The sequence below is a fragment of the Rhizobium sp. CB3060 genome, assembly GCF_025200735.1.
Lineage (GTDB): Bacteria > Pseudomonadota > Alphaproteobacteria > Rhizobiales > Rhizobiaceae > Rhizobium.
In genome coordinates, this window is the sequence record NZ_CP104158.1 from 2,672,358 (window position 1) to 2,787,700 (window position 115,343).

105 protein-coding genes, 1 tRNA gene and 2 pseudogenes (2 of these 108 cut by a window edge) are annotated in these 115,343 nt (G+C 60.3%); 71 read left to right on the top strand and 37 right to left on the bottom strand.

Annotated elements, in window-relative coordinates:
* Positions 1–232 (bottom strand): IS630 family transposase gene (locus N2601_RS12980; RefSeq protein WP_260303135.1) (it extends 726 nt beyond the left edge of the window). Within the gene, positions 1–232 belong to an annotated coding region that runs on past the window's edge; the region does not span the whole gene.
* 124 nt (positions 233–356) lie between these two features.
* Between N2601_RS12980 and N2601_RS12985 the strand changes: the two genes are divergently transcribed.
* Together N2601_RS12985 and N2601_RS12990 are read left to right on the top strand one after the other, a co-directional pair.
* Positions 357–881 carry a tetratricopeptide repeat protein gene (locus N2601_RS12985; protein WP_158704492.1) on the top strand — a complete coding sequence of 175 codons (525 nt, stop codon included), beginning with the start codon at positions 357–359 and terminating at the stop codon, positions 879–881.
* A gap of 75 nt (positions 882–956) precedes the next feature.
* Positions 957–1,217, top strand: a complete 261-nt coding sequence (locus tag N2601_RS12990) for an ArsR/SmtB family transcription factor (RefSeq protein WP_104824212.1) — start codon at positions 957–959, stop codon at positions 1,215–1,217.
* 209 nt (positions 1,218–1,426) lie between these two features.
* On the opposite strand, the gene N2601_RS12995 is transcribed toward N2601_RS12990, so the two are convergent.
* Complete coding sequence (locus N2601_RS12995; RefSeq protein ID WP_081670329.1) at positions 1,427–1,600, bottom strand: YdcH family protein; 174 nt, start codon at positions 1,598–1,600, stop codon at positions 1,427–1,429.
* Between the two features lie 229 nt (positions 1,601–1,829).
* Between N2601_RS12995 and N2601_RS13000 the strand changes: the two genes are divergently transcribed.
* The 6 genes from N2601_RS13000 (at position 1,830) to N2601_RS13025 (ending at position 5,795) form a co-directional block, all read left to right on the top strand.
* Positions 1,830–2,033, top strand: coding sequence for a YdcH family protein (locus N2601_RS13000; protein WP_028752913.1), 204 nt, complete (start codon positions 1,830–1,832; stop codon positions 2,031–2,033).
* Between the two features lie 18 nt (positions 2,034–2,051).
* Positions 2,052–2,546 carry a 5-(carboxyamino)imidazole ribonucleotide mutase gene (gene purE, locus N2601_RS13005; RefSeq protein ID WP_028752912.1) on the top strand — a complete coding sequence of 165 codons (495 nt, stop codon included), beginning with the start codon at positions 2,052–2,054 and terminating at the stop codon, positions 2,544–2,546.
* Complete coding sequence (locus N2601_RS13010) at positions 2,543–3,601, top strand: 5-(carboxyamino)imidazole ribonucleotide synthase (RefSeq protein ID WP_104824213.1); 1,059 nt, start codon at positions 2,543–2,545, stop codon at positions 3,599–3,601. The genes purE and N2601_RS13010 overlap by 4 nt, the downstream gene beginning before the upstream one ends.
* A 153-nt stretch (positions 3,602–3,754) precedes the next feature.
* Positions 3,755–3,880 (top strand): type B 50S ribosomal protein L36, encoded by a 126-nt coding sequence (gene ykgO / locus N2601_RS13015; protein WP_003582204.1) that lies wholly within the window; start codon positions 3,755–3,757, stop codon positions 3,878–3,880.
* Positions 3,881–3,978: 98 nt separating this feature from the next.
* Positions 3,979–4,608 carry a hypothetical protein gene (locus N2601_RS13020; RefSeq protein WP_104824214.1) on the top strand — a complete coding sequence of 210 codons (630 nt, stop codon included), beginning with the start codon at positions 3,979–3,981 and terminating at the stop codon, positions 4,606–4,608.
* 137 nt (positions 4,609–4,745) lie between these two features.
* Complete coding sequence (locus N2601_RS13025; RefSeq protein WP_104824215.1) at positions 4,746–5,795, top strand: alpha/beta fold hydrolase; 1,050 nt, start codon at positions 4,746–4,748, stop codon at positions 5,793–5,795.
* On the opposite strand, the gene N2601_RS13030 is transcribed toward N2601_RS13025, so the two are convergent.
* The gene (locus N2601_RS13030; protein ID WP_104824216.1) at positions 5,774–6,715 is read right to left on the bottom strand and encodes a LysR substrate-binding domain-containing protein; all 942 of its coding nucleotides are present in this window, start codon (positions 6,713–6,715) and stop codon (positions 5,774–5,776) included. The genes N2601_RS13025 and N2601_RS13030 overlap by 22 nt on opposite strands.
* A 110-nt stretch (positions 6,716–6,825) precedes the next feature.
* Between N2601_RS13030 and N2601_RS13035 the strand changes: the two genes are divergently transcribed.
* The 4 genes from N2601_RS13035 to N2601_RS13050 all read left to right on the top strand — a co-directional run bounded on the left by N2601_RS13035 (position 6,826) and on the right by N2601_RS13050 (position 9,252).
* Positions 6,826–7,215 carry a tautomerase family protein gene (locus N2601_RS13035; protein WP_104824217.1) on the top strand — a complete coding sequence of 130 codons (390 nt, stop codon included), beginning with the start codon at positions 6,826–6,828 and terminating at the stop codon, positions 7,213–7,215.
* Positions 7,216–7,220: 5 nt separating this feature from the next.
* Positions 7,221–7,616 (top strand): cupin domain-containing protein, encoded by a 396-nt coding sequence (locus tag N2601_RS13040; RefSeq protein WP_104824218.1) that lies wholly within the window; start codon positions 7,221–7,223, stop codon positions 7,614–7,616.
* A gap of 2 nt (positions 7,617–7,618) precedes the next feature.
* Positions 7,619–8,191 (top strand): DUF4865 family protein, encoded by a 573-nt coding sequence (locus N2601_RS13045; RefSeq protein WP_104824219.1) that lies wholly within the window; start codon positions 7,619–7,621, stop codon positions 8,189–8,191.
* Between the two features lie 89 nt (positions 8,192–8,280).
* Positions 8,281–9,252: a threonine ammonia-lyase gene (locus N2601_RS13050; RefSeq protein ID WP_104824220.1), complete on the top strand. Its 972-nt coding sequence runs from the start codon at positions 8,281–8,283 to the stop codon at positions 9,250–9,252.
* 3 nt (positions 9,253–9,255) lie between these two features.
* Here N2601_RS13050 and N2601_RS13055 read toward each other — a convergent pair whose 3' ends face one another.
* The 5 genes from N2601_RS13055 to N2601_RS13075 form a co-directional block, all read right to left on the bottom strand.
* Positions 9,256–9,891 carry a LysE family translocator gene (locus N2601_RS13055; RefSeq protein ID WP_104825200.1) on the bottom strand — a complete coding sequence of 212 codons (636 nt, stop codon included), beginning with the start codon at positions 9,889–9,891 and terminating at the stop codon, positions 9,256–9,258.
* A gap of 77 nt (positions 9,892–9,968) precedes the next feature.
* Positions 9,969–10,598, bottom strand: a complete 630-nt coding sequence (locus N2601_RS13060) for a hypothetical protein (RefSeq protein ID WP_104824221.1) — start codon at positions 10,596–10,598, stop codon at positions 9,969–9,971.
* A 27-nt stretch (positions 10,599–10,625) separates the two neighbouring features.
* Positions 10,626–12,020 carry a selenium-binding family protein gene (locus N2601_RS13065; RefSeq protein WP_104824222.1) on the bottom strand — a complete coding sequence of 465 codons (1,395 nt, stop codon included), beginning with the start codon at positions 12,018–12,020 and terminating at the stop codon, positions 10,626–10,628.
* Between the two features lie 339 nt (positions 12,021–12,359).
* Positions 12,360–13,799 carry a pyruvate kinase gene (gene pyk / locus N2601_RS13070; RefSeq protein WP_104824223.1) on the bottom strand — a complete coding sequence of 480 codons (1,440 nt, stop codon included), beginning with the start codon at positions 13,797–13,799 and terminating at the stop codon, positions 12,360–12,362.
* Positions 13,799–14,287 (bottom strand): DUF1036 domain-containing protein, encoded by a 489-nt coding sequence (locus tag N2601_RS13075; RefSeq protein ID WP_028752900.1) that lies wholly within the window; start codon positions 14,285–14,287, stop codon positions 13,799–13,801. Before N2601_RS13075 ends, pyk begins: the two co-directional genes overlap by 1 nt.
* A 206-nt stretch (positions 14,288–14,493) precedes the next feature.
* On the opposite strand from N2601_RS13075, the gene N2601_RS13080 reads away from it, so the two are divergent.
* The 9 genes from N2601_RS13080 to N2601_RS13120 all read left to right on the top strand — a co-directional run bounded on the left by N2601_RS13080 (position 14,494) and on the right by N2601_RS13120 (position 26,080).
* Entirely contained in the window at positions 14,494–15,291 is a 798-nt protein-coding gene (locus tag N2601_RS13080; protein WP_104824224.1) for an N-formylglutamate amidohydrolase, read from the top strand.
* A 63-nt stretch (positions 15,292–15,354) separates the two neighbouring features.
* Complete coding sequence (locus N2601_RS13085; RefSeq protein ID WP_104824225.1) at positions 15,355–15,660, top strand: DUF1244 domain-containing protein; 306 nt, start codon at positions 15,355–15,357, stop codon at positions 15,658–15,660.
* Positions 15,661–15,759: 99 nt separating this feature from the next.
* Positions 15,760–16,020 (top strand): DUF2312 domain-containing protein, encoded by a 261-nt coding sequence (locus N2601_RS13090; protein ID WP_104824226.1) that lies wholly within the window; start codon positions 15,760–15,762, stop codon positions 16,018–16,020.
* A 161-nt stretch (positions 16,021–16,181) separates the two neighbouring features.
* The gene (locus tag N2601_RS13095; RefSeq protein WP_104824227.1) at positions 16,182–16,766 is read left to right on the top strand and encodes a hypothetical protein; all 585 of its coding nucleotides are present in this window, start codon (positions 16,182–16,184) and stop codon (positions 16,764–16,766) included.
* A 280-nt stretch (positions 16,767–17,046) separates the two neighbouring features.
* Positions 17,047–18,036: a cellulose biosynthesis protein BcsN gene (gene bcsN, locus N2601_RS13100; RefSeq protein ID WP_104824228.1), complete on the top strand. Its 990-nt coding sequence runs from the start codon at positions 17,047–17,049 to the stop codon at positions 18,034–18,036.
* A 52-nt stretch (positions 18,037–18,088) separates the two neighbouring features.
* Complete coding sequence (bcsA, locus tag N2601_RS13105; RefSeq protein WP_104824229.1) at positions 18,089–20,278, top strand: UDP-forming cellulose synthase catalytic subunit; 2,190 nt, start codon at positions 18,089–18,091, stop codon at positions 20,276–20,278.
* The gene (locus N2601_RS13110; RefSeq protein ID WP_199773486.1) at positions 20,278–22,743 is read left to right on the top strand and encodes a cellulose biosynthesis cyclic di-GMP-binding regulatory protein BcsB; all 2,466 of its coding nucleotides are present in this window, start codon (positions 20,278–20,280) and stop codon (positions 22,741–22,743) included. The genes bcsA and N2601_RS13110 overlap by 1 nt, the downstream gene beginning before the upstream one ends.
* The gene (locus tag N2601_RS13115) at positions 22,740–23,789 is read left to right on the top strand and encodes a glycosyl hydrolase family 8 (protein ID WP_104824230.1); all 1,050 of its coding nucleotides are present in this window, start codon (positions 22,740–22,742) and stop codon (positions 23,787–23,789) included. The genes N2601_RS13110 and N2601_RS13115 overlap by 4 nt, the downstream gene beginning before the upstream one ends.
* Positions 23,786–26,080, top strand: coding sequence for a cellulose synthase (locus N2601_RS13120; protein WP_104824231.1), 2,295 nt, complete (start codon positions 23,786–23,788; stop codon positions 26,078–26,080). The genes N2601_RS13115 and N2601_RS13120 overlap by 4 nt, the downstream gene beginning before the upstream one ends.
* A gap of 95 nt (positions 26,081–26,175) precedes the next feature.
* Here the strand turns inward: N2601_RS13120 and N2601_RS13125 are convergent, their stop codons facing one another.
* From N2601_RS13125 to N2601_RS13150, 7 genes and pseudogenes are all read right to left on the bottom strand, one after another.
* The gene (locus N2601_RS13125; RefSeq protein WP_104824232.1) at positions 26,176–26,850 is read right to left on the bottom strand and encodes a type 1 glutamine amidotransferase domain-containing protein; all 675 of its coding nucleotides are present in this window, start codon (positions 26,848–26,850) and stop codon (positions 26,176–26,178) included.
* 370 nt (positions 26,851–27,220) lie between these two features.
* Positions 27,221–27,463, bottom strand: coding sequence for a tautomerase family protein (locus N2601_RS13130; RefSeq protein ID WP_104824233.1), 243 nt, complete (start codon positions 27,461–27,463; stop codon positions 27,221–27,223).
* A 56-nt stretch (positions 27,464–27,519) separates the two neighbouring features.
* Positions 27,520–28,233, bottom strand: a complete 714-nt coding sequence (locus N2601_RS13135; protein ID WP_104824234.1) for an SDR family NAD(P)-dependent oxidoreductase — start codon at positions 28,231–28,233, stop codon at positions 27,520–27,522.
* Positions 28,234–28,375: 142 nt separating this feature from the next.
* The gene (locus N2601_RS13140) at positions 28,376–29,308 is read right to left on the bottom strand and encodes a LysR family transcriptional regulator (RefSeq protein ID WP_104824235.1); all 933 of its coding nucleotides are present in this window, start codon (positions 29,306–29,308) and stop codon (positions 28,376–28,378) included.
* Between the two features lie 305 nt (positions 29,309–29,613).
* Complete coding sequence (locus N2601_RS13145; RefSeq protein ID WP_104824237.1) at positions 29,614–31,584, bottom strand: DUF882 domain-containing protein; 1,971 nt, start codon at positions 31,582–31,584, stop codon at positions 29,614–29,616.
* Between the two features lie 174 nt (positions 31,585–31,758).
* Positions 31,759–31,965, bottom strand: a pseudogene (locus N2601_RS34225) (helix-turn-helix domain-containing protein); the annotation flags it as partial.
* A 125-nt stretch (positions 31,966–32,090) separates the two neighbouring features.
* Positions 32,091–33,342, bottom strand: a pseudogene (locus N2601_RS13150) (sigma-54-dependent transcriptional regulator); the annotation flags it as partial.
* 222 nt (positions 33,343–33,564) lie between these two features.
* Between N2601_RS13150 and N2601_RS13155 the strand changes: the two are divergent.
* The 11 genes from N2601_RS13155 (at position 33,565) to hemH (ending at position 44,838) form a co-directional block, all read left to right on the top strand.
* Positions 33,565–35,421, top strand: a complete 1,857-nt coding sequence (locus tag N2601_RS13155) for a M3 family oligoendopeptidase (protein WP_104824239.1) — start codon at positions 33,565–33,567, stop codon at positions 35,419–35,421.
* A gap of 23 nt (positions 35,422–35,444) precedes the next feature.
* Positions 35,445–36,605: an aminodeoxychorismate synthase component I gene (locus N2601_RS13160; protein WP_104825202.1), complete on the top strand. Its 1,161-nt coding sequence runs from the start codon at positions 35,445–35,447 to the stop codon at positions 36,603–36,605.
* The gene (locus tag N2601_RS13165) at positions 36,590–37,231 is read left to right on the top strand and encodes an aminotransferase class IV family protein (RefSeq protein ID WP_104824240.1); all 642 of its coding nucleotides are present in this window, start codon (positions 36,590–36,592) and stop codon (positions 37,229–37,231) included. Before N2601_RS13160 ends, N2601_RS13165 begins: the two co-directional genes overlap by 16 nt.
* A 4-nt stretch (positions 37,232–37,235) precedes the next feature.
* Positions 37,236–37,520, top strand: coding sequence for a YciI family protein (locus N2601_RS13170; protein ID WP_104824241.1), 285 nt, complete (start codon positions 37,236–37,238; stop codon positions 37,518–37,520).
* 41 nt (positions 37,521–37,561) lie between these two features.
* On the top strand, positions 37,562–37,930 hold the full coding sequence (locus tag N2601_RS13175; protein WP_104825203.1) for a nuclear transport factor 2 family protein: 369 nt from the start codon (positions 37,562–37,564) through the stop codon (positions 37,928–37,930).
* Positions 37,931–37,939: 9 nt separating this feature from the next.
* On the top strand, positions 37,940–38,845 hold the full coding sequence (locus tag N2601_RS13180; protein WP_104824242.1) for a heme-dependent oxidative N-demethylase family protein: 906 nt from the start codon (positions 37,940–37,942) through the stop codon (positions 38,843–38,845).
* 136 nt (positions 38,846–38,981) lie between these two features.
* Positions 38,982–40,433: a homospermidine synthase gene (locus N2601_RS13185; protein ID WP_104824243.1), complete on the top strand. Its 1,452-nt coding sequence runs from the start codon at positions 38,982–38,984 to the stop codon at positions 40,431–40,433.
* A gap of 182 nt (positions 40,434–40,615) precedes the next feature.
* Complete coding sequence (gene omp10, locus N2601_RS13190) at positions 40,616–40,990, top strand: outer membrane lipoprotein Omp10 (RefSeq protein ID WP_104824244.1); 375 nt, start codon at positions 40,616–40,618, stop codon at positions 40,988–40,990.
* Between the two features lie 34 nt (positions 40,991–41,024).
* Positions 41,025–41,345, top strand: a complete 321-nt coding sequence (locus N2601_RS13195) for a hypothetical protein (protein WP_104824245.1) — start codon at positions 41,025–41,027, stop codon at positions 41,343–41,345.
* Positions 41,346–41,494: 149 nt separating this feature from the next.
* The gene (locus N2601_RS13200; RefSeq protein ID WP_104824246.1) at positions 41,495–43,714 is read left to right on the top strand and encodes a 5'-nucleotidase C-terminal domain-containing protein; all 2,220 of its coding nucleotides are present in this window, start codon (positions 41,495–41,497) and stop codon (positions 43,712–43,714) included.
* Positions 43,715–43,812: 98 nt separating this feature from the next.
* A complete protein-coding gene (hemH, locus tag N2601_RS13205; RefSeq protein WP_104824247.1) occupies positions 43,813–44,838 on the top strand; it encodes a ferrochelatase in 1,026 nt (341 codons plus the stop codon).
* Positions 44,839–44,898: 60 nt separating this feature from the next.
* Here hemH and N2601_RS13210 read toward each other — a convergent pair whose 3' ends face one another.
* Positions 44,899–45,807, bottom strand: a complete 909-nt coding sequence (locus N2601_RS13210) for a S1C family serine protease (protein ID WP_104824248.1) — start codon at positions 45,805–45,807, stop codon at positions 44,899–44,901.
* Between the two features lie 363 nt (positions 45,808–46,170).
* Between N2601_RS13210 and N2601_RS13215 the strand changes: the two genes are divergently transcribed.
* Together N2601_RS13215 and N2601_RS13220 are read left to right on the top strand one after the other, a co-directional pair.
* Positions 46,171–47,187 (top strand): SPFH domain-containing protein, encoded by a 1,017-nt coding sequence (locus tag N2601_RS13215; RefSeq protein WP_104824249.1) that lies wholly within the window; start codon positions 46,171–46,173, stop codon positions 47,185–47,187.
* A gap of 1 nt (position 47,188) precedes the next feature.
* On the top strand, positions 47,189–47,647 hold the full coding sequence (locus tag N2601_RS13220; protein ID WP_104824250.1) for an NfeD family protein: 459 nt from the start codon (positions 47,189–47,191) through the stop codon (positions 47,645–47,647).
* Here the strand turns inward: N2601_RS13220 and N2601_RS13225 are convergent, their stop codons facing one another.
* Complete coding sequence (locus N2601_RS13225) at positions 47,648–48,643, bottom strand: KpsF/GutQ family sugar-phosphate isomerase (RefSeq protein ID WP_104824251.1); 996 nt, start codon at positions 48,641–48,643, stop codon at positions 47,648–47,650. It abuts the gene before it with no gap.
* A 196-nt stretch (positions 48,644–48,839) separates the two neighbouring features.
* Between N2601_RS13225 and N2601_RS13230 the strand changes: the two genes are divergently transcribed.
* A complete protein-coding gene (locus tag N2601_RS13230; protein ID WP_104824252.1) occupies positions 48,840–50,369 on the top strand; it encodes an outer membrane beta-barrel protein in 1,530 nt (509 codons plus the stop codon).
* Between the two features lie 57 nt (positions 50,370–50,426).
* Here the strand turns inward: N2601_RS13230 and galU are convergent, their stop codons facing one another.
* Positions 50,427–51,314 (bottom strand): UTP--glucose-1-phosphate uridylyltransferase GalU, encoded by an 888-nt coding sequence (gene galU, locus N2601_RS13235; protein WP_104824253.1) that lies wholly within the window; start codon positions 51,312–51,314, stop codon positions 50,427–50,429.
* A gap of 206 nt (positions 51,315–51,520) precedes the next feature.
* Between galU and N2601_RS13240 the strand changes: the two genes are divergently transcribed.
* The 4 genes from N2601_RS13240 (at position 51,521) to N2601_RS13255 (ending at position 56,137) form a co-directional block, all read left to right on the top strand.
* Positions 51,521–52,744, top strand: coding sequence for a lytic murein transglycosylase (locus N2601_RS13240; protein ID WP_104824254.1), 1,224 nt, complete (start codon positions 51,521–51,523; stop codon positions 52,742–52,744).
* 87 nt (positions 52,745–52,831) lie between these two features.
* On the top strand, positions 52,832–54,019 hold the full coding sequence (locus N2601_RS13245) for a DUF459 domain-containing protein (RefSeq protein ID WP_104824255.1): 1,188 nt from the start codon (positions 52,832–52,834) through the stop codon (positions 54,017–54,019).
* A gap of 35 nt (positions 54,020–54,054) precedes the next feature.
* On the top strand, positions 54,055–55,140 hold the full coding sequence (locus tag N2601_RS13250) for a serine hydrolase domain-containing protein (RefSeq protein WP_104824256.1): 1,086 nt from the start codon (positions 54,055–54,057) through the stop codon (positions 55,138–55,140).
* A gap of 247 nt (positions 55,141–55,387) precedes the next feature.
* Positions 55,388–56,137 (top strand): aminoacyl--tRNA ligase-related protein, encoded by a 750-nt coding sequence (locus N2601_RS13255; protein WP_104824257.1) that lies wholly within the window; start codon positions 55,388–55,390, stop codon positions 56,135–56,137.
* A gap of 66 nt (positions 56,138–56,203) precedes the next feature.
* Here N2601_RS13255 and N2601_RS13260 read toward each other — a convergent pair whose 3' ends face one another.
* Both N2601_RS13260 and gltB read right to left on the bottom strand, forming a co-directional pair.
* The gene (locus N2601_RS13260; RefSeq protein ID WP_104824258.1) at positions 56,204–57,658 is read right to left on the bottom strand and encodes a glutamate synthase subunit beta; all 1,455 of its coding nucleotides are present in this window, start codon (positions 57,656–57,658) and stop codon (positions 56,204–56,206) included.
* Positions 57,659–57,820: 162 nt separating this feature from the next.
* Positions 57,821–62,560, bottom strand: a complete 4,740-nt coding sequence (gltB, locus tag N2601_RS13265; protein WP_104824259.1) for a glutamate synthase large subunit — start codon at positions 62,558–62,560, stop codon at positions 57,821–57,823.
* A 568-nt stretch (positions 62,561–63,128) separates the two neighbouring features.
* On the opposite strand from gltB, the gene N2601_RS13270 reads away from it, so the two are divergent.
* Both N2601_RS13270 and N2601_RS13275 read left to right on the top strand, forming a co-directional pair.
* Positions 63,129–64,175, top strand: a complete 1,047-nt coding sequence (locus tag N2601_RS13270; RefSeq protein ID WP_104824260.1) for a threonine aldolase family protein — start codon at positions 63,129–63,131, stop codon at positions 64,173–64,175.
* 149 nt (positions 64,176–64,324) lie between these two features.
* Positions 64,325–64,447 carry a hypothetical protein gene (locus N2601_RS13275; RefSeq protein ID WP_260303136.1) on the top strand — a complete coding sequence of 41 codons (123 nt, stop codon included), beginning with the start codon at positions 64,325–64,327 and terminating at the stop codon, positions 64,445–64,447.
* Positions 64,448–64,588: 141 nt separating this feature from the next.
* Here N2601_RS13275 and N2601_RS13280 read toward each other — a convergent pair whose 3' ends face one another.
* A complete protein-coding gene (locus tag N2601_RS13280) occupies positions 64,589–65,446 on the bottom strand; it encodes a LysR family transcriptional regulator (RefSeq protein ID WP_104824261.1) in 858 nt (285 codons plus the stop codon).
* A gap of 105 nt (positions 65,447–65,551) precedes the next feature.
* Between N2601_RS13280 and N2601_RS13285 the strand changes: the two genes are divergently transcribed.
* The gene (locus N2601_RS13285) at positions 65,552–66,574 is read left to right on the top strand and encodes a bile acid:sodium symporter family protein (RefSeq protein ID WP_104824262.1); all 1,023 of its coding nucleotides are present in this window, start codon (positions 65,552–65,554) and stop codon (positions 66,572–66,574) included.
* 107 nt (positions 66,575–66,681) lie between these two features.
* Here the strand turns inward: N2601_RS13285 and N2601_RS13290 are convergent, their stop codons facing one another.
* Positions 66,682–67,146, bottom strand: a complete 465-nt coding sequence (locus N2601_RS13290) for an Hsp20 family protein (protein ID WP_104824263.1) — start codon at positions 67,144–67,146, stop codon at positions 66,682–66,684.
* A gap of 353 nt (positions 67,147–67,499) precedes the next feature.
* Positions 67,500–67,916, bottom strand: coding sequence for a DUF2000 domain-containing protein (locus N2601_RS13295; RefSeq protein ID WP_104824264.1), 417 nt, complete (start codon positions 67,914–67,916; stop codon positions 67,500–67,502).
* Positions 67,917–68,047: 131 nt separating this feature from the next.
* Here N2601_RS13295 and N2601_RS13300 point away from each other — a divergent pair, with 131 nt between their 5' ends.
* The 3 genes from N2601_RS13300 to N2601_RS13310 all read left to right on the top strand — a co-directional run bounded on the left by N2601_RS13300 (position 68,048) and on the right by N2601_RS13310 (position 70,811).
* A complete protein-coding gene (locus N2601_RS13300) occupies positions 68,048–68,527 on the top strand; it encodes an Lrp/AsnC family transcriptional regulator (protein ID WP_104824265.1) in 480 nt (159 codons plus the stop codon).
* 130 nt (positions 68,528–68,657) lie between these two features.
* On the top strand, positions 68,658–69,725 hold the full coding sequence (locus N2601_RS13305) for a cyclic nucleotide-gated ion channel (RefSeq protein ID WP_104824266.1): 1,068 nt from the start codon (positions 68,658–68,660) through the stop codon (positions 69,723–69,725).
* Positions 69,726–69,872: 147 nt separating this feature from the next.
* Positions 69,873–70,811: a LysR family transcriptional regulator gene (locus N2601_RS13310; protein WP_260303137.1), complete on the top strand. Its 939-nt coding sequence runs from the start codon at positions 69,873–69,875 to the stop codon at positions 70,809–70,811.
* Here N2601_RS13310 and N2601_RS13315 read toward each other — a convergent pair.
* A complete protein-coding gene (locus tag N2601_RS13315; protein WP_260303138.1) occupies positions 70,762–71,496 on the bottom strand; it encodes an SDR family oxidoreductase in 735 nt (244 codons plus the stop codon). The two genes, N2601_RS13310 and N2601_RS13315, sit on opposite strands and share 50 nt — an antisense overlap.
* A gap of 192 nt (positions 71,497–71,688) precedes the next feature.
* Between N2601_RS13315 and N2601_RS13320 the strand changes: the two genes are divergently transcribed.
* Complete coding sequence (locus N2601_RS13320; protein ID WP_260303979.1) at positions 71,689–72,663, top strand: alpha/beta fold hydrolase; 975 nt, start codon at positions 71,689–71,691, stop codon at positions 72,661–72,663.
* 29 nt (positions 72,664–72,692) lie between these two features.
* On the opposite strand, the gene hisN is transcribed toward N2601_RS13320, so the two are convergent.
* Positions 72,693–73,466 carry a histidinol-phosphatase gene (gene hisN / locus N2601_RS13325; RefSeq protein ID WP_104824268.1) on the bottom strand — a complete coding sequence of 258 codons (774 nt, stop codon included), beginning with the start codon at positions 73,464–73,466 and terminating at the stop codon, positions 72,693–72,695.
* 551 nt (positions 73,467–74,017) lie between these two features.
* Positions 74,018–74,902, bottom strand: a complete 885-nt coding sequence (locus N2601_RS13330) for an N-formylglutamate amidohydrolase (RefSeq protein WP_104825205.1) — start codon at positions 74,900–74,902, stop codon at positions 74,018–74,020.
* A gap of 288 nt (positions 74,903–75,190) precedes the next feature.
* Here N2601_RS13330 and cpdR1 point away from each other — a divergent pair, with 288 nt between their 5' ends.
* The 4 genes from cpdR1 (at position 75,191) to N2601_RS13350 (ending at position 76,370) form a co-directional block, all read left to right on the top strand.
* Positions 75,191–75,553 (top strand): response regulator CpdR1, encoded by a 363-nt coding sequence (gene cpdR1, locus N2601_RS13335; RefSeq protein ID WP_004117561.1) that lies wholly within the window; start codon positions 75,191–75,193, stop codon positions 75,551–75,553.
* Positions 75,554–75,637: 84 nt separating this feature from the next.
* A tRNA-Val gene (locus tag N2601_RS13340) sits at positions 75,638–75,712 on the top strand.
* A 192-nt stretch (positions 75,713–75,904) separates the two neighbouring features.
* Positions 75,905–76,120 carry a hypothetical protein gene (locus N2601_RS13345; RefSeq protein WP_104824269.1) on the top strand — a complete coding sequence of 72 codons (216 nt, stop codon included), beginning with the start codon at positions 75,905–75,907 and terminating at the stop codon, positions 76,118–76,120.
* Positions 76,121–76,154: 34 nt separating this feature from the next.
* Entirely contained in the window at positions 76,155–76,370 is a 216-nt protein-coding gene (locus N2601_RS13350) for a hypothetical protein (RefSeq protein ID WP_104824270.1), read from the top strand.
* A 96-nt stretch (positions 76,371–76,466) separates the two neighbouring features.
* Here the strand turns inward: N2601_RS13350 and N2601_RS13355 are convergent, their stop codons facing one another.
* A complete protein-coding gene (locus N2601_RS13355; RefSeq protein WP_104825206.1) occupies positions 76,467–76,775 on the bottom strand; it encodes a hypothetical protein in 309 nt (102 codons plus the stop codon).
* Positions 76,776–76,992: 217 nt separating this feature from the next.
* Between N2601_RS13355 and N2601_RS13360 the strand changes: the two genes are divergently transcribed.
* Both N2601_RS13360 and N2601_RS13365 read left to right on the top strand, forming a co-directional pair.
* On the top strand, positions 76,993–77,223 hold the full coding sequence (locus N2601_RS13360; protein ID WP_104824271.1) for a hypothetical protein: 231 nt from the start codon (positions 76,993–76,995) through the stop codon (positions 77,221–77,223).
* Positions 77,224–77,314: 91 nt separating this feature from the next.
* Complete coding sequence (locus N2601_RS13365) at positions 77,315–77,785, top strand: hypothetical protein (RefSeq protein ID WP_104824272.1); 471 nt, start codon at positions 77,315–77,317, stop codon at positions 77,783–77,785.
* Positions 77,786–77,845: 60 nt separating this feature from the next.
* Here the strand turns inward: N2601_RS13365 and N2601_RS13370 are convergent, their stop codons facing one another.
* Complete coding sequence (locus tag N2601_RS13370; protein WP_104824273.1) at positions 77,846–78,091, bottom strand: hypothetical protein; 246 nt, start codon at positions 78,089–78,091, stop codon at positions 77,846–77,848.
* Between the two features lie 426 nt (positions 78,092–78,517).
* Between N2601_RS13370 and N2601_RS13375 the strand changes: the two genes are divergently transcribed.
* From N2601_RS13375 to N2601_RS13435, 13 genes are all read left to right on the top strand, one after another.
* A complete protein-coding gene (locus tag N2601_RS13375; RefSeq protein ID WP_104824274.1) occupies positions 78,518–79,615 on the top strand; it encodes a DUF475 domain-containing protein in 1,098 nt (365 codons plus the stop codon).
* 291 nt (positions 79,616–79,906) lie between these two features.
* Positions 79,907–81,334: a mannose-1-phosphate guanylyltransferase/mannose-6-phosphate isomerase gene (locus tag N2601_RS13380; protein WP_104824275.1), complete on the top strand. Its 1,428-nt coding sequence runs from the start codon at positions 79,907–79,909 to the stop codon at positions 81,332–81,334.
* 180 nt (positions 81,335–81,514) lie between these two features.
* Positions 81,515–84,835, top strand: coding sequence for a transglutaminase family protein (locus tag N2601_RS13385; protein ID WP_104824276.1), 3,321 nt, complete (start codon positions 81,515–81,517; stop codon positions 84,833–84,835).
* Positions 84,836–84,851: 16 nt separating this feature from the next.
* Positions 84,852–87,269: a circularly permuted type 2 ATP-grasp protein gene (locus N2601_RS13390; RefSeq protein WP_104825207.1), complete on the top strand. Its 2,418-nt coding sequence runs from the start codon at positions 84,852–84,854 to the stop codon at positions 87,267–87,269.
* Between the two features lie 4 nt (positions 87,270–87,273).
* The gene (locus N2601_RS13395; protein WP_104824277.1) at positions 87,274–88,155 is read left to right on the top strand and encodes a transglutaminase family protein; all 882 of its coding nucleotides are present in this window, start codon (positions 87,274–87,276) and stop codon (positions 88,153–88,155) included.
* A gap of 129 nt (positions 88,156–88,284) precedes the next feature.
* Positions 88,285–89,529: a vWA domain-containing protein gene (locus N2601_RS13400; protein WP_104824278.1), complete on the top strand. Its 1,245-nt coding sequence runs from the start codon at positions 88,285–88,287 to the stop codon at positions 89,527–89,529.
* Positions 89,530–89,826: 297 nt separating this feature from the next.
* Entirely contained in the window at positions 89,827–92,289 is a 2,463-nt protein-coding gene (locus tag N2601_RS13405; RefSeq protein WP_104824279.1) for a glycogen/starch/alpha-glucan phosphorylase, read from the top strand.
* Positions 92,286–94,493: a 1,4-alpha-glucan branching protein GlgB gene (gene glgB / locus N2601_RS13410; protein WP_260303139.1), complete on the top strand. Its 2,208-nt coding sequence runs from the start codon at positions 92,286–92,288 to the stop codon at positions 94,491–94,493. The genes N2601_RS13405 and glgB overlap by 4 nt, the downstream gene beginning before the upstream one ends.
* Positions 94,494–94,519: 26 nt before the next feature.
* Entirely contained in the window at positions 94,520–95,782 is a 1,263-nt protein-coding gene (glgC, locus tag N2601_RS13415; RefSeq protein WP_104824281.1) for a glucose-1-phosphate adenylyltransferase, read from the top strand.
* A gap of 3 nt (positions 95,783–95,785) precedes the next feature.
* Positions 95,786–97,228: a glycogen synthase GlgA gene (gene glgA, locus N2601_RS13420; RefSeq protein WP_104824282.1), complete on the top strand. Its 1,443-nt coding sequence runs from the start codon at positions 95,786–95,788 to the stop codon at positions 97,226–97,228.
* Between the two features lie 4 nt (positions 97,229–97,232).
* Positions 97,233–98,861: an alpha-D-glucose phosphate-specific phosphoglucomutase gene (locus N2601_RS13425; RefSeq protein WP_104824283.1), complete on the top strand. Its 1,629-nt coding sequence runs from the start codon at positions 97,233–97,235 to the stop codon at positions 98,859–98,861.
* 213 nt (positions 98,862–99,074) lie between these two features.
* Positions 99,075–101,048, top strand: coding sequence for a glycogen debranching protein GlgX (glgX, locus tag N2601_RS13430; protein ID WP_260303140.1), 1,974 nt, complete (start codon positions 99,075–99,077; stop codon positions 101,046–101,048).
* A 68-nt stretch (positions 101,049–101,116) separates the two neighbouring features.
* The gene (locus N2601_RS13435) at positions 101,117–101,605 is read left to right on the top strand and encodes a MaoC family dehydratase (protein ID WP_260303141.1); all 489 of its coding nucleotides are present in this window, start codon (positions 101,117–101,119) and stop codon (positions 101,603–101,605) included.
* A gap of 109 nt (positions 101,606–101,714) precedes the next feature.
* Here the strand turns inward: N2601_RS13435 and N2601_RS13440 are convergent, their stop codons facing one another.
* The 6 genes from N2601_RS13440 to N2601_RS13465 all read right to left on the bottom strand — a co-directional run bounded on the left by N2601_RS13440 (position 101,715) and on the right by N2601_RS13465 (position 107,878).
* Complete coding sequence (locus tag N2601_RS13440) at positions 101,715–102,278, bottom strand: sarcosine oxidase subunit gamma (protein WP_104824286.1); 564 nt, start codon at positions 102,276–102,278, stop codon at positions 101,715–101,717.
* Positions 102,271–105,267, bottom strand: a complete 2,997-nt coding sequence (locus N2601_RS13445) for a sarcosine oxidase subunit alpha (protein WP_104824287.1) — start codon at positions 105,265–105,267, stop codon at positions 102,271–102,273. Before N2601_RS13445 ends, N2601_RS13440 begins: the two co-directional genes overlap by 8 nt.
* Positions 105,264–105,656 carry a sarcosine oxidase subunit delta gene (locus N2601_RS13450; protein WP_104824288.1) on the bottom strand — a complete coding sequence of 131 codons (393 nt, stop codon included), beginning with the start codon at positions 105,654–105,656 and terminating at the stop codon, positions 105,264–105,266. The genes N2601_RS13445 and N2601_RS13450 overlap by 4 nt, the downstream gene beginning before the upstream one ends.
* Positions 105,657–105,671: 15 nt before the next feature.
* Positions 105,672–106,091, bottom strand: coding sequence for a hypothetical protein (locus N2601_RS13455; protein WP_283047400.1), 420 nt, complete (start codon positions 106,089–106,091; stop codon positions 105,672–105,674).
* The gene (locus N2601_RS13460; protein WP_104824289.1) at positions 106,091–107,344 is read right to left on the bottom strand and encodes a sarcosine oxidase subunit beta family protein; all 1,254 of its coding nucleotides are present in this window, start codon (positions 107,342–107,344) and stop codon (positions 106,091–106,093) included. Before N2601_RS13460 ends, N2601_RS13455 begins: the two co-directional genes overlap by 1 nt.
* Before the next feature lie 255 nt (positions 107,345–107,599).
* Entirely contained in the window at positions 107,600–107,878 is a 279-nt protein-coding gene (locus tag N2601_RS13465) for a hypothetical protein (RefSeq protein ID WP_245463894.1), read from the bottom strand.
* Positions 107,879–108,173: 295 nt separating this feature from the next.
* Between N2601_RS13465 and rpsU the strand changes: the two genes are divergently transcribed.
* The 6 genes from rpsU (at position 108,174) to N2601_RS13495 (ending at position 113,101) form a co-directional block, all read left to right on the top strand.
* Positions 108,174–108,386, top strand: coding sequence for a 30S ribosomal protein S21 (gene rpsU / locus N2601_RS13470; protein WP_003585885.1), 213 nt, complete (start codon positions 108,174–108,176; stop codon positions 108,384–108,386).
* A 137-nt stretch (positions 108,387–108,523) separates the two neighbouring features.
* Entirely contained in the window at positions 108,524–109,399 is an 876-nt protein-coding gene (locus tag N2601_RS13475; protein WP_104824290.1) for a tetratricopeptide repeat protein, read from the top strand.
* A 152-nt stretch (positions 109,400–109,551) separates the two neighbouring features.
* The gene (locus N2601_RS13480; protein ID WP_104824291.1) at positions 109,552–110,631 is read left to right on the top strand and encodes an NAD(P)/FAD-dependent oxidoreductase; all 1,080 of its coding nucleotides are present in this window, start codon (positions 109,552–109,554) and stop codon (positions 110,629–110,631) included.
* 3 nt (positions 110,632–110,634) lie between these two features.
* The gene (locus N2601_RS13485) at positions 110,635–110,865 is read left to right on the top strand and encodes a hypothetical protein (RefSeq protein ID WP_158704493.1); all 231 of its coding nucleotides are present in this window, start codon (positions 110,635–110,637) and stop codon (positions 110,863–110,865) included.
* Positions 110,866–110,872: 7 nt separating this feature from the next.
* Positions 110,873–112,537, top strand: coding sequence for a sensor histidine kinase (locus N2601_RS13490; RefSeq protein ID WP_260303142.1), 1,665 nt, complete (start codon positions 110,873–110,875; stop codon positions 112,535–112,537).
* Positions 112,538–112,618: 81 nt separating this feature from the next.
* Positions 112,619–113,101 (top strand): DUF992 domain-containing protein, encoded by a 483-nt coding sequence (locus tag N2601_RS13495; protein WP_104824292.1) that lies wholly within the window; start codon positions 112,619–112,621, stop codon positions 113,099–113,101.
* Positions 113,102–113,195: 94 nt separating this feature from the next.
* Here N2601_RS13495 and N2601_RS13500 read toward each other — a convergent pair whose 3' ends face one another.
* The 3 genes in view from N2601_RS13500 to N2601_RS13510 are tightly spaced (at most 10 nt apart) and all read right to left on the bottom strand, a layout consistent with a single transcriptional unit that may run on beyond the window.
* Positions 113,196–114,590: an NAD(P)(+) transhydrogenase (Re/Si-specific) subunit beta gene (locus N2601_RS13500; RefSeq protein ID WP_104825211.1), complete on the bottom strand. Its 1,395-nt coding sequence runs from the start codon at positions 114,588–114,590 to the stop codon at positions 113,196–113,198.
* 10 nt (positions 114,591–114,600) lie between these two features.
* Positions 114,601–114,999 (bottom strand): NAD(P) transhydrogenase subunit alpha, encoded by a 399-nt coding sequence (locus N2601_RS13505; protein WP_104824293.1) that lies wholly within the window; start codon positions 114,997–114,999, stop codon positions 114,601–114,603.
* Positions 115,000–115,343: the final stretch of a Re/Si-specific NAD(P)(+) transhydrogenase subunit alpha gene (locus N2601_RS13510; RefSeq protein WP_260303143.1), read on the bottom strand. 820 nt of this gene lie beyond the right edge of the window; the window shows 344 of its 1,164 coding nt (coding positions 821–1,164); its start codon lies beyond the right edge, outside the window; the stop codon is at positions 115,000–115,002.

Consider the following 115,343-nt stretch of genomic DNA (forward strand, 5'->3'; position numbering starts at 1 on the left):
TGCCTTCGACCTGTGCAACCAGGAAATCGCGAAACGCTGACAGCTTCCCTGCACCTGGTGGCCTTCCTTGACGCGCGGGGGTTATCAGCCCAGTCCGCTCCCGGCGTTGCAGCAGCTTGATCGCACTGCTGTCGCTGATTGCGTAATGACGGGCAGCGGCTCGCCGTGATTGGCCGCTAGCGACCATGGAAACAACACGCTGACGAAGATCAACAGAATGAGATTTACCCATGTGATTCACCTCCAACCGCAGTGAATCACACCAATACCCTCGTGAAAACCCCACTCGATTCTCAATTCAAGTGCGATGCTCTAGGGGACTGATCGCCGACTGGTTGGGATTCATGATAAATCATATGAAACTAGTGCGCATAATATTCGCATTAATATTGAGCTTAGCGCTTTGCGCGGTTCGCACGGTCGCCCTGGCCGATCCAGATGAAGCCTTCATAGCCTATCAGAAGTCGGATTATGCCACCGCCTTCAAGCTTTATCATGAAAGAGCGCTGAAAGGGGACGTGGCGGCTCAAGGCATGGTCGGCACTCTCTACGCTTACGGACGAGGCGTTAAGCAGGACGACACTCAGGCAGCCTTCTGGTTTCAAAAGCTAGCCGAACAGGGCATTGCTAAGGGACAATTCGCATTGGGAGAGATGTATCTCGCAGGCCGCGGCGTACATCAGGATTATTCCAAGGCGGCCGAATTATTTCGCAAAGCCGCGGAACAGGGCGAACCTTTCTCCGCATTTTGGCTGAGTATGCTGTACGAACAGGGCCAAGGAGTCCCCAAGGACCCACAGCAGGCGGCCTACTGGAAGAAGAAATCCGACGAGAACATGCCCGACTTTTCCAATCTTTTGCTTCCGCAACAGCAAAAGTAGGGCGCGACCAACATGATTCATCATGCGGCGCACAATTGACTTGCCGCTCTTTGGCGTTTGACGTAGCTTCTCGCCATGTCGATCATGGACCCCTTCGCAGCCATCGCGGATCCGAACCGGCGCCACCTGCTGGAGGAGCTCCGCCGCGCACCGAAAACGGTCAACGAACTGGCGCAGGGCCTGCCGATCAGCCGCCCTGCCGTATCGCAGCATCTCAAGGCGTTGCTCGACAGCAATCTCGTTTCCGTCACCACCGAAGGCACGAAACGCATCTACGCGGTCAACAGCCGCGGTTTCGATAAGCTCAATTTGTGGCTGGATCAGTTCTGGGCCTGAGACTGGCTCTCTTGCGCGCGCTCTGCAGCAATTTCCCGATCTTTGTCAGGAAAGTTGCGCCAACTCCCACTCCTCACGTTTTGAAGTTGGCGCATCCATATCGACTGGAGTAGTCACCGTCTATTACAAAGGAATTGTTTCAGGGCCTCTTGGCCCGCCTGTCTTCCTTGCCACGATCGGCGGCTTTCTGTCCTCAGGAAGACGTTGTGTCAGTGAACTGACGATCGCAGACGTTGGATTTCGTCTTTGAGGCGCAGCTTTCTGCGCTTGATGTCGGCTATTTCGGTATCATTGATAGAGGGAGATGTCAGTGCAGAATGTAGCTCCTCCTCGAGAGCGACATGTTTCTTTTCGAGCGATTCAAGATGAGCTTGAACAGTCATATGACCCTTCCTTCCTCTTACGAACCTTGGCCATCCATCGCCAAAGCTCTAGGTGTCAACCCTACTACTGTGCCATAATATTGGACCCTTGTCGAAGGCCAAAACGTGGCTTATGAGCGGCAAATTCGTGATGAAGGATAACTTCCCGTTACCGTCATTTGGTGATAGGAGCTTGCGGAATTCACGAAGCGGAACGAGCACGAGTCCGCAGGGCATTGGGGAAATAGGAATGGCCGATCAGGAACAGGCGGAAATCAGGCTGATCGTGGCGCGGTTGCGTCAGGAACATGAGGATTACGACGCCGCAATCGACGCCATGATCCAGACGGGCTGCGACGCGCTCCGCATCCAGCGCATGAAAAAGAAGAAGCTCGTCATCAAGGACAAGCTCACCAAGCTGGAAGACCAGATCATTCCCGACATTATCGCCTGAGGAGCAGACGCGACGATGATGACAGAAAGACCGCCCGTCGCCATCATCATGGGTAGCCAGTCCGACTGGGAAACCATGAAGAACGCCGCTGACACGTTGGAAGCGCTGGAAATCACCTATGACGCGCGCATCATCTCCGCACATCGCACGCCGGACCGGCTGGTGAGCTTCGCCAAGGGCGCACGCGACGAGGGCTTTAAAGTCATCATCGCGGGTGCCGGTGGCGCCGCCCATCTTCCGGGCATGGCCGCCTCGATGACGCCGCTGCCGGTCTTTGGTGTACCGGTGCAGTCCCGCGCCTTGTCCGGCCAGGACAGTCTTCTTTCCATCGTGCAGATGCCTGCAGGCATTCCCGTCGGCACATTGGCGATCGGCAAGGCCGGCGCGATCAATGCCGCCCTTCTCGCCGCCGCCGTCCTGGCGCTTGGCGACGAGGATATCGCCGAGCGGCTGGACGAATGGCGCGCCCGGCAGAGCGCTGCCGTTGCTGAGTATCCGATGGACGACCTATGACCGAGAAAACGATCGGCATCATCGGCGGCGGCCAGCTCGGCCGCATGCTGGCCATGGCGGCGGCTCGTTTGAACTTCCGCACGATCATCCTGGAGCCGCAAGCCGATTGCCCGGCCGTGCAGGTGGCGGACGACCAGATCGTGGCCGCCTATGACGATCCCATTGCGCTTGCCGAACTGGCGAAGCGCTGCGACGTCGTCACCTATGAATTCGAAAACGTGCCGGTCGCCGCCGCCGAAAGGCTTGCCAAGGATATTGCCGTCTACCCGCCGCCGAAGGCGCTGGAGATGGCGCAGGACAGGCTGACCGAAAAGCGCTTCATCAACGATTGCGGCATTCCGACCGCCCGCTTCCATGCCGTCGACAGCCAGGCCGATCTCGAAACGGCGCTTGCCGACTTCGGCGGCCAGGGCGTGCTCAAGACTCGCCGTCTCGGCTACGACGGAAAGGGGCAGCGCGTCTATCGCTCGTCCGCCGACAGCGCCGAAGGCGGCTATGCCGCGCTCGGTAGCGTGCCGCTGATTCTCGAAAGCTTCGTGGCGTTCGAGCGGGAGATTTCCATCATTGCCGCCCGCGGCCTGGACGGCAGCGTCGCCTGCTACGATCCGGCGGAAAATATCCATCGCAACGGCATTCTCCACACCTCCACCCTTCCCGCCAGCATCTCCGCGGAGACGGCGGGGGCGGCACGCGTGGCGGCGGAGAAGATTTTGACCGCGCTCGGCTATGTCGGCGTCATCGGCATCGAGTTCTTCGCGCTTGCCGACGGTAGCTTGATTGCCAACGAAATGGCCCCGCGCGTGCACAATTCCGGCCACTGGACGGAAGCTGCCTGCGTCGTCTCGCAATTCGAGCAGCATATCCGCGCCGTCGCCGGCCTGCCCCTCGGCAATCCGGCGCGTCATTCCGACTGCGTGATGCAGAATCTGATCGGCGACGATATCCTTTCGGTTCCCGATTGGCTGAGCCAGGATGACGTGCTGGTGCATCTCTACGGCAAGACGGAGTCGCGTCCCGGCCGCAAGATGGGCCACGTCACGCAGCTTCGCCGCTAACAGCCCTGGGAAAAAACCCCTGACATGGTTGACAGGGCCCAGGCGACAGGGTATTTGCTGCCCACCCTAAAGAGCGCGCCCCGAGCGCGCTTTTGATTGTTAAAGATACCGGGCGAATGTGACATTCCCCCTCAAACATCGCGGATCAGAAAAATGAAGATCAAGAATTCGCTCAAGTCGCTCAAGGCGCGTCACCGTGACAACCGTCTGGTCCGCCGCAAGGGCCGCATTTACATCATCAACAAGCTGAACCCGCGCTACAAGGCTCGTCAGGGCTGATTGTGCGTGGCGCCTGGCCCTGGGCCAGGCGGACCGTTCGCGGTCGCTTGAGATGATCACATCAAAATTATTTTGATCTTCGACATTGGCGGGCTACTATGCCCGCCATGCGCATTTTTGCTTTGTCATATCTGGCCTTGCCGATTCTCCTCGCTCTGACCGCCGCCGCACCGCATGTCGCTATGGCGGATGATTCTAATATCGTTGAGAAAAAAGATCCGAACGCCGCGTCCGGCAGCCTGTCGTCGAAGCAGCAGATCGATAATCTCTTCACGGCGTTGAAGCGCCAGCGCAATCCCGACCAGGCGAGCCTCATCGCCGACCAGATTCGCATGGAATGGAGCGATTCCGGCAGCGCCACCATCAATCTCCTGATGCAGTGGGCCGATAAGGCCATCCAGGAAAAGCGCAATGCCGCTGCCATGGATTTCCTTGACCAGGTGATCTCGCTGAAGCCGGACTATGTCGAGGGCTGGAATCGCCGCGCGACGCTGAATTACGCCATCGGCGACTATCGCAAATCAATGGAAGACATCAATCAGGTGCTGCGGATAGAGCCGCGCCACTTCGGCGCGCTTGCCGGCATGGCCGCGATCCTAAGCGAAACCGGCAATGACGAGCTGACGTTGAAGGCCTGGGAGCGCTTCCTTGAGATCTATCCAGCGAATCGCGCCGCCCAGGACCAGTTTAATACCCTCTCTGAAAAAATCGCCGGCAGCCGCACCTAGAGCATCTGTCTGCTTGCTGGTGATTCCACCTGTAAGCGGCATGGTCTGGGGTTTTACAACAACGGGCAGGCCTACGGCGGACGAGAGGTCATGAACGTCGGATAGGCTGGTGGTCCAATTCTCTACTTCATACTGCAATGATCGATGTTCTATTTTGTGCTCTTGTCCTGCTTCTTGCCGCCGCAGCCGGTTTCTCGGCGTATAAGACACGCGCGATCGAGCAGGCCTATCCCAATATCGGCGAGCTGACCGATATCGGCGAATTCCGCATGAACGCCCTGCACTTGCCGCGCCCGGCCACGGCCGATCTGCCACCGCTGGTCTTCATCCATGGCGCCAGCGGCAATCTGCGCGACCAATTCGAGGCCTTTGCCGGCCCGCTCGCGGGTCGGGCGGAAATGCTCTTCGTTGATCGGCCCGGCCATGGCTATTCCGAGCGCGGCGGCCCGGAAAATGCCCTGCCCTCCGGCCAGGCCGACGCGATCGCCAGATTGATGGAGAAACGCGGCATCGAAAACGCCATCATCGTCGGCCATTCCTTCGGCGGCGCCATCGCCGCCGCCTTCGGCATGCGCCATCCCGACAAGACGGCTGGCCTGCTCTTCCTAGCACCGGCGACCCACCCGTGGCCGGGCGGAATCGACTGGTATTATACGCTTGCCGCCTTTCCCGTCTTCGGCTGGCTCTTTGCCCATCTGCTGGTGATCCCGCTCGGCCTGCACCGTGTCGAAAGCGGTACGCTCGGCGTCTTCCGCCCCAATCAGCGGCCTGCCGATTACATAGCGAAGACCGCGCCGGAGCTGGTGTTGCGGCCAAGGGCCTTTCGCAACAACGCAGCCGACGTTGCCAATCTCCTCGCCTATGTTTCCGCCCAAGCACCACGCTACCGCGAGATCACGGCGCCGACCGTCATCATCACCGGCGATAGTGACGATATCGTCATGGAAGAGCTGCATTCGCGAGGCCTTGCGCGCGACATTGCGGGCGCCGAGCTCATCACCATCCGCCATCTCGGCCACAAGCCGGACTATCTCGCGACCGACGTGGCCATCGCCGCGATGGAGCACCTCGCCGGCCAGTCACGCGATCTCCAGGCTTTCGCTCAGGAGGCGGAAGCCCGCCTCGCCCGCCTGAAGACCGTGCTGCCGAGCGAAGCCGCCGCCGCTCAGGCGGTCACGAGTTCGTAGTCCGGCGCATCGACAAACACCCGCCCCTGTGGCGTCGCGTCCACCGTTTGCCGCACGGCTTGCAGCATGATCGACGCCAGCCGCTCCGTCGCCGGGTTCGCTTCCGCTTCGGCGCGATGCAGGACCAGATCGAGCTTCGGCAGCGGCGGGAGACCGGCTTCGCCTGGCGCCATAAGCCGCACTTTGTCCGGCAAACCCAACGGCGTACGCACCGTCAGGCCCAACCCAGCGGCCGTTGCAGCCCAGAGCCCGCCAAGGCTGGGGCTGACGAAGGAAATGCGCCAGCCGATGCCTGCATGGTCCAGCACCTTGGTCGCGATCGACCGCAGCAGGCAGGGAGCTTCCAATGACGCGAGCGGCAGCGGTTCGCCGCTATCGGCACGCCAATGGGTGGCACCATGCGCCGGCCCGACCCAGCACATCGGAACCTCCGCGATCCGATCGGTATGGGCAGTGCGAAACCCGTCGCTCCAGGCAAGGGCCAGATCGAGCTTGCCGGAGGTCACGCGCTCGACCAGCTCGGCATTGCGCACCACACGCGCCTCGATCCGCACCTTCGGATGCGCGCGCGCAAAGCGGCCGAGCACCTCCGGCAAGAGTGTCTCGCCGAAGTCCTCCTGCAGGCCGAGCCGCACCCATCCCTCCAGATCCGCGCCTTGAAGCGCAGTCGCCGCCTCGTCGTTGAGATCCAGCAACCGCCGCGCATAGGCGAGCATGGTTTCGCCGGCTTCCGTCAGCGCCAGCCCGCGCCCAGCCTTGCGGAAGATCGGCGTGCCCGCCTGTTCCTCCAGTTTCTTGAGCTGCGCGCTGATCGCAGACGTCGAACGCCCGAGCCGATCCGCCGCCTTGGCGAAGCTGCCAAGTTCCATGCCTGTCACGAAGCTGCGCAGAACGTCGAGATCGAAGATAACTTTCCGCATGATCAACTATTCACATTTTTGGGACTATCGATCCAATATTATCTGATTTTCCGAATGATTATCCCGTGGCATTGTGGCCCCGTCAAGTGGACAGATGACAGGAGCTTCCCATGCCGTTCACCCGCATTTCCCTTCTCCGCGGCAAGTCGCCGGAATATCTGCAGACGCTCTCGGATAATTTCCACCGCGCCATGGTCGAAACGTTCGATGTGCCGCCCACGGATCGCTTTCAGGAAATCCATCAGTTGGAGCCGAACGAGCTGATCTTCGACCGCACCTATCTCGGCGGCCCGCGCTCGGACAATTACGTTTTCTTCCAGATCACCATCGGCAAACCGCGCTCGACCGAAGTCAAGAAGGCCTTCTATCGCCGCCTCGTCACCCTGCTTGCGGATGCGCCGGGCATTCGGCCCGAAGATATCATGATCAACATCATCACGACGACGCGCGAGGACTGGTCCTTCGCAGACGGCATCGCGCAGATGATCGAACAGGCCTGACGACGATGAACCAGACAAGCATTCGACAGCCATTTCCGATCCATCGCGCCGGAACCGCCACGCAGCATTCGCCAGAGGGCATCGCCAATGCGCCCTTCTGGGTCGAAATGTTGGTCGAAAACAACAAGGATGGTGGGCTCACTGCCATGCGCTGCACGCTGGAACCCGGCATCATGACCCGTTGGCACACCCATCCACATGGCCAGATTCTCTACGTCCTGTCGGGTGTCGGCCTTGCCCAACGTAACGACGAACCGACTGAGGAACTGCGCGCCGGCGACTGCATCACCTTCGCACCCGGCGAGCGTCACAGACATGGCGCAACGCTGGACAGCACCTTCGCCTATATCAGCATTCAGGCCGCACAGAACGGCGCCGCCGTGACCTGGCTGGAGGATTGACTATGATTGCCATGCAATACAGCTTCACCCTGCCTGCCGACTATGACATGGCGATTATCGATCGCCGCATCCACGACAAGGGGCCTATGCTCGACAATTTTCCCGGTCTGAAGTTCAAGGCCTATCTCACGGCCCGGAAAAGCGATGCCAGGACAGGAAGTCGCGAGAACCTCTATTCGCCCTTCTATGTCTGGGAAAAGGATGAGGGCTTGAGCAATTTCATCTGCGGTCCTGGTTTTGCCGGGGTGACGGAAAGTTTCGGCTGGCCGCAGGTGAAGACCTGGGTCGTCTGGCACACTGCAATTTCGCCAGATATTCGCGACGCCCGGTTCGCCATCCGCGAGATCGTTCAGATGGAGCCCTACGCACCGCTTGCCGAGATTCGTCAGCGCGAAAGCGATGCAGCCGCTGGCGAGGTCGCGCGCGGCGAAGCGCTTGCTTCCGTCGCCGCCTTCGAGCCGACCGGTTGGACGCAGGTGCGTTTCCGTCTGCTTGCCGATCTGCCAAAAGACGTTTTGAGGCCTGGTGTCCAGATCTACGATGTCGGCCACCTTTCTTTGTCGGATGCCGGTTGAAGTGTCACCGGGACAAAGTCGTTGTTTTAAAGAGAACCACGGCGTCTTATTGATGAACGGCCTTTCCGCAGCAGAAGAGTGTTCCCTCCATGGTCGATATTGCAATGATTGAAGCCGCTCGCGATCGCCTCGACGGTCGCGCGCGACGCACTCCCCTTCTCTCCTCCCCATTCCTGGATGAGATCGCCGGGCGGCGGCTGTTCGTGAAAGCGGAATGCCTGCAGCATACCGGTTCCTTCAAGTTTCGTGGCGGCTGGTCGGCGGTTTCCGGGCTGGAACGCTCCCTACGTGCCAAGGGCGTCATCGCCTTCTCCTCCGGCAATCACGCCCAAGGTGTGGCGCTTGCCGCGCAACTGCATGGCATCCCTGCCGTCATCGTCATGCCGACGGACGCACCGAAGCTGAAGATCGCCAATACCCGCGCCTTGGGCGCCGAGGTCGTACTCTACGATCGCATCAAGGAGGATCGCGACGAGATCGGTGCGCGGCTCTCCAAGGAGCGCGGCCTCACCCTGATCAAGCCCTTCGACGAGCCGCTGGTGATCGCCGGCCAGGGAACGACAGGGCTGGAAATCGCCGAACAGGCAGCCGAAGAGGGCATCGATGCCGCGACTGTGCTCGCCCCCTGCGGCGGTGGTGGCCTCACCTCGGGCATTGCACTGGCACTGGAAGCCCGCGCGCCCGGCTTCAAGGCCCGCCCCTGCGAACCCAAGGACTTTGACGACACCACCCGCTCTCTTGCCTCCGGCAAAATCGAACGCAACGCCGCTCTGCAGGGCTCGATCTGCGACGCCATCATCACTCCACAGCCTGGCAATATTACTTTTCCGATCCTGAAGCGCCTCTGCGGCCCCGGCCTTGTCGTGACCGACGAGGAAGCGCTGGACGCCATGGCACTCGCCTTCACGCGCCTCAAGATCGTGGTCGAGCCTGGTGGCGCCGTTGCGCTGGCGGCCGCCCTTTTCCATGGCAATGAGATCGACGGCGACACGGTCATTGCGGTCACCTCCGGCGGCAATGTCGATACCGATGTCTTCGAAACGGCGCTGCGCCGCCACTAACCGTCAATTCGTCGCGCGACGATAAAGCGCCAGCGAGCCGGCCAAGGCGAGGAGCGCGCCACCGCAGGCGCGTTCCAGCCATTTCGTACCTTCCGTCTTGAGGAAACGCACGGCTTGCGAGCCGAAAGCGGCGTATCCGAACATGATCGCGAAATCGAGCGAAGCGAAAAGCACCGCGAGGATGGCATATTGCGGCATTTGCGGTGCGGCAGGATCGATGAACTGCGGCAAAAAGGCCGAGAAGAACAGATAACCCTTGGGATTGGTCACCGCGACCATGAAGCTCTTCATTCCAATGGACAGCATCGTCCCTTTCGCCTGCCCGGCACTGGCCTTGAGCATGCCGTCGATCGTTCCCTTGGAGCGCAGCATCATGATGCCGAGAAAGGCAAGATAGGCAGCACCCGCCCATTTCAGCACTGAAAACCAGAATTCCGAGGCGGCCAGCAACGCGCCGAGCCCGATGGCAACCGCGCCGATCAGCACGAAATCCGACAGCACGGCGCCGACCATGCCCGCCAGGGCGCGGCGCACGCCGTAGCGCGAGCCGTTGGTCAATGCCAGGAGCACGGTCGGCCCCGGCGTCGCGATGCCGATGAAGGAGACAGTGGCAAAGGCAAGCAGCGTGGCAGTGTGCATGATTTCCTCCCCATGACTGTCGGAAACTTGCATGCACCGCTGCGCTTTGCAAGCATGGGGATGGATCTCCACAACCTCTAGACGACCAACAGCACAGTACCGGTGCCAAGCAGAACCAGCGTCCATACGAGATCCACATTGATCCAGGCGCTGCGCAATATTTCGAGCCCGACCCAGCGATAGACCGCGAGGGCAACGAGGCTTGTGACCACTAACATCGCAAGGGTGTGGACACCGACGGCCGCAATCGTCATCGCCGCGGACGCATCCCCGCCGATGTCATGCAATGGTGACCCCGCAAGGCAGAGCGGCATCAAGGCCGGCAGGAGCATGAGCCCGGCGCCGTGGGCCGTCGCCATCAAAAACGACCAGAGCACGAGGCCCGTAAGCCCAGTACGCATGCCGATGCGAACGCGGTGCCGGTATCCATAAAAGTGATGCCAGATAGCCCATGCGATGAGACCCAGCCCCGTGACCGTGCGTACGGCGCCCTGATCCACAAAAAGACCGACAGCGACCACCGCTCCGGCAACAAGCGCGATGGATACGGCGTGGCCAAGGGCAATGGCGGGCACCGCCTTGACCACGGCTGCGGAACTCTGCCGATGAACGCCAAGCGCCACGGCAAACAACCATCCCATCGCGGGGTTGAGGCCATGAAAGGCGCCCAATCCCGCCAGCAGCATCCAGGGCCAGAGTTCGTTCATGGGGCGCCTCGTCCGGCTGACCTATGCTCACGGATAGCAATAGGAATCCGACGAGCAATCCCCACCCTGCAAGCGGACCTGGTGCGGACGATGCGATTTCGGCCACTCGACGAAGAATTTCTCGTCGAAGGCAATGCCGCCGTCCGCGCCCGCGTCGAGCTTTACCATCCAGCCGGAAAGGCCATCGGGATAGAACTGCTCGTCGATCGCGCCATAGAGCGAGTTGGTGAAATAGACGCGGCGACCATCGCGGCTGATCTCGACCATTTGCGGGCCGCCATTCAGCGCGCCATTCTTCGCTTTCGGGTGCGACGCGCGCGAAACGATGCCGCCGATCCTGACCTTCCCCGTCAGCTTCGGCTTGAAGGGATCGGAGACATCATACTGATGCAGATCGCCGGTCCCCCAGCAGGAGACGTAGAGAAATCTGTCATCCATCGAAAGATCGATGTCGGTAACGAGCGGCGGCACGGCACCGAAACCCTTGAGCATCGGCGGTAACTGCTCCGGATCGGCAGGCTCCGCTGGAATGTCGATCACCTTCGTCACCGCCCACTTCTCGCCGTCGCGATGCCAGACCCATATCGAGGAGGAGAGGTCCTCAAGACTGAGAACGCAGTTGACGAAACCATAGGCCTTGGTCGGGTCATGCGCGGGTCTGAGTTCGAATACGAGCTGATACTTGTCTCCGAAATCGATCGTCTGCAGATGCTTGCGCTTGTGCAGATCCCAGAAATGCAGACGGCGGCCATATTTTGCGCCGAGCAGGACTTCCGGAATCAGGCCATTTTCGAATGTATCCGGCGTACCCCACTCGCTGGTGACGAGCGTATCGTGACCAAGGTGCCACCAGACATCATAGGAAAGCTGCTGCGGTCCGCGATCCATTTCCCATTGGCCGCGCACCTCGAAGGTCTCGTGATCCATGAGGAACACCCCGCCCGGTCCCTTCCCCTCGGCATTGCCAAGAGCGGCGACATAGATCCCTTCCGGTCCGCAGTGAATGGTGTGGGGCCGGGAATATCCGGCGCGCTCGGCGACTTCGCCGGGCTCGATGACCTTGACGATCGATGGTTTGCGGCCATCGGGCTTGGTATCGATGATGTGGATGCGCGAAGACCTCAATCCCGGCACGACCAGATAACGGCGCTCCGCATGCGGATGCGGCGCATTCGGGCAAAGGCAGGACGAGCAGGCATTCCAGCCGAAATGATGCAACTCGTCACCGACATTGGGCATCGCGACGGAGGTGACGATCTGACCGTAAGAGGCTGAATTGGGATCGACATCGACGACCGCGAGCTCGTCGGGAACCGCTCGCGTCGGATCGAAGGCAACGACATAGGCAAGCGTCTCCGGCGCCGCCTTCATGGCCATGCGCGGTGACGGATAAAAGCTCGGATCGGGTTTCCACGTTACCATGTGAAGTGCTCCTGGCTCGCGATTGCTGAACAGTGAAGATGTTCGCTAGATGCTTGCCGACAGCAGGCTCATCGCTGCGGACGGGGCAGGATCAAATGCTTCAATGGGATACTGATTTGCGACTGTCCTCTCCGCTGAACATGCAGCAGAGGCAATCCTCCCCGCGCGATTATCTCAGATAAAGGCGGGTTTGGGCAGCCTTTTTCGCCGCCATTCTCACCACAGCGACCGGTTATCTTTTCAAGATGAAGGTTGGCGCGAAGGCCCTGGCCTTTCCCATAACGCAAAAGCCCGCCGCCTTCTCAGGCAGCGGGCTTCGATACTTGTAAATACCGGCAATCAGACGCCTGATTGGCCGTCAGAGCCTATATAGGCGATGCGGAGCATGTTGGTCGCACCGGGAGTGCCGAGCGGCACGCCGGCGGAGATGATGATGCGGTCGCCGGGCTTGCCGAAGCCTTCCTCGGCGACGATGCGGCAGGCATTGTTGACCATATCGTCGAGGTCCGTGGCGTCATGCGTGACGACACAGTGCATACCCCAAACCACCGACAGACGGCGAGCCGTCTGGATGATCGGCGACAGCGCCAGGATCGGAACCTGCGGGCGCTCGCGCGAAGCGCGCAGACCGGTCGTGCCCGACGAGGTGTAGCAGACGATGGCGGCAAGCTTCAGCGTCTCGGCGATCTGACGGGCAGCGAGCGAGATAGCGTCGGCGCCAGTTGCTTCCGGCTGCGCGCGCTGAGCGTAGATAATGCCCGGATAGTGCGGCTCGCGCTCGATGGTGCTGGCGATCGAAGCCATTGTCGATACGGCCTCGACCGGATAGTCGCCCGAAGCGGATTCGGCCGACAGCATGACGGCGTCAGCGCCTTCGAAGACGGCGGTGGCGACGTCGGAGACTTCGGCACGGGTCGGAACCGGCGCCGAGATCATCGATTCCAGCATCTGCGTGGCGACGACCACCGGCTTACCGGAACGGCGGCAGGCGCGGATCAATTGCTTCTGGATGCCGGGAACCGCTTCGAGTGGCATTTCGACACCAAGATCGCCGCGGGCGACCATGAGCGCGTCGGAAAGCTCGATGATTTCCTCGATGCGCTCGACAGCTTGCGGCTTCTCGATCTTCGACATCAGGCCGACGCGGCCGCGCGAAATCTTGCGGACTTCGGACAGGTCTTCCGGACGCTGGATGAAGGAGAGCGCAACCCAGTCGACTTCGTTGGTGGCGAGAACGGCGTCAAGGTCGGTGCGATCCTTGTCGGTCAGCGCGCCGACGCCAAGCAGCGTATCCGGCAGGCTGACGCCTTTGCGGTCGGAAATCTTCGTACCGGAAATGACGGTCGTGACAATGCTCTTGCCGTCGCACTTTTCAGCGCGAAGCGCGAGCTTGCCGTCGTCGATCAACAGCCGGTGACCGGGCTGAACCGACTCCAGGATTTCCGGATGCGGCAGGAACACGCGGGTATTGTCGCCGGGCGTATCGTTGTTGTCGAGCGTGAAGGTCTGGCCGGGCTTGAGATCGACCTTGCCCTGGGCAAACTTACCGACACGCAGCTTGGGACCCTGCAAGTCGGCGAGAATGCCGATCGGACGGCCACAGCGGGCCTCGACGGCGCGGATACGCTGGATGAGCGTGCGCATCAGGTCATGGCTGGCATGGCTCATGTTGATGCGGAAGAGGTCGGCACCGGCCTCATGCAGCTTCTGAATCATCTCCTCTTCGGAGGAAGCTGGGCCGAGCGTCGCTAGGATTTTGACTTTTCGGTTGCGTTTCATCAATTCTGGCTTTCTTGGCTGCCCGGGGTATCGGAGAGCTGAACCATCCAACTCGCCTGACGCCCCGTGTCGTATTCCTTGAATCCCATTTTCTGGTAACCGCGCGCGTAGCAATCCTTCACGCCTGGGATTTTGAATTCATTTTCCGCCACGCACATTTCGATATCGCCCGTCCAGCGGCCGCCGCGAGCTGCATCTTCTGCGTAGAGGTAATAATAGCGGGATTGAAGCGGCCCTTCGATCAAAGTCGCGCAGGTGGTGGCCGGAACCTGCCACCATCCCTCGGTCACCCAGCCTTCCTTCGCACGATAGCCGATCGCCACACCCACGAGATTCTGCGTACCGTTGCAGACGCGGAAATCGGCATGGGCTGCATTTGGCATGAAGAAAAATGGCGCGGCGGCGGCAAGGATGAAAAATGCGAATCGGGCAAGCGGCCCTGACCGCGTAACGAAACTTGGCGCGACTTGGCTGGACACGGCTTCCAATGGGCTCCCGGTTATTCGTTGTTGCGTCTTCTTGCGCTGCCATCCCACGAATGTCAACGCAACTCTAATCGATTATATTTTCTTCACGGGATGGTAGCAGTGCCCTGCGGCCTCGCTCTCGCCCGATCAAGAGGCCGAGCCTTGCACCTTCTGCCCGCGCATGCAATCAAACAACGGGCTGAAAAATGCGATAATCGACAATCCACATGAATGACTTCAAATCTTTCGAAATCATAACCGGCAATCGTGACAAAGGCATGGTCATCCTCGGCGATCATGCGATGCGGCACCTCCCCGAACGCTATGGCCGGCTAGGCCTGCCCGAAACTGCCTTTTCGCGGCATATCGCCTATGACATCGGCATCGAGGGGCTTTGCCGCCAACTTTCGGCGCGGCTCGGCGTGCCCGCCGTGCTGGGCGGCTTTTCCCGCCTGCTGATCGACCCGAACCGCGGCGAAGACGACCCGACCCTGATCATGAAAATCTCCGACGGGGCGATCATCCCAGGCAATCATCCGATCACCGAGGAAGAGTGGAACTACCGCATCGAGGCCTTCCACCGCCCCTATCACCGCGCCGTGGATGAGACGATCACATCGGTCGCCGACGCGACGGGCAAGGCGCCGCTGGTGCTGTCGCTGCATTCCTTCACACCGGCCTGGAAGGGCGTCCCTCGCCCTTGGCATGCAAGCGTGCTCTGGGACAGCGACGATCGCGCCGTGCTGCCGCTTCTTGCAAAGCTCAGCGCCGACACCAATCTCGTTATAGGCGACAACGAACCCTATGACGGGGCGCTGAGGAACGACACCATGTACCGCCACTGCATGGCCAAGGGCATCGCACACGCGCTGCTCGAAGTCCGCCAGGATTTGATCGGTGATGAGGCGGGCATCAGCGAGTGGGCCGCGCGGCTGGCGCCGATCTTTGCGGCGATGAACGACGACCCGGCGCTACACGAATATAAGCGCTATCCGTCGCGTACCGGCCCGTATGACGAGGCTTGACGCCAAACAAGCAAAGCGGCCTCGGACGAAATCGTGCCGGAAAAATGACGTGAGGAAACAGAGATGACTGAGCTCACCAAGGAACAGCAGACCGAACTGGAGGCAGCCGCCTTCCGTCGCCTTGTCGCGCATCTGCGCGAGCGGAGCGACGTGCAGAACATCGACCTGATGAATCTTGCCGGTTTCTGCCGCAACTGCCTGTCCAACTGGTATCGCGAGGCGGCAGAGGAAGCGGGCCTGCCGGTGACCAAGGACGAATCGCGCGAAATGGTCTACGGCATGCCTTACGAGGACTGGAAAAATCTGCACCAGACGGAGGCTTCCGCTGTGCAAAAAGCCGCTTTTGAGCAGAACAGGCCGAAGGAATAGGGCGACGTTCATCGAGACGGCTTGACCTCGCGCTCCATTCACGGCAGGTCAACGGCCCATCGAATTCAGGCCTCAAGGCAGCAAGAGAGGATATGACACATGGAAGAAGTGGCCACGACCGGCGATATCAACGTAGCGGCGGCGGAACTCCGCCAGTTCATCGAGCGCATCGAGCGACTGGAAGAAGAAAAGCAGACGATCGCCGACGACATCAAGGACGTGTTCGGGGAAGCGAAAGGCCGGGGCTACGACACGAAGGCGATGAAGACGATCATCCGCCTGCGCAAAAAGGACGCCAATGAGCGCCTCGAGGAAGAATCCATCCTTCAGACCTACATGGCCGCGCTCGGAATGGAATAAGCTTTCGGCGGAATGGAAGCGCGAGGAGCGCGTTCATTCCGCTGCTTCCGCCGAAATATTTTTGAACAATCAGCCGCTTTCCCGTCATCATTGGGCGAAAATTGCGCCCTGATTTGGGGTTCTTCTCAGACCGGTTTCAACGGTGAGAAAGAGTTCGAGAGATGGCTGTATCAATTTCGAGGTTCATCGAGAGTAAGATTCTGTATCTGGCCTTCGCCGGTGCAGGATTGGGTGTGTCCTGGTGGATCGGCGGGGGAGACATAGAAGCGTCCCGCCCTTTGCCGCAAGTAGCAACCGTCTTCGCTGCCGACACGCAAAACAGCCGGCCTGCAAAGGACGATCTCCTCGCATCACTTCCGCAGCAGACGCAATCGGACGTCTCCACGGCAACGGTAGCGTCAACGCCGGCAAACCTTCCGATCCCCACCATCATCAGGACGTCCTCCGAAGTTGCGACGAAAGCAACTTCGAAACGGTACGATGCGACACGCACTTTTGAATCGTGCCTCCCCGAATGCGAAACCCGTGATCCCCTGGTCGCGTCTCCTAGCAAGGTTTCGTACGCCGAGCCCTCTGATGACTCCGACTACGACGTTTCCGAAGTCGTCGTTGAGCCACGCAGGACGATCATGGCGTCGATCGTGGACGGTGGCGAAGACTTCATTGCCAACGTCGGGGCTGCCTCGCTGGGAGCATATCGGAAGAGCGAGTCAGCGTTGAGGGTCGTGGTGGACCCTCTGCGATGATATTACGGCCAAGTGCCAGGACAATCCTCACGACGACGGTTGCTCGGTCGCGACCGCGAAAGCGATGTGGCCTCGATCATCTTATGCAGCAGTGCGGCGAGCGCGCCGAAATAACGGAAAACCGTCGTTTCCGCCCTAAGATTTGACCAATCCTTTCATTGTTAATTGATAATTAACCATAATTGCGCTTAACCTAAATATTGAACTCAGGGGCTTGATTTCAAAATTCATCGCGTAATTTGCCCGTGAATATAACGACAAATGATTGCCGCGATCAAAGATGCACTTAGTCAGAATAATAGCCCTCGTAACATTGGCCGTTGTAGCGACCAGTTGCACGACAACGGGCGGAGTGCGGCAATCGGCTGATGCGGAAACCGTGCCTAATGAAAAAGCTTTGGCATTCCCGCCGCCCGGCGGCCCTGCCATCGTCAGCGTGGTCGAGCGCAAGCATAAAGACGATGTAGAGCAAACGATATCGCTCTCCACGACATCGTCGGTTGCCGGTCAGAACTTTCTCAAAGTGCAGTTTCTCGGCGCGTCCGGCTCGAACCCGGGACTTGGCAGCACGCCTTATCAAATGATCAGCGAAGGCGCGATCTCGCGCGAGATGGCTGCGACGATACCCGGCGTTCGCCTCGCTCGCTCCGCAAACTTCGTGCAGAACAGCTACGGCCCCTTCGGTTATGCTTCTGGCCAGAGCCGGGCGGGCGATACCTGCATTTATGCCTGGCAGCAAATCCGTGCCGGTCATTCCCCGCCGGTGGAGCAGCGTAATTTCAGCATGGTTCAGGTCAGGCTCCGGCTCTGCGATGCGCAGGCAAACGAGCGGCAGCTCCTAAGCACCGTTTACGGCTACACGATCGCCGGCGGCTTCGAAGGCGAGACCTTGAACCCCTATGGTGCCCCGCGAGGAGCCGATGCTTTGCTCGGCCATCCTGGCGATCCGATTTACCCGGATGCGGGCGGCTACCGAAACGGTGCGATCACCAGCGGCTATGAAGCCCGCCCTGTTGCCGTTCGTCCCGCCGTCGTCCGTCGCCAGGTCACGGTCCAGCCGCAAGCCGTCACTGTGGCTCCGCCTCAAGCAGTCGGTCCTCGCGTACCATTGCCCGATCCGCAAGGCAGCATGCCCCAGACAGGCGTCACGACCGCGCCGGCGCAGATACCGGCACAGGTTCAGCCCAGAACGATGGGAACCAACGGTACAATCGTACCATCCCCAGACTGTATCGGCGACGCGGCCGCGACCGCGGCCTGCCGGAGATAAACAACCTAGAGCGCCGACACGCGTGCGGCTCAGCGCCATTGAAGGGACATCGATGCAAACAGCGCGAAGCATCTTGATGTGGATGGTGGTTTCGCTATGCGGGATCGTCCTGATCACATTGCCGGTCAACCTGCAGACTCAGCTCATCGCGAGCACCGCTGTCGTTGCCATCATGGCGATCATCAAGATCCTCAAGGCTCAGGGAACCTGGCGGCTGATTGCGCTCGCTTTCGGTACGTCGATCGTGCTGCGCTATGTCTATTGGCGCACGACCAACACCCTGCCACCCGTCAATCAGCCGGAAAATTTCATCCCTGGCCTGCTGCTCTATCTTGCAGAAATGTACAACGTCGCCATGCTGATGCTCAGCCTTTTCATCGTTGCGACGCCCCTGCCTCCACGCACCGCCCGCGCATCGAAGGTACAGCAATTTCCATCCGTCGACGTTTTCGTTCCGTCCTACAATGAGGACACAAAGCTTCTCGCCAACACACTCGCCTCCGCCAAGGCGATGGATTATCCGGCCGACAAACTCAAGGTTTGGCTGCTCGACGACGGCGGCACTTTACAGAAGCGCAATTCCACCAAACTTTTGGAATCGCAGACGGCAATTGCGCGTCACAACGAACTCAAGCAGCTTTGCGACGATCTCGATGTCGAATATCTGACGCGCGACCGCAATGAGCACGCCAAGGCCGGCAACCTCAACAACGGCTTGAAGCATTCGAGCGGCGACCTGATCGCCGTCTTCGATGCCGACCATGCGCCGGCCCGCGATTTCTTGCTCGAAACCGTCGGTTATTTCGAAGACGATCCGAAGCTCTTTCTCGTCCAAACGCCGCATTTCTTCATCAATCCCGATCCGCTGGAGCGCAATCTTAAGACTTTTGACAACATGCCGAGTGAGAACGAGATGTTCTACGGCATCATTCAGCGCGGTCTGGACAAGTGGAATGCCGCCTTTTTCTGCGGTTCGGCGGCTGTATTGAGCCGCACCGCACTGGAATCGCAAAAGGGCTTCAGCGGCATCAGCATCACCGAGGACTGCGAAACGGCATTGGCCCTTCATGGCAGCGGCTGGAACAGCATCTATGTCGACAAGCCGCTGATTGCCGGTCTGCAGCCCGCGACGTTTGCAAGCTTCATCGGCCAGCGCAGCCGCTGGGCTCAGGGCATGATGCAAATCCTGCGCTTCCGCTTCCCGCTGCTGAAGCGAGGCCTCTCGTTGCCGCAACGGCTTTGCTACATGTCGTCCACGCTTTTCTGGCTCTTTCCCTTTCCTCGCACCATTTTCCTGTTCGCGCCGCTCTTTTATCTTTTCTTCGATCTCGAGATCTTCACGGCGTCCGGCGGCGAATTCCTCGCCTACACGCTTGCCTACATGCTCGTGAACCTCATGATGCAGAACTATCTCTACGGCTCCTTCCGCTGGCCGTGGATTTCGGAGCTCTATGAATATGTCCAGACGGTGCATTTGCTGCCCGCCGTCATCTCGGTCATGCTCAATCCGCGAAAACCGACGTTCAAGGTCACGGCCAAGGATGAGTCGATTTCTACCAGCCGTCTTTCCGAAATCAGCCGCCCCTTCTTCGTGATTTTCGCTGTGCAGATCCTCGCAGTCGCGGTAACGATATACCGCATCTATGCCGAACCCTATAAAGCGGATGTGACGCTCGTCGTCGGCGGATGGAATATGATCAACCTGGTCCTGTCCGGTTGTGCGCTTGGCGTTGTTTCAGAGCGTGGCGAGCGGTCGTCCTCGCGCCGCGTCAGGGTCAATCGTCGCAGCGAATTCGGCGTCAACGGCCGGTGGAATTCCGCCTCGATCGAGGACGTTTCCGTCCACGGCGCGCGATTGAATGTCTTCAACAAGGAGCTTGATCCGATCGTCGTGGGTGCGGAAGGGGTCCTCCGCTTTCAGCCATATAGCGGCGCGGAGATGGAAACGCTGCCGGTTGTCGTCCGCAACGTCCAGCGAACCGGTGAGATAACGACAATCGGCTGCCAATATGTTCCGAAAGGTGCCCTGGACCATCGTCTGATCGCGGATCTGGTGTTTGCAAACTCCGATCAATGGACGCAGTTCCAGCAGGCCCGCCGCCGCAATCCCGGTATCATTCGCGGAACCATATGGTTTGTGGGTCTGTCGCTTTATCAGACAAGCCGCGGTTTACTTTATCTTTTCCGCAGCATGCGATCCGAAAGCGAGGCGGAGCAGCAAGGGGTAAAGGCGAGCAATTGATGAAGAGCGTCCTTTCAGCGCTGATTTTCCTGCTTGGCGCCACGATCGCCCATGCTCAGACGGCGCCTTTCGACATGTCCGGTGAACGGCCGAAGGGTGCGAAGCCGATCATGCCGGAAACATTGATGCCGCGGGTCACTGCACCGCAAACGACCACCCCGCAGGTGACGAGTCCAAAGGTGGTCACTCCGCAAGCGGCAGTTCCGCAAGTAGCGGCTCCGCAGGCGACCGCACCCAAAACAAGCACGCCACAGGTCGCGCCTGTCCTACCGGCGCAAAATGTTCCGGTGGTGAAGCAGGCGGCAGCAACGCCGGCGGCCGCTGATTTCCGGCGGTATGTCGTGCCGTTCACAGACTTCCGACTGCAAGGCGAATATGATCGGAAATCGTGGTCGATTTTCCTCACTCCCGAACAGGCCGCCGCTCCGGCCAAGTTCAATTTCGCCTATCAGAATGCGGTCGTCGTTGCCCCCGAGGCTTCGCAACTGACCATCTTTCTCAACAATCGCCCTATCGGCCAGCAGCAGATCGGCTCGCCGGATAGCGCCTCCTCGATAAGTTTCGACATCCCGCGCGGTCTGCTGCAGCCGGGCGCCAATCTGGTGACCTTTGAAGCGACACAACGTCATCGCACCGATTGCAACATCCAATCAACCTACGAGCTTTGGTCCGATATCGATCCGGCAAAGACCTATCTAAGCTTTAGCGAACAGGATGCACAAAGACTGTCGAGCACGGATGCAATCCGCGCAATCGGTGTCGATGGTGCCGGCAAAACCGAATTCAACCTCGTCGTGCCGGCTCTGGCGCAACCGGGCACTACAAAACCGCTGATGCGGCTGGCCCAGGGCCTTTCGCTGCTGAGCGGAATGCCAAATGAGACTTTCTCTTTCAGCACGGACACGCTACCTCCGCCCGGTCCCGGAAAGATGACGGTGCTCGTTGGGACGCCCGCCGAGCTGCAGCCTTTGTTTTCGGCACCGGCGGCAGCACAGACCGCCGCACTGGCAACTTTCGTCAAGGATCCGCGCACGGGCTCGACGATCCTTCTCGTCAGCGGGCCGTCCTGGCAGGCGGTTTCCGGCGCCATCGATACCATCGTCTCGCCGACCGACAGAGATCCGACCGTCCGCAGGGATATCTTGGTCACCCAGCGCTGGACCGCGCCGGATGCACCATTCCTGTTTTCGGACACGAGCCTCTCATTCTCGCAATTGGGCATCGACACGACGGAATTTTCGGGCCGCCGCTTCCACACCAGCTTCAATGTGGCAATCCCGTCGGACTTCTATGCCAATGCTTATGGCGAAGCGACCATCCTTCTTGACGCCGCCTATGCGAAGAACGTTCTGCCGGGAAGCCATGTCGACGTTTATGTCAATGGAAGCATCGCGACGACGAAGCCGATTACTGCGACAGGCGGCGGCATTTTCAGGCATCTGCCCATTCGCGTGACGATGCGCCATTTCAAACCTGGTCTCAATACGGTGACGCTGGAAGCGATGTTGCTGACCAACGAGGACCAAGCCTGCGCGCCCGGCACGACCTCCAACACGACGCCACGTTTCGCACTGTTCGATACAAGCCAATTTCATATGCCGGATTTCGCCAGGGTCGCCCAGCGTCCGAATCTGGCAGCACTGGCAGGCACGAGCTATCCTTACAATCGTGGTCTCGCGCCGGTCGCCCTCTTCATCGACCGTGCCGATCCCGACACCGTATCCGCAACGGCAACATTGCTGGGACAAATGGCGGTTGTTGCAGGACATCCAATCGATGTGGATCTTATCGCCTCGCCGAGCGGCGTTGGAAACCGCGATGCGATCTTCGTCGGCTCGATTTCGCAGATGCCGACGACGACGTTGTCGCAGATGAATATCGCGACGGCCAGCCAAGCATCCTGGCGTCCCCCCACAGCCGGGCAAAATGGCCAATCGGAAACGACTGTCACATTCGACGAATGGCGCTCCAGAATCGGCGGCGGCGCATTGCAGCGCCAAATTTCGCTGTTTCAGGATTGGATGCGCCGCAATTTTGATATCTCGCTCAGTTCACTACAATTCATTCCCAGTGCCGAGCGTGTCTTCACGCCCTCGAATCTCAACAGCTTCATGATTGCGCAGGGAGCGAGCGCCACGGGCGAATCCTCTTGGACGATCGTCACCGCGCCTTCGGCAAAGGACTTGAGAGCCGGAGTCGAAGCCATGACATCCCAGGCCGATTGGCCGCAGATTGCCGGTCATATCACCGTTTATTCCAGCAAGACCGGAAAGGTCGACACGGTACCCGTCAGCCGCTTCGACTTCGTCATGACTCAGCCCTGGTCGTTTACCAACTACCGCCTGATTGCCGCGAACTGGCTTTCGACCAATATTCTGTCCTACGCATTCCTGCTTATCATCCTCTTCTTGCTGCTCGGCGTCGCGACGTCCGGAATCCTCGCAAAGATCGGCAGGCGCGGATGAGGCGCTGGCAAACCATGGTCGTTGCCGGCGGCGTCGCTCTTTTGACGATGTGCCAGCCACTTGCGGCGCAACGCGCTGCAATCGATCCCCAGGCATGGGCCGCCTACAAGGCGAAATTCCTCGATGCAAGCGGCCGCATCGTCGACAACGGAAACGACAATATCAGCCACAGCGAGGGACAAGGCTACGGCTTGTTGCTTGCCTATCTTTCGAACAGTCCCGCCGATTTCGAGCAAATATGGTATTTCACGCGAACCGAGCTGCTGCTGCGCGACGATGGTCTCGCCGCCTGGAAATGGGACCCGGCCGTCACTCCACACGTCACGGACACGAACAATGCCTCCGACGGCGACATACTGATTGCTTACGCCCTGGCGCTGGCGGGATCGGCATGGAACAAGAAGGACTATCTGGAGGCGGCAGCGACGATAGCGCAGGCGCTTCTATCGCATGCCGTGGTCCACGCAGGCGGACGAACACTGCTTCTCCCGGGCATCAAAGGCTATGCGGCCTCGGAACGCGATGACGGGCCGGTCGTCAATCCCTCCTACTGGGTTTATGAGGCCATTCCCGTCATGGCTTTGCTGGCACCATCGGACGAATGGCAAAAGCTTGCGGACGACGGCCTGTCCCTGCTGCAGTCGATACAGTTGGGACCGCGAAAATTGCCGGCCGACTGGGTGAGCCTGCGCGCCAAGCCGAAACCCGCTGACGGTTTCGACGCCGAATTCGGTTACAATGCGATTCGCATCCCGCTTTACCTTGTGCGGGCGGGGATTTCCGACAAGGCGCTGTTGACGCGGCTGCAGGCGGGCATGACGGTCGAAGGCGATGAACCAGCCACGATCGATCTGGAAACTGGCAAGCCAAAACAGCCACTTACGGACCCCGGTTATCGAATTGTTAACGATGTTGTGGCGTGTGTAACAAGCGGGGCGAAGTTGCCCGCTTCGGTTCGGCAATTCGTGCCGTCACTCTACTATCCGTCGACCCTTCAATTGTTGGGTCTGGCTTTCGTTGAGGAGAAACATCCGGAGTGTTTATGAAATCCTCCCTACTTACGGTTTCGGCGGCAGTCGTGGTGGCGGGATTGGTCATCGCGACGAAAGGCCGTGGGAACCTCGAAGAGGGATTGGGGCTGGCCGCGCAAAATCGTCAGGACAGCCAAGTTTCCCAGACCGGAAGCATCAAGCCGGTCGATATGGCCTTCAACTCCCCGCCGCTGGATATGAAAACCGTCTCCGATCGTATCCAGGCGACAGCACCTTCCGCAGTTCTGTCCGATACTTCGCCCCCTGTCCAAGCGGCATCCGACACACCGGACGCCGTTGCGCAAGCGACGCCTCAATCAGCCACACCGCCGCCCAAAGTCGACGAAAGCGCACTTCGCTATTTCGCAAGCCACGGCGACAAGGCGAGGCTTCAGGCAGAAATTTCCCGACTTCAGGCGCTTTATCCGGATTGGGTGCCGCCAGCCGATCCGCTGGCCATCCCGCAAAACAGCGACAAGCAGCTCGAAGCCATGTGGCAGCTCTATTCCGAAGGGCGCTATGCCGAGCTGCGCAAGGCCATCGCGGATCGCCAGGCGGCGGAAACCGGCTGGCAACCGCCCGCCGACTTGCTGGAACGTCTGGATGTTGCCGAAGCGCGGGCGCGTCTGGTCAACGCCTCCGATCTCAAACAATATGCAACCGTGGTCGACATCGGCGCCAACACGCCAAGCCTGCTTACTTGCAGTGACATCGACATTTTATGGCGTGTCGCAGAGGCTTTCATCAAGACCAACAGGTCTACCCGCGGCCAGGACGCTTACGTCTACATCCTGAAGAATTGCGTCAATCCTCAGGAGAGGCTCGCAACCGTTCAAAAGGCGTCGGCACTGCAGCCCTATCAGCCCATGCAGGATCTTCTTGCTCTGGAGAAACCCGACGGCAATGGCGGGCGGGAATTTGACAGCATCCGCACGGACCTTGCGCGGCGCTTCGTCGCCGAGGGCAATGATGATCCGAAACTGTCCGTGGCGCCGGACTATATTTCTCAAGTGGAACGTGCGGCTGAGACCCAGGGTCTCGCGTCCGACGCCCTGCTGCTCGGTTGGTATCATCTGCGCCACCAAAACAATGGCGAAGCGGAAAAATGGTTTCGCATGGCCCGCGCAAAGGATGATTCCGCTTCGGCATCGCAGGGATTGGCCTTGATCCTGATCGACGATCATAAGCCGCAGGAAGCCGAAGACGTCATGTACAGATGGCGGAACGAGTCCAAGGATGCGACAGCAACCTATCTCGCGGCCACAGCCAATCTGATGGCGCTGCAACCGCCAGCCAATCTCAGCGAAGACGTGCTGAGCCGCATGGCCGCCGAAGTCATCGAGCAAAAATACGTGCCGACTGCACAGGAATTCGGCTGGTATGCGCGTTCACTGAACCAACCGCAAACCGCGATACGCTGGTTCGAGACCGCATTGCGCTGGAAACCCGACGATGAGCCGTCCGCCTATGGCCTGGCCATCACCCGCAATCAGTTGAATGACCGGCAGGGTGTCGCTGAAATTCAACGGCTATGGGCGGGCCGTTCGGAGCGCATCGCCAGGCTCGGCGAGGTCACGCCTCAAGCGCCCATAGGCTATGCACCGCTGCCTTCACCAAATCAAACCACGCCGCAAATGGGGGCTGCTCCAACCAACGCACAGCCGCTCGCAACCCCTGCGCCGTCCGAAACCAATGTCAACACACGCCAGCGCACGACAGCGCGCGTGGTATATAGCGGGCCTGAGACACAAGTCACGACGGTTCGCCGCGGCGCCCGCGGACTGCGAGGTTGCTCCGCGACGATCAATGCCCAGCGCCTCGATCCGGCGGATGCTTTGAACCGCGGCTGGTGCCTCATGGACCTCAACCGCCCGATGGAGGCGATCGAAGCCTTCGAGGTCGCGTTGAATAGCCCCGCCGGCAAGGCGCGCGAAGACGCGGCCTATGGGCAAAGCCTCGCCTATCTGCGCGTGGGGCTCGCCAACAATGCGGCTGTTGCTGCAGCCAAGGCTCCTCTCAGCCGCCAGCGTGCTGCCGAATTGCAGGTTGCCATCCTCGCCGATCGCGCGCTTACGGCATTTTCCGGCAAACGCTATCAGGAAACCCTGATCTATCTCGATCAACGCGCGCAACTGCAGCAGGAACGCGTCGATCTCATGGTTCTGCGCGGCTACTGCTATCTCAATCTCAAAATGTACGACGATGCCGAGCGCATATTCACCGCCGTGGCTGCGACCGGCAACAAGGACGGAAATCGCGGGCTTAACGATCTGAGGCTCGCCACGCATGCGAAGCCCGGAGACTGATTTTGGCAGCACAAGTTTGGCCAAACGATAGAGGGGTTCAGCATTTCCGTGGAAAGCTGAACCCCTCCTGTTTGCCTCGTCGGTTCAGTCTGCGGTCAAAGCAGCTTCAACAGCGCTTGAGCGGCAGCCGTTGATGATGCCGGATTCTGACCGGTTACCAGCCTGCCATCGGTGATGGCAAAGCTCTGCCAGTCGGCGACCTTCTCATACCTGCCGCCAAGGCGCTTCAGTTCATCCTCCACGAGGAAAGGAACAACGGAGGTAAGATGGACTGCCTCCTCTTCGCTGTTCGCAAACCCCGTGACGCGCTTGCCCTTGACCAGAGGCTGCCCCTGATATTGTACGTGATGGAGGACTCCGGGTGCGTGGCAGACGGCGGCAACCGGCTTGCCCGAATTGTAAAAATCCTCGATCAGGGAAATGGATTTCCTGTCTTCCGCCAGATCCCACATGGGACCGTGACCGCCGGGATAAAAAACGGTATCGAAGTCGGCAGCGTTGACGGTCGCGAGCTTTACGGTATTGGCCAGCACGGCTTGCGCGTCCTTATCGGACTTAAAGCGTGTCATCGCTGGAGTTTGATTTTCAGGCTCGTCGCTTTTGGGATCGATCGGCGGCTGTCCACCCTTGGGGGATGCGACCGTGATCTCAGCCCCGGCGTCCTTGAAGACGTAATAAGGGGCCGCAAACTCTTCCAGCCAGAAGCCGGTCTTTCTTCCCGTATTGCCAAGCTGATCATGGGAGGTCAGCACAATCAAAATCTTGCTCATCGGCATTACTCCTGAATTGGATTTTACCGGACACCCCAGCATTCCGCCGGCGTGCGAAAGCATGCGTAATATGCATCGGTTCGATATGTCGACAGCCGCCGGAACTGTAGAATCATCAAGACGGCCAACTGCGAAAGGACGGCCACGAGCGTCGATCTCGGCCGGATTCTGATGTCACCGCCAGGCACGGGTTTCTACCGCCTTGCCCGACAAGCACCTGCACTTTACCAAGCAAAGCGCTTCCGTGCTTCCTGAAAATTCAGATTCTTGCGCTCAAGAGACATTGAGACGGGCGACACAGAGAGCGTCGCCCGTCATCTCAGCCGTTGTTGCCATCAACCATCCGCCGTCAACGATGCAAGCCTGAAGCTCAGGCTTTTGCCGCCGCTGCGGCGCGCTGCTTTCGATATTGGACCGTCGGAAGGCCGCCCCAGCCCCAATTGTCCAGATCCACCTCCTCGATCACCACATAGGTGGATTCCAGAGGTTTGTTCAGCACATCAAGCAACACTTGGCTGACACCGGCAATGATGGCGGCTTTCTCTTCCGCGGTGACCGAATTCCGGTCGGGGTTCGTTCCCTCACGAGTAACCTGTACGGTAACGATCGGCATGACTGTTTCCTTTCAAGATTTGGATTCGAGGACTTAATTGCCTTGGCGCTGCAATTTCACCAGCGGCCAGCGTTTTGGCCGCCATCGACGTGGAGGATTTCACCGGTTACAAAATTCGCCGTCTCAAGATAGAGAACCGCATCGACGATATCGCGGATCTCGCCCATCCGGCCGACGGGATGAAGACTCGAAAGCGCCTCGTGCGTTTCCGGCGCATGCATCGGCGTTTTGATGATCCCTGGCGATACCGCGTTCACGCGGACGCCGGTTTTCGCGAATTCTATCGCCAGTTCCTGAGTGACCGAGTTGAGGCCGCCCTTGGTCAAGGAGGCGAGCGCTGCCGGCACGCCGGCGATCGGCTGATTGACTATGCTCGTGGTGATGTTGACGATATGGCCCGAGCGTTGCTTCAGCATCTCCGCAGCAACGCGCTGCGTGATGTGAAAGAAGCCGGCGACGTTCACGCTCATGTTATGATCGAAGTCCTGCTGAGTGAACTCGATGAACGGCTTGGCAAGGAAGACGCCGGCGTTGTTGACCAGCGTATCGATGCGGCCGAAGTGCTCAAGTGCTTCGCGAACTACCCGTTCCGCGGTTTCCGGGTCGGCGATATCGCCAGCCACGGTATGTACACCTGCGTCAGAGTTGGCCTTGATCGACCGGGAGGTTGCGACGACACGATAGTTGCGATCACGGTAGGCTCGAACGAGCCCCTCGCCGATCCCTTGCGAGGCTCCGGTGATGATGGCGACCTTCTGTTGACTGCTCATGATGTGTGCATCCTTTTCAAGTGCAGCGGCCGGGGTTTCGGGCCGCCCAACGCCGTCGGCGTCGGTGCTATTGATTTAGATGCATCCGTCATTCGGGAGAATTGCCGACCTTTGACAGACACTCCTCCGTATATCGGCACAATCAAGGCAAAGAGCCTGCTTCCGTCGCTATGCGATTGAGCTCGACGCGCAGACGAGGGACGGCGTGATCGACAAAGGCGCGAACCTTTGGCACGGACATGCGGCCCGGTGGCGCGAGCAAATGGACCGGAAGCGCGGGATGCTCGGCGTCGGGGAGCACAATCTTGAGCCGGCCGTCCCGGACATATTCTGCGACGTGATAGGAATAAAGCCGCGTCAATCCAATGCCGGCTACCGCCGATGCCGCCGCGGCGCGAACGCTGTTGACGATATACCGAGGCGTGAAATGAACCGTCCGCGGAACTGGCGATCCTTTCGCCGGCGTGAAGCTCCAGGAATCGAGGCCGAAATTGCTGAAGGCCACGATCTGATGTTTAGCGAGATCGGACGGCTCGACGATATCCGGATTGCCGGCAAGATAGCGTGGAGATGCGACGACGACGCGCCTCACATCGCCGCCGATGCGGGTCGAGATATGAGACGAATCCGTCAAATTGCCGATGCGGAGCGCAAGATCGACGCCCTCGTCGACAAGATTGACGAAGCGATCCAGCATCAGAAACCGAACGGAGACGCTGGGGTGAAGCTCGAGGAAATCATCCAGAATCGGCCTCAGCACCTCTTCGCCAAGGATTGGCGGCGCCGAGATGGTCAGAGTGCCGCGCGGTGACGAACGCTCGCCTCCCGCCACCATGTCGGCTTCCTCCAGCTCGACGAGTACCCGCCGGCATGCGGCCACATAGCGTTGACCGGCCTCGCTCAGCTTGAGCGTGCGAGTTGTCCGATGGAGCAGCTCGACGCCGACATGGGCCTCCAGCGAACTCAGGGCCCTACTGATCGCGGTCGGCGATCGTTTCAGCTTGCGCGCCGCGCCGGCAAGGCTGCCCTCGTCGATCGCCGTGACGAAGACCCTCATTGCGTCGATCCGATCCATTCTAAGGCTCCGCGGAATTGTGGTTCGTGACGGACACTTTTCGTCGGATTTTCGCCTGGCGTAAATATGCACCTTCCGGAGCGCCCGAAAGCAATCCAAAGTATCGGCGACGCCATCGTACCGACCCGCATCGCCCGTGCCTGGGTCGAGCTGATGATGGCGCGGGTGTTCGATGGAAAAAGTGTTTTCGGCCAAACTCAGAACGGCGTTTGGTCCCATTCAAACCCAGAGAAGATCAGCGGCCGGTTCCATCGAAGCGGAACCGACCGCTTCGGCGCTCTTCTTTTGGATCGGCGGAGGTGAGGCTATTCGACCGAATTGAACTTCTTTACCTGGAGGAAGTTCACGGCCGAACCGCTGAAGCGTTCCGGATCGATCGATGCCGTCTGCACCTTGAAGCCTTCGGTATAGACGGCGGTCGGCTGCGCGCGCAGCGTCGGGCTGACGAAGCGCGGTGCCTTGACCGGGCGGTTGACGATTTCGACACGGGCATTGGCGATCGCCCACTGCGAAATCATCTTCTCGGTCAGCTTCGGCTCGGTGGTCACGGTCGCACGGCCGGCATCGGCCACTGCGGCATCCTGCCTATTCGGCCGGCCGCCCTTGGTCGCGATACCGGCAGCAATCGGACGCTCCTGCGACAGCGCCGGTTCGAAGCTATCATTGAAGCGGCCACTGCTGACCTTGATCTCATTGGTGGTCGGCGCAAGTGCCGCGACCTGCATCGGCATCTGCTGTCCCGGCCGCTTCTGCGGCGAGACCGCAGCGATCGCCCGGACGGCGTCACTGTCGCCAACGGCATTGGCCGGCGCCGCGGTATCCGCAGCAGTCTTCACCGGCATCTCATCCTTGGATGCGGCATTGTTGGCGGCCACATTGACCGGAACATCAGCATTAACCGGAACGCCAGCATTTACATCCGCTTGATCGACGCGATGCTGTTCGAGAGCTGCCACGATCGACGGCGAGAGCGTGCCTTCATCGGCCGCATCATCGATCGCGTCCGGATCGGCATCGGCGGAAGCAAGCAGGTTTTCGGCGATTTCCGGACGCTCAACCGGAACCGGCACGCCCGCGGTCTGGTCTGACTCTGCCGAAGCTAGCTCGGCATCACCGGGCGAACGACGGTCAAGTAGCGACGGAACCGGAACGTGATAGGTGCGAAGATCCGCATATTGCTGCTGGTCGTTCGCATCCGGCATGGCTGCGGCAAGCGCATCCTGAGCGGCGTTATGCGGCGGCGACATCAGAGCCGAAGCCACTTCGCTGCCCGCCGGCTGATTGCCGAAGGCTGGCCGAACCTGCGGAACGGGCGCGTTTATGCTTGCAACCTGGGTTTCGGGCTGGCTGTCATCGCCGCCGTCATCCGTCGCCGCAGGAGCGGATTGGCCCTTCTTGGCAACGACCGTGGTCGGCGCTGCCGTTGCCGGTGCGCCTTCATCCGCATTGTCCTCTTCCTCGTCGGCACCGCCGCCAAACAGTCTGGCGAAGAAGCCACGACGCGGAGACGAAGCACTGGCGATCTGGATATCGTCGGAAGACATGCGGCGCTTATAGTCGGCAACCGCTTCCTGATAGCCCGGCAACGGCCGACCGTCGGCCGGAATATGCATCGTCTTGCCATCGGGGAAGAGACGGACGAGATCCTGGCGATCCATGCGCGGCCAGGCGCGCACGCCGCCGACGTCCATGTGAACGAAGGGCGAGCCGGATGTCGGATAATAGCCGACGCCGCCGACCTGCAGCTTCATGCCGATCTCGCGCAGCTTGGTGAGCTTGACGTCCGGAATATAGAAATCCATCGCGTTGCCGAGCATATGCTGGCTCTTCTTCGCGACGCCCGTATGGGCCGAACGCGTGCGCAGCATCTCGTTGGTTCCCGGCGAGCGGAAGCCGCAGACGACATAGATGAATTCATGCGAACCGCTTTCGCGGTAGACTTCCCAGATCAGGTCGAACAAGCGCGGGTTCATCTTGGTCGGCTGGTTTTTACGCCAGTCGCGCAGGATGCGGTTCAGTTTCTCCAAACCGTCCGGATCGAATTTTCCATTGCGCTTGTAGGTGATAACAGCCTTTTCGCCTGTATGGACGTAATAGATCTTGAGGCTGCGGGTTTCGCCGCCTGCCTGGGAGGGGGTTCCAACGAAAACCGGAGTGGAAACAGCCATCGCAAGAAGACCAACGGCTACGACCTTGGCCACCTTACGAAATATCTCAGAGCACGCAAAGAGCCTGCTCAAGCTATTAAGCTTGGTATTTCCAATCAGATTCGGCAATTCGATCCCCGTCCGACAGACAATGTCGCATCGTGTTCCAAATGGCTGTCAATTGCGGTGACACGATGGCAAAAATGCCACACATGGTCGCCCTCTTCATACATGGTGAACGATGCACTAACAAGTGCTTTACGACAGGTAACAAAATATGCTTGCCTAAACGTTAATATACGCTCAGGCCGCATGTTTCTGCGGGTCATCCGGGTCTATTCCATAGTCCTTCAACTTGCGATAGAGAGTCGACCGCCCGATTCCGAGCTTCCTTGCCACTTGACTCATTTGTCCTCGATAGAATTTGAGAGCGAATCGAATGAGCTCTTCCTCAACATCTGCGAGCTTTCTGACGTCACCGGATGGGTCCGTACTGACGATGACATTGTCTGCCGCCGAAACAGACGGTGTTTCGACGACCGATAGCGGCGGGGTTGTAACCGCATCCGAGGAACTGACACGCATCCCGCGCTCAAACCTCTCGCCGGTCTCCACGCCGATGCTGAAAGCCTCGGAATTATCCACAACTAAGGTCGGATGCTCGGCAGTGAAATAGCCGGGCAACTGTGCCGCAATCTGCGGAAAATCGGCTTCGACCAATTCCGAACCCTCGGACAGCACGACAGCGCGGAAGATCGCGTTTTCGAGCTGGCGAATATTGCCCGGCCAGTCATAGGCCGTCAGCAACGCCAAGGCGCCCGGACTGATCGAAAGCGAATGGCCGAGTTTCTGTTCGAGCGCAAATCGGTCGGCAAAGGCACGAGCAAGATACGGAATATCTTCCTTGCGACGACGCAGCGCCGGCATGGTGATTGGGAAAACGTTGAGGCGATAGTAGAGGTCTTCACGGAACCGGCCGGCCTTCACCTCCTCGATCAGGTCCTTGTTGGTGGCCGAGATCAGCCGGACATTGACCTTCTGCGCAACGCGGGCGCCGACCGTCTCGATCTCCCCTTGCTGTACAGCGCGCAGGAGCTTGACCTGCACCTCCAGCGGCAGATCGCCGACTTCGTCGAGGAACAGCGTGCCGCCGTCCGCCTCCATAAACTTGCCGACATGCCGCTCGGCAGCGCCCGTGAAGGCGCCCTTCTCATGGCCGAAGAGAATGCTCTCCACGAGGTTGTGCGGAATGGCACCGCAGTTGACCGTCACGAAGGGCTTGCCAGCGCGGTCGCTGGCGGCCTGGATGGCACGCGCCACCAGCTCCTTGCCGACGCCGGATTCGCCCTCGAGCACCACGGGGATGTTCGATTGCGCTGCTCGCTGGGCAAGATCGATCACCCGCATCATCGCCGGACTTGCAGAAACGATGTCGTCGAAACTGATCGCGCTGGTGCGCGACCTGCGTCCGGCGCGAGCCCTGGCCTCGCGTTGATCGAGCTTCAGCGCATTGGCGATCGAAGCCGCTATCCGCTCCGGCGATACCGGTTTGACGACGAAATCGAAGGCGCCGGCCCGCATGGCCTGCACCACGGTCTCGATACCGCCCTGCCCGGTCTGCACGATGACGGGCACCTCGGTGCCCATATCGCGCAGTGCGCTCAGAAACTCGATGCCGTTCATCTCCGGCATCATGAGATCGAGTACGATCACATTGATCTGATCGCTGTTGCGCTTCAGTATCTCAAGGCCAAAACGGCCATTCTCCGCCAGATGAGCAACGTGTCCGTGCCGCTCGATAGCGTTTTTCAGCAGACGGCGTTGAATCGGATCATCCTCAACAACGAGAATCTGCGCGCCCCCCTTGGCGCTATTAAATACGGTCATTGGTGCCTCACTTCATGCGAAACCTGATGAGGACCTTCGCAGAAAGGCTTGAACACGAAGTTTTGCCAAAGCATCGTATTTTAATCATTATGACGAATGTAACGGTGCCTATGAATTCGGTTGTCCGATCTCGAGGAAATCGCCCTTGCCGCGGCCTTTTCAGCCGAATAGACACGGAGAGACCGGACTGTTCCGCAAAGAAAAGCAGAGGAAATACCGCCCATGAGCCCGACCTCGCTCCATTCATCCTTTAATTTTTCCACCGGCCCGGCGGCCGCCGCAACCAATCCCGCCCTCGGCGATCTGCCCGCCTGGAAGCTCAGCGACCTCTATCCGTCCGCCACCTCCACCGCCTTTGTCAGTGATATGGAAAAGGCCGGAAAGGCGGCGATCGCGTTTGAGGAAAAGTGGAAAGGCAAACTTGCGGACGCTGCCACCAAGACCGGTGACGCCGGCATCGGTGCAGCGCTGAAGGACTATGAAGCCCTGGACGATATCATGGGCCGCCTCGGCTCCTTCGCCGGCCTTACCTATTTCTCCAACACCAGCGATCCGGCCAACGGCAAGCTCTACGGCGACGTGCAGGCGCGGCTGACCGACTATTCCGCCCATCTGCTGTTCTTTCCGCTGGAACTCAATCGCATCGACGATGCCGTGATGGACGCCTGCATGGCAAACGACCCAGCCGCCGGCCATTACCGTCCCTGGATCGTCGACCTGCGCAAGGACAAGCCCTACCAGCTCGAGGACAAGCTGGAGCAGCTATTCCTGGAAAAATCCATGACCAGCGCCGCCGCCTTCAATCGCCTGTTCGACGAGACCATGGCGGAGTTGCGCTTCGAGGTGGACGGCGAGAAGCTGCCGCTGGAAGTCACGTTGAACATGCTTCAGGAGAAAGACCCCGAGCTGCGCCGCAAGGCGGCAATGGCGCTCGCCGAGACCTTCAAGGCCAATTTGCGCGTCTTCACGCTGATCACCAATACGCTTGCCAAGGATAAGGACATCGCCGACCGCTGGCGCGGTTTCGAGGATATCGCCGACAGCCGACATCTGGCCAACCGCGTCGAGCGCGAGGTGGTCGATGCATTGGCCGCCGCCGTGCGCGACGCCTATCCTCGCCTGTCGCATCGCTATTATCAGATGAAGGCGAAGTGGCTCGGCATGGAACAGATGAATTTCTGGGACCGCAACGCGCCGCTGCCCGAGACCTCCAACGCGCTGATCCCCTGGACCGAGGCGAAGCAGACCGTTCTCTCCGCCTATGGCGATTTCGCACCGGAAATGGCTGATATCGCCAAGCGTTTCTTCGATGAGGAATGGATCGATGCGCCGGTGCGTCCCGGCAAGGCGCCGGGCGCCTTCGCGCATCCGACCGTTCCTTCCGCACATCCCTATGTGCTCGTCAACTATATGGGCAAGCCGCGCGATGTCATGACGCTGGCGCACGAGCTCGGCCATGGCGTGCATCAGGTGCTTGCCGGCGGCCAAGGCGCGCTGATGTGCCAGACGCCGCTGACCTTGGCCGAAACCGCCTCAGTCTTCGGCGAAATGTTGACCTTCCGCGCCTTGCTCGACAAGACCACCGACAAGCGCGAGCGCAAGGCGATGCTCGCGCAGAAAGTCGAGGACATGATCAATACGGTCGTCCGCCAGATCGCCTTCTACGAATTCGAACGTAAGGTTCACACCGCGCGCAAGAACGGCGAGCTGACTTCAGACGATATCGGCGAGCTGTGGCTCTCCGTCCAGTCGGAAAGCCTCGGGCCGGCGATCAAGATCTCAGAGGGCTACGAGACCTATTGGGCCTATATCCCCCACTTCATCCACTCGCCTTTCTACGTCTATGCCTATGCCTTCGGGGACTGCCTGGTGAATTCGCTCTATGCCGTCTATCAGAATGCCGAAGAGGGCTTCCAGGCGAAATATTTCGAGCTGCTGAAGGCCGGCGGCACCAAGCATCATTCCGAACTCCTGAAACCCTTCGGCCTCGACGCCACCGATCCGTCGTTCTGGAGCAAGGGACTGTCGATGATCGAAGGGCTCATCGATGAGCTGGAGGCGCTTGATAAGAGTGCTTGATGCACACTGATAAAGAATCGCACGTGGCCGATACGCAACCCTACGTCCTCTTCCGGGACGACAGCACAGGACAGGTGATGCTCTTCGCCGAACCGGCGGAGATCATCACAGCTCGAACACGTGCGGAATTCTTCAACGCCCTTGATCGGGTGCAAAAGGCAAGGGCCGGGGGAAAGTGGCTGGCGGGCTATATGGCCTATGAGGCCGGTCACCTCTTCGAGGAAAAGCTTGCGCCTTTCGCTGAAGAAAACCGCGAGACGCCGCTGCTCTCTTTCGGCGTTTTCGACGCTCCGGCGGCGGATGGCCATGCCCTCGCCCAGCCGTTGCAACGCCTTGAAAACGAGGCGTTTCTGACCGACGCCACAGCCGGGTGGGACTTCCCTATATATAAAGAGAGATTCGACCGGCTGCATTGGCATTTGCGCCGGGGCGATTGCTACCAGGCAAACCTGACCATGCCCATCACGGCCCGTTGGAATGGCGACGCCCGCGCCGCCTTCTGGTCGCTGATCGAGCTTCAGCCGGTAAAATATGGCGCGCTGGTCGATCTCGGCGGCCCGATCATCCTGTCGCGCTCGCCCGAACTCTTCTTCCGGACCGACGACGACGGCTGGATCGAGACGCATCCGATGAAGGGCACAGCCAAGCGCGGCGCCGACGCCGTCGAGGATGCCGAGATCATCGACGCCATGCTGGCCGACGAGAAGACGCAGGCCGAGAACCGCATGATCGTCGACCTCCTGCGCAACGACATCTCACGCATCACCGAAGTCGGCACGCTCGACGTGCCGAAACTCTTCGAGATCGAGACCTATCCGACTGTGCATCAGATGGTCAGCCATGTGCAGGCGAAGCTACTCCCTAACATGACCATTCGCGATATCTTCGCAGCGCTCTTCCCCTGCGGCTCGATCACCGGCGCGCCGAAAATGCGGGCGATGGAAATTCTGCACGAACTCGAAGATGGCCCGCGCGACGCCTATTGCGGGGCGATCGGCATGATTTCACCATCCGGCGCCATGCGCTTTTCCGTGGCGATCCGCACCATCACGCTGTTCGATGACGGCCGTGCCGTCTTCAATGTCGGCGGCGGCATCGTTTTCGATTCGACGGCGGAGGCGGAATATGAAGAATGCCTGTTGAAGGCGCGCTTCGCCGTGGGGGATCGATGGATCAAGCGCTAGAGGATTTTTCGCTGATCGAGACGTTGCGCTACGAGCCGCAGACGGGCTTCGTGCGCCTGCGCCTCCATCTTGCCCGACTGCAACGGTCCGCCCGCCGATTGGGTTTTCCCGCGCCGAAGGATGCGCTGGCGAAACTCGATGCTGCCGTTGCGGATGCGAACGCTCCATTGCGGGTGCGCCTGACATTCGATCGCACCGGGCAGACGGACGTTACGACTGCCGCCTTCACGCCCCTTGCTCCCGATACCGTCTGGCGCGTCCGCATTGCCAAAACCCGTCTTGATTCTGCCGACAAGCTGCTGCGCATCAAAACCACCCTTCGGTCCGTCTATGAGGCTGCCCGCGCCGAATATTCGTCGGCAGAGGCGGACGAAGTGCTGTTGCTCAATGAAAAGGACGAGGTCTGCGAGGGCACCATTACCTCGATCTTCCTCGACGAGGGTTCCGGACCGTTGCGAACGCCGCCGATCTCTTCCGGCCTGCTCGCCGGCGTGTTGCGCACCGAACTCATCTGCCAGCGCAAAGCCCGAGTCGGTCGGATAAGGCTGGACGATCTGGAAAAAGGTGCGCTTTATGTCGGGAACTCCCTGCGCGGGCTGATCCGCGCACAACTCATATGGAATTGACGCAATGTTCATCCTCTCGCTGACCTATCTCAAGGGCAATGACGAAGCCGACAAGCACATGGAGCCGCATATGGCCTGGGTGAAGGAAGGCTATGCGAAGGGCTGGTTTCTCGCGTCCGGCCGCAAGGTGCCGCGCACTGGCGGTATCATCTTTGCCCGCGGCGATCGCGCCGAACTGGAAGCCTATGTCGCAACCGATCCCTTCACCATCCACGGCGTTGCCGCCTATGACGTCGCGGAAATCGCCCTAACGACCGTCAGGGAAGGATTGGAGGCCCTGAAGGTCTGATTTGAAACGGGAAGGGTTCGCCCATGCTGTCCGTCGCCGCGATGGATGATTTCAGTCGACATCTGAAAGAATTGGAAGAACGGCTTTTCGATCCGGCGATGCGCACATCGAAACAGGCGTTGGCGGACCTGTTGTCTGCCGAGTTTCGCGAGATCGGCAGTTCGGGCGCTCTCTATACGTTCCACGACATCGTCGATCGGCTTGTCGAGGGTGAGCCCGACGGTATTTGGCAAACGCTGACCGACTTCGAATTGAAGATGCTCTCCGGTACGCTCGCGCTGGCGACCTATCGTGCGGCTCGCCGTTATCCGGATGGTCGTGAGGTCAGAACGCTTCGCAGCTCGATCTGGCGGCTGGAGGCGAAGGAGCGCTGGCGAATGCTCTTCCATCAGGGAACGCTGACGCAGTAAGCTCCATCCATGACCTTGTTGACCTACACACCCTATGACGGCTCCACAAAACCCTTCACGATCGGCCTGATGCCGCTCGATCCGGCACGATGGATCGAGCCGGACGCCGATCTCGGGCGCTATCTCGATGAAAAGCAAAGGCTTCTTTACGACCGCCGCAATGATGTTTTCGTTTCCGAAGCCGGTTCGAAACATGCGCAGCGGGAATGTCTTGACCTCCTGACGACCTATCTTTGCGAACAGCATCCGGCAATCTATCGCCGCGACGGCGATACCATCTCCGCCGCCGGTCACTCGATCGATCTTGCCGATCCCGGCCTGCCGCCGCTCCTGAAGGCCGGTTCGCTCGTTGCCGACGATCTCGTCATCATGCGGCGCAAGGAGAATGGCTGGCATCTCGTCGCCGGCCATGTCGCCTTCCCCTCCTCCTGGTCGCTTCAGGAAAAATTCGGCCGGCCGATGCAGGCGATTCATGGAGACGTGCCCGGCTTTGGCGAGGGCACCCGCAATGCTGTCCTCATCAACCGCATCTTCGACAATCTGCAGGTGGCGCAGCCTGTCGAGCGGATGAACTGGTCGGTGAGCACGACGAAGGAGCTGTCTCTCCGGACGTCGAAGCATAGCCGTCCGCCGGCCGCCACGCCTCCCACGCTTGAGACCCGCTTCGCCCGCGTCGAGCGCCAGACGCTGCGCAAGCTGCCGGTATCGGGCGATATCCTCTTTACCATCCGCGTTTATGTCGACCCGATCGCCGCGATCGCGAACCATCCCAAAGCTTCGGAACTGGCATTGAGTTTTGCCGCGCAATTGGATGCTTTGGATGAGCAGCAGACGGCCTATAAGGGCCTCACGCACCAGAAAAGCGAGCTGGCGAGACAATTGCGAGCGCTTGCGGACGTTGCTTCACCGGCTTGACATTTGCCCGATAAGCCGGGACGGCTCTTTATTGTGACATCAATTTATGGTTAGAGCCGTTCACCTCGCATTTTCGCGCACATATTGATTGAATTTCACAGGCCGAACGGCGTCCTGCCCTTCGAAGGAGACAAGAATGACGGAACAGAACTATCCGGTATATGCCGAAATTACCGGTCCGATCGTAATGATCGGCTTTGGCTCCATCGGCCGCGGCACCTTGCCCCTGATCGAACGCCATTTCAAATTCGACAAAAGCCGGATGGTCGTCATCGACCCGCAATTGGACGCCGACCACAAGGCGATCCTGGAAAAGCATGGCGTCCGCTATATCGAGGAATATGTCACCAAGGACAATTACAAGGACCTCTTGAAGCCCCTCCTGACGGAAGGCGGCGGCCAGGGCTTCTGCGTCAACCTCTCGGTCGACACCTCTTCGCTCGACCTGATCAAGCTGTGCCGCAAGCTCGACGTGCTCTATGTCGATACCGTCGTCGAGCCCTGGCTCGGCTTCTATTTCGACAAGAACATGAAAAACGCCGACCGCACCAACTACGCGCTGCGTGAAACCGTGCGCAAAGAAAAGGCAAAGAACCCCGGTGGTGCGACGGCTGTTTCCACCTGCGGCGCAAACCCGGGCATGGTTTCCTGGTTCGTCAAGCAGGCGCTCGTCAATCTCGCCAACGATATCGGCATCAAGTTCGACGAGCCGGATCAGCATGACCGCGAAGGCTGGGCAAAGCTGATGAAGAAGGTCGGCGTCAAGGGCATCCACATCGCCGAGCGTGACACTCAGCGCACCAAGCATCCGAAGCCGCTGAACGTATTCTGGAACACCTGGTCCGTCGAAGGCTTCATCTCCGAAGGCATGCAGCCGGCTGAACTCGGCTGGGGCACCCATGAAGCGTGGATGCCGAAGAACGCCAAGAAGCACAAGAAGGGCTGCCAGGCCGCCATCTATCTCGAGCAGCCGGGCGCCAACACCCGCGTTCGTACCTGGTGCCCGACCCCCGGCCCGCAATACGGCTTCCTCGTCACGCACAATGAGTCAATCTCGATCGCCGATTTCTTCACGGTCCGCGACAAGGATGGCGACGTCACCTTCCGCCCAACCTGCCACTACGCCTATCATCCGGCCAACGACGCCGTGCTGTCGCTGCACGAAATGTTCGGCAACGGCGGCACGGCGCAGCCGGTCCATCACGTTCTGGACGAGGACGAGCTTGAGGACGGCATCGACGAACTCGGCGTGCTGCTCTATGGCCACGACAAGAACGCCTATTGGTACGGTTCGCGTCTGTCGCTCGAAGAGACCCGCCGCATCGCTCCTTACCAGAATGCAACCGGCCTGCAGGTAACCTCCGCCGTGCTCGCCGGCATGGTCTGGGCCCTGGAAAATCCGACCGCCGGCATCGTCGAAGCTGACGAGATCGACTACAAGCGCTGCCTCGAAGTGCAGTTGCCGTATCTCGGTCCGGTTGAAGGCCACTACACCGACTGGACTCCGCTTGACGGCCGTCCGGGCCTGTTCCCTGAAGACATCGACACCAAGGATCCTTGGCAGTTCAAGAACATCCTGGTTCGCTGATCGACGGATCATCCGAACAGTCAGAAATTCAAATGCCCGCACTGGTCGTGCGGGCATTTTTGTTACGCTCGCCGGATAAATCGACCTGACGGGTTCTGAAGCCTTGCTTTCAACAGATGGCCACGGCATGGTTTCCCGCAACCAACATGACATTAGTCCGCCTTCAATCGCGGGAGACATTTATGAAGATCAGAACCAGCATTGCCCTTCTCGCCGCCGCAGCAGCCTTGTCCGCCTGCGTCGATTTCGGCGGATCGAGGCCTCCGCCGGCCATGCGCGCCAGCGTCCAGCCGCAGACAGGGGTAGAAGGCAACTGGAGCGATGCAAACGGCCTCATTTCGACCTTCCAGGCCGGCACATTCACGACCCACACCACCGACAGCAATTCGGTTCTGGCCTCCGGCACCTATACCAGCGTTTCTCCCAGCCTGATCGAGATCAACATGACCTCGCTGGTGCGAAAGACTCAGTCCAAGATCAACTGCGCCATGATCAGCCCCGCCCAGCTCAATTGCACGTCCGATGCCGGGAAACAGTTTTCCCTCAATCGCCGATAGGGCTGAAACGGGCGCCGCGGACGGATAGATCGCCATGCGCAGATTGGTGCTCTATCTCGTTTTGGTCGCCGCATTGCCGGTCGCTATCCTGGCGGCGGCTTTGCCTGCCAACAGCTATAAGGCACAAGGCATCGCGGCGCTCGATTGTGACGGACCGATAAGCGTCTTCATCATCGCCCTGCCTGCTTTACTGATCTATGGCGCCGGCACGATCCTGCTTTACCGCGATGGCAGCCGGCGCTTTCATCGCATCGCGGCACTTTGCTGCCTGCTTCTCACCCTTGCCATCGGCTGGAATGTCCTCGCCGCCCTGCGGGAATCCTATGGCGATGCCTCCATTGAGGCTTGCGCCTGATACAGCGGCTTCTTTTCCGTTGATTTGCAAAATCCTAATAAAGCCAACAGCTTTTGCTTGCGCTCTTTTCGCCGGGATGGAAAGATTCGGCCCGGGGGTACCGCTACGGGACATGGCGGGCCGGATATGGTGAGTAACAGGAGAGAGAGATGACGAAGCCCTTGGGTATGGGTCTTTTGGCCGTTGCGGCCTTGGCGCTCAGCGCCAGCACCGCTTTCGCGGATTACCAGCTCAACATTCTGCACTTCAACGATTTCCATTCGCGCGTGGAACCGATCAACAAGTTCGACGCCACCTGCTCTGCCGCCGAAGAAAGCAAGAATGAATGCTTCGGCGGCGCAGCGCGGCTGAAGACCGCGATCGACCAGCGTCGCGCCGCACTTGCCGGCCAAAATGTCCTGCTGCTCGATGCCGGCGACAATTTTCAGGGTTCGCTTTTCTACACGACCTACAAGGGAGCTGCCGAGGTCGAATTCCTCAACGATATGAAGATCGACGCCATGACCGTCGGCAACCATGAATTCGATGACGGCGAAGGCCCGCTCGCAGCCTTCCTCGACAAGGCGCAATTCCCCGTGGTCACCGCCAATCTGGTCATCGACGGCGAATCGAAAATCGGCGACCGCATCAAGAAATCGATCGTGCTCGATATTGGCGGCCAGAAGATCGGCATCGTCGGCGCGGTCACGACCGAGACGCCGGAGCTCTCCTCCCCCGGCCCACACGTCAAGATCACCGACGATGCGGCCGCCATCAGTGCCGAAGTGGACGCGCTGAAGTCGCAGGGCGTCAACAAGATCATCGCGCTTACCCATGTCGGCTATCCGCGCGACGTCGCCCAGATCGCCAGAATCGCCGGCGTGGATGTCGTCGTCGGCGGTCATTCGCACACGCTGCTGTCGAATACGGACCCGAAAGCCGCTGGCCCCTATCCGACCATGGTCGACAACCCTGCAGGTTATAAAGTCCCGGTCGTTCAGGCCGCCTCCTACAGCAAATATCTCGGCGATATCGTCATCACCTTCGATGACAACGGCGTCGTCAAGGAAGCCAAGGGCGATCCGATCCTGCTCGATTCTTCGATCAAACAGGACCCCGCCATTGCCGCCCGTGTCCAGGAGATGGCCAAGCCGATCGAGGAACTGCGCCATAAGGTCATTGGCGCCACGCAGGCCCCGATCGAAGGCGCACGTGAGATTTGCCGCGTTCAGGAATGCTCCATGGGCGATCTCGTCGCCGACGCTATGCTGGACCGCACAAAAAATCAGAACATCGCCATCGCCATCCAGAACGGCGGCGGCCTGCGCGCCTCGATCGGCGCCGGTGACGTCACCATGGGTGACGTGCTGACCGTGCTGCCGTTCCAAAACACCATCGCCACTTTCCAGTTGACGGGCGCTGATGTGAAGACGGCATTGGAAAACGGCCTCAGCCAGATCGACGATGGCGCCGGCCGCTTCCCGCAGGTCGCTGGCCTCAAATATACCTTCGATAAATCAAAGCCGCCCGGCAGCCGCGTCGTCTCCGTCGTTGTGCAGGAAGGCACGGAGTTCGTGCCGCTCGATCCCAACAAGACCTATGGCGTCGTCAGCAATAATTACATGCGCGCCGGCGGAGACGGTTACGTCGTCTTCGCGCAGAACGGCAAGAACGCCTATGACTTCGGCCCCGACCTCGAAGCAGTGGTCGCCGATTATCTGGCGTCGCATAATCCCTACAAGCCCTACACCGATGGCCGCATCGCACAGCTCGGCGGCACCGCAACCGTTGCCCAACCGGAGGCAGGCAAGCCGGCGGAGACGCAACAGGCAGCATCATCGGATCAGAAGCCCGTCCCGGCTGCGGCCGAAACCAGCGCAGCCCCCTCCACGACGGCTCCCGCTGCTTCGACGTCAACATCTCAGACGGCAGCACCCGCCGCGACGCCTCCGGCTACGACCACCACTCCGGAAACAGCAGCCCCAGCTACTACCGCTCCGGCAACCACGACCGCGCCCGCTGCGTCGACACCCAGCACCACCACACCTGCCACGTCAACACCTGAGACCACGGCCCCCGCCGCGACGCCTCCAACGACGACCGCTCCCGCAACAACAGCCCCAGCTACCACCGCTCCGGCGACGACCACAGCGCCCGAGACCACCACGCCTGCCACATCAACGCCGGAGACTCCCGCACCGGCACCCCAGGCAAGCGAGCCTCCGAAAACGCCGACCACCCATGTCATCGCCGCCGGCGACACACTCTGGGATCTCGCGAAGACCTACTACGGCGATGCCGGCGAATGGCGCAAACTCGTGGCCGCCAACCGCAATCTCAGAGCGCGCCACCTTACCATCGGCCGTGAATTGAAGATTCCGGCCAAGTAAGGACGATTTGTCTCGTAAAAGTCAGCCGGTCCGGGCTTTCCCGGGCCGGTTTTTGTTCCTATGTGAGGTGCTCCGTTTCGTTGAGAGGACCACAATTGATGATCGCAGAAGCCCCGACTGGCCAATCGCAGCAAAAATCCGGCAAGATCGGCGTCCTTCTCGTCAATCTCGGCACACCCGACGGCACCGACTACACGTCGATGCGGCGCTATCTGCGCGAATTCCTGACGGACAAGCGCGTCATCGAGTGGTCGCCATGGAAGTGGTATCCGATCCTGTTCGGCATCGTCCTCAACACCCGCCCCGGCAAGGTCGGCAAGGCGTATGAGACGATCTGGAACAAGGAAAAGAACGAAAGTTTCCTGCGCACCTATACCCGCAACCAATCGGATTTGATGGCGGCGCGGCTGATGGACTTACCGGACGTTATCGTCGATTGGGCGATGCGCTACGGCAAGCCGTCGATCGGCGAGCGCATCCAGGTGCTGAAGGATCAGGGTTGCGACCGTATCTTGCTGTTTCCGCTCTATCCGCAATATGCGGCTGCGACCACTGCCACCGTCAATGACAAGGCTTTCGAAAAGCTGATGGCCATGCGCTGGCAGCCGGCACTGCGCACCGTGCCGGATTATCATGCCGATCCCACCTATATCGAGGCGCTCGCCAACTCCGTCACCCGGCACCTCGCCACGCTCGACTGGCAACCGGAGAAGATCCTGGCCTCCTTCCACGGCATTCCGCTTTCCTATTCCGAGAAAGGCGATCCCTATTATCGGCAATGCGTCGAGACCAGCCGGTTGCTGCGCGAAAAGCTTGGGCTCTCCGAAGACCAATTCATGCTCACCTTCCAGTCCCGCTTCGGACCGGAGGAATGGCTGCAACCCTACACTGACAAGACGGTGGAGCACCTTGCCAGGGAGGGCACCAAACGCATCGCCGTCCTCAACCCCGGTTTCGTCTCGGATTGCTTGGAAACGCTCGAAGAAATCGCCGAACAGGCTGCCGAATCCTTCCACCACAATGGCGGCGAGAAGTTCACGCATATTCCCTGCCTGAACGACGGCGAAGACGGCATGCGGGTGCTGGAAAAAGTGGTCAGGCGGGAGTTGCTTGGCTGGATTTGATGCCTGCCATGCGCCCGTGGCGTCGGATGCTGTTCCAGCCGCCGCCACGATCGCCCTGCCTCATTGCAACTGCGGCTTCCTCAGAAAGCTGCTGCGGTCGGCCGACTTGACGCGTAGCCATGCTTCGCGGCCGTTGCGCAATATCCTCATGGGGATTTCTGCGCCGGCGGGGCCGCTTTCCCAGACCTTGCGGTAAAAATCGGCGAGGCTGTCCACTTCGCCGTCCCGGATCTCGGAGATGACGTCGCCGCGGCGCAGGCCCGCCTGGGCGGCCGGACCTCCTTCTGCCACGCTCATGACCACAACCTCCCCATTGCTTTCGGCGGAGAAAGCCCCGAGCCAAGGTCTCGGCGGCTTATTGACCTGACCGCGGTTGAGCAGATCATCAAGAATGGGCGGCAACAAATCGATCGGCACGACCATATTGATATCGGCAGCCTCATTATTTTGTGAGGCCATCTGCAGGTGAAGCGAGCCGATGCCCAATAGCTTGCCGTGCGCGTCGAGAAGCGCGGCACCTCCCCATGAAGGATGGGCGGGCGCGACGAAGATCGCCTCCTCCAGCAGATATTCCCAATAGCCGGCGAATTCCTGCTTGGCCACGATGCTTGCCCGGACGAATTGACCGACCCCATCGGCAATCACCACGGGATCGCCGATCGCGGCCTTGGCCACGTTGCCGAATTCCAAAGCGGGGACACCAAGCGACCCGAGTGCCTGGACCAGACCGAAACCGGTCTCCTGATCATAGGCAAGCGCATGGGCGGGCACCACGCGGCCTTCATTGGTCGTAAGCCAAACCTCCTCGGCCTCGGTGATGAGATAGCCGATCGTGAGAACCAGTCCGTTATCCCTGATGACCACACCGCTGCCTTCCCGCCGGGTTCCCAGCGCCCCAGCCGTAAAGGCATCGTCCGGAATTGAAGCGTGCACGGCCACGATTGACCGCAAAGTCCTGTCGATATTCATCGTCTCACCCTGGTGATGTGCCATGCCGCGGCTCGGAGGGTCGCGCGGCGGCAGAAACCGGATACTTTTCCTCCCCTTAAGGTATGAACATGTGCGGTCAGGTGCAAGGCCTGAGTGAAATTGGGAGGGTGACGGAACCGTCTGTTCCAGCCGCAAACAACGAGATTTCCCCCCGCCCTTTCGTACGTGAAATAGGGCAAGGAGTCGGATGGCACCGCCCATTCCGCCCTTGCCGAGAACATGCTAACCCACCACATCTGATTGACCTGCTGCGTCGCTTGTTCGCCCGAATACGCAGAGATCGCGGCAGTGCTTTGAAGTGACGCAAACCCTGCATCGTGTGGGGCGTCCATGGAGGATTTTATGGTAATCGGTGGGTTCAGCATCTTTGCGGTTGCCTTGGTTGTTTTGGTCATCCTGGTGCTGTTTGCGGGTATCAAGACGGTGCCGCAGGGATATCGCTACACGGTCCAGCGCTTCGGCCGCTATATGCGCACGCTGGAGCCGGGGCTCAATCTGATCGTGCCCTTCATCGAAACGGTCGGCGCACGCATGAACGTGATGGAACAGGTCCTCGCCGTGCCGACGCAGGAGGTCATCACCAAGGACAACGCCAGCATCTCAGCAGATGCGGTCGCCTTCTTCCAGGTGCTGAATGCGGCGCAGGCCGCCTATCAGATTACCAATCTCGAAACCGCGATCCTCAATCTCACCAAAACCAACATCCGCTCCGTCATGGGCTCGATGGACCTCGATGAATTGCTGTCGAACCGCGACGCCATCAACGAGCGGCTGCTACGCGTGGTCGACGAAGCAGCCGAGCCCTGGGGCATCAAGGTGACGCGCGTGGAAATCAAGGACATCCAGCCGCCGAAGGATCTTGTCGATGCCATGGCGCGGCAGATGAAGGCCGAGCGTGAAAAGCGTGCACAGGTTCTCGAAGCGGAAGGCTTGCGCAATGCGCAGATCCTGCGCGCCGAAGGAGCCAAGCAGGCGGCTGTCCTACAGGCCGAAGGCCAGCGGGAGGCTGCATTCCGCAATGCCGAGGCCCGAGAGCGCCTGGCCGAGGCCGAAGCCAAGGCGACGCGCGTGGTGTCCGAAGCGATTGCCGAGGGCAATGTCCAGGCGATCAACTACTTCATTGCGCAGAAATACACCGAAGCCCTGAGCGCAATCGGCTCTGCCGGCAATTCGAAGATCGTGCTCATGCCGATGGAGGCCAGCTCCATCATAGGCTCGCTCGGCGGCATCGGCGCTATCGCCCGCGAAGTCTTCGGCGACAATGGCGATGGCAGCGGCGCGCCACAACCTCCTCGTCCCCGGACAGGCCCTGCACGCACCACGCCGACGATCAATCCGCTGACATCAAAGGAGAGCTGAAATGTTCGACAATCTCGTCGTCGAACTCGGCCCCTGGAGCTGGTGGCTGGTAGGTCTGATTCTGCTCGCGGCCGAACTGATCCTGCCGGGCTTCTTCCTGGTATGGATCGGCTTGGCCGGCATCATCGTCGGCGCTTTGTCGCTGCTTTTCTGGGATAGCGCCTTCTGGGTCTGGCAACTGCAGGGACTTGTCTTCGCCGCGACGGCCGTGATCGTCACCCTCATCGGCCGCCACTATCTCTATAACAACAGCCAGGCCACCGACGAGCCGTTCCTCAACCAGCGCAGCGCCAGCTTGGTCGGACGCACGGCGACGCTCGACCAACCGATCACCGAAGGCCGGGGGCGCATTCGCCTGAACGATACCTATTGGACGGTCAACGGACCGGATCTGCCAGTCGGCACCCGCGTCAAGGTCGTTGCCAGCAGCGGCCGCGACCTCACGGTCGAACCCGTCTGATCAGGCGACGCCGATCCGCAGCAGATCGTGGAAGTGGACGATGCCGACAGGCCGCCGGGCATCGTCGACGACGATCAGCGCCGAGATGTTGTGACGATTGAGTACGGCCATTGCGCCGGTCGCCAGCGTCGTTTCCTTCACCGTCTTCGGATTGCGCGTCATCACCTCGTCCACGCGCATCTCCGCAAGGTTGTTGCCGAGATTGCGGGCAATGTCGCCATCGGTCACAATGCCGCAAAGGCAACCGTCATCATCGACGACGCCGACGCAACCAAAGCGCATTTGCGCTAGCGTCATGACCGCTTCGCGCATGCCCGTGCCAAGCTTGACCAAGGGTACGCGATCGCCCTTGTGCATGATATCGGCGACATGCGAGAGGCTGGCGCCCAGCTTGCCACCCGGATGGAAGGTGCGGAAATCCTCGGCGGTGAAGCCGCGCGCCTCCAGCAGAGCCACGGTGAGCGCATCGCCGATCGCGAGCTGCAGCAGCGTCGATGTGGTGGGCGCCAGCCCGTGCGGGCAGGCTTCCTGTTCCTTAGGCAGCAATAGAACGACATCCGATTCGCGCGCCAGCGTAGAGGTCTCGCCCGATGTAATGGCGATCATCGGGATCGAGAAGCGGCGGGAATAGCTGATGATGCCGCGCAACTCCGCACTTTCGCCGCTCCAGGACATCGCGATGATGACGTCGTCCTGCGTGATCATGCCGAGATCGCCGTGATTGGCCTCGACCGGATGCACGAAAAAGGCCGGAGTTCCGGTGGAGGCCAGGCTGGCGGCAAGCTTGTTGCCGATATGACCGCTCTTGCCGACACCGGTGATGATGACGCGGCCGGTGATATCGCCGATGATCTCGACCGCGCGGCTGAAGGGCTCGGCCAGACCATTGGTCAGGGCGCGTTCCAGCGCCTCCATGCCCCGTCTCTCGGTCTCGATCGTCCGCATCGCGGATTCGATCGCACCGTTCTCGATGAGTCTTACAGCTCTCTTATTCATGACGGAGGCCTAACGCTTTTCTGCAAATCTGTCCACCGGAGATCGATTTTGTGCAGCGGAGATCGGCCGTCGCGCCACCAAAGCCAGTTCCGTCACCATGACTCCTTGTAGTCGGCTGGCAAGGAAGCGTTAACCATGGGCCTTTACGCTTGGGTAACGATTTAAAGCATTTCCAGTAAGGCCAGACATAGATCAAATGGACATCGGCAAGAACAAGGCGGGTGGTGGCTCCCTCCGGCTGACGGCATGCGCTGCATCCGCTCTGCTGGGCTGGGCTGCATTCGCCATGCCGATGCCGGTTCAGGCGCAATCGCTCGACGCGAGCCAGAGTTCCAGCACCAATCTGACGGCAACATCGACCGACACAGATAGTTTCGATCTTCCCGGTTCGGACACGACGGGCACGACATCCTCCAAATCCAAGACGACCAAAGCCGCGAAACAGACGACGACGGATTCGGACACGTCGTCCAGTTCAGCCCTGCGACTTGGCATCGATCCGACCACGACGGGCTCGACGCTGGATGACGATCTGCGCCGCGTCAATCTGCGCGAGACCAGTGTCGATGATCTGAAAGCGCGGCAGCATCCGGATCGCGAGGATGTGCAAGGCATACCGCTCGGCACCTTCACTCTGCGGCCTTCCGTCAACCAGTCCATCAACTTCGAGCGCAACCGCACCGGCTCGACCAATGACGATCGGAGCTTCCTGCAGACCGATCTGCGCAGCACCCTGACATCGGATTGGGACCGCCATGCGCTGATCGTCACCGGTGAGGGCGTCTGGCAGAAAAACCTGAGCGGCAGCGGCGCCGAACAGCCGAATGTCAATATCAACGCCGATCTGCGCCTTGATCTTCCCACCGATACCACGGCGCATATCACCGCCGGCTATCAGTTCTTCCGCGAAGATACGAGCGACCCGAACGCCATCGCCGGCGCCTCGAAGCAGTCGGCCGTCAATCAATTCAACGCCGGTACATCGCTGGAGCGCGATTTCGGCCTGCTACGCGGCACGACGGCCGTGGCGCTAACCCGCACAATCTATTCCGATGCCACCCTGTCGGACGGAACACAGGTGACGCTTAGCGACCGCAATCAGACGGCCGGCACCTGGCGCGGGCGCATCGGCTACGAATTGTCGCCTGTCCTCATTCCCTTCCTGGAGGCCGATCTCGGCCGCACCTTCTACGACCAGTCCCACGACAGCAACGGCTACGCCCGCTCGAACCAAAGCTATGGCGGCAAGGCGGGTATCGAGCTCGATCTTGGCGACAAGATGAAAGGCGAGCTCGGTTTCGGCTACCAGCATACGGAATTCGATGATTCGCGCCTGGCTTCGATCGATTCGCCGACTGTCGACGGCAATCTCGCCTGGTCGCCCCAGCGCGGCACCGACGTCAGCATCGGCCTTTCGACAACGGTCCAACCCTCCACGACGGCGGGCGAAAGCGGCTACACCGCCTATCAGTTGACGAGCACATTGAGCCAGGAACTACGCGACGATCTCACGGCCAAGCTGACCGGCGGCACGATCTGGCGCGACTATCCGTCCGGCAGCACCATCTCCGACGAAACCGAATATGATGCGGCCCTCGGCCTGACCTGGGGCATCAATCGCTATCTCGATCTGACCAGTAACGTCGGCTATCAGCTCACGTCACGAAAGACGGGCGACGATACGCGGCAGCTCCAGGCGGGCGTGGGCTTGACGGTGAAGAAGTAAAGCCCCGGTCACTCCCTCGCCCCGCATGAGCGGGGAGAGGGTGCTTTGATCTTTCTACTATTTCAGCGCGTCGACCAGCGCCTTGAACCCATCCTCGATGGTCGGGCGGATGTCCGCGCGGGCGAGCGCGAAGGCGACGTTGGCGAGGATGAAGCCATCCTTGGCGCCACAGTCGAAAGTCTGGCCCTGGAAGTGATAGCCGGCGAAATCCTGCTCTTGCGCAAGCTTCAGCATGCCGTCGGTCAACTGGATCTCATTGCCCGCACCGCGCTCCTGGCGTTCCAGGATATGGAAAATCTCCGGCTGCAGGATGTAGCGGCCGTTGATGAAGAAGTTCGACGGAGCCGTGCCCTTGGCCGGCTTCTCCACCATTTCGGTGATGCGGAAGCCGCTGCCGATCGTCTCGCCGACGCCGACGATGCCGTATTTATGCGTCTGATCCGGAGCGCATTCCTCGACGGCGATGACGTTGCCGCCGCTATGCTCATAAAGCTCGATCATACCCTTCATGCAGCCCTTTTCGGCACGCATGACCATGTCGGGCAAAAGCAGCGCGAACGGTTCGTCGCCGACGATCTCGCGGGCGCACCAGACGGCATGGCCAAGGCCAAGCGGCTCCTGCTGGCGCGTGAAGCTCGCCGTGCCGGCCTTCGGCAGCAGGCCGTTCAGCAGCGACAGTTCGGCATTCTTGTTGCGCTGGCGCAGCGTGTGCTCGAGTTCGAACTGAATGTCGAAATAGTCCTCGATGACATGCTTGCTGCGGCCGGTCACGAACACGAAATGCTCGATGCCCGCTTCCATCGCCTCGTCGACGACGTACTGAATCACCGGCTTGTCGACGACGGTCAGCATCTCCTTCGGCACCGCCTTGGTCGCCGGCAAGAACCGCGTCCCTAGTCCGGCGACCGGAAATACTGCCTTACGCACCTTTTTATGCTGTCCCACGCATACCTCCTGGGGAATTACGTCGCTTTTGCGCCAAAGCTAATCGAAGGGTCAGTAGTATAAATTTGCTACTGTTTTGCAAATGATGACTGACCCTGGCTTCCATGGTAAAGAATTTGTTGACTTCGTTCCTGTAGTGTCACGCTTGGGCGAATGCCACCGGCATCGCCGCACCGAAATCCAAGTATTGATGGACACGGCTGTTGATGACCCCAAACCGCAAACACTCCCTTCGTGGTCTCGCTCTGGCGCTCGCGTTCGGTGCCTTTGCGGGACTAACTCCCATTAACGCCAATGCGGACCCCGGGTTCCAGAAATGGATCGCGGGCTTCTACGATACCGCAGCCAAAAGCGGCATCACGCAGTCAACCTATCGCAAAGCATTTGCCGGCGTAACGGACCCCGACCCCACGGTCCTCGAAAAAGCGCAGTATCAACCGGAATTCAAATCCCAGATCTGGGATTATCTGGATTCCCGCGTCAATCCCTATACCGTCGATGTTGGCCGGAAGATGGCGGCCAAATACGGTTCCACACTCCGTTCCCTTGAACAGCATTTCGGCGTGGATCGCAATATTATCCTCGCCATCTGGTCGATGGAATCAAATTACGGTGCCGTGCTCGCCAAGGACGAGAAGCTGCATTACGTGCCGCGCGCTCTGGCGACGCTTGCCTATGCCGATCCGAAGCGCGCCGGCTACGCCAAAAAGCAATTGATCGCGGCACTGAAGATCCTGCAGAGCGGCGATGTGCCGCGCGACGAGCTGAACGGCTCCTGGGCCGGCGCCATGGGCCACACGCAGTTCATCCCGACCAGCTACCTGCTCTATGCGGTCGACGCTGACGGCAACGGCCATGCCGATATCTGGAACTCCATTCCCGACGCGCTGGCAACGACCGCCAATCTGCTGGCAAAGAACGGCTGGAGCACCAGCCGCACCTGGGGCTACGAAGTGACCGTACCGCCGGGCGGCGCAGCGCAGGTCGGCAAGACCCACACGATCGCACAATGGGCTGCCATGGGCTTCGTACGCCCGAACGGCAAGAGCTTCCGCCTGACATCCGACCGCGCGCAACTGAAGATGCCGGGCGGAGCTGACGGCCCCGGTTTCCTGATGGCCGGCAACTTCTTCACCATCAAGCGTTACAATGCCTCCGACAGCTACGCGCTCGCCGTTGGCCTGCTGGCCGATCAGATCGCCGGCTATGGCGGCGTGCAGCAATCCTGGCCGCGCCCGAGCGGCACGCTGGATGTAAAGCAGAAATTCGAGCTGCAAACCCGCCTGAAGGAGCTCGGCTATTACGACGGCGTCGTCGACGGCAATTTTGGCTCCGGCTCCAAGGCCGCCATTACCGCCGTTCAGCAGCGTTTCGGCATGAGCGCCGACGGCGAGCCGTCGATGAACCTGTTGAACGCCCTGCGCAAATAGGTCGCCGCGGTCGAGATGAGCCTTGGATTGGCTGGACGGCGGCACCGCCTTCATGCAACCATGGCGCCGCGAGCGGAAAAGAGCCCGATGAAAAACCGACCTGCCCGCGCGACCATGACTGCTGCAAGAACGATGTTCACGGCACTTCTTGCAGGCCTTTTGGCGTTTGCCTGTCTGCTGACGGCAGCCGAGGCGCAGGAGCGGCCGCGCAGGACATTGCTTGAAATGTTGTTCGGCCGTTCGGAGCCCGATATTCCCTATCAACCTCCGCCGAGACGCACGATTCGGCCGCCGCGCAAACGGATCGCTCCACCGCCGCGCCAGGTAGTGGTGGCTCAGCCGGAGCCGCCGCCGGAGATCCAGAAACTGCCGGATGCCAAGACGATCCTCGTCGTCGGCGATTTTCTGGCGGGCGGCCTGGGCGATGGGCTGGAAGATGCCTTTTCCACCTCGCCCGGCGTCGTCGTACAGACACGCAGCACTGTCGCCTCCGGCCTGGTGCGCCAGGACTATTACAACTGGCCGCAACAGTTGCCGGCCATGCTGGATCAATTGAAACCCGCCATGGTCGTCGTCATGATCGGCGCCAACGATCGCCAGCAGATGACGGGTGACGGGCTCAACGAAAAATTCGGCACCGACCCCTGGTACCTTGCCTATGAGGAGCGCGTGCAGCAGTTCGGCAGGCTGGTGACGAACCACCATATCCCCCTCCTCTGGGTCGGCCTGCCACCCTTCGGCTCCGACCAGATGACGGCCGATGCGGTGAAGCTCAACCAACTCTACCAAAGCAAGGTCGAAAGCGTCGGCGGCGAATTCATCGATATCTGGGACGGCTTCACCGACGAGAACGGCGAGTTCATCGTCACTGGCTCGGATATCAACGGCCAGCAGGTGCGGCTCCGAACCTCCGACGGTGTCAATCTCACGGCAGCGGGAAAACGCAAGGTCGCCTTTTACGTCGAAAAACCGACGCGCCGGCTGCTCGGTGACCAGGCGAGCCCGGATATCATCCGCCTGGACACCGGCAATCAACTGCCGGCCGAACAAGTCAACCTGCCGCCGACGGAGATGGAAATGATCACCCGCACACAGCCGGTAAGCCTTTCCGACCCCAATCTCGACGGCGGCGCACAGCTTCTCGGCGGCGCTCCCGCCCACAATTCCGTCACCCAATCTCCTCGCGACCTCCTGGTCGAGAAAGGCCAGATGGCCCCGGCGCCGACCGGACGCGTCGACGACTACCGACTGCCGGCGGCTACGACTGCACCGTAACCACCACCGGCTACTAACAAAACAAGGGCAATCGCATGCTGGAATCGCACGCAGACCTTGGTCTACCGGAAGTATCAGCGGATGGATGGATATCATCAATCCCTGAGGAGCACGGCTTCGATGCGGACAGATTGCGAGGGATCGGTCCGCATTTCGAAGCGTGGACAGAGGCAAATGCCCATGCCATCTTGATCGCCCGCCATGGCAAACTGGTCTACGAGCGATATTTCACCGGCGAGGACAGGACATGGGGGACTCCGCTAGGCCGCGTGGCCTTCCATGCAGGCCTCAAACACGATCTTCGCTCTATCACCAAAAGCATCACCTCTCTGCTCGTCGGCATCGCCATCGAAAACGGCTGGATCGACGACCTCGATACGCCGGTTTTCTCCTTTTTTCCTGATCATGCCGATCTCCGCACGCCGGAAAAAGATAGGATAACGCTCCGCCATCTGCTCACCATGTCCGCCGGCTTAGCCTGGAGCGAGGAGTTGCCCTACAGCGATCCAGCCAACAGCGAGCGCCGCATGATGGAGGCTGCTGACCCTCACCGCTACGTTCTGGAACAGAACGTCGCCAGGCCGGCCGGCGCTGTCTATACCTATAATGGTGGCTTGACCGCTCTGCTCGGCGCCATTCTGCATAGGGCATCGAGTCGGCGGCCGGATCAGCTTGCGAAGGAATATCTCTTCGAGCCCCTTGGCATCGAAGAGGTGGAATGGATTCGCTACTGGGACGGAACGCCCAATGTCGCGTCCGGCTTGCGCATGCGGCCCCGCGACGTGGCCAAGATCGGTCAATTGGTGTTGAATAAAGGCGCCTGGAACAACGCCAGGATCCTTTCACCAGCCTGGATCGATCAGGTTACGTCACCGCAGGTCCAGGGTGAAGGCTTGTATTTCTACGGGTTCCAATGGTGGCTGGGACGATCGCTGATCGATCGGCAGGAGATTAGCTGGACCGCCGCCGTTGGTTGGGGTGGACAAAGACTCTATGTCATTCCCAGCTTGAACATAACGGCCGTCGTGTTGGCAGGATTATACCATAATCCCACGCTCCAGCCGGCCGTCGGTGATACGGTGCTTAGGCGATTTGTGCTTCCGGCGGCGCTACGCGGATAGCTGTCCACGCAGGGCAATCGGTTGTTTGACAACGCCGCAACCCGCCAATACAAGCACTGCATGAGCTTGAACAGCGCAGATCATATCGATCGCAACCGCACCTGCCTGCAGGCTGTGGTTTTGCGCGCTTTCTCCGGCCGAGGTCTCCGCGTCCAGTCGTGACAGCCGGAGCGATTGGCGTGTCCGGCGGCTGCTGGACGTAAAGCCCTCACCTCAAGACATCAACGTTGCCCATGGAGAAAGGCACGTGCTCAATATCTATCACGTCAATTCGCTCGTTCATTGGGAAGAGCGGGATATCCGGCTCCGCGACGATCTCATCCGGTTCTTTTCCGATGAAGTCGGCAGCGTTCTACGATCCGCAAACCCCGCCTGGGATATCCGAAGGGTCGAAGCTCCGGTCTTGATGCCTCGAAGCCTCGTCTCGGATGCCTATTCCAATTCGGACATATGGGTACAGGAGCGGCTATCAAAGACGGAAGCCGAACTTGTGCTGCGGCCCGAAACGACGCCATCAACCTATGCCTATATGCAGCATCTTCTCGGAAATCATTCCAGAACGCGGCTGCCATTGTGTATTTGGCAGGCTGGAAAATCCTATCGCCGGGAACAGGACCAATCGACCAAGCATGTTCGTCTCAAGGAATTCTGGCAGCTTGAATTCCAATGCGCCTTCACCGCCGACAGCGGCAATGACTACCACGCCGCCGCCCTGGAACCGGTCCGCCGAATGATCGCCTCGGTGATCCATCTGCCGACAAGGATCGTGCCATCCGATCGCCTTCCGGCCTATTCTGAGGTCACCATGGATATTGAGGTCGATAACGGCGACAAATGGATGGAGATCTGCTCGATCTCGAAACGCACGGACTTTCCTCAACGCTATCGCAGTCAGTCCAAGAAACGGCCGGCAATGGACCACGACGTCGCAGTGCTGGAAATCGCGATCGGTCTCGATCGCTGCATCTATAACTGGAACATCGCAGCAAACAGATAAAGAGAAAGGGCCGGGCTCATCACGAACCCGGCCCTCCGATAACCTGCATGAAGGTGGCGGCGAAGTTTACCGCGGCAGCACCGTCGAGCCCATCAGGGCTTCGTCGATCGCGCGGGCGGCCTGGCGGCCTTCGCGGATGGCCCAGACGACCAGGGACTGGCCGCGGCGGACGTCGCCGGCGGTCCAGAGCTTGTCGACCGAGGTCTTATAGTCCTTGTCGTCGGCGACGACATTAGTCGAGCCGCGCTTGTCGGTGTTGAGCGTCAGCTTGCCGTCGAGCTCCTTCAGCACGCTGTCGGTGAACGGACCGCGGAAGCCGATGGCGATGAAGGCGAGATCGGCGCGGATGACGAACTCCGTGCCGGCAATCGGCTTGCGGCGCTCATCCACTTCGCAGCACTTCACGCCGGTCAGTACGCCGTCTTCGCCGATGAATTCCAGCGTTGCCACCTGGAATTCGCGCACGGCGCCCTCGGCCTGCGAGGAGGAGGTACGCATCTTCGTCGCCCAGAAGGGCCAGACGGCGAGCTTGTCTTCCTTTTCCGGCGGCTGCGGGCGGATATCGAGCTGGGTCACCTTGACGGCACCCTGGCGGAACGCGGTGCCGACGCAGTCGGACGCAGTATCGCCGCCACCGACGACCACGATATGCTTGCCGCCGGCAAGGATCGGGTCGGACGGCCAGCCGATGCTGTCGATGTTTTCGCGGCCGATGCGGCGGTTCTGCTGCACGAGATAGGGCATGGCGTCATGGACGCCTGCTAGCGTCGTGCCAGGAATGCCGGCTTCGCGCGGGGTTTCCGAGCCGCCGCAATAAAGAACCGCATCATAGTCAGCCAGAAGCTGCTCGACATTGACGTCGACCCCGACATTGACGCCGCAATGGAAGGTCACGCCTTCGCCCTTCATCTGTTCGACGCGGCGGTCGATGAAGTTCTTCTCCATCTTGAAGTCCGGAATGCCGTAGCGCAGCAGCCCACCGGGCTTCGTTTCGCGCTCGTAAACATGGACTTCGTGACCCGCGCGGCCAAGCTGCTGAGCCGCCGCCATGCCGGCGGGGCCGGAGCCGATGACGGCGACCTTCTTGCCCGTATGGACGGTTGCCGGTTCCGGACGGATGAAGCCGAGTTCATAGGCCTTGTCGGCAATGGCCTGCTCGACCGTCTTGATCGCGACCGGGGCATCCTCGAGGTTCAGCGTGCAGGCTTCCTCGCAAGGTGCGGGGCAGACGCGACCGGTGAATTCCGGGAAGTTGTTGGTCGAATGCAGGTTGCGGATCGCCTCTTCCCAATTGTTGTTGTAAACGAGGTCGTTCCAATCCGGAATCTGGTTGTGGACCGGGCAGCCGGTCGGGCCGTGGCAATAGGGAATGCCACAGTCCATGCAGCGTGCTGCCTGTTTCTGCACTTCCTGGTCCGACATGGGGATCGTGAATTCGCGGAAATGCCGGATGCGGTCCGACGCCGGCTGATACTTGCCAACCTGTCGGTCGATTTCCAAGAAGCCTGTTACCTTGCCCATGCTTTCGTTTCCTCACGCTAAATAGAGGAGCCGATGGCTCCCGTGCCTGAAGGCAAATCCCGCTGCCTTGTCCGGCACTGTAATTCAAAACCGATTCCGCTTTTCGACAGTTGCGATCGCAACTGGACGCGAAATCCTCGAAGGAAGAGGAGGTGCAGCGGATCACTCCGCCGCCACACCCATCCGGCTACGCTCCATCTCTTCCAGCGCACGACGGTATTCAACCGGCATGACCTTGCGGAATTTCGGGCGGTAGTCGGCCCAGTGATCGAGGATTTCCTTTGCCCGCGTCGAGCCGGTGTAGTGGAAATGGTTCGAAATCAACTGGTAGAGGCGCTCTTCGTCGTGGCGGGTCATGTCACCGGAGACGTCGACGCGTCCCTTGTGCATGAGGTCGCCGCCGTGATGATGCAGCTTCTCCAGCAATTCATCCTCTTCCGGAACCGGTTCCAGCTCGACCATCGCCATGTTGCAGCGACGGGCGAAATCGCCCTTCTCGTCGAGCACATAAGCGACGCCGCCCGACATACCGGCTGCGAAGTTGCGGCCGGTTTCGCCGAGCACGACGACGACACCGCCGGTCATATATTCGCAGCCATGGTCACCCACGCCTTCGACGACGGTGATGGCGCCGGAGTTGCGCACCGCAAAACGCTCACCGGCGACGCCACGGAAGTAGCATTCGCCTTCGGTCGCGCCGTAAAGCACGGTGTTGCCGACGATGATCGAATGTTCGGCTGAGATCTGCGAGTTTTCCGGCGGACGGATGATGATGCGGCCACCCGAAAGACCCTTGCCGACGTAGTCGTTACCGTCACCGATGAGGTTGAAGGTGACGCCGCGCGCCAGGAACGCGCCGAAGGACTGGCCGGCCGTGCCTCTCAGCGTGACGTTGATCGTGTCATCCTTCAGGCCGCGGTGACCATAGCGCTTGGCGACGGCGCCCGACAGCATCGCACCGGCCGAACGGTCGACGTTCTTGATGTCGACTTCGAAGGCGACCGGCGTCTTGCTGGCAAGCGCCGGCTCTGCCTTCTCGATCAGCTTGCGGTCGAGAATGTCGACGATCGGGTGCTTCTGCACGGTCGTCCAATAGGTGTCTTCCTTCGGCGCATCGACCTTGTGGAAGATGCGGCTGAAGTCGAGCCCCTTGGCCTTCCAATGGGCGAGCATATCATCCTTCTCCAGCAGTTCCGAAGCGCCGATGATGTCGTCCAGCTTGGTAGCGCCAAGCGAGGCGAGAATTTCGCGCACTTCCTCCGCAACGAAGAAGAAGTAGTTGATGACATGCTCCGGCGTGCCCTTGAAGCGCTTGCGCAGAACCGGGTCCTGCGTCGCAACGCCGACTGGACAGGTGTTGAGGTGGCACTTGCGCATCATGATGCAGCCGGCCGCAATCAACGGCGCGGTGGCGAAACCGAATTCGTCTGCGCCGAGCAGCGCGCCGACGATGACGTCGCGGCCGGTCTTCAGACCGCCATCCACCTGCAGGGCGACGCGTGAGCGCAACCCGTTCAGCACCAGCGTCTGCTGTGTCTCAGCAAGGCCGATTTCCCAGGGCGAACCCGCATGCTTCAGCGAGGTGAGCGGCGAAGCGCCCGTACCACCGTCGAAGCCGGCAACGGTGATGTGATCGGCGCGCGCCTTGGCAACGCCGGCGGCGACGGTGCCGACACCGACTTCCGAGACGAGCTTGACCGACACATCAGACGTCGGGTTGACGTTCTTCAGGTCGAAGATGAGCTGCGCCAGATCTTCGATCGAGTAGATATCATGGTGCGGCGGCGGCGAGATCAGGCCCACACCCGGCGTCGAATGGCGGGTCTTGGCGACGGTGGCGTCGACCTTATGGCCGGGCAACTGGCCGCCTTCGCCGGGCTTGGCACCCTGCGCCACCTTGATCTGCAGCACGTCGGCATTGACCAGATATTCGGTGGTCACACCGAAGCGGCCGGAGGCGATCTGCTTGATGGCGGAGCGTTCCGGGTTCGGCGAACCGTCGAAGAGCGGCATGTAGCGGTCGGATTCTTCTCCGCCTTCGCCGGTGTTCGACTTGCCGCCGATGCGGTTCATGGCGATCGCCAGCGTCGTATGCGCCTCACGGCTGATCGAGCCGAAGGACATGGCGCCTGTCGAGAAGCGCTTGACGATATCGACGGCGGGCTCGACCTCGTCGACCGAGATCGGCTTGCGGCCGAGTGTTTCCGCACCCTTGATCTTGAAGAGACCGCGGATGGTGTTCATCCGGAGCGCCGACTGGTTGACCATCTCCGAGAACTCGCGATAGCGGTCCGCAGCATTACCGCGCACGGCATGCTGAAGGGCGGCGACAGCATCCGGCGTCCAGGCATGGCTTTCACCGCGCATACGGTAGGCATATTCGCCGCCGATATCGAGCGTGCTTGCCAGGATCGGATCACGGCCAAAAGCCGACTTGTGACGGGCAACGGTTTCCTCGGCAATGGTTTCGAGGCCGATGCCTTCGATCATCGTCGCCGTGCCGAAGAAGTACTTGTCGACCAGTTCCTGCTGCAGGCCGATCGCATCGAAGATCTGCGCGCCGCAATAGGACTGATAGGTCGAAATGCCCATCTTCGACATGACCTTGAGGATGCCTTTGCCGACCGCCTTGATATAGCGATAGACGACTTCGCTCGCATCGACTTCCTTCGGGAAGTCACCGCGCTGATGCATGTCGAGCAGCGTGTCGAAGGCGAGATAGGGGTTGATTGCCTCGGCGCCATAGCCGGCGAGCAGGCAGAAATGGTGCACTTCGCGCGGCTCGCCGGTTTCAACGACGATACCGACCGACGTGCGCAGCCCCTTGCGGATTAGGTGATGGTGAACGGCCGCCGTCGCCAGCAGCGCCGGGATCGCGATGCGGTCCGGCCCGATCTGGCGGTCGGACAGCACGATGATGTTGTAGCCGCCGCGAACGGCCGCTTCCGCACGCTCGCAGAGACGGTCCAGCATTTCCGGCATGCCTTCGGCACCGCGCTCGACATCATAGGTGAAGTCCAGCGTCTTGGTGTCGAAACGGTCTTCCGTATGACCGATCGAGCGGATCTTTTCCAGATCGCCATTGGTCAGGATCGGCTGACGCACTTCCAGCCGCTTGGCATTGGCCATGCCGGTATGGTCGAGCAGGTTCGGGCGCGGACCGATGAAGGAAACGAGGCTCATCACCAGCTCTTCGCGGATCGGGTCGATCGGCGGGTTGGTGACCTGCGCGAAGTTCTGCTTGAAATAGGTATAGAGCAGCTTCGGCTTGTCGGACATGGCCGAGATCGGCGTGTCCGTGCCCATGGAGCCAATCGCCTCCTGCCCCGTCGTCGCCATCGGCGACATCAGGATCTTGGTGTCTTCCAGCGTGTAGCCGAAAGCCTGCTGGCGATCGAGCAGCGACACGTCGCGGCGCAGCGCCCGCGGCTCCACCGGCTTCAAGTCTTCGAGGATCAACTGCGTGCGGTTGAGCCAGCTCCGATAGGGATGCTTGGTCGCAAGCTCCGACTTCACCTCGTCGTCGGAGATGATCCGGCCCTTTTCCATATCGATGAGCAGCATCTTGCCCGGCTGCAGGCGCCACTTCTGAATGATCTTTTCTTCCTCAACCGGCAAAACGCCGGCTTCGGACGCCATGATGACGCGATCGTCGTTGGTGACGAGATAGCGGGCCGGACGCAGGCCGTTGCGGTCGAGCGTCGCGCCGATCTGCTTGCCATCGGTGAAGGCGACAGCGGCCGGACCATCCCACGGCTCCATCAGGGCGGCATGATATTCGTAGAACGCCTTGCGTTCCGCCGCCATCAACTGGTTGCCGGCCCAGGCTTCCGGGATCAGCATCATCACGGCATGCGCCATGGAATAACCACCGCGCACGAGGAATTCGAGCGCGTTGTCGAAGCAGGCGGTGTCCGACTGTCCTTCGTAGGAAATCGGCCAGAGCTTGGAGATGTCGTCGCCGAAGAGCGGCGAAGAGACCGAAGCCTGGCGCGCCGCCATCCAGTTGACGTTGCCGCGCAGCGTGTTGATTTCTCCGTTATGGGCGACCATGCGATAGGGGTGCGCCAGCTTCCACGACGGGAAGGTGTTGGTGGAAAAGCGCTGGTGCACGAGAGCGACGGCCGATTCGAAACGCGGATCGGCTAGATCCTTGTAATAGGCGCCGACCTGATAGGCGAGGAACATGCCCTTGTAGACCACGGTCGAGCTCGACAGCGAGACCGGGTAGAAATTGCTCTCTTCGCCCTCATATTCCGCATAGATGCGGTTGGAGATCACCTTGCGCAGAGTGAACAGGCGGCGCTCGAATTCCTCATGCGTGCCGGCATCGCGGCCGGCGCCGATGAAGACCTGCACATGATGCGGCTCTGTAGCGGCGATGTCAGGCGCCTTCGAGAGCGAGGAGTTGTCGACCGGCACATCGCGGAAGCCGAGCAGAACCTGGCCCTCTTCGGCGACGACCTGCTTGATGGCGGTCTTGAAATGCTCGATCAGCGCCTCGTCGCGCGGCAGGAAGAAATGGCCGACGCCATATTCGCCGGCCTTCGGCAGGGTAACGCCCTGCAAGGCCATTTCCTCGCGGAAGAAGCGGTCCGGAATCTGCACGAGAATGCCGGCGCCATCGCCCATCAGCGGATCGGCGCCGACAGCGCCGCGATGCGTCAGGTTTTCCAGAATGAACAGGCCGTCGCGCACGATCTGGTGCGACTTCTGGCCCTTCATATGCGCGACAAAACCAACGCCGCAGGCATCATGTTCATTGCGCGGATCATAGAGGCCCTGCTTCGGCGGGAGGCCTCCCGAGGCCAAACGATCGGCACGTTTCGACGTATTGACCGTGGCGGCAGCCTCTGCTGCTGCGATATGGTCAAAAGTCATGGACGGCGTCCTGTTCGTCATCGTTTTCCCTCCGGTAAGGCCCGCATCGCGGGCGATCCTTCGTCCCGCGCCGCCCCGTTATCGGGTCCGACGCGCGACAGCGCTGTTGCATTGTGAAGATCGGGCCGCAGACCATGACTCCTTGGTGGAGCCCGTCGTCAGCGTTCCGCGCCTTGCTTATTCCACCGCCGCTCCGCCTGATCGCCTCACGGCTCGATAGGACATGCTCGCGGTAACTATAGCTCGAAATCCCGATATCGTCAGGACCCTCTAGCGCATCTTCGGCCTTGGCGGCCAAAATAGGACAGCAACCCTGTCCTAATTCATCAGCTCTATGCCAGAAAGTGATCGGCTTCGCAAGAGCAAAACGGCAAAATAACGTTAACCCGCGACGGAAGATTGCCGATGCTTCAAAATTCGAGCAAGAAAGTTTCACCGCACCGCATCATTTTGTTTGTTGATTGCGTAGATCAATTTCTGTGATGTGTCCTTCAGCATGGCACTCTTGATCCCCTGCGGCATTGGATTAATGTCCGTCGGACCTCAGCTAACCCTCCCGTAATCCCGTTGATTCAGTTGGTGCATATCCATGTTTTTTGCTTCCGATAATTGGGCCGGCGCCCATGCCAAGATCGCCGAACGCCTCCTTGCCGAATCCGGCGGTTTCGCCGCAGCCTACGGCACCAGCGATCTCGACCAGAAGATTGAAGCTAAGTTCGCCGAGATCTTCGAGCGTGAGGTCGCCGTCTTCTTCGTCGCAACCGGCACGGCCGCCAATTCGCTGTCGCTCGCCAGCGTCCAGAAGCCGGGCGGCGTCAGCTTCTGCCATCCAGAAGCACATGTCGCCGAGGACGAATGCGGGGCGCCGGATTTCTTCAGCGGGGCGCGGCTGGCGACGGTCGATGGTGCGGCCGGTAAAATCGACGTGAAGGCGCTCGTCACCAAGGTCGCCCGCTTTCCGCAGGATGACCTCCATCATGGCCGCGCCGCGGCAGTGACCATCACCCAGGCAACGGAGATCGGCACGGTCTATTCACTCGCTGAAATCGACGCCATCGCCTCCGTCTGCAAGGCAAACAGCCTGCCACTGCACATGGATGGCGCCCGCTTCGCCAATGCGCTGGTCGCGCTCGGCGTCAGCCCGGCGGAAATGACCTGGAAGCGCGGCGTCGACATCCTTTCCTTCGGCGGCACCAAAAACGGCTGCTGGTGCGCGGAGGCGATCGTCTTCTTCAATCCGGAGCAGGCGAAGGAGATGCACTTCATCCGCAAACGCGCCGCCCAGCTTTTCTCCAAGTCGCGTTTCATCGCCGCCCAGTTCGACGGCTATTTCGAAGATGGCCTCTGGCTCGACCTTGCCCGCCATTCCAACCGTATGGCCGATCGCCTGCGCGCTGGCATCGAGCAGGTCGCCACCGCACGCCTCGCCTGGCCGACCGCCTCGAACGAAGTCTTTGCGATCATTTCGAAATCGGCCGCCAAGACCGCCGAGGACAGGGGTGCAAAGTTCTACGAATGGCCGATCCCGGAATCGCGCCCCGAGCTGGTAAACGCGAACGAGACACTGATCCGCCTCGTCACCAGCTTCGCCACGACAGATGACGATGTCGCCGGCTTCCTGGCTTGCCTCGCCTGATTTTCGGGTAAAAAAGGAGCGCCGTAGCTGTCCCATTGGGACGCACGCGGCGCTCAGCACCTCATTTGGAGGTTAAATTCTCACTTGGGTGCATGAACAGTGCGGAATGTGAAACGTCTTGGCCCGATTGGCCTGGCATATGGCGGGTTATGACCGTCATCGCCATCACGCAGGCGACCAGCCCGCAAATAAACATCGCACCATATTTCATCGGGCTGATTTTCCTCGACTCAGCTCGTTTAGTTGGCTTCAAGGGTACCAACGAAAACTGACATGAACCTGAATAGGTGAATCAAAAAGGTAGGACACGCGGAAGGCGTGTCGGAAGCCGGCGAAGGAACTTCAGCGAAGTTCAGAATATTATCCATATGATTCTAAATATTTTTTATGGATGGCATCGCCGCTCTGATACGTCAGATGGATCTCAGCCCTCTCACCTTCGCCAGAATATCCTCCGACAAGGCGCTGACCAGCAACTGATCCGCTCCCTTGCGTGGCACCAACACGAATTCGACGTCCTCCAGCATCGGCAGCCAACCGGGCGCAATTTCCGACAGTCCTGTTGGCGCCATGCTGCGGGGCTGAACGAGGACGCCCATGCCGGCACGCGCCGCCGCCGTCAGGCCGCTGAGGCTGCCGCAGGTACAGACGATGCGCCAGGGCACCTGTTGACGGCGCAGCGCCTCAAGCGCTACGGCCCGGGTAACGCTTGGGGCGGGAAAGGCGATCAGCGGTAAAGGCGCCGCGAGCTTGCGAATGCGCTCCGGATCGCGCGCCAGCCAGACCAGCGGCTCACGATAGACGAGCCTCCCCCTGGCGTCGCCGAGGCGGCGCTTGGCAAGAACGAGGTCGAGGTCGCCATTGTCCTGCATTTCATAGAGCGTGCCGCTGAGCGCGACCGTCAATTCGAGATCGACGGAAGGATGCGAGCGAACGAATTCTTCCAGCACATCCGGCAACTGGCTGGTGACGAAATCCTCGGAGACACCGAGCCGCAGGGTGCCGCGCAGACTGTTGCCGGCAAAGAGCTGCTGCACCTCCCCCTCGATCGACAGCATCTGCCGGGCATGGCCGAGCAGCGCCTCGCCGTCGCCCGTCAACACCACTCGATGCGTGTCGCGGGCCAGAAGCTTGCGGCCAAGCGTAGTTTCCAGCCGCTGGATATGCTGGCTGACCGTGGGCTGGCCGAGGCCAAGCCGCTCGGCCGCGAGCGTGAAGCTGCCCATCTGCTCGACGGCAACGAAGCTGCGCAATTGCGTGAGATCAAGCATGACACTCATCCTGAATCACGATAACTGTTATTCCTTGCATCGCGGATCACGATAGGTCTATGTGCTAGAACTAATCTTACGGAATTGCAAATCGGGGTTGGCATCATGCGCCGCTTTCTTCCAGACACTTTCACCATCCTCCTCGTGCTCACCGTGTTGACGGCATCCTTCTTCCCCGTGCAAGGGACCAGCGCCAGCTACTTCGGCACCGCCACCAATTTTGCCATCGGCCTGCTGTTCTTCCTGCACGGCGCGCGCCTGTCGCGGGATGTGGTCATTGCCGGTCTGCTGCATTGGCGGCTGCACCTGGTCATCCTGCTGACCACCTTCGGCATTTTCCCGCTCCTGGCTCTCGCCATGGGCGTGCTGGTACCGGCCCTTCTGCCGCAAGCGCTTTACACCGGCATCCTGTTCCTCAGCGTGCTGCCCTCAACGGTGCAGTCCTCGATCGCCTTCACCTCGATTGCCGGCGGCAATGTGCCGGCCGCGATCTGCGCCGCGTCGGCCTCCAATATTTTCGGCATGTTCCTGACGCCCCTGCTCGTCGGCGTGCTCTTCTCTGTTGGCGGCCATGGCGGTGGATTCTCCTGGGACGTGCTGGAGCAGATCATGCTGCAACTGCTCGCGCCCTTCATCGCCGGCCAGGTCCTGCAGCCGTGGATCGGCAATTGGATACGCTCGAAGAAGACGATCCTGATGCCGGTTGACCGTGGCTCGATCCTGATGGTCGTCTATTCGGCCTTCAGCGAGGCCGTCGTCGAGGGCCTGTGGCATGCCTTCTCGCTCGTCGATATCGCCACGGTCATCGTCGCCAACATCGTGCTTCTGGCGCTGGTGCTCTGCATCACCATGTTCGGCAGTCGCGCGCTCGGCTTCTCCCGCGCCGACGAGATCACCATCACCTTCTGCGGTTCGAAAAAATCGCTTGCGAGCGGCGTTCCGATGGCCAACGTCATCTTCGCCGGCCAGGGCATCGGCGCCATTGTCCTGCCACTGATGCTGTTTCACCAAATCCAGTTGATGGCCTGCGCCGTCATCGCCCAAAAATATGCGGATGCCGCCAAGAGGCGGGAAGCGGCCAAGGCGGGCGTGGCCTCCAAGGCGAACGGAGCCCCGAACGCCGCGTGAGGACCATTCCAGCCACGATCGAATACAAAAGGCGGCGCCCCAACGGAGCGCCGCCTTGCTTTTGTGACCTTGGGAGGATCGGTCTTTGGTCTATTGATTGAAGGCCGTTAGTTGATACGGGCCTCGATTGCCTTCGGGGTCTCGACCGGCTCGGCGGCGATGGAGATACGGCGGGGCTTCATGGCTTCCGGAATGTTGCGCAACAGATCGATGTGCAGCAGACCATTCTTCAGCGAAGCCGCCTGGACCTCGACATGATCGGCGAGCTGGAAGCGGCGCTCGAAGGCGCGCTTGGCGATACCGCGATAGAGATATTCGCTGGCCTCAGCCGGCTCCTCGCTCTTTTCACCCTTGACCTGGAGAACATGGGCATGAGCCTCGATGCTCAGTTCCTTTTCATCGAAACCGGCAACGGCCATGGTGATGCGATAGGTGTTCTCACCGGTACGCTCGATGTTGTAGGGCGGATAGGTCTGGGCCTGATCCGGCTGCGCAAGGCTGTCAAGCATGGTGAAGAGACGGTCGAAACCGACGGTGGAACGATAAAGGGGAGAGAAATCTACGTGACGCATGGTGTCCTCCTGTGAGCGACGATTGCGATTCGGTTGTGCCCCATGACCCCGCTCTGGGCGGTCTCGGGACGGTTATGCGAGCCCTTTTGGCACCCGCAGAGTGGAGATGGTGATCGCTTTTCGGGAGTTCAAGACCCCTGAAGACATCTCCCGAATTTCAGACATAACGCCGCGTGAACCACAGATGAACGGCCGGTTCGGCACCCGTTCAGGCTGGCGGGCCTACCAATGGAACCATCGGATACATTCACTGTCCGATGACTGAAGTGTATCGTCCCTTCTTCTTCAGTCCTTGCTAGGCCGGCGACGCGGATCTCTCTATCTCCGCAAGCCGGCCCTTTTCTTTCCTTCCGTCAGCGCAACAGCTTCAGCGAGCCCGTCAGCGATTTCACCCATTTCGACGGACCCGCTATCCCCAGACCGTCAATCGCTTCCATTTGGAGGTCTCGGTCGGGAAACATTGCCTCATACTCCCTGTAATCGTGCAGAGAGCGTGCAAATGCCGGAAAGGCGACGACCGCCCGTTCGCCCTGCGGCGGCAATGCCTTCAGCAGCAGCGACCGGATGGTATCGGCATCCGCCTGCAGCATCGGAACCGGCATGTTCGAACTGATGTCGATGGCCCGCCCTTCGCTGTCGATCAATTGCTGCGCCGCAAGCGTAGGAAATCGCGCGCCCAGCCCGATCGCAATAGCGCTGGCGGTATTGGCGATCAGCCCGAGCGGCAGATCCGGATTGATGACGATGGCGAGGCGGATATCGGGAAGCATGGGAAACCTGTTGCTGGTGTCGATGTTCCCAAAAGAATATCCTGGGCGTCGCGGAGATTCTTACCTTTTATTGCCAATACTTGGCTATATATGGCAGACTCTACCCATATCGACCCATAATAAGGCGACATATGCCCTCCGCACTTGAACCGATCGACCTGAGAATCCTCGAAGCACTCCAAAAGGACGGACGCCTGACCAATCAGGCACTTTCGTCCGAAGTCGGACTCTCCACCTCCCCATGCTGGCGGCGTGTGCGTCAATTGGAAGAAACAGGGGTCATCCAGGGCTATACGGCAAGCCTCGACAGGCGCCAGATCGGCCTCGGCGTCCTGGCTTTTATCAGGGTGAAGATCGATAGCCACAGCGAGGCCGAAGCCGAGGAATTCTCGCGCGACCTGCTAAAGCTGAGCGAAGTCGTAGCATGCTACAGCATCGCCGGAGACTCGGATTTCCTGCTGCAGGTCGTTGCAGCGGACCTCGACAGCTACGCGGATTTCGCGATGGCGGCCGTTCGCCGATTGCCCCGTATCAAGGAAATGCAGACGACGTTCGTGCTCAAGGAAATCAAGCCTTTCAAGGGGTTTCCGCTGGGTGTCGGGCAGCGATAACGGCCCAAGACGAATTTGCTCGTTCACTGGTCAACACTTGGCTGCTGCGCATGCCTCGACAGCCCTTTACGTTTGGGCCGAAGGCATCCTATGCTTAGGTGAGTGGCAGGCCGGTCGGGGAGGTTGTTGAATGTCGGCACTCCCTTTCTCGAAGATTTCTGAGCCGCTGAGCGCGCTGCTTGCTGCAATCGGTCTCGTGACCGTTGCTGCGCTCACCATGCCGGACATGACCGGACAGACTAGGCTCATTCTGGAAGTCCTGCTTGCCGGCATCTGGGCTGCCTATGTCCTGCAATTGATCGAAACGCTGATCGTCCGTCGGACAAAAAAAGTTCGCGACAAGGGGCCGGAAATAGTCGTCGATGTGCTCGCCGTTCTCATCCCCATGGCTGCGTTCCTGTTCGTCGGCGGCCGCGACCAAAGCCTCTATTGTGCCATCTGGCTGCTGAAACCCCTGCGCGGCTCGAACTTCTTCCGACTATTGGGCAGGGTCCTCACTAAAGAGGCGCCCAACCTGATCGGCGTCACTTCGATCTTCGGCATTGTTCTATTCGGCGCGGCACTCGCAGCCTATGTCATCGAGCGCGATGTCCAGCCCGACAAGTTCGGCAGCATACCCCTGGCGATGTGGTGGGCGGTAGTGACCTTATCGACCACCGGCTACGGCGACGAGATTCCGCAAAGCTTCGCCGGCCGCGTTCTCGCCGGACTGGTTATGATGAGCGGCATCGGCATCTTTGCCCTTTGGGCCGGCATCCTCGCCACCGGCTTCTACGAAGAGGTCCGCCGCCAGGACTTCGTGCGCAATTGGCAGTTGGTTGCGGCCGTGCCGCTGTTCCAAAAACTTGGTTCTGCCGCACTGATCGAGATCGTACGGGCGCTGAGGCCGCGCGTCGTACCGGCGGGCACCGCAATCTGCCGCAAGGGCGACACGGGCGATCAGATGTTTTTCATCGTCGAAGGCCGCGTCAGCGTCGCGACACCACATCCGGTGGAGCTCGGCTCCGGCAGCTTCTTCGGCGAGATGGCGCTGATCAGCGGCGAACCCCGCTCGGCAACCGTCAGCGCCGTCACCGAGGTCTCGCTCCTCTCGCTCTATTCCGCCGACTTCCAGATGCTGTCCAGCAGCAGCCCGGAGATCGCCGACATCATTCGCAAAACAGCACTCGAGCGCCGCGGTACGACACCGAAGACTTGAGGGCGACGCCGATGGCTCGGCCCCGTTGACCTTCTATACGACCGTTTCGTAATCTGTTGGCGGTGACAAAATCGATATCGTTGCGTCGCCTCGGCGCTGCCTCCTCATTTGGTGACGCTTGTTCTGATCCCACTTCGGCACGGCTCAATGCATCCGAGACTACTCAAGACATTCCTGGCGGTTGCCCGAAATCGGAATTTCACTCGTGCGGCCGAGGAGGTGAATCTCGCGCAATCGAGCGTGAGCGATCAAATCCAGTCGCTCGAAACCGAACTGGGCACTAAGCTCTTTATTCGGTTGAGATCGGGCTTGGAACTCACGGCAGCGGGCGAAGCACTGAGACCCTATGCCGAAGAAATTCTGATGATGGCGGACGAGGCGCGTGCGGCCGTCGAGGCAGCCTCGGGGCGCACCGCGGGAACGGTGACGATCGGCGCACTGGAGACGATTGCTTCCGTGAGGCTTCCGCAATGGCTGGCGGCTTTTCAAAGCAATCATCCTGATGTCAATCTGCGGCTGAAAGTTGCAGGCAGCGGCGATCTATTGCGGAAGGTCGAAGACGGCGAGATCGATGTCGCCTTCTGTTTTGACAAGGACGGTCTCGATGAACGCCTGGCGAAGCGGATGATATCGGCGGAGCCATTGGTTCTTATCGCGCCTCCTGGGCAGGAATCCTTATCGAAAGGAGGCGATTTGGCTGCGCTTGCTTCTACGAGCTTCGTCGCAACCGAGGCCGGTTGCATCTATCGACACCTGTTCGACAAGGTCTTCGACGAGGCTGGGATAGCGGCACCGAAACTCGCCGCCGAAGTCGGCAGCATCGGTACAATTGCCCGGCTCGTGGCAGCCGGTACAGGGATGAGCCTGGTTCCGCGGCTTGCGGTCGCCGACGCCCTCGATCGCGGCGAAATCAACGAGCTGCCCTGGCCCGGCCCAACCCGGACAGCGTCGCTTGTGATGATTTGGCGGCGCAGGCGTGTTCAGCCCCCAGCCTTGAAATTGTTGCTGGCAGCCGAAAGCAACGGTTTCGTACCCGCTAAACCAACCGGTGCCCGCCCTCGACATGCAGTATCGTTCCCGTTGTGAAAGCATTGCCCATCAGGAAACTGATGGCGTCGGCGATATCTTCCGGTTGTCCTACGCGCCCAACCGGCAGCCGTTTTGCCATGGCGTTCAGCGTCTCGTCCTTCTTGTCGCCGGCAACGAGCGTCCAGATCAGTGTGTCGACCCAGCCGGGCGAAACGGCATTCACACGGATTGGCGCCAACTCGACCGCGAGCGCCCGGACCAGCCCTTCCAAGCCCGCATTGACGGCGGCAACAACCGACCCTCGCGCCGCTGGACGATAGGCCGCGATACCGGATGTGAAGGTGATGGAGCCAGTTGGAGAGAGTGCTGGCGCGCCATATTTCGCCAGCAATAGCGGTCCGTAGAATTTGCTTTCCACAACCTTTTGCGCAGCTTTGAGATCCAGCGAGGGCAGCAGCTCATAAGCACCTTCGATATCGGCGGCTGTGCTCACGATATGGTCGAGCCGACCGACCCGCTCGAATAGATCGGCAACCTGGCCTTCCTGCGTGATATCGGTCGCGATCGTGGAAAGTGCCGGATTTTGGAATTCCGCGCCGGTGCGCTTCAGTTTGTCCGCGTTCCGCCCAACGATGATGACCTCGGCACCGACGGCGAGCGAGCGTTTCGCCAGCGCCAAGCCCATTCCAGAGCTGCCGCCAACAATAAGAATTCTTGAATTCACGATTTCAGCAATTGCCATGTCTTTCATTCCCATACGGATGACCACGGCCGAGAACTCGCAGAGACGCGCAAGGAGGGGAAACGGAGAAAAACGATAGTGCTATCGGAGACGCAGATGGAGGCATACCGCCGCCAACAAAGCAGTTGCAATTCCCTACACCTGCGTTATCCCCTTGAGGAGGACATCCCTTCAGCGGGGCGCGACATCGTCATGGATTCGATCCTCTATTCCACTCCAGACAATCCGGTGCCGGAAAACCGCACCGAGGGGTTCTTCGAGTCATTTGACGGGCGAAAGCTGCGCTACGTCGTCTTCCGCTGCGAGCAGCCGGTCGCCAAGGGCACCGTGGTGCTGATGCAGGGTCGCAACGAGTTCATCGAGAAATATTTCGAAACGATCCGCGACTTGACCAAAAAGGGTCTCTGGGTCGCAACCTTCGATCTGCGCGGCCAAGGCGGCTCCGAGCGGCTGTTGAAGGACCCGCTGCGCGGACATGTCAGACGCTTCTCGGACTATGAGCGTGACCTGACCGCCTTTCTCGACAAGATCGTGCTGCCGGATACGCGCCTGCCGTTCTTCCTGCTGGCGCACTCGACCGGTGGACTGATCGCATTGTCGGCGGCGCCGCGGCTTGCGACCCGGATCGAGCGCATGGTGCTGTCGGCGCCCTTCGTTGGCCTCACCGGCCACGGCGTCTCGCCCGGCCTCATCCGCTCTCTCTCCGGCATAGTCTGCGCTCTTGGTCTTGGCCGGATGCAGTTCAGCAAAACTATCAAGGAAAAGCCGTTTCCGGAAAATCCGTTGACGACGGACGAGCTGCGTTATCGGCGCAATATCACCATCGCAACGGCCTACCCGCAGCTCACCTTGGGACCGCCGACGGCGCGCTGGCTGCTGGAAGCATTCCGCGCGATCGATCGCGTCAACACGCCCGAACATCTCTTTTCCATCACCATTCCGACCGTGTTGATCGCGCCGACCCGCGACGGCGTCGTGCCCTATGCCGACCAGGAACGATTGTCGCGCTATTTCCGCGCAGCGCAGCTCGTGCCTATTCACGGCGCCAAACACGAGATTCTTCAGGAGCGGGACGTCTATCGCAACGCCGCCCTCGCCGCCATCAACGCCTTCATCCCCGGCAGCGATGCCGAGGCGAATACGGATATGGCGGGAGTGGGGATTTAGAGCGGGATCGCGAACCCGAAAACGTATAGCTAGCGCGACAGGATCGCCATTGCCTGATCATAGACCGCGCGGCTGCCGGCGGCGATGATCGTGCCGCCCTTTTCCGGCCGACCGCCGTCCCAGGTGGTGATGATGCCGCCCGCCTGCTCGATGACGGGGATAATGCCGCCGACATCGTAGGGCTTCAGCGAATTTTCGATGACGAGATCGACGTGACCGGCGGCGAGCAGCGCATAGGCATAGCAATCCGTGCCGTAGCGGAACAGGCGCACCTGGCTCTCAATCTCGCGATATTTTGCCAACTCCTTGCCGACGAAAAGATGCGGCGAAGTGGTGAAGAGAATGGCATTCGACAGGCTGCCGCAATCACGAACCAGCAGCCGCCTTTCGCCTTCCGGGCCGGAATAGGTCGAGCCGTTGCCGTCGGCGAAATAGCGCTCGCCCGTAAACGGCTGGTCGATCATGCCCATGACGGCGCGTCCGTTTTTCTGCAGGCCGATCAGCGTCCCCCAGACAGGCACACCGGAAATGAAGGCCCGGGTACCATCGATCGGATCGATCACCCAGACATGTTCCCTATCCAGACCGACATCGCCGTGCTCTTCGCCCAGGATGCCGTGGTCGGGAAACTCCGCCTCGATCAAGGTGCGAATCGCCACTTCGGCGGCGCGGTCGCCCTCGGTTACCGGGTCGAACCCCTGAGCCTCCTTGTTAACCACGTCGACGCCGGCGCGAAAGCGCGGCAGGGTCTCAGCCTTGGCCGCCTCGGCCAGACGATAGAAGAAGGCACGATCAGGAAGCATGGTCGATCCGGATAAATGACGGGACGGGCGAAGTCATAGCGCATAAACGCGGCGAAGCAAACCAAATGCCGTTGCGAGAGGCGGATTGCCCGGAGATCAGGCAGAAATCCAGCGATTGCCTAAATATTTTGCACCGCAATAATCTGCTTGACATTTGTGCAATGCAACAGCAATATCCCCTTACAGTCTTCTGACTGTAAATACCCTCCTTGGGTGTTTCCTCCCTAGACTTAGCCGCGCCACAAGCGCGGTTCTTTTTTGTCCGGCCTATTTGTTTCATGGGAATGGCGCGGCAGATGCGCTCGATCTCAGCCTTGGCGGGCGAGAAAGCAATTTCATTGGTTTAGGAATTGCGATACCGGACGCGCTGCATATTCAACAGCCTAGCGCAATTTCTAAGCCATTGAAATTGCCAGAGCGGGGGTCCGTTTCTTGCTGACTCTATTCAGAGACTAAGCGCGCCCTGACCTACCCCCTCTCTTGCAAAATCAGCACTTAGCTAAAGCTAAATGCTGATTTTGCTTTCTCGCCCGCAAGGGGCGAGATACCCCCTACTCCGCCGCCAGCGCCGGATCGCCTGCGTAGGATTCCACATGCTCGGCCATGCGCTTCATGAACAGGGTGATGGCTGCGGCGACGGCACCAAAATCCGACCGTTTCTCCAGCGTCGTTTCATCGACGTAGAGTGAGCGGTTAACCTCGATCTGCAGGGCATGAAGTCCACGGGAGGGGCGGCCATAATGCTCGGTGATGAAGCCGCCGGCATAGGGCTTGTTGCGCACGGCGTTAAAGCCGAGCTCGTCGAGAATCTGCATGGCGGCGCGCGACAGGTCCGCCGAGGCGCTCGTTCCGTAGCGGTCGCCAAGGATGAAATCGGGTCGCACATTGCTGCCGGCGATGCGGATATTGCCCGGCATGGAATGGCAGTCGACCAGAACGCCGAAGCCGAATTTGACATGGGTGCGGGCAATCAACCGGCGCAGCGTCGCATGGTAAGGCTTGTAGATCGTATCGATGCGCCTCAGCGCATCCTCGACCGGCACCCGGCGGGCGTAGATTTCCATGTTTTCGGCAACGATGCGCGGAATGGTGCCGAGACCGCCGGCGACTCGCAGCGAATTGATGTTGGCATAGGGCGGCAACACGCCGTCGAACATACGCGGGTCGAGCTCATAGGGCTCGCGGTTGACATCTATATAGGCGCGCGGGAAATTGGCGAGCAGCAGCGGCGCGCCGAGAGCGCTTGCCGCCGAAAACAGCTCATCGACATAATGATCTTCCGAGCGGCGAATGGCGATGCCCTGCAGGCGGGACTGGGCGATAAAATCCGGTGGATAGATGCGGCCGCTATGGGGCGAGCTGTAGACAAAGGGAATTGTCTGAGAGACGGGCTCCGATACCTCAAAAATCTCGAAATTACGCATTTCTGCGGACATCAACGTCTTTACCATGTCAACAACTTGTCGCAGCATCCATGTTGCCAGTTGCTCGCCCGCAAGTCCATACTAACTTAAGCAAAATGGCCTTATACAAAGGGCCGCTACGGAAATGCCCGAAAGCACGATCCTTAAGACAGCGAAGCGGTCTTGGGAGGCGATTATGCTGCAACGGACGAACGCGAATGGCTTTGTCCTGACCCGACCATTCACCGCTTGTTTACGGCCAACGACTAAGTTGGACGCTGGACAAGTCCAACAAGACAGAAGTTGATTAGCGAACAGATGATGACCCAGAAGATACTCCTTGCCGAAGATGACAACGACATGCGTCGGTTCCTTGTGAAGGCGCTGGAAAAGGCCGGCTACAAGGTCTTGTCCTTTGACAATGGAGCAAGCGCCTACGACCGGCTGCGCGAGGAGCCCTTTTCGCTGCTGCTTACCGACATTGTCATGCCGGAGATGGATGGCATCGAACTGGCGCGCCGCGCCACCGAGCTCGATCCGGATCTGAAGGTGATGTTCATCACCGGCTTCGCCGCTGTCGCGCTGAACCCCGATTCGAAAGCGCCGAAGGATGCCAAGGTACTTTCCAAGCCTTTCCACCTGCGCGAGCTGGTCGACGAAGTCAACAAACTCCTTGCCGCCTAAGGCTTCCGGCGGCAACGTCACAAAACCGAAAAAAAGCCTATTGACGGCTACCAAGGTTTTGTGATCTATGCGCCGCCATCGGATGGGCGTGTAGCTCAGCGGGAGAGCACTACGTTGACATCGTAGGGGTCACAAGTTCGATCCTTGTCACGCCCACCATCCTTTTCAAGGGCTTAGCGAGAAATCGCTGAGCCCTTTTCGCATAAAGGCCCCAAGGTACATCGCACCTCAATAGCGTTCAGAGTTCTGCCACCAGAAGCGCGCATTCCGCTGCTATGCTTGACCTTGGAGAGCGCTTGACTTGCTGATTGGTCGTGTCACCCTCTGAACAGAATAGAATGGATGTCTGCTATGACCCCAGCCCGGTTCACCGAATGCCTTCTGCATATCCGCTGGACGCCGCTCAACCTGGCGAGCGCTCTGCAATGCGACTTGTCTTGGGTGGAAGCGATGGAGGCTGGAAACGCTGAAGTGCCCGAAGGCTTGGCAGCATGGCTTGAAACCCTGGCGCAATGCCATGAGACGGCAGGCATTCCGACGAAGTACCGCGGGCGCGGACACGATTGATTTAGCTGCATCAGCATGACTTATGGAGGATGCAATGGATCTCACCAAGCTTCGAAACAACTATGAGCGCAAAATCGAGGAGCATGAAGAGCAGCTTCGCTCGCTGGAGGATAAGGACATACGCCATTTCCGTCAGGAAGGTGACGGGCCGCTGAAGGAAATAACCGACGAGATCAGGGCGGAATACCAGCGGCATATCGAAACTTACGCGACGCTGATCGCTGAGATTAATGCGATTTTGGGCGCCTGAGGTCGATCGCAGCGCGAGAAGCAAAGACGCCTCTATGAAAAAAGCGCCCTCCCGGTGAGGGAAAGGCGCTTCCGCGTGCGAAAAAGTCTTGACCGTTTAGCGATCCAGGAAATGCTGGAATACCGCCGTGTTCGGATAGGCGTAGGCGCCGCGGTCTATAAAGCTGTGCCGATACAAGCAACTTCTCAATGCCAGGATGTACATGCTGCTGTTGGGATCGGGGGAGCCCCGATACCAGGAGTAGGCTTCGGGTTCACAATAGTGCAGAGCCCTGTCATATCGCGCTAGAAGCACGGGATCGCTATCGGCGCGAATGCCCTGGTATGACTGGTAGTTCGAGGGTGCTTCGCCTGCAGAGACGCAAGCGAGGCTTAACATGGCCCCTAACGCTAACATCATTCTCATTTGCTTTGACCTCTCGCTCATGGCGCATCGAATTCTCGATCGCGAGGGTTGAGGATAATCGTCTTTTCGTTGATATCCAATCACATGCTGATGTTCGGCGCTTGAACGCGTCACCGTCGGGCAGGCAAGCAGAAGTTTCACCCGCAAATCGCTTGACTTCCGGTCGCGCTGTCACACTACTGTCACGCCAAAGCATTGATCGTACGGGAGGACGAGAATGGCGATCGTGAAGAAGCAGTTCTATAAAAACCACAAGCCCAACGGCGACGAATATCTGTTCCACCTCGCCCGGGACACCGACAGCGGCGAGGTCTTCGTCATCCGCCAGTCCGACTATCTCGTCGACGGTGGCAGCGAAAAGAAGATGACGCTCTATGAATTCCTGGCCGGCGGCGGCAACCGGCAGAATGCACTGCTGCAACTGATCGGCACGCTCGTGCCGGAGTGACCGGCGCCTTCCTACGTCGGCACATTAGTGCTTCGGGATTGACTGCCACATTTCGATCGGCAAACTGCGAGGGCTTCGAAAGGACCCATTCATGCGATTCGCAGGCCTTGCTATTGGACTGACAGTGATGACCGTTGCGGCTGACGCCGCCGCACAAAATTTTCCGGCGCCCGGCGCGGTGGTGGTCAGCGGCACCTGTTCCAAGCTCGTCGTGGGCAAGCTCGATGCCTCGAAAGGCTGCAAGGGTGAGATCGCCAGCGTCACGGGGCCGGATGGCTCGGTGACGTTCATCTTTTCATCCGGCGGCAAGATGCTTGGCTTCCAGGGCAACGGCCGCGGTATCAAGCCCGGCGCGACGAAGGGAACCGCGCAATTGCCGATCGAAGTCATCTCCACGGGCGCCGGCAACAAGATGACCGGCCAGGTCGGCGCCAAGGGCACCTGCACCTTCGCCAATCCGTATTCGGGCAAACCCGTCGCCATCGAATGTTCGGCGAAATCGACCGAGCTGAGCTTTGCCGCCAGCTTCCTGTCGAACGGCAAACCGCCGCACGGCAAATAAGCAAAGCCGCGCCCCGGGCCATGAGACCCGGAGCCTCAAAAAATATCCGGCTTCCAGCTTTTATTTTGAGCGGCCTTTGTGTTTCCCGCCGTGATTGGCGTCGCCAGGTGCCTCCCGCGACAGGTCAGCGCCGCTGACATGGGCCGGCACATGAACATCTTCATGCGTTGCAGGTTGCAGCGTCAAATCGACATTGTGCGGCGGCAATACCTGCGCCTGACGAAGGACGTTCGAACGCGTCCGTTTCTGCCGGCTCGGCTCCGGCTTTGCTTCTTTCGGTCTATGATGAATAGGATGGGGGCTCATGAGAGGTCCTCCTTGTCCGCTGCTCTCTATCCGACAATCAATCCGCTTCTGGGATCAGTCCTGCAACGGACATCGCCCTGCCCGCCTCAAGCCCAAACGCTCCTCTTTCCCGTTTGGTTCCGGAAATTTCTATCCTGGGGAATGCGGCAGCGTCGATCCGCCGCGCCTCTTGACGGGAACCGCAATTTCACTAACTAATGGTGGTATCTCCGCGCCTTCTGACATCGGCTGCGGATTGAACTTTGGTGCCGGGCCCCTCTGGCGAGAGTTTTAACGGCGCTCTCGCGATGTCGGTACCGCCTGCAGATGAGCCGGCGGATTTCTTTTCATGAATACACTGACCATGCCTCGCAGGCATGCCGTCTCTGGCATGCGACTATGCCTCGCGTCCGGATACATTTTTTCCGCTTTTGAGGAGGTACGCCCATGACGTCCTCTTCCTCCAAATCCATGCTCGGCTATTTCGGCTGGGCCTTCATCGTCACCATCGCAGGTCTCATCCTGGGCGGAGTGCTCGGCTGGAACATGACCGGCACCTTCGGCGGCCTGGCAACGGCCTTTTTCATCTGCCTGGTGCTGGCCGTGCTGGAGATATCGCTCTCGTTCGACAACGCCATCGTCAATGCCAACAAGCTGAAAGAGATGACGCCGGTCTGGCAGCACCGCTTTTTGACCTGGGGCATCGTCATCGCCGTTTTCGGCATGCGAATCGTCTTTCCGCTGGCGATCGTCGCCATCGCCGCCCATATCAATCCCTGGGAGGCGCTGAAGCTCGCGGCTGCCGAACCGGAGCAATATGCCGCGATCATGCATGACGCGCATCTGCCCATCGCCGCTTTCGGCGGCACCTTCCTGATGATGGTCGGCCTCACCTATTTCTTCGATCGCGAGAAGGATGTGCACTGGATCGCCTTTGTCGAGAAGGCGATGGCGCATTTCGCCACCATCAAGGGCATCGAAATCGCCTTCGTGCTGATCCTCGTCCTAGTCTTTTCCTCCCTGCTCGGTGGCGAGGATGCGACCACATTCCTCTATGCCTCCGTCTACGGTCTCCTGACCTTCCTTCTGGTCGAGGTCCTCAGTGGCTTTCTGGATGCCTCGCAAAAGACGATGAGCGCTGCCGCCAGGGGTGGCTTCGGAGCATTCCTCTATCTGGAAATCCTCGACGCCAGCTTCTCATTCGACGGTGTCATCGGCGCTTTCGCACTCACCCAAAACCTCTTCATCATCGCTATCGGCCTCGGTATCGGCGCCATGTATGTTCGCTCGATGACGGTCATGCTTGTAGAAAAGGGTACGCTCGCCCACTATCGTTACCTCGAGCATGGCGCCTTCTACGCCATCCTGATTCTCTCGGTGATCATGTATGTGCAAACGCTTATGCATATTCCCGAGGTCGTCACTGGCCTTGGCGGCGCGGCTTTGATCGGCGTCTCGCTCTGGTCGTCGATCCGCTACAACAAGCGCAACGGCACCACGCATGATCCGGCCGATGAAGAGCCCCGCGACAGAGCCAAGGCCTGACAAGATGATTCCCTGGCGTTGCCGCATAGAAATCGCGGCAACGCCTACATCTTTCGGCGGAAAATCCCACAACACGTATCTGGTCTCTCAACCGAAGCATAACTTTGATTGTTAGAATTTCCTCACTAAGATCGGGGAATGTTCGGAGTTGATGGTAAATTCGCGCTGGTGTTTTCCTGAAAAATATCGCAATGGCGAAAGCCAATTGTTCAAGGGACGCAGGTGGCGATCGCATATATTGCAGATGTCCGCGAAGCGTTCTTCAGTAAAGTGTGTAGGAGAGAGGCAGATATGGCAGCCAAAATCGTCCCAGTGATCATGGCCGGCGGCAAGGGAACACGGTTATGGCCGCTGTCGCGTGCCTCTGCGCCAAAGCAGTTCATCCAGTTCATCGGCGACAAGACGCTCTTTCAGAGCACGTTGACGCGCGTCTCCGATCCCGAACTTTACGAAGCCCCGATCGTCCTCACCAACGAAGAATTTCGCTTCCTCGTTGCCGAACAGGCGCGTGAACTCGGGCTGAAGCTGGCTGCCGTCCTGCTGGAGCCGGTTGCCCGCAACACGGCTGCCGCCGTTGCCGCCGCCGCCACGCTCGTCAGCGAACTTTTCGGCCAGGACGCCACGATGCACGTCCTCGGCTCCGATTACGAGATCGACGCCAACGGCACCTATTTCGATTGCGTTCGAACTGCCCGCGATACGGCGCTGGAAGGCAAGCTCGTGACCTTCGGCATTACACCGACCGAGCCGGCGACCGGCTACGGCTATATCGAGAGCGGCAAGGAGCTTTCGACCGGTGCGCATGCCGTCAAGCGTTTCGTCGAAAAGCCTGCCCTGGAAAAGGCGGAGGCGATGGTCGCCAGCGGCGGGTTCTACTGGAATTCCGGCATGTTCATGTTCTCCGCCGGCCAGCTTCTCGCCGAGATGCACGAATACGCACCGGAAGTCGAAAAGGCCGCCGCCAAGGCTATTGCCAAGTCGACGCGCGACCTCGATTTCACCCGCCTCGACGCAGAAGCCTTCGTCAAAAGCCCCGATATTTCCATTGACTATGCACTGATGGAAAAGACGGAGAATGCCGCCGTCGTTCCCTCGCCCTTCACCTGGTCGGATCTCGGAAGCTGGGATTCGGTCTGGAAGACCGGCAAGCGCGACGATAACGGCAACGTGGCTGCCGGCGACACGACGCTGATCAACACCAAGAATTCGCTCGTCATGACGCATGGTGTCCATCTCGCCGTGCAGGGGATGGAAGACGTCGCCGTCATCGCCAGCGAAGACGCCGTCTATGTCGGCCATCTCAAGGACAGCCAGGAAGTCGGCAAGCTGGTGAAGCTGCTCGCCAGCCAGAAGACGACGGCCAAGCTCACCGAGACCCATCCGACGTCCTATCGCCCCTGGGGCGGTTATACCTCGGTGCTGAACGGCGAACGTTTCCAGGTGAAGCGCATCTTCGTTCTGCCCGGCAAGAAGCTGTCGCTGCAGAAACATCATCACCGTTCGGAACACTGGATCGTCGTCAAGGGCACGGCGGAGGTGACGGTCGGCGAGCACGTGCAGATGCTGCGCGAAAACGAGTCGGTCTATATCCCGCTCGGCGAAGTGCACCGCCTTTCCAACCCCGGCAAGATCCTGCTGGAATTGATCGAAGTTCAGACGGGCTCCTATCTCGGCGAAGACGACATCATCCGCCTGGTCGATGAATTCGGCAGAAGCTGAGGTTTTCGACGGCATCGATTTCAAAGCGGTGGGCGAAAGCCCGCCGCTTTTATTTTTGACACCCTATGGAACGGCCCTGATTGACTGCCGAGACGCCTTGCATTCTTCCGCTGCATTGCACACACTGCCGGTGGGAACAGCAAATGCCGCACAACGTTGCGAGCTAGGCAAAGAGAAAATATGGCGATCAAAGCAAGCATTTATCATCTCACCCATTATAAATACGACAACCCGGTCCGCCTCGGCCCTCAAATCATTCGCCTGAAACCCGCTCCGCATTCCAAGACACGCGTCCTCAGTCATTCGCTGAAGGTGACGCCATCAAATCATTTCGTGAATTTGCAGCAGGACCCCTACGGCAATTATCTCGCCCGCTTCGTCTTTCCCGATCCGGTGACCGAGTTGAAGATCGAGGTCGATCTCGTTGCCGATATGACGGTCTACAATCCCTTCGACTTCTTCGTCGAAGAGGAAGCGACTAAGTGGCCTTTCGACTATCCCGAGACTATCAGCGAAGATCTGTCGATCTACATGAAGCCGGAGGAGCCGGGGCCGCGCCTTGCCGCTTTCCTTTCAACCCTCGACCGCTCCGAACAGCGCACCGTCGACATGATCGTCGGCCTCAATGCGCGGCTGCAGCATGAAATCGGCTACGTCATCCGCCTGGAAACCGGCGTACAAACGCCGGAAGAGACGCTGGAAAAGGCAAAGGGCTCCTGTCGCGATACGAGCTGGCTGCTCGTCCAGATTCTCCGCCATCTCGGCCTCGCCGCACGCTTCGTTTCCGGCTATCTCATTCAGCTCACGCCGGATCTGAAGGCGCTCGATGGGCCCTCGGGTACGGAACACGACTTTACCGACCTGCATGCCTGGGCGGAGGTCTATCTTCCCGGCGCCGGCTGGGTGGGTCTCGACCCGACCTCAGGCCTGCTGACCGGCGAGAGCCATATTCCGCTCGCCGCCACACCGCATTACCGCAACGCGGCACCGATCTCCGGCGGTTATTTCGGTGAGGCCAAGACCGAATTCGATTTCGACATGACGGTTGCCCGCGTTGCCGAGCATCCGCGCATCACCAAGCCCTTCTCCGATGAAAGCTGGGAAGCTCTGAACGCGCTCGGCGAAAAGGTCGACACCATCCTCAGGCAAGACGACGTGCGCCTGACCATGGGCGGCGAGCCGACCTTCGTCTCGATCGACGACTTCCAGTCCGATGAATGGAACACAGCCGCGGTCGGCCCGACCAAGCGCGAAAAGGCCGATAATCTGATCCGACGCCTGCGCGAACACTTCGCACCGAATGGCTTTCTGCATTACGGCCAGGGCAAATGGTATCCTGGCGAAAGCCTGCCGCGCTGGACCTTCTCGCTCTACTGGCGGCGCGACGGCCTGCCGATCTGGTCGAACCCCGACCTGATCGCCAACGAGGGCCGCAACTACAGCGTTACCGAGGACGATGCCGGTCGCCTCCTGACGGCGATCGCCGGCGAGCTCGATATCGAGCCCGACTACGTGGCGCCGGCTTTCGAAGACCCGGCCGAATGGCTGGTCAAGGAAGCGAACCTGCCCGACAATGTCGACCCGTCCAACTCGAAGCTGAAGGATCCGGAGGAACGCTCACGCATGGCCCGCGTCTTCGAGCGCGGGCTGACGCGACCGACGGGCTATATTCTGCCGGTACAGGCCTGGAATGCGCGCGCCAGCGGTCGTCGCTGGGTCAGTGAGAAATGGCGCACCCGCCGCGGCCGCATCTTCCTCATGCCCGGCGACAGCCCGGTCGGCTATCGCCTGCCGCTGAATTCGCTCGACTGGATACCGGCATCGCAATATCCCTACATCAACCCGATGGACCCGACGATCCCGCGCGAGGCACTGCCGGATTACGGTCAGGACAAGGGCCGGCCGCTGCAAGCCGCCCATTTCCAGCCCTTTGCCGGCCAGCAGCCGACCATGCCGCAATCGATCGACGAGATCGGCGGCTATGTCCGCACCGCGATCTCGGTCGAGCCGCGCGACGGGCGCCTCTGCATCTTCATGCCGCCGACGGTCAGCGTGGAGGATTACCTCGACCTCGTCGCCTCCGCCGAACGCGCGGCCGCGGCCCTGAACCTGCCTGTTCACATCGAAGGCTATCCGCCACCCCAGGACGAGCGCATCAACGTGATCCGCGTCGCTCCCGATCCCGGCGTGATCGAAGTCAACATTCATCCGGCTTCGAGCTGGCAGGAATGTGTCGATATCACCACCGCGGTCTATGAAGAGGCCCGGCAAACGCGCCTCGGCACCGACAAATTCATGATCGACGGCCGCCACACCGGCACCGGCGGCGGCAACCACGTCGTCGTCGGCGGCGCCAATCCGAACGACAGCCCGTTCCTGCGCCGGCCGGACCTTTTGAAGAGCCTGGTGCTGCATTGGCAGCGCCACCCCTCGCTCTCCTATCTCTTCTCCGGCCTGTTCATCGGCCCAACCAGCCAGGCGCCGCGCATCGACGAGGCACGTCACGACAGCCTCTACGAACTGGAGATCGCGCTGGCGCAGGTGCCGGCACCCGGTCGCGGCATCCCGCCGCTGCCCTGGCTCGTCGACCGCCTGTTCCGCAACCTTCTGACCGACGTCAGCGGCAACACGCACCGCTCGGAAATCTGCATCGACAAGCTGTTTTCCCCGGATGGACCGACCGGCCGCCTTGGCCTGGTGGAACTCCGTGGCTTCGAAATGCCGCCGAACGCCCGCATGAGCCTTGCCCAGCAATTGCTGGTCCGCGCCCTCATCGCCCGTTTCTGGCGCAATCCGATCGACGGCAAGTTCGTCCGCTGGGGCACCGCGCTGCACGACCGCTTCATGCTGCCGCATCATATCTGGCAGGATTTCCTCGATGTGCTGACGGATCTTCGGGAAAACGGCTTCGACCTTCGTCCCGAATGGTTCCAGGCGCAGCTCGAATTCCGTTTCCCCTTCTGCGGCGAAGTCGAATACGAAGGCAGCAAGCTGGAACTGCGCCAGGCCTTGGAGCCCTGGCATGTCATGGGTGAGGAAGGCGCGATCGGCGGCACCGTCCGTTATGTCGATTCGTCGGTGGAGCGGCTGCAGGTGCGGTTCGAAACCAACAATCCCTCGCGTTATGTCGTCGCCTGCAACGGCCGCGCCGTGCCGCTGACGCCCACGGGCGCCTCGGGCGTTTCCATCGCCGGCGTCCGTTATAAGGCCTGGCATCCGGCCTCGGGCCTGCACCCGGTTCTGCCGATCGATACACCTCTGACCTTCGACATTTATGATACATGGTCGAAGCGTTCGATCGGCGGCTGTATCTATCATGTTGCCCATCCCGGCGGCCGGAACTATGACACCTTCCCTGTCAATGGCAATGAGGCCGAAGCGCGGCGTTTGGCGCGATTCGAACCTTGGGGACATACGGCGGGCGGTTATAATCTGCGCACAGAATCAGTGTCGGGAGAATTTCCGCTGACGCTCGATCTGAGGCGGCCGATAGGAGTTTGAAACGGGCATACGCATGGTGGGGAAGAAACCAGCGACGGAACGGCGGGACGAGGTAAGGGCTGGCATCGGCAACGATCCGGCGTTTGCCTATTCCGCCATGCCCGGCGTCGCCGACGAAATGGTCGACAATACCGGAGCGGTACGGCCGGTCTGGCAAAATCTGCTGGCCGCGCTCGCGCGCATGCCGGAAAGGGAACTCCTGGAACGTTTCGCCCGTGCCGACCGCTATCTGCGCGACGCTGGCGTTTTCTACCGCGCCTATGGAGCAGCCGGCGTCAGCGAACGCAACTGGCCGATTTCGCACATTCCCGTTCTGATCGACGAGCGCGAATGGCAGACGCTGTCGGCCGGCCTGCAGCAACGCGCCGATCTGCTGGAGGAGGTCATCGCCGATATCTATGGCGATAACCGGCTGGTCAACGAAGGCTTGCTGCCGCCGGCGCTGATCGCCGCCAACCCGGAATTCCTGCGGCCGCTCGCCGGTGTCAAACCCGCGAACGGGCACTATCTCCACTTCCTGGCCTTCGAGATCGGCCGTGGTCCGGACGGCAATTGGTGGGTGCTGGCCGATCGTGCCCAGGCTCCGTCGGGTGCCGGTTTCGCGCTGGAGACCCGCGTCGCCACCACGCGCGCTTTCTCCGATATCTATGCAGAGACAAAAGTGCATCGTCTCGCATCCTTCTTCGGCGCCTTCCGCGACGCGTTGCAGGGTGCAAAGCGCGGCACGACCGACCGCATTGCCGTCTTGACGCCGGGGCCCGCCAACGAGACCTACTACGAACACGCCTATATTGCTCGCTACCTCGGCTTCATGCTGCTCGAAGGCGAGGACATTACCGTCGTCAACGATCAACTGATGGTGCGTACCGTCGCGGGCTTGAGGCCGATCAGCGTGCTGTGGCGCCGCCTCGATGCATCCTATGCCGACCCGCTGGAGCTCAATCAGCAATCCCATATCGGCACGCCTGGCATGGTCGAGGCGCTGAGGGCGCAAACCGTCACCATCGTCAACGCGCTCGGTTCGGGCATTCTGGAAACCCGCGCCCTGCTCGCCTTCATGCCCACCATCTGCCGGCATCTGCGTGGCGAGGACCTGAAGCTGCCGTCGATCGCTACCTGGTGGTGCGGACAAAAGACCGAGCGCGAACATGTCGCCGCGCATATCGAAAAAATGGTGATCGGCCCGGCCTATTCCTGCATGCCCTTCTTCGACGACAATGGCCAGTCAGTGCTAGGCTCGACGCTGCGCACCACCGCCAAGGAATCGATTACCGACTGGCTGCGGACGGACGGCCACAAGCTGGTTGGCCAGGAGGTCGTCACCCTCTCGACGACTCCTGCCTGGGTAAACGGCAAACTGCTACCGCGGCCGATGAGCCTGCGCGTCTTTGCCGCCCGCACCGAAAACGGCTGGCAGATCATGCCGGGCGGCTTTGCCCGTATCGGCAGCGGCGACGATGTTGCCGCCATCGCCATGCAGTCCGGCGGCTCGGCCGCCGATGTCTGGATCGTTTCCGACAAACCGGTTGAGCGCCACACGCTGCTGCCGGCCGAAGAGACCTTCACCCGCAACATGCCCGGCAGCCTGCCGAGCCGCGCCGCTGACAACCTCTTCTGGCTCGGCCGTTATATCGAACGCGCCGAAGGGGCCTTGCGCATCCTGCGCGCCTGGCACGGCCGCTTTGCCGAAGCCGCCGACCCCACTCAGCCGCTGCTTGCCGCTGTCAGCGCCTATCTCGCCGCCGTCGATATCGATACCAAGGAAGCCGTGCCGGAAAGCCTGCTGCGCAATATCGACAGCGCCGTCTATTCCGCCAGCAACATCCGCGACCGCTTCTCGCCGGACGGCTGGCTGGCGCTGAACGATCTCGCCAAGACCGCCCGCCGCTTCAAGGAAAAGGTCAAATCCGGCGACGACGCCAGTCACGCGATGACGATCCTCCTGCGCAAGCTCGCGGGCTTTGCCGGTCTCGTGCATGAAAACATGTATCGTTTCACCGGCTGGCGCTTCCTGTCGCTCGGCCGCTATATCGAGCGCGGACTGCATATGACGCGCCTGCTCGGCTACATGTCCGGCCCGGAGGCGCCCGACGGCGCGCTCGACATGCTGCTCGAAATCGGCGACAGCGTGATGACCCATCGCCGCCGCTACAACGTCAATACCGCTCGGTTGACGGTGACCGATCTGCTGGCGCTCGATCCACTTAACCCGCGCTCGATTCTCTTCCAGATGAACGAAATCCATCGGGAAGTGGAGCAATTGCCGAACGCCTTCGTCAACGGCCAGATGTCGCCCTTCTACCGCGAAGCCATGCGGCTGCATTCGGGCCTGGCCGTTATGACGCCGGAGGCCATGAACGACGAGGTCTACAAAAAGCTGGAACGGGAGCTGGAGCATCTCTCCGATCTCCTGGCCCAGACCTATCTCGGATGATGTGATGCTTTACGACCTCTCGCTGCACATGGGCTATATCTACGACGTGCCGGCCAGCGGCGCGCGTCATATCGTGCGCGTGCTACCGCTGTCGCTCGCCAACCGCCAGCGCTTGATTGCCGGCTCGCTGAAAGTCACGCCCCATCCGGACGAGCAGTCGAACTTCACCGATTTTTTCCAGCATCCAGCGACTTCGATCCTGGTGCGCAACCCCCATGAAAAGCTCGACATCCGCATGCAGGCGCGGGTGCAGGTCGAGAGCCAGCCGGTCTCCGCCGACTTCTCGCCCGTACTTGCCAAACTGCCGGATGAAATCAGCGACTGCTGGTCGATCGAGCCATCCTCGCCGCATCATTTCATCGGCACAAGCCCGCGTCTGCCGGAGACGACGGAGATCGCCGACTATGCCCGGCAATGGGCGACGACCAATCTGACGGTGATGCAGATCGCCCACGCCGTCTGCGCCCAGATCCACAAGGATTTCCTCTACGACCCCAAGGCGACGACGGTCGACACCGCGCCGAAAGAGGCATTCCGCCTGAAACGCGGCGTCTGCCAGGATTTCGCGCATGTCATGATCATCGCGTTGCGTAGCCTCGGCATTCCGGCCGGCTATGTCAGCGGCTTCCTGCGCACCATCCCGCCGCCCGGCAAGGAGCGGCTGGAAGGCGCCGATGCCATGCATGCCTGGGTGCGCATCTGGTGCGGCGAAACGGCAGGCTGGATCGAGCTCGATCCGACCAACAATATCCCGGCCGGAACCGACCATATCGTCGTCGCCTACGGCCGCGACTATTCCGACGTCGCCCCTGTTATCGGTGTGCTGAAGAGCTATGGAACCCAGAAGACGGTGCAGGCCGTCGACGTCATTCCATTAAAGCAGTAGTTTCGAATACAACCCTAAATCGGAAATATTCGCGTCATTTGCTAAAAGTCGAATGATCATCTCAACGCCGTCCTTAGAGTTTTCGCCGATAGTCGCGGTTCTGGGGCATATACTTTTTGGGCGGACGTGATGATCACTTGTTCGAGCAAATTCCGTGGCATTCAAAATCTTTTGCGCGATCGCGCCGGCAATTTCGGCATATTGACCGCGCTAGCCATTCCCGTCCTCGCGGCCGCGGCTGGCGTTGCGGTCGATGTTTCCAATATGGCTGTAACGGACAGCCAACTGCAGGAAGCGACCGATGCGGCGGCCCTTGCCACGGCAACGGCACTTGCCAATGGCAGTGCGACGACATCCAACGCCCAGCAACTGGCCGCTGACTTCGTGACCGGGCAGATGTCGAATTATCTTGCCGGCGATGCGAGTGCCACCAGCGCACTCAGGGCCGGCACGACCGCAACGGTGACGAAAACGACCGATTCGTCAGGCAATGCCAGCTATTCCGTCGTTGTGAACGCGTCCTATGCGATGCCGGTGAACGGCATGACCCGCATGCTAGGCCTCACCACGATGAATGTCGGCGCATCGAGCACGTCGGTCAGTGGCAACAATACATCCACGCAAAAGAATCCGCTGTCCATGTATTTCGTTCTCGACCGTTCTGGCTCGATGGACGAACCAACGGACACGGTCAACACCGAGCAGCCGACGACGACGTACACATATGCCTGCACGACGACCAACTCGAAAGGCAAGACCGTCAATAGTACCTGCACGGGTACGCAAACCAATTATTACACCAAGCTTCAATCGCTGAAGATCGCTACCGCGAACTTGGCGGCACAATTGAACACGGCCGACCCCAACAGCATGTATGTTCGCACTGGCGCCGACTCCTACAATTCCAGCGCCCAGACGCCGACGGCGCTCGCCTGGGGCACCAGCGGCGTCACCAGCTACGTCAACAACCTGACAGCAAGCGGCACGACAAACTCGGCGCCTGCATTCACGGCTGCAGTGACCGCCCTCACGATGGCATCCACGACGCCGGGGCTCACGAACGAACAGTTGCAGCACAAGAACAAGAACGGCTCAACGAACCCGAGTACGTATATCGTCTTCATGACCGACGGCGACAACAACGTGGCAAGCGCCGACGCAAACACCAAGATCCAGTGCGATGCGGCACGCACTGCCGGCATCCATGTCTACACGATCGCCTTCATGGCGCCCGCAAACGGCCAGGCTCTGCTGAAGTACTGCGCAACGTCGGCCTCCGACTACTTCACGCCGCAGAATGCAGCAGACCTGTTCAGCGCCTTTTCGTCGATTGCAACGCAGGCGTCAAAGAAAATGACGCTCCTGACCAAATAACAACCGGAGCGCGACGCACCGGAAACTATGAATAGATCGTAAAAACGAAAGCCGCTCCAGAATAATCCGGGGCGGCTTTCGCGCGTTAGCTAATCCGGCGATAAGAGCCGGAAAAACAATCGGAATCAAGTCTTTTTAGCGCTTTGAGAGCATTTGCCCGGTATTTTCGCATCTGCCGAATTCACTTGTTGCAACGGCTTTACATCGGTGCATAAACTGCTAGGTAAAGGCGATGGCAATTTGATTTATCAGGCGTAACGCCCTGAATATAAATCACAAATGGCGAGACTTGATAGTATGAATAACTTGACCAAGGCCAATCTCCCCGTTCCTGCTCCGCGCAGTTCCCACCCCGAAATCCTTGCGGAAGAAATCATCGAGCGCCTGACCTATCGCATCGGCAAGGATGCAAAAGTGGCCAAGCCGCACGATTGGTTGACGGCGACGATCCTTGTCATTCGCGACCGTGTCATCGACAAATGGATGGAATCGACCCGCAAGGTGTACGAGACCGGTGCCAAGCGCGTCTACTATCTATCCCTCGAATTCCTCATCGGCCGCCTGATGCGCGACGCTGTGTCGAACCTCGGCCTGATGGAGGAGATCACCAATGCGCTCTCCTCGCTCGGCGTCGACATCCGCGTCATCGCCGGCCTCGAACCCGACGCGGCGCTTGGCAACGGCGGCCTTGGCCGTCTCGCCGCCTGCTTCATGGAATCGATGGCGACCGTCGATGTGCCGGCCTATGGCTACGGCATTCGTTATGTCCACGGCCTGTTCCGCCAGCAGATGGCCGACGGCTGGCAGGTGGAACTGCCGGAAACCTGGCTTGCCCACGGCAATCCATGGGAATTCGAGCGTCAGGAAAGCGCCTATGAAATCGGTTTCGGCGGCGCCGTCGAATTCGTCAGCGGCCATGACGACCAGCCGCGCTATGTCTGGAAGCCGGCCGAACGCGTCATCGCCGCCGCCTTCGATACGCCCGTCGTCGGCTGGCGCGCCAAGCGCGTCAACACGCTGCGCCTCTGGTCGGCACAGCCGATCGACCCGATCCTGCTCGACGCCTTCAATGCCGGCGACCATATCGGCGCGCTGCGTGAAAGCAACAAGGCGGAAAGCCTGACCCGCGTTCTCTACCCAGCCGACGCGACGCCTGCCGGCCAGGAACTGCGTCTGCGCCAGGAATTCTTCTTCTCGTCGGCCTCGCTGCAGGACATCCTGCGCCGCCATCTGCAGCAGTATGACGATCTCACCAACCTCGCCGACAAGGTCGCGATCCAACTGAACGACACCCATCCGGCCGTTTCCGTCGCCGAAATGATGCGCCTTCTGGTCGATGTTCACGGCATGGAGTTCGACGCCGCCTGGGATATCACCCGCAACACCTTCGGCTACACCAACCACACGCTTCTTCCGGAAGCGCTGGAAAGCTGGCCGGTGCCGCTGTTCGAACGGCTGCTGCCCCGCCACATGCAGATCGTCTATGCGATCAATGCCAAGATCCTGGTCGAAGCCCGCAAGGCACGCAATTTCAGCGACGCAGAAATCCGCTCGATCTCGCTGATCGATGAAAATGGCGACCGCCGCCTGCGCATGGGCAATCTCGCTTTCGTCGGCTCGCACTCGATCAATGGCGTCTCGGCGCTTCACACAGATCTGATGAAGGTCACGGTCTTCTCTGATCTCCACAAGCTTTACCCGGATCGCATCAACAACAAGACCAACGGCATCACGCCACGCCGCTGGCTGATGCAATGCAATCCGGGCCTGACCAACCTCGTGCGCGAAACCATCGGCGACGCGTTCCTCGACGATGCGGAAAAGCTGAAGCCGCTCGACCAATTCGCCCGCGACAGCGCCTTCCAGGAGAAGTTCGCCGCCGTCAAACGGGCCAACAAGGTGCAGCTTTCCAATCTCGTCGCCAGCCGCATGGGTATCAAGCTCGATCCCAATGCGATGTTCGACATCCAGATCAAGCGCATCCATGAATACAAGCGCCAGCTTCTGAACATCATCGAAGCCATCGCGCTTTATGATCAGATCCGCTCGCACCCGGAACTGGACTGGCAGCCGCGCGTAAAGCTGTTCGCCGGCAAGGCAGCGCCGAGCTATCACAACGCCAAGCTGATCATCAAGCTGATCAACGATGTCGCCCGCGTCATCAACCACGACCCTTCGGTGCGCGGCCTGCTGAAGGTCGTCTTCGTGCCGAACTACAACGTTTCGCTCGCCGAGGTTATGGTTCCTGCTGCGGACCTTTCCGAGCAGATTTCGACCGCCGGCATGGAGGCATCCGGTACCGGCAACATGAAGTTCGGCCTCAACGGCGCTCTGACCATCGGCACGCTGGACGGCGCCAACGTCGAAATGCGCGACAATGTCGGTGAAGACAACATCGTGATCTTCGGCCTGAAAGCCGACGAGGTCGCCAATCTGCGCAGCGACGGCCACGATCCCCGCGCCGTCATCGAACGTTCGCGCGAATTGGCGCAGGCCCTTTCGGCCATCGCGTCTGGTGTCTTCTCCCCGGACGACCGCAGCCGTTATGCCGGCCTGATCGACGGCATCTACGCCCATGACTGGTTCATGGTCGCGGCCGATTTCGACGCCTACGCCGCCGCTCAGCGCCAGGTCGATACCCTCTGGGCCAATCCCTCCGAGTGGTACGCGAAGACGATCAACAACACCGCTCGGATGGGCTGGTTCTCCTCCGATCGCACGATCCGCCAATACGCCAAGGAAATCTGGAGAGCCGGATGAAAAAGCCGAAAAGACCCGCTGACGGCATCGCCTTGAGGGACATTTCGGCAGACGAGATTGCTGCAATTCTCGCAGGCACACATTCCGATCCATTCGCCGTCCTCGGCGTCCATCGGACGGATAATGGGTTCATCGCCCGTTGCTTCATTCTCGGCGCAGAAGCCGTCACCGCCACGGCGTTGGACGGCTCCGTCATCGGCGAGCTGGATCGTCTCGATCCAGCCGGGTTCTTTTCCGGTAATATCACGGTCACCAAGCAGCAGCCGGTGCGCTATCGCGCCCGGCGCGGCGATTCCGAATGGGCGGTGACCGATCCCTACAGCTTCGGTCCGGTCCTCGGTCCGATGGACGACTACTTCGTCCGCGAGGGTACCCATCTGCGCCTGTTCGACAAGATGGGCGCTCACCCCTTGAAGCACGAAGGCGTACAGGGCTTTCACTTCGCCGTCTGGGCGCCGAATGCGCAGCGCGTTTCGGTGGTCGGCGACTTCAACAATTGGGACGGCCGCCGGCACGTCATGCGTTTTCGCTCGGACTCCGGCATCTGGGAAATCTTCGCGCCGGACGTTCCAGCCGGCGTCGCCTACAAGTTCGAAATCCGCGGCCATGACGGCGTGCTCCTGCCGTTGAAGGCCGACCCCTTCGCCCGCCGCAGCGAACTCCGGCCGAAGACCGCTTCGGTCACCGCCACCGAAATGACCCAGGTCTGGGAAGACGAGGCCCACCTCGAACATTGGGCCAGTGTCGATAAGCGCCGCCAGCCGATCTCGATCTACGAGGTACATGCCGCCTCATGGCAGCGCCGCGACGATGGTTCCATGCTCTCCTGGGACGAGCTTGCCTCGCGCCTCATTCCCTATTGCGTCGACATGGGCTTCACCCATATCGAATTCCTGCCGATCACCGAACATCCTTACGATCCGTCCTGGGGCTATCAGACCACCGGCCTCTATGCGCCGACGGCCCGCTTTGGCGAACCGGAAGGCCTGGCGCGCTTCGTCAACGGCTGCCACAAGGTCGGCATCGGCGTCATCCTCGATTGGGTGCCGGCGCACTTCCCAACCGACGAACACGGTCTCGGCTGGTTCGACGGCACAGCGCTCTACGAGCACGAAGATCCACGCAAGGGCTTCCATCCTGACTGGAACACGGCGATCTACAATTTCGGCCGCACCGAAGTTCTCGCCTACCTGCAGAACAACGCGCTCTATTGGGCCGAGAAATTTCATCTCGACGGCGTGCGCGTCGATGCCGTCGCCTCGATGCTCTATCTCGACTATTCCCGCAAGCACGGCGAATGGATCCCGAACGAATATGGCGGCAACGAGAACCTGGAAGCGGTTCGCTTCCTGCAATCAATGAACACCAGGCTTTATGGTTCGCACCCGGGCGTGATGACCATCGCGGAGGAATCGACCTCCTGGCCGAAAGTCTCGCAGCCGGTCCACGAAGGCGGCCTCGGCTTCGGCTTCAAGTGGAATATGGGCTTCATGCACGACACGCTGAGCTATCTCGCCCGCGAGCCCGTGCATCGCAGATATCACCATAACGAACTGACCTTCGGCCTGATCTATGCTTTCTCGGAAAATTTCGTTCTGCCACTCTCCCATGACGAAGTGGTGCACGGAAAGGGATCGCTGATCGCCAAGATGGCGGGCGACGACTGGCAGAAATTTGCGAACCTGCGTGCCTATTACGCTTTCATGTGGGGCTATCCGGGCAAGAAGCTGTTGTTCATGGGCCAGGAATTCGCGCAATGGAGCGAGTGGAGCGAAGCACGTGCGCTGGATTGGAACCTTCTGCAGTACCGCATGCATGAAGGCATGCGACGCCTGGTGCGTGATCTCAACTTCACCTATCGCAGCAAAGCAGCGCTGCATGCCCGGGACTGCGAAGGCGAAGGTTTCGAGTGGTTGATCGTCGATGACTTCGAGAATTCGGTCTTTGCCTGGCTGCGCAAGGCGCCGGGCGAAAAACCGGTCGCGGTCATCACCAATTTCACGCCGGTCTACCGCGAGAATTATACTTTGCGCCTCCCGACTGAGGGGCGGTGGCGCGAAATATTGAACACCGATGCCGATATTTACGGTGGCAGCGGCAAGGGCAATGGCGGGCGCGTGCAGGCCGTCAGTGCGGGCGGAGGCATACAAGCGACGATAACGCTACCTCCCCTGGCGACGATCATGCTTGAACCGGAATCTTGAAATCATCACAGACAGGGAGGACTAAAATGGTAGAAAAACGTATCCAGCCACTGGCCCGCGACGCCATGGCCTACGTTCTTGCCGGTGGCCGGGGCAGCCGCCTAAAAGAGCTGACCGACCGCCGCGCCAAACCTGCCGTCTACTTCGGCGGCAAGGCTCGCATCATCGATTTCGCGCTGTCCAACGCGCTGAACTCCGGTATCCGCCGCATCGGCGTCGCCACCCAATACAAGGCGCACTCCCTCATTCGCCACCTGCAGCGTGGCTGGAACTTCCTGCGTCCGGAGCGTAACGAAAGCTTCGACATCCTGCCGGCCAGCCAGCGCGTTTCCGAAACGCAGTGGTACGAAGGCACGGCCGACGCCGTCTATCAGAACATCGACATCATCGAGCCCTATGGTCCGGAATACATGGTCATCCTCGCCGGCGACCATATTTACAAGATGGACTATGAATGGATGCTGCAGCAGCACGTCGATTCCGGCGCCGATGTCACCATCGGCTGCCTCGAAGTGCCGCGCATGGATGCCGTCGGCTTCGGCGTCATGCATGTCGACGAGAAGGACCGGATCATCGACTTCGTCGAGAAGCCGGCGGACCCGCCGGGCATTCCCGGCAATCCCGATTTCGCGCTGGCGTCGATGGGCATCTACGTCTTCCACACGAAGTTCCTGATCGAGTGCCTGCGCCGAGATGCCGCCGATCCGAATTCCAGCCGCGACTTCGGCAAGGATATCATCCCCTACATCGTCAAGAACGGCAAAGCCGTCGCCCATCGCTTCACGCAGTCCTGCGTGCGCTCCGATTTCGAGCGCGAAGCCTATTGGCGCGATGTCGGTACGGTCGACGCCTACTGGCAGGCCAATATCGACCTCACCGCCGTGGTGCCGGAACTCGACATCTACGACAAGTCCTGGCCGATCTGGACCTATGCCGAAATCACCCCGCCGGCCAAGTTCGTCCATGACGACGAGGACCGCCGCGGTTCGGCCGTCTCCTCCGTCGTTGCCGGCGACTGCATCATCTCCGGCGCAAGCCTGTCGAACAGCCTGCTGTTTACCGGCGTGCGCGCCAACTCCTATTCCAAGCTGGAAGGGGCCGTCGTGCTGCCGAGCGTCAAGATCGGCCGTCGCGCCCAGCTAAAGAATGTCGTCATCGACCATGGCGTCACCATTCCGGAAGGCCTGGTGGTCGGCGAAGATCCGGAACTGGACGGCAAACGCTTCCGCCGCACGGAAAGTGGTATCTGCCTGATCACCCAGACGATGATCGACAAGCTGGATATCTGACATATGAAAGTTCTTTCGGTTTCGTCCGAAGTCTTCCCTTTGATCAAGACAGGGGGCCTGGCCGATGTGGCCGGCGCCCTGCCTATCGCTCTCAAGCCCTACGGCGTCGAAACGAAGACCCTGATCCCGGGCTATCCCGCCGTTATGAAGGCCATTCGCAATCCGGTGGCCCGTCTCGAGTTTTCCGACCTGCTCGGTGAAAAAGCGACGGTCTTCGAAGCCGAGCATGACGGAATTTCCCTCCTCGTCCTCGACGCACCGGCCTACTATAACCGCACCGGCGGCCCCTATGTCGACGCTGCCGGCAAGGATTATCCCGACAACTGGCAGCGTTTCGCTGCCCTGTCGCTCGCCGGCGCGGAAATCGCCGCCGGTCTGCTGCCCGGCTGGCGGCCGGACTTGGTGCATGTCCATGACTGGCAGTCGGCCATGGTGCCCGTCTACATGCGTTACTATCCGACACCGGAACTGCCGAGCGTCCTCACCGTCCACAACATCGCCTTTCAAGGCCAGTTCGGCGCCGACATCTTCCCCGGCCTGCGCCTGCCTGCGCATGCCTTTTCGATCGAAGGTGTCGAGTATTACGGCGACGTCGGCTTCCTGAAGGGCGGCCTTCAGACCGCTCTTGCACTGACCACCGTCAGCCCTTCCTATGCGGAGGAAATCCTGACGCCGGAATTCGGCATGGGCCTGGAAGGCGTCATCGCCAGCCGGGCAAATAGCCTGCACGGAATTGTGAATGGCATCGACGACGGTATCTGGAACCCGGAAACCGATCCGATGATCGCGCAGACCTATGGCGCCACGACGCTGAAAGACCGCGCCGCGAACCGCAAGCTCGTGGTCGAGCATTTTGGTCTGGACGATGATGACGGCCCGATTTTCTGCGTCGTCAGCCGTCTGACCTGGCAGAAGGGCATGGATCTGCTTGCCCGCATTTCCAGCGATATCGTCCGGATGGGCGGCAAGCTCGCCATCCTCGGCGCCGGCGATGCCGCCCTCGAAGGCGCACTTTTCGCCGCCGCCGGCCGTCATCGCGGCCGCGTCGGCGTTTCCGCCGGCTATAATGAACCGATGTCGCATCTGATGCAGGCCGGCTGCGACGCCATCATCATTCCGTCCCGCTTCGAACCCTGTGGCCTCACGCAGCTTTATGGCTTACGCTATGGCTGCCTGCCGATCGTTGCGCGTACGGGTGGCCTCAACGACACCATCATAGATGCCAACCACGCCGCGCTGCAGGCAAAAGTCGCGACCGGCATTCAGTTTTCGCCCATCACTGCCGATGGGCTGCTGCAAGCCGTACGCCGCGCCATGCACCTTTTCCAGGATCGAAAGGTCTGGACGCAGATGCAAAAGCAGGGCATGAAATCCGACGTATCCTGGGGCAAGAGCGCAGAACGCTATGCAGCCCTCTACTCCAGCCTTGTCTCGAGAGGCGCTTAATCAGATGATTAAAACCATTCCCACCAAACCCTATGCGGATCAGAAGCCTGGCACGTCAGGCCTCCGGAAGAAAGTTCCCGTATTCCAGCAGCCGAATTACGCTGAGAACTTCATCCAGTCGATTTTCGATTCGCTGGAAGGCTACCAGGGCAAATGCCTGGTCATCGGCGGCGACGGCCGCTACTACAATCGCGAAGTCATCCAGAAGGCCATCAAGATGGCCGCCGCCAATGGCTTCGGCAAGGTGATGGTCGGCAAGGGCGGCATTCTCTCCACGCCCGCCGCCTCAAACATCATCCGCAAATACAAGGCGTTCGGCGGCATCGTGCTGTCGGCGAGCCACAATCCCGGCGGCCCGACCGAGGATTTCGGCATCAAGTACAATATTGGCAATGGCGGCCCGGCGCCGGAAAAGATCACCGATGCGATCTATGAGCGCACCAAGATCATCGAAAGCTATAAGATCGCCGATTTCGCCGACATCAATCTCGACCGCATCGGCCGTGAAGACGTTGGCGGGATGATCGTCTCGGTCATCGACCCGGTCGAAGACTATGCTGCTTTGATGGAAGAGCTGTTCGATTTCGGCGCCATCCGCAACCTCATCAGCCTCGGCTTCCGCCTCTGCTTCGACGCAATGAGCGCGGTGACCGGCCCCTATGCCAAGGAAATCTTCGAAATCCGCCTCGGCGCACCGGGCGGCTCGGTCCGCAATTTCCTGCCGCTGCCGGATTTCGGCGGCCATCACCCCGATCCGAATCTCGTCTATTGCAAAGAGCTCTATGACGAGATGATGGGCGATGATGCGCCCGATTTCGGCGCGGCATCCGACGGCGACGGCGACCGCAACCTGATTATCGGCAAGGGCATCTATGTCACGCCGTCGGACAGCCTCGCGATCCTCGCCGCCAATGCCAATCTGGCGCCAGGCTATTCGCATGGCATCGCCGGTATCGCCCGCTCCATGCCGACAAGCGGCGCCGCCGACCGCGTCGCGGAAAAGCGCGGCATCGGTATCTACGAGACCCCGACCGGCTGGAAATTCTTCGGCAATCTGCTTGACGCCGGCATGGCGACGATCTGCGGCGAGGAAAGCTCCGGCACCGGTTCCAACCATGTCCGCGAAAAGGACGGCCTCTGGGCCGTGCTGCTCTGGCTCAACATTCTTGCGGTGCGCGGCGAAAGCGTCATCGATATCGTCACCCAGCATTGGGCGACCTATGGCCGCAACTATTATTCGCGGCATGACTACGAAGGCGTCGATACCGATGCCGCCAATGGCCTGATCGACGCCTTGCGCGAAAAGCTGCCGACCCTGCCGGGCACGCAGTTTGGCGATCTCACCGTTTCCGCCGCCGACGACTTTGCCTATCACGATCCGATCGACAAGTCGGTCAGCCAGCACCAGGGCATCCGCATCCTGTTCGAGGGCGGCTCCCGCGTCGTCTTCCGCCTTTCGGGCACCGGCACGACGGGTGCGACGCTGCGCGTCTACATCGAGCGCTACGAGCCCGATCCGACTCGCCACAACATCGAGACGCAGGAAGCGCTTGCCGACCTCATCGCCGCCGCTCAGGATATCGCCGATATCAAGGGCCGCACCGGCCGCGATGCACCGACGGTGATTACCTGATCCCTACGATCTAAGCCCTTCTCCCCGCATTGCGGGGAGAAGGTGGCCAGACGCCGCCGAACGTAGTGAAGCGGCGACTGGTCGGATGAGGGGCCTTCTCAAAATTCACCGCGACTGCGCAGTTTGCCGGACGCTCCGCCCCCCTCACCCTAGCCTTCTCCCGCATGCGGGGAGAGAGGACCACCTCTAGCCATCCGGAAAGCCCGCGAAGACATGTCCGAGCCGACAATCCGCAGCCTTGGCGCGATCCTCACCAACTCGGGTGTCGAATTTGCCGTCGCGTCCAAACATGCCGAGAAGATCGAGCTTTGCCTGTTCGATGCCGAGGGCGGAGAAGAGATTGCGCGTCTGCCGATGAAGCGCGAAGGCGAGGAGCATCGTCTGGCAGTCGATGGCATCAAGGAAGGCACGCGCTACGGTTTCCGCACCCATGGTACATACGACCCGAACCAGGGTCTGTGGTTCGATCCGTCGAAGCTGCTTGTCGATCCCTATGCCAAGGAAATCGACCGGCCCTTCCGCTACGATCCTCGCCTCGGCACGTTCGGCGAGGATACGCAGGATCTGATACCGAGGGCGATCGTCTCCCGCGATATAGTGGTCAAGCCGGCCAAGCCGTTGTTCAAGCCGGGCGGCCTGATCTACGAAATCGCCGTCAAGCCTTTCACCATGCTGCATCCGGGCGTGCCGGCGGAGAAGCGCGGCACGCTGGCCGCCCTCGCCCATCCCGCGGTTATCGCCCATCTCAAGCGACTGCATGTCGATGCCGTCGAGTTGATGCCGATCACCGCATGGATCGATGAACGGCATCTGCCGCCGCTCGGCCTCGGCAATGGCTGGGGCTATAATCCCGTCGCCTTCATGGCGCTCGACCCCCGTATCGTACCCGGTGGCGTCGTGGAATTGCGCGGGACGGTGGCGGCACTGCACGCCGAGGGCATCGCTGTCATCCTTGATCTCGTTTTCAATCACACCGGCGAGAGCGATCGCCAAGGCTCGACGCTGTCATTGCGTGGCCTCGACAATCCCACCTATTTCCACCATGACCCGAACCAGCCCGGTGTGCTGATCAACGACACCGGCACCGGCAATACGGTGGCCTGCGATCAGCCGGCGACGCGCCAGCTCATCATCGACAGCCTGCGCCATTTCGTGCTCCACGCTGGCGTCGACGGCTTCCGTTTCGACCTTGCCACCGTCCTCGGCCGTACCGCCAAGGGCTTCGATCCCGAAAGCCTGACGCTGCGGTCCCTCTTCGCCGATGACGTGCTTCAGGACCGGATCATGATTGCCGAACCCTGGGACATCGGTCCCGGTGGCTACCAGCTCGGCAATTTTCCGGCTCCCTTTCTCGAATGGAACGATCGCGCCCGTGACGATCTGCGTTGCTTCTGGCGCGGCGACGACAACAAGATCGGGGACATCGCCACCATCCTCGCCGGCTCGTCTTCCTTCTTCGGCCGCGACGGCCGCACCCAGACCCGCAGCGTCAACTTCCTCGCCGCCCATGATGGCTTCACGCTCATGGACATCGTCTCCTATGCGCACAAGCACAATGAGGCGAACGGCGAGAACAATCGCGATGGCCATAACGAAAATTTCTCCTGGAACAATGGCGTCGAGGGCAAGACGGATGATCCAGTGATCCTTCGCAAACGCCGCACCGACATCGAAGCCCTGCTCTCTACGCTTTTCGCCACACGCGGCACGATCATGCTGACCGCCGGCGACGAATGTGGGCGCACCCAGCGGGGCAACAACAATGCCTATTGCCAGGACAACGATATCACCTGGATGGACTGGACGACGCCAGACGAGGAGTTGATTGGCCATACCGCCTGGCTCGCCAGTCTCCGCCGTCGATTTACAGCCTTCAGCGAGATGGAATTTTTCAACGGCAAAGGCGATGTCCTCTGGTTCTCCGCCAACGGCACGGCCATGACGGTGCCTGATTGGGAGACGCCGGTTGCCCGCGTGCTCGGCATGGCGATCGGGACTGAGGATCGTGATAGTGGCAAGAAGACCCGTCTCGCCGTGTTGCTGAACCGCGCGAACGAGGAACAACACGTCAAGCTGCCGGCCTCGAGCGGGGCCGGCTGGTCGCTGCTGAAGCCTGAGGGAGCAACGCCGGTTCAAGGCGAGACCATCGTGCCGGCGCGCTCGGTCAGCTTCCTCCTCGAAAACTGAGCCCGTTGACTTTCCGGTTTTAATCGCCAGAAAGATCGCAGAAAGCAGCAAAACCTGACGAGGATGGAATGCCCGGCGATATTTCGCTTGTTGAGATCATGAAGCTGGTAGGAACCGAGATCGGCATTTCCGACTGGATCACGGTCGACCAGACGATGATCGACACTTTCGCCGACGCGACGCTCGACCATCAGTTCATCCATGTCGATCCCGAGCGCGCCAAAGCGGAAACGCCCTATGGCGGCACCATCGCACACGGCTTCCTGACGCTGTCGCTGCTTTCGGCGATGAACTACAGCGGCCTGCCGAAGATCCGCGAGCAGACGATGGGCATCAACTACGGCTTCGAGCAGATCCGCTTCATGTCGCCGGTCAAATGCGGGGCGCGCGTGCGCGGCCACTTCAAGCTCGCCGAAACTCGGCTGCGCGGTGCAAGTATGCTGATGCTCACTTATGATGTGACCGTGGAAATCGAAAACGAGCGTAAGCCGGCGCTGACCGCAACATGGACGACTATATCGCAGTTCGATCCAAAGGATCGGCCGGAAGGGGCTTAGGGCCGCTTTTCCACCTTCGCCTCAGCGGCGAGAAGGTCGCGCATCGCGCGGGATGAAGGGGCGTTACAGCAAAGAACTGCTTCCCGCCCCTCCCCTATTAGGCGCCGTGTCAGCGAGGAGAAAACGTATTTTGCGCATCCTCAGCCGCCTCGGCCAACAGTCCGAAAGCATACTCGGAAAAGGAGCGCCAGACTTCGACGCGGAATGTCTCGTCATCGAGGCGCAGCAGCACGACTTCCACCTTACCCAACAGCGTGCGCGAGCAGGCCCCGACAGGAAAAGCCTGCAGCGACAGGTCCTGCGGGCAACCGCCGGCGAGAGTCGCTTCCGCGCCGGGGCCGGAAGCGATGATCGCCGTGTTTCGATGGGAGACATCGGCGGCCGAATGCACAACGCCGGCGGAAGCGGCAATGCCGACCAGCTCGGCGCCATTCTCGTCGATAACGAGCCATTCGTCCGGGCCGATCCACAGAGCATGACGCCCATTTGCACTGGCAGATGTCTTCGGCCGGGTAGGCAGTTGCAGGCCGAGCGCCTGCGAAAGACCGCCAAGAGAGTCGGCCGGTGCCCGCAGCGCAATGCGGCTTGCAGGTGCTGCGGGTGTCAGGCGAACAGTGGCCGAGCCACCGTGGCGGCCGGCGAGCGGCAATTTGCGAACAGCGAGATCAGCCATTGATCCGGCCTCCTTCCTTGTCAAAGAACACCAGATCCGTCACCTCGACGGCAATCGTCTTGTCCGGCATCGGCACATAGAGCGTCTTGCCCATGCGCTCGCGGCCACCGGCAACAAGTGCGAAGGCAATCGAGCGGCCGAGATTTTCGGACCAATAGGAAGAGGTGACATGGCCGAGCATGGTCATCGGCTTCGGCTCATTCGGATCGGCGACGATCTGCGCGCCTTCTTCCAGCACCACCTTCGGGTCGCGGGTGACGAGACCGACGAGCTGCTTGCGCCCTTCCTTGACAAGGTCCGGCCGCTTCAGGCCACGAATACCGACGAAATCGGTCTTCTTCTTGGACACGGCCCAGGAAAGTCCGGCGTCATCGGGCGTCACCGTACCATCGGTATCCTGGCCGACGATGATATAGCCCTTCTCGGCGCGAAGAACGTGCATGGTCTCGGTGCCGTACGCGCAAGCGCCCAACGGCTCGGCCCGCGCCCAGACGGCTTCCAAAACCGACTGCCCGTAGTCCGCCGGCACGTTGATTTCGTAGCCCGCCTCACCGGTGAAGGAGACGCGGAACAGCCGCGCCGGTACACCGCAGACCTTGCACTCGGCCACGCTCATATGCGGGAAGGCTTCATTGGACAGATCCTGCCCCTCGACGAGCGGCTCGATGATCTCGCGCGCCTTCGGCCCTTGCACGGCGATGACGGCCCACTGTTCCGTAGTCGACGTCAGCCAAACCTTCAGATGCGGGAATTCGGTTTGCAGATAATCTTCCATGTGGTGCAGCACGCGCGGCGCACCGCCGGTTGTGGTCGTCACATGGAAGCGATCTTCGGCCAAGCGCCCGACGACGCCGTCGTCATAAACAAAGCCGTCCTCGCGGGTCATGATGCCGTAACGGCAGCGACCGGGCTTCAGCGTGTCCCAGGCGTTGGTGTAGAGCAGGTTCAGGAACTGCGCCGCATCCGGCCCGACCACTTCGATCTTGCCGAGCGTCGAGGCGTCGAACACACCAGCCACTTCGCGTGCCGTTTGGCATTCGCGGTTGACAGCCTGATGCATCGTCTCGCCGGGTCGCGGATAGAACCAGGCGCGCTTCCAGTTGCCGACATCTTCGAAGATGGCGCCATGCGCCTCTTCCCAGGCATGCATCGGCGTCTTGCGCGCGGGATCGAAGAGCGACCCGCGCGAATGGCTGATCAGCGTGCCATAGGTCACCGGCGTATAGGGCGCGCGGAAGGTGGTAAGACCGACCTTCGGAATATCCTTGCCAAGCATTTCCGCGGCGATCGCCAGGCCATGCATATTGGAGAGCTTGCCCTGGTCGGACGCCATGCCGTTGGTGGTGAACCGCTTGATATGCTCGATCGAATGCATGCCTTCGCGCACGGCGAGGCGGATATCCTTCGCGCAGACATCGTGCTGGAAGTCGACGAAAGCCTTGGCATTGGTATTAGGCCCGGCACCCTCGGCTGCGCCGATCATGCCGCCCGTCCATTCGAAGGCCTGTTCGGCCTGCAGCAGGATCTTGCCGCCCGCGCCACCTGCGCCCGCAGCTCGCGCCATCAATTCACCGGCGGCAAGCGATTCCTCAATCGCCGCCTGCAGCCCGTCCGTGCCGTTGCAGGCACCGACGGAGAGACAATCCTGCACATAGGTGCCCGGCAGGAAGCGCTGCTTCTCGGCATCGAATTTCAGCTTGCCGCGCGACTGCGAGAATAGATGCACAGAAGGCGTCCAGCCGGCCGAAACCAGCAGCGCATCGATAGCAATCTTGCGGGCACCGCGGCTGCCATTGCGCGCCACGGTCATGGAGGAAATGCGCAGCTTGCCGGCGGTATCGATGACGGCATAGTCGCTCAGCACCTCAATCCCGAGCCGCTTCGCCTCGGCAAGCACGGCCTCGCCGGGCCGTGCGCGGCTGTCGATGATCGCCGCGACGGAGACGCCGGCGCGCTTCAGGTCGAAGGCAGCCTCGTAAGCCGAGTCATGCGCCGTATAAACGCCAACCTTGGCGCCGACGGCAACACCGTAATGGTTGAGATAAGTGCGCGCCGCGGATGCCAGCATGATGCCCGGGCGGTCGTTGTTCGGGAACACCATATGCCGCTCGATCGCGCCCGTCGCCATGATGACGCGCTTGGCGCGGACCTGCCACAGACGCTCGCGCGGCAGATGACGGCCCGGCTTTGCGAGATGATCGGTGACGCGTTCGGCAAGGCCGATGAAATTGTGGTTGTAATAGCCGAAAGCCGTCGTGCGGGTCAGCACTTCCACATTGTCCATCGACTTGAGCTTGGCGACGACATCCTGTGCCCAGACATAGCCCTCAACACCGTCGATCTTGACGCTGGCATCGAAACGCAGCGAGCCGCCCGCTTCCGCCTGTTCGTCGCAGAGAATGACCTTGGCGCCGGTTTCTGCGGCCGCCAGTGCGGCGGAAAGACCGGCAATGCCGGCGCCGACCACCAGCACGTCGCAATGGGCATAACGGCTGGCATAGTGATCCGGATCCTCCTCAGTCGGCGCGACGCCGAGACCGGCGGCGCGGCGAATGAAGGGTTCGTAAATATTCTTCCAGGCCGCCTTCGGCCACATGAAGGTCTTGTAGTAGAAGCCGGCGGCGAAGAAGGGCGACATGAGATTGTTGACGCCGCCGACATCGAAGGCGAGAGACGGCCAACGATTCTGCGACTCCGCCTTCATGCCATCGAAGACCTCCTGCACGCTGGCGCGCACATTGGGCTGGCGGCGGGCCGAATCGCGGGAGATGTCGAGCAACGCGTTGGGCTCTTCCGCGCCGGCCGACAGGATGCCGCGCGGGCGATGATATTTGAACGAGCGGCCGACGAGATGAATACCGTTGGCAAGCAGCGCCGAGGCGACGGTGTCGCCTTCGAGTGCCGTATAACTCTTGCCATCAAAGGTGAAGCGGGCGGTTCTGGCCGGCGTCAGGCGGCCCTTGCCTGCAATACGATTGGCGCCGCTCATTTCGCAAATCCCTCTTCTTGGTGTGCTTGTTCTTGTGCACGTTGTTCTTGCACGTTGTTGTCTTGCGCCACCGGCTCATGGACCGGCTCGGGGGCCGCGGGCAGCAGCGTCGAAATATCCGGCTTCGGCTCGCCGGCCTTGTAGGTCCGGTAGAAGCGGTCGCTCACCGTATCGCGCGCAGCGTTGAAGAAGCGGCCGCAGCCATGCATATGCCGCCAGCGCTCGAAGATCAGGCCCTTCGGATTGTCACGCAGGAAGAAATATTCCTCGAATTCCTCATCGGAAATTCCGGCGATATTTTCCGGCCTCACGATATGCGCGTCGCCCGCGTTGCGGAATTCCAGTTCCGAACGCTCTTCCTCGCAATAGGGGCAGTAAATCAGCAGCATCGTTTTCTACCTATGTTAAAGCTCGGAGCCCGTAAGGCTTGTGCCGGGAGGCTGTGCGCAGAGCTGGCGTCCCATTGTGACGAAAGGTGTTATGCGCTTCACGAGCGCCTCCAGCGATCCGTAGGGTTTCAGCACATTGGTCATTCCCAGATTGACCAAGCTCATTCCCAGCAGATCCGTGTCGATGGCAAAAGCCCTTGTCGCCTCAGGCGTCTGCTCCGGCACAAAATAGACCGCCGGCTTTTTCAACACCTTGACGCAGGCAAGCACGCCGCTTTCGGCCACGAAGGGCCATTCGGCCTCGGCCTTCGCCTTATGGATCACCTGCATGCGAACATCCTCGACCCCCGGAAAGAGATCACTGACTTCGGTCACGATCGTTCCTGCCGACAACGAAAACCTTGCCGCAAGAACGATCCCGACCGCCGTCAGCATCAATGCGCCACGGCGGCGGCAGCCGCCTCGTCGATCAAGCGGCCAGTGCGGAAGCGATCCAGCGTCAGGCCGGCATTGAACCGATGCGGCTCGTCGCGGGCGATGAGATGCGCAAACAGATTGGCCGAACCCGGCGTCGCCTTGAAACCGCCCGTGCCCCAGCCGCAATTGACATAGAGGCCCGGCACCGGCGTCTTCGACTGGATCGCCGAACGATCCGGCGTGTTGTCGACGATGCCGCCCCAGGAGCGCATCATCTTCACGCGGCGGAACATCGGGAAGAGTTCACAGATCGCATCCAGCGTATGGGTGATGATCTGCAGGCCACCGGTCTGGCTATAGGAATTGTACTGGTCCGTACCCGCGCCGATGACGAGTTCGCCCTTGTCGGATTGCGAAATATAGGCATGCACCGTGTTCGACATGACGACGCAGGGGAAGATCGGCTTCAACGGCTCGGAAACCAGCGCCTGCAACGGGCTCGACTGCAGCGGCACGCGCACGCCGGCCATCTGCATGACGACGGTCGTGTGACCTGCCGCCGAAACGCCGATCTTCTTGGCGCCGATGAAGCCCTTGGTGGTGTCGACGCCGGCCACGCGACCGTCCGGCCCGCGCTGGATACCGGTCACTTCGCAATTCTGGATGATGTGCACGCCGCGATCCGAAGCCGCGCGGGCAAAGCCCCAGGCCACGGCATCGTGACGGGCCGTGCCGCCGCGGCGCTGGAGCGCAGCGCCATTGATCGGGTAGCGCGCCGTCTTCGAAATATCGAGCGGCGGACAGTAAGCCTTGGCCTGCTCCGGCGTCAGCCATTCATTGTCGATGCCATAGAGCCTATTGGCATGGATATGCCGCTTGAAGGACTGCTGATCGTGAATATTGTGCGACAGCATCATCACGCCGCGCGGCGAGTACATGACATTGTAATTGAGATCCTGAGAAAGCCCCTCCCAGAGCTTCATCGAATGCTCGTAGATATGCATGCTCTCTTCATAGAGATAGTTCGAGCGGATGATGGTCGTATTGCGGCCGGTATTGCCGCCGCCGAGCCAGCCCTTCTCAATCACGGCGACATTGGTGATGCCGTGTTCCTTGGCGAGATAATAGGCGGCGCCCAAGCCATGGCCGCCAGCGCCGATGATGATGACGTCATACTCCTTGCGCGGCTCCGGCGAACTCCACTGGGCCTCCCAGCCCTTGTGAGCCCGCATTGCTTCCCGTGCCACGGCAAAGACAGAGTATTTACGCATTCGCCCTCAACTCCTTCAGGGATCAAGCCCTTTCGATGGGCCATACAAATCGCAGATCAAAAACCGACACAACGGCTCTTTTGCGACGCAATCACGACCGGCTTTCGACACGGTTAAAAAGAATGCTACAGCAAGGCCCGACCTTGTGAACGGCCAGGATCGACATATCTGACTGACTGCCATTGAGGCATACACTAAGCCGCTCGGACAATGAACACTGTGCGACATGGTCTGATCGCACATAGTTCACCCTTCCTACTTGCGCTGAAGATGACAGATCTTCACTCGACCACCATGGCCGTCGCTGCGCCACGCGCATCCTTCCTTCTGTGGTTTGCGGTCGTAAAGATAGATTCTTGCCCGATGTTTGCTGTCGAAGGTCTGGTTGGAAAAGTCATGGCCGCCTATGTGGACATTTTTGCCGAGTCGCACCTCGCCGGCGGCGGCAGGCACCAGCGTTGCGACAAGAAGGGTGGCGGCCAGGATAGACGCACCATATGACCTGACGGCGACAGCGAGATCGAACGATTTCATAAAGCGATTCCCCTTAACGCCGGATAACCACCGAAACCAGGCGGTTCGGCAGCGGGTGGAAATGACCAGGGCCTCAAATCTCACATAAGCACGCCCGAGGCGACATCGCGGGCTCACTTCAGGCTCGACAAAGCGCTTTTTCCTCTGCAAACTCACGATCTGGCTAGACTTTGACAAACCGATCTGCTATCTCGCCTTACCAATCGCAAGGCTGCGGCCGCGCGAACGTTATTGTTTTGCCTCCTGGTGCTGCAGTCGCCGCTGGCATCAACCAAACCAAAGGAACGTGATTCTCGTGCAGGTACTTGTCCGCGATAACAATGTCGATCAGGCTCTCCGCGCTCTCAAGAAGAAGATGCAGCGCGAAGGCATTTTCCGCGAAATGAAGATGCGCGACTACTACGAAAAGCCGTCGCAGAAGCGTGCTCGCGAGAAGGCTGAAGCTGTTCGTCGCGTTCGCAAGCTGGCACGCAAGCGCGCACAGCGCGAAGGTCTGGTCGCACGCTAATCGTCGTTTTTTCGACGTTTTCAGATGCATGTCTGGCGGGGGCGAGTCGTTCGCCGCCGCCTTTTTGATTTATTCTCCGGGCAAACGGAATTTATCAAAACAGCCTGATATAACGCATGGGGAAAGCGAACCCGATAATGGCAATCACGACGTCCAAACAGTTCCGCACTTCGAAACTGTCTTTTTTTGTTTCGAAGCGCGCTGCTGCCGTACCCGCTTTGGCTCTTCTCACTGCAATCGGCCTTTCCGGCTGCCAGACCGCCTCCACCGATACGGTGATCCGCATCGACAAGGCGCAGGGTTCTTCGGAAAACATTGCCTCGCTGACCTCGGTCATCAATGCCAATCCGCAGGATCCGGAAGGCTATAACGTCCGCGGCACGGCCTATGGCCGCGGCGGCGAATTCAGCCGCGCCCTTGCAGACTTCAACCAGGCGATCCAGCTCAATCCGAAGTTCTATCAGGCCTACGCCAATCGCGCGCTCATCTATCGCAACATGGGCAAGCTGCCGGAAGCGGTCGCCGACTATAACGCCGCGCTGCAGATCAACTCCAATTATGACGTCGCCTATATCGGCCGCGGCAACCTCTATCGTCAGTCCGGCCGCGACAACGACGCTTTCAACGATTATTCCAAGGCGATCAGCCTCGGCACGACGGATGGCCGCGCCTATAACGGCCGTGGTGTGATCTACCAGAAGCGTAATCAGCAGGATAAGGCGATCGACGACTTCTCCAAGGCGATCTCGCTGTCGCCGAATTCGCCCGAGCCCTATAACAGCCGCGGCATCTCCTATCTCGCGCAGAACGACGACGACAACGCGTTTGCCGATTTCAACCACGCGATCGACCTCAACAATAAGGTCGCCGAATCCTGGGCCAACCAGGCTTTCGTTTATGAGCGCCGTGGCGATAAGGCCAAAGCCCGCCGTTCCTACCAGCACGCCGTCAACCTCGACCCGTCCTACCAGCCGGCCAAGGACGGCCTGGCACGCGTCGGGGCAGGCGCCTAAAATAGTTGCAAGAAAAGCGCATGGCGCTTTTCTTGCCACAAGTGCCTGAGAACAACAGTGGGCCGCCGTGCGATCATCCGCCCGGCGGCTTTTCTTTGCGCTGTTGAACGCATAGTCTCCCCCCGACCCCACATTCGGATAAGAGACGCGGCATGCCTTCTCAAGAAATCATCGTCATCGGCGCCGGCATTATCGGCGCCTCCATCGCCTGGCATTTGGCGCGCAAGGGTGCACGCGTGACCGTGATCGCGGCAAAGCCCGGAGGCGAGGCGACGCCCAGCTCTTTCGCCTGGATCAACGCGAGCTGGGGCAATCCCGAATTCTACTTCCATTTCCGTCGCCGCTCGATGGCGGAATGGTCGCGGCTGGCGGCTGACCTTCCCGACCTGCCGCTTTCCTGGTGCGGCGGGCTCTGCTGGGATCTGCCGGAAGCCGAATTGGAGGCCTATGCCGCGCGGCAGGGCGGCTGGGGCTACGGCCTGCGGCAGGTCGATCGCGAAACAAGCGCCGCCCTCGAACCTCACCTCGCCGATCCGCCCACTTTTGCGCTGCATGTCGCCGAAGAAGGCGCTGTCGAGCCGGTTGCCGCCGCCAATTTGCTGTTGGAAGATGCCGCCCGTCATGGCGCAACGCTGTCCTATGGCATGGAAGCCAGACGGCTCCTGCGGGAGAACGGCAGGATCACGGGCGTTGAAACGGCGGATGGAGTGCTGCTTGCCGATCATGTGGTTCTCGCCGCCGGTGCCGGCACCGCAGCACTTGCTGCGTCCGTCGGCATCGATGTGCCGATCGAAACGCCGCCGGGCCTCATCGTTCATTCCCGCCCTGCTCCCCGGCTGCTGAACGGCCTCGTCATGGCGCCGGAGCTGCACATGCGCCAGACGATGGAAGGCAGGATCATTGCCGGCACCGATTTCGGCGGTACCGATCCGGGCGAGAAACCGCAGCAGGCGGCTGACGAACTCTTCGCCAAGGTCAAAACCATGCTGCGTGGCGGCGACGAGCTCGAACTCGATTTTTATACGGTTGGCTATCGTCCGACCCCGAAAGACGGTTTCCCGATCATCGGCGGTGTCGATGCAGCTCCGGGCCTCTATCTTGCCGTGTTGCATTCCGGTGTGACGCTGGCGCCGCTCGTCGGATCGGTTGCGGCAGCAGAGATCCTCAGTGGCGATCCCGATCCTCAGCTCGCGCCATTTCGCCTGTCGCGATTCGCGCCGACAAGTGACTGACTCATGGATCTCAACTTTAAGCCTATGCCACTCGCGTCCAAAGTGTCTGGTATCACTTACGATTTAACTGCGATGACTTTTCATATGTTGCAACGCAATTTACCGGGCCCTAACATGGCCCTTTCGAGAGCATGCTGCTCGGGTAAAAGCATGGGGGCGCTCGACATGGTGATCAAGACCGATATTCCCGCTTTGGTAGACGCTTTTTATTTTAATGGTGGTCCGATCGGTTGATCGCGTCATGAGAAAGCCGCCGCGTTTCCCAAAGGCTTCGATTGGGGCCTATCTGATCGCCATAGCATTGGCGATCGCTTTGCCGATTCTGGCTTTCGTGGCATTGCTGCTGGTTCAGCTCGAAAGCAACGAACGCGATGTGCTGAAGCGCGATACGGTTCAAGACGCCCAGGCATTGGCGCGCACCATCGACCGGCAACTGCAGGACATGGCGACGACCCTGCGACTGCTTTCCTCCTCGCCGGAACTGGAGCGCAACGACATCGCCACCTTCTTCGACCGGACAGAGACGGTGCTGCGCACCGATTCGCTTTTCGTCCTGCTTTTGGACAAGGACGGTCAGATGCGGCTGAACACGCGCTGGCCGCTGAGCAAGCCGCTCGGCAAGACTGGCAATCTGGCCGCCTTGCAATCGGCACTCAATTCGGGCCGCATCGAGGCTTCGGACGTCTTTATCGGATCAGTCATCCACCGCTGGGTCTATAATGTCACCCTGCCGCTCGATCATTCGCCGGCCGGTGCGGCCCTTGCCATGACGCAGGATGCCGATGAACTCGCCAAGCTCGTGACGACCGATGCCCTTGCGCCCGGCTGGTCGGCTGCGGTCATCGACAGCTCCGGCCATATCGTTGCCGCCAGCGGCCCTGCCAATCATTCCCCTGGCGACGCGTTCAACAAGGATATCCTGCCGAAACTGATTGCCTCGAGCGGCGTCTATCAGGATGAGAAGGTCCTGCCACACTCGCTGCTCGGCTATGCGCAAATTCCGGGCTGGTCGTGGAAAGCCGTGGTCTGGGGGCCTATCGCATCCGCGCAGGCTTCGCTGATGAGCACCTGGCGCTTCCTGATCTATGGTGGCGTCACCCTGTTGCTGATCGCGGTGATTGCGGTTTATGCGCTGGCCCGACAGGTGCGCACTACCATCCAGAGCATCGCCAACATGGCGGACCGCATGGGCCGGGGCGAGATTGTTTCGCCGATCGAGACCAGTGTGATCGAGGCCAATCAGATGGCCATGGCGCTTTCCAACGCATCCTTCGATCGCAGCGAAACGGAGGACAGGCTGCATTTCGTCATGCATGAGCTCGTTCATCGCACCAAGAACCTGCTCGCGCTTGCCCAGGCAATGACCCGTCAGCTCGCCCGGCAGACCGACAGCGTCGACACCTTTCAGCGCGCGGTCGCCGACCGGCTGGAAGGCCTGGCGCGCTCGATCGAAGTCCTGACCAGCGAACAATGGTCCGGCGTGTCGCTGCGGCGGGTGATCGACATTCATCTGGCCACCTTCCTGCAAGGACCGCAACAACTCGATATCAAGGGCAGGGATTTCCTGCTCAAGCCGGAGGCGGTGCAGAATCTCGGCTTGATTCTGCACGAGCTGGCGACGAATTCGGTGAAATACGGCGCTCTGTCCGCTCCCGAAGGGAAGATCACCATCGAATGGACGAGCGCCGACGGCGAGATCGGGCAGATGATCAGGCTCATCTGGACGGAAAGCGGCGGCCCGATCGTCAAAGCGCCGACCATTACGGGCTTTGGCACAACCGTCACCAAGGCGCATGCCGCCGCCGCCTTCAGCGGCACAGTCGAGATCGACTTCCGTCCGACAGGCCTCGTTTGGGTGCTGAATGCTGTGCGCAGCACCATGGAGCGTGAGCGCGAACGAAACTAGCTGGCCCCCGACTCCGCCCGGAACATTCCACCGCAGGAGCCGTTCCAATTTCATCATTGGTCAATCCAGAGGAGAAAGACCATGCTGAAACACATTCTCCTGGCATCCGCAGCACTGTCCTTTGCTGTATGGGCTGCGCCCGCAACGTCCGCCGACTACGCTACTCTCGGCAGGCTCACCTGCACGTCGAAGGGGTCGACGGGCATGATCATCATGTCGCAGAAGAACCTGATGTGCATTTTTGAGCCGAGCGGCGGCGGGGCGCCTGCACGTTACGCCGGCATGATCCAGAAATATGGCGTCGATCTCGGCATTACCGGCCGCAGCGTCATGGTCTGGGTTGTGCTTGCTAAAACCGGCACACCATTCAGCGATATCGCGCTGGCCGGCGAATATTACGGCGTCGGCGCCGATGCCAGCGTTGCAGCCGGAGGCGGCGCCAAGGTCATCGCTGGCGGCACCAACCGGGCTTTCATGCTGCAACCTCTCAACGTCCAGGCCCAGGAAGGCGTCAACGTCGCCATTGGCGTCGAGAAAATGACGCTGGCACCCGCTTCGATTTGAGAAAGACAAGTTGGGGCGATTCTCGCAAATCGCCCCTATGCCGGACCTTCAAGTCTCTCAGATCCTGAAATCTTCCCACCGGGAAGATGGAAGCTCACTCGTTCATCGCCTTGACGATCTCCTCGGTGACCTTTTTGGCGTCCCCGAGCAGCATCATCGTGCCGTCCTTGTAGAACAGCGTGTTGTCGATACCAGCATAGCCGGAACCAAGAGAACGTTTGACGAAGAGGCAGGTCTTAGCCTTGTCGACGTCAAGGATCGGCATGCCGTAGATCGGCGACGTCTTGTCGTCACGTGCAGCCGGATTGGTGACGTCGTTGGCGCCGATGACATAGGCGACATCGGCCTGGGCAAATTCCGAATTGATATCTTCCAGCTCAAAGACCTCGTCATAAGGAACATTGGCCTCGGCAAGCAGCACATTCATGTGTCCCGGCATGCGGCCGGCGACGGGATGAATGGCGTATTTCACGTCGACGCCGTTCGCCTTCAGCTTGTCGGCCATTTCGCGCAGCGCATGTTGGGCCTGCGCAACCGCCATGCCATAGCCCGGCACGATGATGACCTTCGAGGCGTTGGCCATCAGGTAGGCGGCATCCTCAGCCGAGCCGAGCTTCACCGTCTTGTCACTATTGTCGGCGCCGCTGGACGCCGTTTCGCCGCCGAATCCTCCGAGGATGACGGAGATGAAGGAACGGTTCATGCCCTTGCACATGATATAGCTGAGGATGGCACCCGAGGAGCCGACCAGAGCACCGGTGATGATCAGCGCCAGATTGCCGAGCGTGAAACCGATGCCGGCCGCCGCCCAGCCGGAATAGGAGTTCAGCATCGATACGACGACGGGCATGTCGGCGCCGCCGATCGGCACGATCAGCAACACGCCGAGCGCCAGAGCCAGGGCGACGATCGCCCAGAAATTGAAGTGGCTTTCGCTGACCGCCAGGCCGAAGATGAAAAACAGGATAAGCGCCAGCAGCACGGCGTTGATGATATGCCGGTTGGGCAACAGGATCGGCTTGCCGGACATGCGGCCGTCGAGCTTCAGGAAGGCGATGATCGAGCCGGTGAAGGTCAGCGCACCGATAGCGACGCCGATCGCCATTTCGATGCGCGCTTCCGTATGGATATGCCCGATTTCGCCTATGCCAAAGGACGACGGCGTATAGAGTGCCGCGGCGGCGACGAGCACAGCGGCCAGACCGACCAGCGAATGGAAACCGGCAACGAGTTGCGGCATCGACGTCATCGGAATGACGCGGGCGATATAGGCCCCTGCCCCGCCGCCGATGGCAAGGCCGAGAACGATCAGCACGAAGCCGCCGAAGGAGGGTGTGGCGAGAACCAGCGTCGTGGCGATGGCGATGCCCATGCCGACCATGCCGTAGAGATTACCGCGGCGGCTGGTGGCCGGATGCGACAGGCCGCGCAGCGCCAGGATGAACAGCACGCCGGAGACGAGATAGAGGAAGGCCGCGATATTGCTCAGCATGCCGCCCTCACTTGTCTTTCTTCTTGTACATCGCCAGCATGCGCTGGGTGACAAGGAAGCCGCCGACGATATTGACCGAGACGAGCACCAGCGCCACGAAGCCGAAACCGGTGGCAAGCCCGCTGGCGGAAATGCCGACCGCCAGAAGCGCACCGACGACGATGACCGAGGAAATCGCGTTCGTTACGGCCATCAGCGGCGTATGCAGGGCGGGAGTCACCGACCACACCACGTAATAACCGACGAAGATCGCCAATACGAAGATCGCCAGTTGGAACACGAAGGGATCAATCGCGCCGCCGGAGATGGCGCTGACGGATTCCGGAGCCTGCGCGGCAGCGGTCGTCACAGCGGCAACGGCGTCGTTCAATTTCTGGAGCGCCTGATCCATCGCTTGGCTGGCCATCTACAGATCTCCCTTGTTGACCGTCGGCTGATCCGGGTCGACGAAATTCGGATGCACGACCTCGCCGCCATCGGTCAGCATCGTCGCCTTGATCAGCTCATCGGCCCGGTTGAGCCCGAGGTTCTTGCTATTCTTGTCGACCATCGTTTCCAGGAAGGTGACGAGGTTCTTGGCATAGAGCGCGGAGGCACTTGCCGGGATGCGGCCGGCCAGATTGGGATATCCGATCACCTTGACGCCCTCGACATCCGCCACGGTCCCGAATTCGACACCCTCGATATTGCCGCCGCGTTCGACGGCGAGGTCGACGGCGACCGCACCGGGGCGCATGGCCTTCAGCATTT

Excerpts from the sequence above, each read along its gene's own strand:
- N2601_RS12985 (WP_158704492.1), top strand. The coding sequence starts at position 357 with ATGAAACTAGTGCGCATAATATTCGCATTAATATTGAGCTTAGCGCTT.
- N2601_RS12990 (WP_104824212.1), top strand. The coding sequence starts at position 957 with ATGTCGATCATGGACCCCTTCGCAGCCATCGCGGATCCGAACCGGCGC.
- N2601_RS12995 (WP_081670329.1), bottom strand. The coding sequence starts at position 1,600 with ATGACTGTTCAAGCTCATCTTGAATCGCTCGAAAAGAAACATGTCGCT.
- N2601_RS13000 (WP_028752913.1), top strand. The coding sequence starts at position 1,830 with ATGGCCGATCAGGAACAGGCGGAAATCAGGCTGATCGTGGCGCGGTTG.
- purE (WP_028752912.1), top strand. The coding sequence starts at position 2,052 with ATGACAGAAAGACCGCCCGTCGCCATCATCATGGGTAGCCAGTCCGAC.
- N2601_RS13010 (WP_104824213.1), top strand. The coding sequence starts at position 2,543 with ATGACCGAGAAAACGATCGGCATCATCGGCGGCGGCCAGCTCGGCCGC.
- ykgO (WP_003582204.1), top strand. The coding sequence starts at position 3,755 with ATGAAGATCAAGAATTCGCTCAAGTCGCTCAAGGCGCGTCACCGTGAC.
- N2601_RS13020 (WP_104824214.1), top strand. The coding sequence starts at position 3,979 with ATGCCCGCCATGCGCATTTTTGCTTTGTCATATCTGGCCTTGCCGATT.
- N2601_RS13025 (WP_104824215.1), top strand. The coding sequence starts at position 4,746 with ATGATCGATGTTCTATTTTGTGCTCTTGTCCTGCTTCTTGCCGCCGCA.
- N2601_RS13030 (WP_104824216.1), bottom strand. The coding sequence starts at position 6,715 with ATGCGGAAAGTTATCTTCGATCTCGACGTTCTGCGCAGCTTCGTGACA.
- N2601_RS13035 (WP_104824217.1), top strand. The coding sequence starts at position 6,826 with ATGCCGTTCACCCGCATTTCCCTTCTCCGCGGCAAGTCGCCGGAATAT.
- N2601_RS13040 (WP_104824218.1), top strand. The coding sequence starts at position 7,221 with ATGAACCAGACAAGCATTCGACAGCCATTTCCGATCCATCGCGCCGGA.
- N2601_RS13045 (WP_104824219.1), top strand. The coding sequence starts at position 7,619 with ATGATTGCCATGCAATACAGCTTCACCCTGCCTGCCGACTATGACATG.
- N2601_RS13050 (WP_104824220.1), top strand. The coding sequence starts at position 8,281 with ATGGTCGATATTGCAATGATTGAAGCCGCTCGCGATCGCCTCGACGGT.
- N2601_RS13055 (WP_104825200.1), bottom strand. The coding sequence starts at position 9,891 with ATGCACACTGCCACGCTGCTTGCCTTTGCCACTGTCTCCTTCATCGGC.
- N2601_RS13060 (WP_104824221.1), bottom strand. The coding sequence starts at position 10,598 with ATGAACGAACTCTGGCCCTGGATGCTGCTGGCGGGATTGGGCGCCTTT.
- N2601_RS13065 (WP_104824222.1), bottom strand. The coding sequence starts at position 12,020 with ATGGTAACGTGGAAACCCGATCCGAGCTTTTATCCGTCACCGCGCATG.
- pyk (WP_104824223.1), bottom strand. The coding sequence starts at position 13,799 with ATGAAACGCAACCGAAAAGTCAAAATCCTAGCGACGCTCGGCCCAGCT.
- N2601_RS13080 (WP_104824224.1), top strand. The coding sequence starts at position 14,494 with ATGAATGACTTCAAATCTTTCGAAATCATAACCGGCAATCGTGACAAA.
- N2601_RS13085 (WP_104824225.1), top strand. The coding sequence starts at position 15,355 with ATGACTGAGCTCACCAAGGAACAGCAGACCGAACTGGAGGCAGCCGCC.
- N2601_RS13090 (WP_104824226.1), top strand. The coding sequence starts at position 15,760 with ATGGAAGAAGTGGCCACGACCGGCGATATCAACGTAGCGGCGGCGGAA.
- N2601_RS13095 (WP_104824227.1), top strand. The coding sequence starts at position 16,182 with ATGGCTGTATCAATTTCGAGGTTCATCGAGAGTAAGATTCTGTATCTG.
- bcsN (WP_104824228.1), top strand. The coding sequence starts at position 17,047 with ATGCACTTAGTCAGAATAATAGCCCTCGTAACATTGGCCGTTGTAGCG.
- bcsA (WP_104824229.1), top strand. The coding sequence starts at position 18,089 with ATGCAAACAGCGCGAAGCATCTTGATGTGGATGGTGGTTTCGCTATGC.
- N2601_RS13110 (WP_199773486.1), top strand. The coding sequence starts at position 20,278 with ATGAAGAGCGTCCTTTCAGCGCTGATTTTCCTGCTTGGCGCCACGATC.
- N2601_RS13115 (WP_104824230.1), top strand. The coding sequence starts at position 22,740 with ATGAGGCGCTGGCAAACCATGGTCGTTGCCGGCGGCGTCGCTCTTTTG.
- N2601_RS13120 (WP_104824231.1), top strand. The coding sequence starts at position 23,786 with ATGAAATCCTCCCTACTTACGGTTTCGGCGGCAGTCGTGGTGGCGGGA.
- N2601_RS13125 (WP_104824232.1), bottom strand. The coding sequence starts at position 26,850 with ATGAGCAAGATTTTGATTGTGCTGACCTCCCATGATCAGCTTGGCAAT.
- N2601_RS13130 (WP_104824233.1), bottom strand. The coding sequence starts at position 27,463 with ATGCCGATCGTTACCGTACAGGTTACTCGTGAGGGAACGAACCCCGAC.
- N2601_RS13135 (WP_104824234.1), bottom strand. The coding sequence starts at position 28,233 with ATGAGCAGTCAACAGAAGGTCGCCATCATCACCGGAGCCTCGCAAGGG.
- N2601_RS13140 (WP_104824235.1), bottom strand. The coding sequence starts at position 29,308 with ATGGATCGGATCGACGCAATGAGGGTCTTCGTCACGGCGATCGACGAG.
- N2601_RS13155 (WP_104824239.1), top strand. The coding sequence starts at position 33,565 with ATGAGCCCGACCTCGCTCCATTCATCCTTTAATTTTTCCACCGGCCCG.
- N2601_RS13165 (WP_104824240.1), top strand. The coding sequence starts at position 36,590 with ATGGATCAAGCGCTAGAGGATTTTTCGCTGATCGAGACGTTGCGCTAC.
- N2601_RS13170 (WP_104824241.1), top strand. The coding sequence starts at position 37,236 with ATGTTCATCCTCTCGCTGACCTATCTCAAGGGCAATGACGAAGCCGAC.
- N2601_RS13175 (WP_104825203.1), top strand. The coding sequence starts at position 37,562 with ATGGATGATTTCAGTCGACATCTGAAAGAATTGGAAGAACGGCTTTTC.
- N2601_RS13180 (WP_104824242.1), top strand. The coding sequence starts at position 37,940 with ATGACCTTGTTGACCTACACACCCTATGACGGCTCCACAAAACCCTTC.
- N2601_RS13185 (WP_104824243.1), top strand. The coding sequence starts at position 38,982 with ATGACGGAACAGAACTATCCGGTATATGCCGAAATTACCGGTCCGATC.
- omp10 (WP_104824244.1), top strand. The coding sequence starts at position 40,616 with ATGAAGATCAGAACCAGCATTGCCCTTCTCGCCGCCGCAGCAGCCTTG.
- N2601_RS13195 (WP_104824245.1), top strand. The coding sequence starts at position 41,025 with ATGCGCAGATTGGTGCTCTATCTCGTTTTGGTCGCCGCATTGCCGGTC.
- N2601_RS13200 (WP_104824246.1), top strand. The coding sequence starts at position 41,495 with ATGACGAAGCCCTTGGGTATGGGTCTTTTGGCCGTTGCGGCCTTGGCG.
- hemH (WP_104824247.1), top strand. The coding sequence starts at position 43,813 with ATGATCGCAGAAGCCCCGACTGGCCAATCGCAGCAAAAATCCGGCAAG.
- N2601_RS13210 (WP_104824248.1), bottom strand. The coding sequence starts at position 45,807 with ATGAATATCGACAGGACTTTGCGGTCAATCGTGGCCGTGCACGCTTCA.
- N2601_RS13215 (WP_104824249.1), top strand. The coding sequence starts at position 46,171 with ATGGTAATCGGTGGGTTCAGCATCTTTGCGGTTGCCTTGGTTGTTTTG.
- N2601_RS13220 (WP_104824250.1), top strand. The coding sequence starts at position 47,189 with ATGTTCGACAATCTCGTCGTCGAACTCGGCCCCTGGAGCTGGTGGCTG.
- N2601_RS13225 (WP_104824251.1), bottom strand. The coding sequence starts at position 48,643 with ATGAATAAGAGAGCTGTAAGACTCATCGAGAACGGTGCGATCGAATCC.
- N2601_RS13230 (WP_104824252.1), top strand. The coding sequence starts at position 48,840 with ATGGACATCGGCAAGAACAAGGCGGGTGGTGGCTCCCTCCGGCTGACG.
- N2601_RS13240 (WP_104824254.1), top strand. The coding sequence starts at position 51,521 with ATGACCCCAAACCGCAAACACTCCCTTCGTGGTCTCGCTCTGGCGCTC.
- N2601_RS13245 (WP_104824255.1), top strand. The coding sequence starts at position 52,832 with ATGAAAAACCGACCTGCCCGCGCGACCATGACTGCTGCAAGAACGATG.
- N2601_RS13250 (WP_104824256.1), top strand. The coding sequence starts at position 54,055 with ATGCTGGAATCGCACGCAGACCTTGGTCTACCGGAAGTATCAGCGGAT.
- N2601_RS13260 (WP_104824258.1), bottom strand. The coding sequence starts at position 57,658 with ATGGGCAAGGTAACAGGCTTCTTGGAAATCGACCGACAGGTTGGCAAG.
- gltB (WP_104824259.1), bottom strand. The coding sequence starts at position 62,560 with ATGACGAACAGGACGCCGTCCATGACTTTTGACCATATCGCAGCAGCA.
- N2601_RS13270 (WP_104824260.1), top strand. The coding sequence starts at position 63,129 with ATGTTTTTTGCTTCCGATAATTGGGCCGGCGCCCATGCCAAGATCGCC.
- N2601_RS13275 (WP_260303136.1), top strand. The coding sequence starts at position 64,325 with ATGACCGTCATCGCCATCACGCAGGCGACCAGCCCGCAAATAAACATC.
- N2601_RS13280 (WP_104824261.1), bottom strand. The coding sequence starts at position 65,446 with ATGCTTGATCTCACGCAATTGCGCAGCTTCGTTGCCGTCGAGCAGATG.
- N2601_RS13285 (WP_104824262.1), top strand. The coding sequence starts at position 65,552 with ATGCGCCGCTTTCTTCCAGACACTTTCACCATCCTCCTCGTGCTCACC.
- N2601_RS13290 (WP_104824263.1), bottom strand. The coding sequence starts at position 67,146 with ATGCGTCACGTAGATTTCTCTCCCCTTTATCGTTCCACCGTCGGTTTC.
- N2601_RS13295 (WP_104824264.1), bottom strand. The coding sequence starts at position 67,916 with ATGCTTCCCGATATCCGCCTCGCCATCGTCATCAATCCGGATCTGCCG.
- N2601_RS13300 (WP_104824265.1), top strand. The coding sequence starts at position 68,048 with ATGCCCTCCGCACTTGAACCGATCGACCTGAGAATCCTCGAAGCACTC.
- N2601_RS13305 (WP_104824266.1), top strand. The coding sequence starts at position 68,658 with ATGTCGGCACTCCCTTTCTCGAAGATTTCTGAGCCGCTGAGCGCGCTG.
- N2601_RS13310 (WP_260303137.1), top strand. The coding sequence starts at position 69,873 with ATGCATCCGAGACTACTCAAGACATTCCTGGCGGTTGCCCGAAATCGG.
- N2601_RS13315 (WP_260303138.1), bottom strand. The coding sequence starts at position 71,496 with ATGGCAATTGCTGAAATCGTGAATTCAAGAATTCTTATTGTTGGCGGC.
- N2601_RS13320 (WP_260303979.1), top strand. The coding sequence starts at position 71,689 with ATGGATTCGATCCTCTATTCCACTCCAGACAATCCGGTGCCGGAAAAC.
- hisN (WP_104824268.1), bottom strand. The coding sequence starts at position 73,466 with ATGCTTCCTGATCGTGCCTTCTTCTATCGTCTGGCCGAGGCGGCCAAG.
- N2601_RS13330 (WP_104825205.1), bottom strand. The coding sequence starts at position 74,902 with ATGTCCGCAGAAATGCGTAATTTCGAGATTTTTGAGGTATCGGAGCCC.
- cpdR1 (WP_004117561.1), top strand. The coding sequence starts at position 75,191 with ATGACCCAGAAGATACTCCTTGCCGAAGATGACAACGACATGCGTCGG.
- N2601_RS13345 (WP_104824269.1), top strand. The coding sequence starts at position 75,905 with ATGACCCCAGCCCGGTTCACCGAATGCCTTCTGCATATCCGCTGGACG.
- N2601_RS13350 (WP_104824270.1), top strand. The coding sequence starts at position 76,155 with ATGGATCTCACCAAGCTTCGAAACAACTATGAGCGCAAAATCGAGGAG.
- N2601_RS13355 (WP_104825206.1), bottom strand. The coding sequence starts at position 76,775 with ATGAGAATGATGTTAGCGTTAGGGGCCATGTTAAGCCTCGCTTGCGTC.
- N2601_RS13360 (WP_104824271.1), top strand. The coding sequence starts at position 76,993 with ATGGCGATCGTGAAGAAGCAGTTCTATAAAAACCACAAGCCCAACGGC.
- N2601_RS13365 (WP_104824272.1), top strand. The coding sequence starts at position 77,315 with ATGCGATTCGCAGGCCTTGCTATTGGACTGACAGTGATGACCGTTGCG.
- N2601_RS13370 (WP_104824273.1), bottom strand. The coding sequence starts at position 78,091 with ATGAGCCCCCATCCTATTCATCATAGACCGAAAGAAGCAAAGCCGGAG.
- N2601_RS13375 (WP_104824274.1), top strand. The coding sequence starts at position 78,518 with ATGACGTCCTCTTCCTCCAAATCCATGCTCGGCTATTTCGGCTGGGCC.
- N2601_RS13380 (WP_104824275.1), top strand. The coding sequence starts at position 79,907 with ATGGCAGCCAAAATCGTCCCAGTGATCATGGCCGGCGGCAAGGGAACA.
- N2601_RS13385 (WP_104824276.1), top strand. The coding sequence starts at position 81,515 with ATGGCGATCAAAGCAAGCATTTATCATCTCACCCATTATAAATACGAC.
- N2601_RS13395 (WP_104824277.1), top strand. The coding sequence starts at position 87,274 with ATGCTTTACGACCTCTCGCTGCACATGGGCTATATCTACGACGTGCCG.
- N2601_RS13400 (WP_104824278.1), top strand. The coding sequence starts at position 88,285 with ATGATCACTTGTTCGAGCAAATTCCGTGGCATTCAAAATCTTTTGCGC.
- N2601_RS13405 (WP_104824279.1), top strand. The coding sequence starts at position 89,827 with ATGAATAACTTGACCAAGGCCAATCTCCCCGTTCCTGCTCCGCGCAGT.
- glgB (WP_260303139.1), top strand. The coding sequence starts at position 92,286 with ATGAAAAAGCCGAAAAGACCCGCTGACGGCATCGCCTTGAGGGACATT.
- glgC (WP_104824281.1), top strand. The coding sequence starts at position 94,520 with ATGGTAGAAAAACGTATCCAGCCACTGGCCCGCGACGCCATGGCCTAC.
- glgA (WP_104824282.1), top strand. The coding sequence starts at position 95,786 with ATGAAAGTTCTTTCGGTTTCGTCCGAAGTCTTCCCTTTGATCAAGACA.
- N2601_RS13425 (WP_104824283.1), top strand. The coding sequence starts at position 97,233 with ATGATTAAAACCATTCCCACCAAACCCTATGCGGATCAGAAGCCTGGC.
- glgX (WP_260303140.1), top strand. The coding sequence starts at position 99,075 with ATGTCCGAGCCGACAATCCGCAGCCTTGGCGCGATCCTCACCAACTCG.
- N2601_RS13435 (WP_260303141.1), top strand. The coding sequence starts at position 101,117 with ATGCCCGGCGATATTTCGCTTGTTGAGATCATGAAGCTGGTAGGAACC.
- N2601_RS13440 (WP_104824286.1), bottom strand. The coding sequence starts at position 102,278 with ATGGCTGATCTCGCTGTTCGCAAATTGCCGCTCGCCGGCCGCCACGGT.
- N2601_RS13445 (WP_104824287.1), bottom strand. The coding sequence starts at position 105,267 with ATGAGCGGCGCCAATCGTATTGCAGGCAAGGGCCGCCTGACGCCGGCC.
- N2601_RS13450 (WP_104824288.1), bottom strand. The coding sequence starts at position 105,656 with ATGCTGCTGATTTACTGCCCCTATTGCGAGGAAGAGCGTTCGGAACTG.
- N2601_RS13455 (WP_283047400.1), bottom strand. The coding sequence starts at position 106,091 with ATGCTGACGGCGGTCGGGATCGTTCTTGCGGCAAGGTTTTCGTTGTCG.
- N2601_RS13460 (WP_104824289.1), bottom strand. The coding sequence starts at position 107,344 with ATGCGTAAATACTCTGTCTTTGCCGTGGCACGGGAAGCAATGCGGGCT.
- N2601_RS13465 (WP_245463894.1), bottom strand. The coding sequence starts at position 107,878 with ATGAAATCGTTCGATCTCGCTGTCGCCGTCAGGTCATATGGTGCGTCT.
- N2601_RS13475 (WP_104824290.1), top strand. The coding sequence starts at position 108,524 with ATGGCAATCACGACGTCCAAACAGTTCCGCACTTCGAAACTGTCTTTT.
- N2601_RS13480 (WP_104824291.1), top strand. The coding sequence starts at position 109,552 with ATGCCTTCTCAAGAAATCATCGTCATCGGCGCCGGCATTATCGGCGCC.
- N2601_RS13485 (WP_158704493.1), top strand. The coding sequence starts at position 110,635 with ATGGATCTCAACTTTAAGCCTATGCCACTCGCGTCCAAAGTGTCTGGT.
- N2601_RS13490 (WP_260303142.1), top strand. The coding sequence starts at position 110,873 with ATGAGAAAGCCGCCGCGTTTCCCAAAGGCTTCGATTGGGGCCTATCTG.
- N2601_RS13495 (WP_104824292.1), top strand. The coding sequence starts at position 112,619 with ATGCTGAAACACATTCTCCTGGCATCCGCAGCACTGTCCTTTGCTGTA.
- N2601_RS13505 (WP_104824293.1), bottom strand. The coding sequence starts at position 114,999 with ATGGCCAGCCAAGCGATGGATCAGGCGCTCCAGAAATTGAACGACGCC.